The organism is Nitrosospira sp. Nsp1 (genome assembly GCF_900100985.1).
Lineage (GTDB): Bacteria > Pseudomonadota > Gammaproteobacteria > Burkholderiales > Nitrosomonadaceae > Nitrosospira.
Genome location: NZ_FMUF01000003.1, coordinates 1 through 115,343, shown reverse-complemented (window position 1 = coordinate 115,343; position 115,343 = coordinate 1). Strand labels below are relative to the sequence as shown.

Sequence of the window (115,343 nt, the reverse complement as noted above, 5' to 3'; positions counted from 1 at the left end):
CGCATAATCGGTAGGAACATAATCGTTCTCAGCAGAGACAAATTGCCCGCGCGTGCCATTTATGATATCCGCGTCGGATATGCCTGGCGTCACCGCCAGTGCCCCGACAATATCTGTCTGTTGCAGCGCGGCTATCGGCGCAATGTACTTGCCGGCAAAGATTTCCCAAGTCATGGCGACGATGCCGCCCGCCATGGAATCAGCCATGGCCTCTAGAATCTTGGCCTGATCTTCGTCCGCTGTTACCGCCCCATTGCAGGTGTAGAGCTTGCCGAAGGATTGCTCCTCGTCGCAGGCATTGGCGGCAGTGATGTAATGCGCCACCGGCAGATCGGATGCGGGCACGCCGCAGATCTCGGATGTGAGGTAGTCGTATATACAGAGCGGCGGGTTCTCGCTCCATACCGTTAAGCCAGTGCGAGGGTCATAGAGTTTCTTGCCCCTGACCAGCACTTCCACGTTCGGCAAACCGCCCTGGAAGGCAGGCTGGCGCAGATCCAGCCGGATAACCGTGTAACAAAATCCGGTCAGGGTGGCAGTCGCTTTCCACTTTTCCCCGCACTCGGCGAGCAGGGAGGCGTCGGCGGGATCTCCCGGAATGCCCAAGTGCTTCCTGACTCTGACTTGAGACGAGTTGATCTGGTGCTGGTAGGTCACCGTGTAGCCTGTCACCTGTAGCCAGGTGCCCGGTACCGGTGACGCCGGCGCGCTCGTTACCGTAAGCGTATTGCCGACACGAGTAAAGCTGACCTCGCCGCCTCTGGGCGGGTAGGCAAGCGGTTGCCCGCCGGCAGACATGATCCTGCCGCTCGCGATAACGCGGACAGCGCTTGATGGCGTATGCGACATCGTGAAAGGCGATGTGGCGAAAGTCTCGCTGACATTTTCCGTGCGAACGGAGATGAAATAATCGCCTTCGGTGACAAAGCCTTCATCGTCGAGCGGGCCCAGCGCTTTGCCATCGACATATACCTCTTCAATCGCATCACATTCATGGGCGGCATGAATACAAATGAGATGCTTGTATTCATCATTCGCGCCGCTTATCAGCACTTCCACTACGTCCGAGCCTACCTTGTCCCGTCCGTATATGTACCGATGGGGCGCATAAGTGGCAATGCGGGTTACCGTGCGCTCTTGCAAGCTGTTGAGGAAATCTTCGCGCGCGCGGGCTGCGGCGCGTTTGGCTTTCTTGGCTGCGGCTTGTTGCTGGACTGCGCCGAAAACGGTGGTGCCGATAGTTAACGAAACCGAAATGGCCATCACAGCTATTTCGAATGCGGTAGCAGCTGCAAACCAAGCCGCCGCGGCGAAGATTACTGGCGGCATGTCCAGGCCTCCGTCGCAACGGTCCTATCGGTAAAGACTAATCCTTCCTCGCCTACTGAAACGATGTGCCTGCCGGTAAAAATGTGCGCGGCATCCTGATAAATAGTCAGGTCGCCGTCGTGTGCCATACCCGGGTTGATTTGAACCAGGTTTTCTTGGAATAAATGAAATAAACCGCCGAGGGTTCTCAGCTTTCGCTTTGCTTCCCCAGCGGTGCGCCACGGCCCATGTTTGGCGAGATAATCACGCCCGGTCTGTAATTCCAGCCATCCGATAGCAAAAATACAACAATCGTTTTCCCCCCATTTAAAGGGTTTGTTTATATGCGTCTGGATGTACGTCGGTAGATTCATATCCTCGTTTCTTCATGCACTCGTACATATGCCGTTGCATAAAATAGCTGGCGACCTGGCCTCTTGCCGCCGTGTTATTAAAAACTTCCCAAGCCTCTTTTGAACAAGCATCTCGGTCCTCACTCACCAGCTGCTCGGTAGCGCCATCCTTCTTGTATTCACCGAGAAATACCCTAAATGGCGCAGTTGTACACCCCGCCAACACTACCACCGCCAACACCGCAATCATTTTCATCGCTCACCCTCCTGTAATGGATGAGTCGATTATAAAGCCGGCGCTAATTGATGCTGCGTTGGAATTTCTTGCTCAGCCACACAACCGGATTAGCGATCAGCCCGGTTAAGCCGTCCAACCCGGTATCGTTCGGGTAGTTCTTCTTGTGCTGCGCCGAGTTCAGCCTCAACGCAGGTTGCCGCTTCAGTCCATAGGCTGAGGTTTCGCACTTCAGCGTAATCTGCCCCTCTTCGCCCTCGATGCCCACAACCATCAGATCCATCAAACCGCGCCAGCAGAGCTGAGGTGTCCCGGCGAGCTGGAATGCTTCATTCAACGGGCTGAAATACATCTTCGCAATTTTGCCCCGATACTCCTCGACGTTTCCCACAGCCAGCGCCAGGACAGACTGATCCGCTACGTTCAGCGCAAAGGTAAGCGCCCGGGACTCAACGCCTTCCGATTCCTCAACCGGGCTGATGCCGCCGACCATGCCGAAACCGAGCCAGTCTCGGCCGCCCCAGGTTATCGTCTGGTTCGAAGTACAAACGTATTGAGTTGAGCTGGCGAATTCGAGCTGCACGAAGTAGACCGGCCGGGCAACGGCTTTTTGCAACTCCGTTTGCTGTGGCTCCGATAGCGCGATGACTGCTTCATCGTTGACCGCGCCCATGGGGGCGGGGTCCGAAAACTGGTTCCCGTAGAAATCGCTCTCGCCGAGATACGTCCCGCCGACTTTGATATAAGGCGTGCGGGGGCGGTAATTGTCGTCGAGCCCAGGGTCAAGAGTTACCGTGCTGGTATGCAGGGTGTGGCCGGAGGCCCCACTAAAACCGTGGAAGCAGTTGCGGGATTCGCCTTTCCAAATGCCCGCGAAATTCTTCACTGCCGGAATTGCGCCTCGCGCCGCCGTGAAGACGTTATTACGCACCAGATTACTTGTTAGGTCAGCGGCGCCAACGTAAGCACCGGATTGGGAGCAGTTGCGGAAAGTATTGTTGAATATGTCGGAAGACTGACCGGGACCGATGTTGCCGAACGCGACCCCGGTAACGCAACCATCTATTACGTTGCCATAGGCTTTGCAGTTCGTCGCATCAAGCACAAGTATTCCAAAGCCACCGCTGTAATAGTTATCAGCCCCCGTGCCGCGAATATTATGAAACTCGTTGCCAAATGCCTCGCAGTTGTCGCAACCGTGGTCGAATAGAATGCCGTTGCCGTCGATCGTTGCTGTGGAAATGCCGTCCGCGAAGTTTTTGAATATGCGGTATGTGCCATAAAACAGATTCACGAATCCGCTGATACCGTTAAGCTCATACGCCTTATTGCGTGCAACGATATTAGAGCCAAAGCCGCTTGTTAGTGACGGGCCGAAGCCGCCGAGAACGATTCCGCCGCCGAAGCCGCCCGCCTCTGTTTGGTTGCGGATTATGTTATCGATAACTTTGATGCCGGTATTCCTGCCATAAGCGCCCGGCATTTTGTCTGATCCGTAAATATCAATCATTACTGCACTGCAATCGGTAAATGTATTGCCTGCTACCGTGATGTCCGCCATCGTTGTGCCTGCGCCCACATTATTGAGCGCTTCGAGTTGGACTACTGCGCGGCCACCTGTGCAATTAGTAAACGCGTTGTTGCTGATTTGCAGGTTGGATAGGCTTGTCACTGATGCCGCTGCGGTTGCATACCACTGGATTGCCGAACCGCCAACCGATCCAGCTCCACCGGAAAAAGCATTTCCGTCGATTATGCAATCGATATAAGACCAGCCAGCAAAGGCTTGAAACCGAAGCAATGAGCCTGCCGTTATTGCCCCACCAGCGCTCAGTTCATTATTACGAATATGGACACCCGTTAATGGCGCGCCTCCGAGAACGATGCAAGCGTAATTTCCGGCTTTAACTGGAAGGTTGGTGATTGTCGTATAGTTGCGATTGACGTTTAGGTAGTATGTGCCATTCTCGAAAAGCACTATTCCGGGCGAAAGTTCGTAATCTCCTCTGATCGTCACCCGACTGTTTACTGTAGCGCCATGCGCTCCAGGGGCGATGATTGCGCTTTGCACATGCGCGCCGCAAACATATAGCGTATCCCCCGCCTTGACGCCGGCGCCACCCCAGACGATTGCAGCCCAGCCGCCCCAGGCTTTATCGTACTCTGTCCCGTTGCGCGTCGCGCTATGCGAGGTATCCGGCCTGACATACCAGGCAGTCATATCCGCCAGTCCTCTATCAGATCGAGGCTAAATCCTTCAGCCCTCGCAGCACGATACTCCCAGCCAAATTTTGAATTCACCCTGCGGAATAGCGTCTTCGGCTTGTTCCACGTCACCGCAGCGCCTGCCGAAAACGCATTGCGCAATCCCGGTTCGACCGTTACCGATATCACGCCAGAGCTGTCGCTGGTCGCATCGGACATAACCATGATGACTTGCTGAGTCAGCCCGCTGCCAAGGCCAAGATAATCGGCCTTCAGAAGCGTCTTGCCCGCTTCTCCGCTGGCGACGATGGATAAAGTGGTTGCACCCTGCGCTGCGGAGGCATTCAGCGTCATGCTGCCGCGCATCGTGCCGAGTGGAACCGGCCGAGCCAGATCCCACAAGGCGAGTTGGTTCGTCTGCCCGCGCAACTGCAAGCCAAGCACCTTCCATCCTCCGCTGCGCCGCTCCAGATCGGGCGGGGCCTGGAGTGTCGCCACCCAAAGCGGCAGCGCTATTTCCACCCCCTGCGCACCGAACGCGGAACGAAAGGAGATGTCATTACGTTGTTGCCCCCAGGGAGCACTTTCCACGCCCAGCGTATCCGGAAACGTAATGATCGCCATCAGATCATTCCCTGCCGCGAAAGCTTGTCCACCAGGTCGGCATTCCCCTGCCGCACCGCCTTGCTCACAATCGCATACACTTCCGCCCGGTCGGTCCGCGCATCGACCTGTATCGTCGGCGCGTAATTCACCGTCACGGGCTTGGCCGCGCTAGCGTTGGCCGCCACGCCCAGCCTGCCGGATGCATCGCGCCGGAGCGGCATGATCGCCTCGGGGCCTGCCTCGCCCATGATTCCGCTGCGGAAAGCGCCGCCATCGGCAAAGCGGAATGCTGTCGGCTGGTCGAAAACGCCGCCATTGGCGAAATAGCTCGCCGGGCCATCGAACCAAGCCCCCTTGGCGGCAAAGCCGGTGAGCCCGCCACTGGTAATTCCTGTTCCGGCACCTGCCCCAACCCCGGCGCCAAGCCCGCCGAGCGACCCAAACAAACCGCCTATTCCCTTGAGGATGCCGGGGAAGATACTGCCGCCTTCCAGCGCGCCCATCAGTTTTTCTGTCATGAAGCGCAGACCCAGCCGGGCGACGTCATCCCCCAGCCCTTTCAGCACATCGCTGAACTTCCGCCCGCTAATGGCAGCATCCTCGAAAGCGCTGGAAAACGACAAGCCCATGCGTTTGCTTAGCTTGTCCGTCTTGTTCAGCTCCTGTTCCGTTTCCTTGATCCTCAGCTGATAGTTTGCGGTCTCCTGATCGATCAACGCCTTAACCTGCTGGCTTTCGATCTTCAGGCCATTGATCCGCTCGGTCGAGCGCTGATGTTCCAGCTCGAGCTGCGCAATCACCCGTTCCCGGTCGGACTCGATCAGTCCCACGTTCAGGTTCTTGTTTTCCTCGAGGAGTTTTTTCGAGGCATCCTCAAACACCTTCAGGCGTTCCGTCTGGGTCGCCTGGTCGATGGTGTCCTGCAGGTATTTTTTTACAGCGGGATCAAGCGAGCTGTAGGCATTAACCTTGTCCTGCAAAACCTGAATATGGCTTTTCTCGCCCTCAGTGAGCTTGCTCACTTCCTTGATCAGCTCCGCCATATCCTTGATTTCGTCAAGATAGGCGCTGTCCCCGGCGCTTTTGCCGGCACTCCTGCCGCCGGTTGCGGCACGGGTGGATCTGTCCGGGTTGAGGATAGTTTTCAGCACGCCATCGCTGGGGGCGGCCCGGCGCGTGGTTTCGGGCGCCACTGGATTCAGCCTGCGTTCGAGATCGGCTTTCTCGATACCCAGCTCTTTCAGGCGCGGTATAAGCGCCCTGGTATGGGCCGCCGTTGCGTTATCCCCGCTGAGGAAGGCGTTGATCTGCAGCAGTTCGCTCTTGACCTCCTTCAGGCGGTCCCTGGCTTTCGAAATATCATCAGTACCAAACGCATGCGCGGCCAGCCCGCTCATGCCGGCCCATATCGCGCTCAATATCCCGCTTTCCCGGGCCGAGGCCCGCATAGAAGAAAGGATATCGTTCAGATGCGGCAGCAGCTTGCTGGCCAGCGACGCCCCCAGCCCGCTCGACACCAGATTCAGCTCCGCGAGCTGGCCGCTGAAGTAATTGGCCTCCTTGGCCATTTCGTTCGTGACCGGGTTCAGTTCGCGCCCCCGCTCCAGCAGTTTGCGCAAATTGTCTTCACCCTCAGCCAATAGCGGCATCATGCCCTGGTAAGACTTGCCCAGTATTTCATTGGCCAATGCCATCTTGCGCGGGTCATCGTCCGGCATGCTGGAGAGCACGCCGGCAAGCTGGATCAGCACTCCCTCGGAAGTCTTCGCCGTGATACCCAGCTTGCGCAGGTTATCCTCATGCTCGACCATGTACTTGGCTATGTTCTTGAGGCCACCCGCCAACCCCTCCAGGTTGGTGCTGCTCTGTGCCGTGGCCAATCTCCATGCACCCAGATCTTCAGCCGATAGCCCGGTCTTCTTGGATAAGACGGCCATCTCGTCAGCGGTGGTAGCCACATTCTTTGCCAGCATAAGTGCCCCGGCCCCCGCTACAACGAAGCCGGAACCCACGACCGTTGCGGCTGTGGCCGCAAGCCTGCCTGCGATTGCCATGCGGGAAGACATCGTCGATACAGCAGTACCCGCCTGATCGGCCTCTTTGGCTACCGTACTTAACTCGGGGGCAAGACGCTTTGAGTTGATTTCCTTGGCGGCTTTATCAAAGTCATTTTGCAGATCCTGCGTGATCTTCTTGGCCTCATCCGCGCTCTTGCGATAGCCGGACGTATCGGCTGTGATATCGACATCGATATTTTTCTTATCGCTCAATGCACGATGCCCCAGTCTTCAGCCAGCATATCGGTTTGCGAGCACAGCCAGGGCACCACGTCACCCTGGGCGGTTTTCATATCGACATGCGGGCGATATCTGATCTCCGTACCCGCCGGATAAATGCCCAGCAACGGTGGCCGGCTTACGTTGAAAACGCTGCCGGGCACCAGGAACAGGAACATCCCTTTCCCATTCCAGCCTTCTCGGGCAACCTTCTGTCCCAGTTTCAATGCCTCGAGCGCTTCCCCAAAATTCATGTTATTTATCCTCATGCATGCACTCCAGCGCCGCGCTTTCCATTAAGCGTAAATCCGGAAAAAGATCGGCCCATTCCTTGCGCGGCACTTCCAGCAGCCGCAGCACTACCGGCAGTGCTTCATACCGCAGGCCTACCGGGCCGCTGAAGCTCATGGTCCATTGCGTCATCATGTGCTTGAACACAATGACCGCTGCCCAGTTATCCTGCCAGACTGCGCAATCGCAATCCGGCACATCTCCCGCCCAGCGTAGCCCGAACGCGGTAAGCGCATCATCGTTTGGCATCTGGCCATCCGGACCACGGACCAGCCAGCGGGCGGCCTCGATCAGTTTTTTTGGCGAGCCCCGGTAAGAAAATCGCTCCAGGCGGTGACAATATCGGCGAAAGGCTGCGGATAGTTATCCATCAATTCTTCGAACACCGCAGCTGAAGCGGGAATCTCGACGCCGGATTCATCCTGCACGCCGCTCACAATCTCAAGCAGGGTGTCCGCGGCCGGGCGCTCGCTGCCCTCCATCCCGACAAGCCATGCACGCGCGGCCTTCTTGCCCATGTGCCGGAATGTTATCTGCAATACGAGCGGTTCGGCCTCGCCATGGCCGCCGATGGGCACCTCGCCCTGGAAGGTGGGGTTCGGGGTGATCTTCAGTTTCGGTTGAGTCATGGTTTTCCTTTAAAACGTTACGATGCGCAAATCGTCATTACCGGCAGAGGGCATGATGCGCAGGTCGCAGCCGAACAGCCGCCGGCCGTTCAGCTCCTGCTTGCTGGGGTTGATGAGCTGGCACACAGGGGCGTGCACCAGTATCTTGTTGCCTGCCGTGGTCCCGTGGATGAAGCCGATGCTCTGGGTATTGTTTGTCTTGATGTCGCCCATGAACGTAACCTCTTCCGCGGCGCTGAGGTCGAATTGCGCCTTGCCTGACGGCTCGCGGTTGGTGATATCGATAGATTCGCCCCCGAGCAGCGGCGTATACACCACTGCGTTGCCCATGGTGATTTCCAGCCCGCGCGAGGGAAAGGATGATCCTCCCGTCAGCGCGCCCGTCGCGTATGTGCACCCGAGCAGGATATCGCCCGTATTCGGGTCGGTGATCACCAGCGGCTTCTTGAAAGGCGTGAGAGTGGGGGAGGGGTTGGATACGGCGGTTACGCCGCCGTCCAGTCCCGTGAACTTGAACGAGAATACCGGGCGCTCGCCAATGCCCATCTTCATGGTGAAATCTCCCTTCGCCATGAGCAGCTTATGCAGCACGCCGTCATCATGATAATAGACCGTGAGAGACTCCTGGTTGACGGTGATAGGGGTGTATTCCACCCGTGCCGCAGCGGTTTCGGTTTCCAGGAAGGCACTGGCGCGCAGCAGCGGCCCCCATGCCGGGGCGGTGCCCGCCGTGCCCGAACCCGATATTTCCACGTCGAATTGCACTTCCACGCTGGCGGAGCCCACCAGCTGCTCGGAGCCGCCAAAATAAGGCCGGATCAGGTCACGCGGCACATTGTTGGCGTTGAGCGGATTGATGCTCAGGTTGCTTACCAGAATCGCATTGGCAGCGCCGGTCGGGACGGCATCTACCCCCGGCGTCGTCTCGATCTTGGCGAGTATGATTGAGTTACGGGCGTATCGAGCCATGCTGTTTACTCTCCTTTATCTTGTTCGATGCGGATGATGATGCCCATGCGCCGCTTGAGCAGCAGCAGGGCGAAATCAAGAATTGTTGCGCCGCCGATGCCTGCGAGCAGCGACATGCCCATGAGGTAGGGCAGATCCTCGGCGAAGGTGCGATAGCCCAGCAGCGCGATGATCGAACCGATGAGGCCGCTGTTGAGCATTGCCGATGCCACCGCGCGGCGGGTGAGCGCGTTGCCCGAGCGCAGTTGCGTCGCCAACCCGGCAAACGACGCGCCAAAAAACGCCAGCGCAGCCAGCAGCAGCGAATCTCCCCACATAGATACCACCCTAATCAGTCGGTCGGGCACGGCCAGCCTCGAGCTCATGCAGATAGTCGATCAGTTCCCGCTGCCGCTGCCGGTCGTCGGCGCAGAGTCCGGCGTTGGCGCGGACGTTGACAAGCGCTTCGCGGGGCGTAGCTGCAGCGGTTCCGCCGGATATTGCAGCAGCTCCGCCGGAATCGGCGGGCAAGCCGTCCGGGTGCCAGGCGTCGTTGTACAGCCCGACCCAAGCAGGGCTAAGCAGGCAACCAGCAGGAGCGGGATTCTCATCTTTCGCCGGAGTCCCTGGCGTGATGCATTCGGATAAGCGGGTATCGTCGACATTGTTCAGTTTCTCCTGCCATTTGCGGTAAAAACTCTCGGCTTTGCGCTTCCATTCGATCGATGCAATAGCATGGTTGCGCGCCGCTTGGGCGGCAGCGTCATAAGCGTCGTCCGCCTTTTCCCGCAAGATGAGCTCATGCGCATCGCGCTTGTTCGATTCGTGCGATACGCCTGTGCTATAGCTCCAGACGCACAGCACCAGCACCACCAGCAGCGGCAAAACGATGCGCACGATCAGCGATATAACGATATCCATCGGTTAATTTACCCCTGTTGCGGGTGTGGTTTCCGGATCGGGCGAAACCGGCGCCGAGGGTGATAGCACAGGTGCCGCATATTTCAGCCCGATCAGCTTTGAAGCAGCGGTATGCGCCCCGACTACGCCCAGGTAGATGAGCCAGACATCGGGCGTCAGCGTTCCCTGCCAGGCTGCAACGCAGAATGCACCGGTCGCCGTCAGGTATGCCACGTTCGCCCACAGTTTCGTGTGCGAAACGTGGCCAGTGCAGGGGTCCATGATCAGCCCGCGCCACTTCATGGCTAGCCTTCCCTCAATGTCATATCAAAGGTGACCCAGCCATAGGGATGGTCGAGCTGCTGGCTCTGCCGCCAATCGGTCAATGTCAACGATCCCAATTCAGGCGGCAGCGCGCGGGTAAACGCCTTGATTTCATCGATCATCAAGCCTTCCGCGTCTTCGGTTGCCGAAGGCTCCGAGGTTTCCGCAACCGCGATCTGCCCGACCACCAGCACCCGATGTTCGCCGTCGCGCGTCATGCCGCCCAGGTAGTGGCTGTAACCACCTTCGCTGGCCGACAGCACGGTATAGATTCCCTCTTTCAGTTCGCTCAATGGCCGGGATGCGAAATCCTTCAAACTGCGGGTCACGATGCGTGCGGGAACCATCGCGGCCAGCGCAGCCTGGATGGCATTCATTCTGGTAGAGAGCGCGCTCATGCGGCGAATACCTCGCGCAATCCCGCATCGACACCCTCGTTCAGCAGTGCGAAAACACGGCTTTGCATCGCATTAGCCGCCGGGCGCATGAAGGGCTGGGCCTTGGTACCCTTGGTGTAGATCGCCCAAGCCATTTGACGCGCCCTGAACCACAAATCGAGTTCCTGCTCGCCACGCTTGCGGCTATCTCGCGGGCCCAACTTGAAACGCCGGTACGATGGGGCAAGGCGAAGATACTGCAGCAGGCTATCCGGATTCGGGTAATAGCGTGCTTGGCCGGCGGCGGGCCCGGTGCCTTCCTCTGCGTAGACCGCATAATTTACGGAAGGCGAAACGCGCCAGTGCAATGGCCCGACCCGCGCAGCCATGATCGAATTCGTCAGCGTGGAAAAGAGTTTAGGGGCACGGGACCGTGCATCGCGCGCAACATCCTGCGCGCCCCGCGACAGGAACACTTCGAGGTTGCGCTCCATCGCCTCGGGCGCTAGCGCAAAAGCGGCCTGGGCTTCTTTGCTGCTGACTTTGAATTGGATATGCATGGCGCGCCGGTGGAATCACTGCGCGCCAATTTACTCAGAAGGGCAAGCCAGAAACAGGGAGGATTCCGGCGCAATAAAAAACCCCGCCGGAGCGGGGTTTGGTGTGAATGTTGCTGCTAGTGCTTCTCGGATTCGACAGGCTTGGGCGGCAGTCCGGCGGTGAGTTCATCCAGCGCCGACGTTACCGCCTCCTGTATCGGCAATATCAGCCAGTACAGGTTCTCCGGGTTGAGATCATTGTTTGCCCCTGAGAGCATCTGCATCAGGGATTCCATTGCATGGGTGGCCTGTCTCAGTGGCGCATAGGTCAGGTCTAGCGCCCGTTGGGGGGTGGTGATGGGCATGTCACACCCCCTTCAACGGAAGCTGGGCGGCATCCTTGCCCAGCATGGCGATATTCGGCAGCGGTTGCCCCAGCGCCAGGTGCACTTCGCGCAGGTGCGTGACCAACCCGCCCTGCACGAATGCATCACGGGTTTTCGCCAGATCGTTGAGCAACACGCGGGAGAGCTTCAGCAACTCGGTCCGTTCCTTGAAACTCATCCGGCGCGGCCCGGCAAAGTGCCAGACGAATTCCGCGACCGCCTGTTTCATCGCCTGTGCTTTCGGCTGGCCGGACTCCATCACGATCAGCAGAAAACCGATGGGGTGATATACAGTTGTGTCGCGTTTTTTGCCGTCAACTGCCGTCAACTTGACGGCGGTTGAGTGCGCTTCGATGTAGGAATTTCGCTCCAGAATTTTGTTTACCGCATCTCTCGGGTCGGCATATTCAAGCCACTCGCCGATGGCGGTTTTGGTTGCGTGCGGCGCACCGTCGATGAAAACGGCTTCGGAAAGGGCGATCTCGCCCCAGTGGAAAGGGGTAACTTCAGTCATGGTGTTTCTCCTGTAGCTTGATTTAGAGTCAATTGCCCCGAAGGGCGGCCGGGGGCTCTAAACTGCGCACAGGGTGCAGCGGGCGTATTCCCCTTACGGGTCTTGTATTAGCCTCACACCCGGCCATTGAAATCGTTTTTTCACCATGGAGGAGCGAACTCTGGGCGAAAAAAATCCACAACTAACGGGTGTGGGGCGAGGGTCCGCCTGTGCATTAATGGAGTTTAGAGCTCCACCCGTTTTCACGGGCAGGAGTAGATTAAGGTAAGTCAGTGGTGAATGTCAACGCTTACCTCTTCCTGACCCGAAGCGACACGCCAATAACCAGTTTCTCAGCACCGGATTCGCCTTCACAGCGCAGGTGATAATCCACCCCATCCACGCCGCCGACCACCAGCTGTAGCACCTTGCTGCCGTCAACCTGCGGAGAGCCAGATCGCATGGCTTGCGCATCGGGATCCGCGCCGGAAATGACCTCGATGCTGATCTGTGGATTCGCGACCGTGGCGGCGACAGCCGAGAAATCGAATGTCAGGACAATGCTTTCTTCCGGGTCTTTGGATGCGAACATGCTGCCCCTTAGTGGATGGTGATGCCTGCGGTATATCCGCGCCGGCTGGCGGCTGACACGCCGTTGCGCTTGCGCCCGTGCGCCATGTAGCGCGGGTTACTCGATAGCTCGACTTGCGCATCCAGTGCCGCCGTTGCCAGTGCTTGGGCGACTGCACATCCTGAAAGCTGGATCTGTGCCGTCAGGCTACCGGTAGCGATAGCCTGCGCAATAGCGGTGGCGGTTAATTGGATGGAAACGCTGAGCGCGGCATTGGTTACCGCGACGGCCCGCGTGGTAGCCTCAAGGTTGATGCTGCTGGTCAGGTCGACGGAAGCGCTTGGCTGGGCAACAGCGATGGCCCCCAGGAGGATCTGCGCAGTCAAATTCCCGGATGCGGTAGCCGAAGCAACGGCATGGGCTTCGAGCGCGCCGGATATCCCCGTACTCAGGTCACCACTGGCTGATGCGGTGGCGACGGCGGTACCGATCAGTTGGATGATCGTGTCCAGCATTCCATCAGCGGACGCCTCGGCCACAGCGGAGGCTGACAGATTGATCCCGCTGGAAAGGGCGGCGCTAGATATTGCCTGTGACAGCGCGCTCGCCGATAGCTTGATCTGCGCTGTCAGCACACCATTAGCTGTTGAGATCGACACGGCATCAGCGGAAAGGCTGATTTGAGCTGTCAACGATGCCGATGCCGCAGCTTGGGATTGTGCCGTACCCGCGAGCTGGATCTGCGTGGCCAGCGTGCCGGTTGCAGAAGCTGTTGCCTGAGCGTTTCCCTCAAGCACAGCAGCGTCGGCGCTCGCCGCTGTGCTATTGATATCATCATCTTCGGGCTCGAATGCAATCCACGGATTCTCCGCCCAGGCACGCATTTGCTCATCGCTAAGCATGCCATTTACCGCTTGCACTGTAATCATTTGCTGCGGTGCGGCGCCCCCGGAATCGTCGTACATACCGAAGGTTTGTGAGGGCCCGATGGCGCCACCTTCCGATCCCCACCATATCGGTGCGCCAGCACGGGCGCCGTCCACAAAAAACTGCACCTCCCCCGAGGTCGCATCGAATCGGGCGCCCAGCGCATGTAATGCTTTATCGACCGTAGAAACATTAGATGCGATGGCAAAGCCGCGCCACTTGTGAAACATCTGCAGCTGAATTGCATTTGCTCCCGCTGCGGCGATATAAAAAAACCAGCCGTAGGTAGGTCCGACCGAATTGAGCAATATTCCCTGTACGTTTGTACGGACTACACCATACCAGTTGACGGTAAAGTCTCCCGATGCCACCGTATCAAGTTCCGGAATCGCCACTGCCCAGGTTGCGGGCGAAGTCGCCGGCAGAAAACCGTTGCCGTGTTTGGTTACCGTCACGCTGCCTGCGGTTCCGCCGGGCAAAGTGCCCGTACAAAGCTCGGTTGGAGCCTTGTCAGCGATGAGCGCAAAGTACGTCCTGGCCCCGATATCATGGGACCTATCTAACCGGGCGGGGTACAGCGGCTGATAATTAAGTCGCTCCAATTAAGCCCCGCTGGTGTATTCGGAGAGGAATGCCTCAACTGTCACAGCCTGACCGGTCGGCGCGATAAATTCGACCTCCAGGCACATGATCTGCCGCCCGATTGGGTAAGACCACTCACCAACGGCGTTAATGGCAACACCAGGTCCGACAGGCGGAAAATGGGTTTTCCAGTCTGTTCCTGCGGCCCCTAATGCGGGCAAACTAGTTTTGTGCGCTATCAACACCCGCGCCGTGCATTGTGTGGTCGGCCCTGTCCCGCCGTTAACGATTTTGATGGTGAGGCGACTTGGCCCTTGCGCCCCATTAAGATCGATTGCGCCGCGCAGCGGAGCTGCAGCGGCAGCCAAGGATTGATTTGCCACGATTGTTCGCGGTGTTTTTGTGAGCGCCATTCTGATCTCCTACACCAGCCACTGGCCATCGTCGGACCAGCACAACTTACGCACCTCGAATTCGTCCACCGGACTGGAGCGCTCCGCCAGTACCTTGATCGCATCTGCATGCGCCTGGGCGAAGCCCGCCATAACATTGCCCGCAGCAATCGCATCAAGTCCGGCGCGAACGGAATCCAGCGATATGTCCAGCCAGCCGTTTGCGAGCAGATGCTTGACGTGCCGGAATTCCGCGTCAGCGTCTACAAAATCGCAGAGCAGATTTCCGAGATCCTGCCCCAATACCTCGAGCAGGGTGCCTTTCCCGATCTCGGTTTTTTCTCGCGTTATCCGCAGCGGTAGTGCGTCTGCAATTTTCTGTGTGTCCTGCTCCGCTCGCAGTTCCGTCGGAAGCGCTAGAATTTCATCGAGGATAGCCATGGTTATATTTCCCCTTGGTTCTTTGCACGATTGACCTTGCTACCACCCATATTGATTTGCTCCAGAAACTGCCTGATGACTCGGCGCTGCCCGAACGTTCCCATCCCGCCCGTGTATGCTTTCTTTTCTCGATTGCCGGATTTATCTTCGTGCACGAGGAACCGCGCCTGCGCGTCGTCGGTATCCGCAATTTGAAAATCGCCTCCCCCAGGCTGGTGCGCGATGACGGTTTCAGTGATATCGCCGGGGATTTTGTCAGGATCTTCATGGACGCGGATCAGGATCACGGTGCCTTCCATGAACTCCGCCGTGAGCCCTTTCCCTAGCCGGATATGTTTGCTGGTATCTATACCCATCACGTAATCGTGATCCACACCTTCTCGCCGGCAGCGATTGCCGCCTGAATTTTTGCAAACAGGGCGGTGAATGCTTCGCGTGAGCGGCCCAGCCATCCATCACCTGGATTGCCGTCGTTTGCCCCGACCAGAATGCAGCCTTCGGTATCCGCCGCTGTGTTGCCGGAGTGGATGCGCACACCGGAAAAGCCGGGCACCGCGAGCAGCAGCGGCAGCGGCTTCTGGAACCGGTTGGAGAAAGTCACTACGACCTGATATTTCCCGGTCGGGATGGCGGTTTCACCGGGAATCTTGTGCGGCCGCTCCTGATCTTCCAGCGTATAGCACTCGAATTGATTGAGTTGGTACAGCCGGCCCGCTGTATAGCCTGTCGTTCCGTGGTTTCTCTTCAGGAATAGTTCCATCAGTTGTCGACTTGGAAGGTGAGTGCGCTGATTGCAAAACTGGGTGCGGAGTCGCCGTTATTGATGGTCTTCGGAGTAGTGAGAGGCGAATAGACCCACGCATTGCCGCCTGTAAGCGCGTCGAAAAGCGCTAGGTGTGTGGCCTGCCCCCAGTCCGCTGTCGGTGCCGGATACTGGATGAGGACATTGTTGCTCGTCGTTCCACCCGCTCCGCTGCTCGCGACCGTACTGCCCGCGGATTGTGTCCCTGCCCAGTTGGCCAGGCTGGCTGCGACGGATACGCGTGCATAACTGCCGCCGCTCACCTCCGTGCCGCCGCCCGCTTCGCCCGGGTCTGTCTTGACCAGGCCTATATACCAGGTCGCCGGGGCCCCTAATGCTTGTCCGCGGAACACCGCATCGATGATCTTGTTTTCAGCGTAATTAGTCCATGCAGACATTTTCGTGTCTCCGTATTTACTGGATTCTGGATTCGAACTCTTTCATGAGAGCTTCGAACAAATAAGTGGGTGAGCCGTTACGGGTGCCGCCCGAGATCCCGTCCCGCATCGACACCGGTTTACTTACGTTGCGCACTGCAAGCTCACGCATGGCCTCCGCCTGGGCCCGCAGCAGCAGCAGACCGCGATCGCCATGCACGATGGTTGTCTGCGCCGCATCGGCGGAAACGCTATGTGCGGCAAAGTAATAAAATTTGTATGCAGACCCCAGCACGCTGATCTGGGGGGCGGTGGGTGCCGGCAGCAGATGCATCTCCGGTGTATTGCCGTTCATCGCCAGGCGCACATCGGGCAGGCGTCCGGTCCACGATCTTTCCCACGGGCGGGCCGTGCGGCTGACCCCCCACAATGCGGATTTGAAAATCTGGATATCCGCCGGCGCTTCATAGGCTTCCTGGTCGGCCACCAATGTGATGATTCCCAGCAGCGTGCGGGGGCGCACGCGGCCCATATCCTGCGCGGCGGCGTCAAGATGACGGCGAAAGTCCCCGCCATTCTCAGCCGCGAAAATACTGGATGCGTCATGCAGGCTTTCGGACAGGTCCGCGATCAGCTCCGCGCGGGACATAATTTCCGGCATCAGGGTTTAGCCTCTGCGCGTTTCAGGACTTCTTCCGCTACCGCACCCAGCACACCCTTGCGTGGTGTGCCGCTGAGCTGCTCAAGCTCGCCTAGCAGCTCGAGCTCGGTATCGGTCAAAGCGGGCAGTGCCGCTTTCACATCGTCGACTTTCAGTTGCAGCAGCTCGACCAGGGGATTCCCCGGCTCCGGAGCGACATTTTCCGCGGCGGCTTTTTCCGGCCGCAAATGGCTGGGTACTTCATGCTCGTCGAAATGCCGGGTCTCGCCCGGCAAGACCATGGCGGCGCCGACATAAATCGGCATGCCGGTGCTGTTATGTACGGGTAGTTTCATCACGCCTCACATGTTGTTTGACTGAAAAACCCGGCAGCTGCCGGGCTTATGCTGATTGGTTATCTGTTACCGGGATACCCGAGCTGTGGTGCTGAACAGCGCGATCGAGGTATAGGCCGCTTTCAGCTGCGTCGGCGTATGCAGCACCACGAACTGGTCGCCATACGCTTCCTTCTTGCCCGTGAAACGTCCGTTCGAATCGCGCTGGTCCTGTAATTGCCCCATGGCCCAGGGTTTCATCATCCGGTAACGTGTTTGCCCACGCTCGCCGATGACGATCCGTTGATCGCCCATCGCGAGGCCCGGCGCGGTGGTGCGGAAATTGGGCACATCCTTGACCCTTCCCAGGTTACCTTCGCCGTCCAGATCGGTGCCGGTACGCTTGCCGGATTCGATGAAGCTGCGCGCCTGCTCGATCTGAGTGCGGATGGTCCCGCTCATCAAGCCGAAATTCGCCATGTGGTAGCGGTCGGACTCGATCACGTTCTTGCGCAAACCGTACCGGTAGAGAAAGCTGTCCCAGAACAGATCCGTTGCCACGGATCCCTGATCGGTGTCGAATTTATACACATTGGTGGTGTAGCTATAGCTTGCCACTATGGCATGCGTGCTCGTCACGTTCGCTACGGCGCCGAGCTGGTTCACGAAGTGGATCTCGCCCAGGTTGTAGTCCAGCCACCAGTAGGTGCCTGCGCCCTGGGTCCCGGTGAAGTCATACTCATTGAGCGTGACGCTGTTGACCTTGATGGTGATCGGGTAGATAGTGCTGCCGACCTGGTTGCCTTGCAGGTCATAAACCTTCTTCGGGCGCACAACCGGGAATTGCGCCAACGGCCAGATGCTCTTGCTGCCATTCCCGGTACCGACCGCCTCATTGGCCACGTCGGTAGAGGCGTACTGATCGGAGGCGTTCAGGATTTCGTTGAAGATAAGGCGTTCGCCGTCTTCACTGATGATGCGCGAAGCATTGCGCGCATTTTCCGATACGGCATCCCAGTCGAGCTGGCCATTGCTGGTCAAATAACGCAGTTCGTCGCTCACCTCGAAGGAGATTTTCTGAGGAATAGGGTAGGCAGTCTCGCTGGTTTGCTTTACCCCGGCGCGCGGAATGGATCCGCCTTCATACACCCGAGTGCTGTTGATTCCGGCGGCAGTCGTGTCGCGGTAGCTGTAGGGAATCAACGCTGAGCCCGAAAAGGGCAGGGTGCCCACATTCACGAACTGCAGGCCGATCATGTTATAGAGCGCCTCGCGGATAACGGTGCGCTCGAATATCGCCGGCACGGCCACGTCGGAAACGAGGCCATCTCCCGCCGCCAGGTGTTTGTGTTCGGTATGTAACTGCCGGGCATTGGCGACATCGAATTCATGAAGGACCTTCTCGGCGAAATCCTTGTTTGCGGTCTGCAATTGGCCGCCTGTGTTTGAGAAACGGCGGGTGGGGGACAGGCTCACCAGACCGAGGCGCTTATCGACAGACTCCTGCAAGGCTTTCACTTCGTTGCCCGATTCCACACTGATGTGCACATTGCCGGCGGGGAGTTGAAAGCCCATGCCCGTGAGCTTCTTGGCGACCTCCAGCTTATTGCCGTGTGCAATCTGAAAATCGGCCAATTTTCTCACCTGAACAAGACTCATCTCCGGCGTGACCAGGTCAGTCGCAGCCGCGATAAGCTCCTTCTTGCTGTCGTCGCTCAGGGCGGTTACAGAATTGATCGTGTCGGTGAGCAGCTTGATATTGCCATCGCGTTTATCGCTCAATTTCTTGGTTTCATCGGCTTGACGCGTGGCCTCTTCAGCCATCAGTCTTTTTACATCATCGGCGGTTAACCCCGTGGATAGGTTCGGCGCCTCGATGAGCAGCTTGATATCTTTAACGCTGCCGCCGGCGGCAGCAATCTGCTCGCCCAACTGTTTGCCGGAGTTGGCAAAGGCATCCATCAGCTGCTTGGCCTTTACCTCATCGGTCATAGGCTGCACGGCCACCTCGAATGCACTGAGCAGCTGGGCGCGCATCGGTTCCGACAAGACAACAATGGCGGCAAGCGCAAGGCTCAACATGTCGGACAATTTCTTATGCATGGTGTGAATCTCCTGTAATAGTGTGGTCTGCAGTTCGGGGTGAATCAGCGTGGGCACATCGTCCCCGCTGGTTTCGGATAACCGGATAGGATCGAGATGCTTGATGCACGGACGCGTCACCAGGCCTGCGCCCATCATTACGGCGCCATGCTGTTTCCCGCTCTCGTTGTCCTGGAAGTTCTCGTGGTATTCGATCGAGCTGTAGGCGTAGCCCTTGCCCTTGATGGACTCTATGCCGTAAGGCGTCCATTCCACCTGTGCCCGCAACCTGTCGCCTTCCAGCTTCAGTTGCAGCACCTTGCCTGCCGCGCCGTTATCGGGCCGGTGGGCAACGTCATAGAAAATGTCCTGTCCGTACACCCGCTTATCGAAGTTCTCGACAATCTGCCCCAACATGCGGCGGCTGATCTCGAACTCGCCATAACGCGGATCGCGGAAATTGCCAGTGCGCGTCACCGTCACCCAGCTCGTCGTTTTTCCTTCCTCCAGCGTCACATGGAGCCCGGACAGGAATCGCACTGTGCCGGAGCGGTTTTCAGACAATAGGATAATTTTTGGCGGCATGCTGACCTCTCATAGAGTCCATGCCGCAGGCAATCAGAAGGAGGGTGAGCAGGCCTTTTTCAGACTGCCCGCGGTGGACTGAACGGGATACTCAGCCATAACGCAAGACATAAACAGGGAGGGTTTCGGCGTACAGAAAACGCTCGTCACGCTTGAGCCTTGAGGACATTGGCCGTCGGGACGTGATCCACAGAGTTATCCACCGAAAATGTGGATAGAAGAGATTTTCTACTTGATGCGTTTTTTACTGAATTATTTCTTCTCGAAAGCTTCCGCCTTCTTCACGCCCAGCACGCCCTTGCGTTGTTCGGGTGTCAGCCTGGCCAGCGCTTCCAGGGGGGTTTCCTTCCCGGCTCGGTCTGCATCAGTGATCTCATCTTTAAAAACCACTTCGACGTAAGAGAGTGTATTCGGATGTGCCGGCCATGGACACGTTTCCCGGTCCGGATAAACACCCGGTCCCAAGCCGTAGAGATTTGCCGTTGCGTGCAGATCGCAGATATCCGGCTCCGGATGGGCTGGGGAGAGCAGGAATCGCACGCCGGCAGCGTGAGGATGATCGAGCACTCCAGCGATATATGCCTCCCCATGCGCACGGTTGATCTCGGTGCGCATCAGCCGCATCGCGTTATCCATGGGACTGCCGCTTCCTGTCAGCGCACCCGACACGGCCTTGCTGATGCCAGCGCTACTGGCCGCGTTCATTTTATCCGCAAGCTCACCCGGCACTGACTGACCGCGCATCAGCAATTCACGTGCCGCCTGTACCGCACCATGGCCCTGGATCACCGCCATCTCGATGGCATTGGTTACCGTATCCCGGGCATGACGGTCCAGCCGCCATATCCTGTCTGAAAGTTGCAAACCATCGGCTGCGACAAAAGCGTGCACGAAGCGCAGCGACTCCTCGGAAACGCGCATTGCTGCGGCCGAGCTCAATAACGCCTTGGACTGCACACCGGTACCGGCAGTAGTCAACGGTAGCGTGCCGAAACGTGCAGCATTCTCTAGTCCGTTATTCAGCAGGGCATCGCGCGCGGCGGATAACGCTCTGAGCCTGTCATTTATTTGCGCCAGCACATCCTGCAGCTGTGTCAGCGCGACATTGCCATCGCCCCCGCCAGCGGCGGCAATGCGCTGACCAAGGTCGGCGGCGGCCTGCTGATAGAGCTGCTGCAATTCCTTCAGCGTTTCCGCATCGAGCTTATTCATTGCGCGCTGTGCGTGCAGCGTTGCGCGTTTGACTGCGGCTTGAACCTTGGCATCGTCACTCAATTGTTAATATCCGTCGCACTCTCACCTTTACGCCCATTGCCTGGGGTGATGCTGACTTTCGCAGGATTTGCCCCGCCGCCTGCTTCTGGATACGGATCATAATTCTTCGCTTCCCACTCGCGGCGTTGCTCGACATAAGCTGGATCGTACCCCAGTTCTTCCCAGACCATTCCTTGAGGTAGCCCCAAGGCTTTCAGCTTGAGGCCACGATCAGTCGTTTGCGTCGCGGTTTCAGTGCGCCTCTCGGCAAAAGTGACGGTGAAATCCTCGGCATCGGGATTGATGCCCTTCAGCAGTAAATGCAGCCGGAAACCCGCCTCATAGCCAAAAGAAAGCGTGTCCTGCAGCACGTCCACCTCGTCGTAATAGTCGCGTTTCAGGTCCTCGAGGATATCCCGAGCCATGCCGTCCGTATAACCCATCATCCCTTTTGGCAGCGGCGACCCGGCGAAGAACGTATCAAGCAGATGAACAATATCGCGGACATGGTCGAGGTTGGCATCACCCTGTACCGCTGATACGCCGCCTTCCTTGTTCATGTAATAGTCGGTCGTAATTTCGTGCTGGTCTTTTTCCACCTGGGCGCGATACTTCTCGATGTCATCTTGAGACGCGCCTTTCAGCACGTGCCCCAGGCGCAAGGGCGCCCGTGTGCGGCGCCGAATCACCAGGTCTTCTTCCGTCATATTGAGCTTACGCCAGGTGGTACGCGTAGCATCGAGGAAGGGGCGGCCAAGGCTGCCTAGGTCGTCGAAGTTGTCCGGGTCAAAGCGAGCATGAAACAATTGCCACAGCGGGAATGCCGCAAGTTCGGTACCGGTCATAACATCAAACTGTATGTAAGCTTTTTTTACATCCTTGAAACGCCCGGCCTCTGTGATATTGGGCAGGATCGTTTCCGAGGGCATGCGCACACCTGCCACCACATTAAATTCTGTGTCCAGCACCCACTGTATCGGCAGGTTCCCCTCCATTACCAGCCCGCGCGCGTCTGATTTCAGTTTCTCAACCCGATTGAGCTGCAGACGGCGTTGGAAATCGTCCCATTGCCGCGCCAGCGTATCGCTGGATTGCGCCTGCTGCATGATCAGCCCGCCCTTGATCGTGTCGCGTGCGATACGGCTGTGAATGCGCTTTACGCGACCATCGAGCCGATCCATCTCCCGTACATCCAGAATCGCCTGGCGCAGATCGGGATCCACCCACATCAACCGATAGAGGTATTTGATCTGGTCTTCCGGAGTAGGGCGCCGGCCTTTCTCACTTGTGGTTGAGGTGTTGGCGGCAGTTTCCTGCGGGAGCGCGGTATCCTGTTTCACGAGCCGCGGGAAAAGTCTGGACAAAAGATTCATGACGTACCTTTTTTGAGTATTTCTATCGACATGACATTCCGCCAGCCATCGATCAAGCCCAGTTCCGCCAGTTCCCTGATTTCGGGGATCAGTTCCGGCATATGGGTGCGGACCAATCTGCGATTTTCCGCGGCATGCGCCTGTTCCAACTCGCTAAGCGGTCGCAATGCCCGCTGTTTTTCCTCGTTTTGGTGAGAGAGTGCCTCCGGCGAGCGTAATTCTCTGCCCGTTGCACGAGCGTACTCATTCATCCCGTCGCCTCCAGTAATGGCGGGTTTCCCAGCAATTGATCGCGAGATTGGGTGCGGTACCCGATCACGGTCGGCACATCCTCCGCACCGCGCGTTACCAGTGCCCACACGCTGGCGCATGCTCCATCAAAAAGATCGTCCCCCAGCTTGCCGTTCGCCATCTTGTAACTGGCATAGCTGCCTTTTGTGGGTACCGACTTGATGTTGCCCAACTGGCGCACGAATGCCACCCAGTCAGGCGGGCCCGAGAGTGCAGTAGCAGTACTTCCGGGGAGCCAGACTACGTTTGCGGATTCTTTGGCCGTGGCGATATCGCGGCTGTCATCGAAATACGGAATTGCAGCTTGCCCGTTATGGAATGCGGCACGCAGAGCGGTGGCCATGCCATGCTTGATCATGCCCTCGAACCGGATCGGGGCGAATGGCCACTGAGCCCAGGTGGTAGCGGTACTTTGTCCGTCGCCGATCGTACGGCGATCGATATCAGTCAGTCCACGCGTAAACAGGCGATCGTTCAAGCTGGTCAGCATACCCAATCCATAGGCGTCACCCATGGCGTAATCTGGCCGGAAGTACTCCCAAAAGCCAAGCAGATCCATTTCCACCACTTTATCATCCGTACCGGCCGGCCACGATTTCACGAAAGGGAAGGTCACATAGTTGCCAATCTGCTCGGATACCACCAGGCTCGATTTCGACGCGGACAGACTCTCACCGTGGCCGCTGTGATCGTAGCCAAAGGACAATAGACCTCTCTTCTTGTAGCGAGCCCCGGGCATTGGCTCGGCAATTTGCAGCCGCGCCTGGAGCCCGACCGACATGGCCTTGCGGATGAATTTTTCCCAAATGTGATTCTGCGCGGATACATTTTTGCACAAGAATTGCCTGATAAATTCCCCCTCGGGCAGCTGCATCCGCATTTCCCGCATGAATGCTTCGTTGAGGATACCCATCTCTATCCCGAGATAGACGTTCACGATCGGCAACAGGTGATATTGCTTGGAGTCGATCAGCTGCTGCAGCACGTCGGCACCCTTGAAAACGCCGGTGACACGGATCTGGGGCTTGAACGAAACACCTTTATCCGCCCCCATACGCCTGGCGCCGCCCAGCATCGGCAGAAAACGCGACAACAGCCGGTCTGCCGGCATATCGTCGATTTCCTCGATCGATGCATAGCTGATCGCATCGCCATCGATCTGGCTCATGATTCCGTAGGCGCTAGCTTTGGAGCCATTCACAAACTGATATTTGGTATCCGAGAGCTGCTCACGTCCGCTTTTGTGCGCAATATACCCGCGCAGCATCGGCGAACGGCGGATGGCATCGGTATGGTAGTTAAGGTTTCCCTGGGCCTGCTGCAGCCGCGGTGCCACGATCCCCAGCTCCTGCGCCGGCGCGGTTGCGTTGTGCTTGAGTGCGTGTAGCTCTTTCACAGCCGTCTTGCCAGTGCGCCGGCATGAAACGTCGATGGTGTTCGGGTGTTTATCCATCTCCATGCACTTCAACACCTGGACGGGATCCAGCTCGACGTTATGCACATGCTTATGCCATAGCAGGTGATCATCCTTGTAACGCAATATCTCCTGCTCGGACCGATAAGCGACCCGCACTCTCTCGCTAGCGCTGATGCGAGTCATAAATTTGGAACCAATGTCCGTTTCAAGTCTATTGCTTGAAGTAATAGATCACGATGCTGTTCCGCCTGCTCCCGCGCCTTTTTTTCGCGCAATAAATCTCTATTCAAACAGACGGGACATTCGATCAGGAAGTCATTCTTATCAGCATAATCGTGATCGAAAGCGAATCGAACATTATGGATGGTGCAGCGCATTTCGATCACTTTCCACTCTCCTGCTGGTACTCGACCAGTATCGGATCGGTATCGGTCTGCTTATTGGCTCGCATAACCTTTTCAGCCATCGACTCGAGTAACTGGACCGTGCGCTGCCGGAATGCATCCACACCTTCCTGGCTCTCTTTTTCGTGGGCCAGACGGCCGATCTCGTTGTCCTCGGCCTCGATGAGTTTCTGAGTCATGCCCATATCTGCCAGCGATAACCCACTTCGTGTGAGTAATTCGCCAAGTTGCTTTAGTAGCGGATGCGCCTGGACATCATCGCGCAGGAGTCGCCTGTTTCCTTGTTCGTCAAAATACTCAACAACCTGCGGAGTGCCGTCTGGGTCGTGCTTCCACACAAGTTTTTCAACCTTTACGCCATCCGCGACGATGGTCTGAATGATTTGCTGAACCAATGCAAAGACAGATGCTTGCAGGTCGGAGTAAATGCCCATCAAATGCTTGGGATTGCGCTGATCGAAGGCTGCGTGATGCAACATGAACAACTCGGTTTTTTTGACGCAGGCCGGTTGTGAGGCACAGTAAACGCGATCGACATCGCACGTCGAGCAGAATGCATAACCATCAGGCTTGGACGGGAAATATGTAGCCGTCCGTGCCGCCAAGCCGTGTTTCATTGCATTGAACCGCGTGCGTAGCGATTCTTCCTTGGTAGGGTGACCTTCCAGATTAGCAGCTGTCGCTGCCTTCCCTTCATGAGTTCGCGGCCCCGTGGCGTTTGCCCAGGCCTTCAGCAGCCCCCGCTCCCATCCAACCTGCTCGCATTCACTCCTGCAATGCGGGCATTCGCTATGATAGAGATACGGATGATGATCTAGATCCGGCGCATCTTCCACCCGCGCCGGCGCTGCCTTAAAAGTGCGATAGCACGGACGGCAGTAAAAGGTGATCTCGGAAAGGGGCTTGCTACGGTCTATGGCCATGCTCCGCAGTATCGCGTATCATGGCAAGTCAGAAACAGGGAGGATTCCGGCGACATAACGCCGTTATGCTGCCTTTCTTATGAACCGAGCAGGAAACTCAACCTCTACTTTTTTGGTTCGCAGTGAGACCTGATCGGGGAGCCACCACTTTCATATAATTATCAATAAGTTATACTATCACTCCCACTGGCTGGAAGTGCGGTGTATAGTATTTTAGGTCACAAAATTGACCTAAAACCCCTCTAAAACCTCGCAGAGTGAAATATCTATCTTTAGTTATCTTAAAGTATCCCCTTAAGTAACCGTTAAGTATCACCAGTAGTGTCTCCAGTAGGCACCCTTCTCATCGCGGGAGGGTGCCTTTCTTTTCGCCTAAAACTTCTGCTAAAGGAAAAGTAATCATGACAGATAAGGTTGAAAAACAGAAAGAACTTGAAGAAGAATCCCTCGGACTTGGTATCAGGAAATACAGAGAAGCTCTCGCTCAATGTGGGGAGGATAACCTATCTCCAGGAATGAAGCTCCTGAAGGCTGCTATCGAACCGCTTACGGCTGCTATTCAGACATGTGTGAATGGAGGTACCTTTGCCGAATTCGAGCGGGCCATGTTGCGCGAGCGCACTTGCAATGGCCTGGAGACCGCGCACAAGGAAAGACGTCGGTGGACGACGCCCAAAACTCAAGACACACCAGCAGCAGGAGATCATGCGTCTGGTCAGGTCTGGACAGAAGAACGCGGCGGAGGCTGCCAGACTATTCGTTCTCCCGCTACCGTGTCGCGTCTTCTGCTCGCCACCAAGGTACCTTAACCGGGTTTTACGTTCCATTGGGTCCTAACACCAATACCCACACTCAGCGATAGGTGTACCTAAGTCCAATTGGTTTACTCAGCAATAAGCACTAATGTTTAAGTTGGCGGATGTGTTCCGATCCAGCACCATCCCTGGCACAGATGTACGCCCATGTGGACCCAAAGGAGCCTGCCGATTGTCAGAAAGATTTCGAGCTTCTCGTTGAACTGGTAATGATACAAGGTGGTTGGCGGCGTGTGAGCGCCACAAGCGGAACGCAGCACGCCACTAACCTTGAGCTGGGGCTTCCGCTGACAGGTGAGCGGGCACTCGTGCAAGTAAAATCGAGTCTAGATCAAAACACAACGGGAAAGATTACGGCCGGACTGATTGGAGTGACTGGCGACGCACGAGTCTTCATTGTTTACCACACCAGACATTGATAAGTGTTTATTGAAAAAAATGTCACCCTAATTAGGCCAGAGGTGATTGCCGAATATGCCGTCGATCTTGGCCTGACTACTTGGATTATAAGAAAAGTAGGGTAACAGGGTGCGTTTAAACAAACGTCACAAAAGTTAAAAGTTGCGTAGGATCTCGCTTTCTATATTAGCTAAAATTGATTTTTCCTGTTTCTACCAGCATCAGAAAAATTCCGAGGGTTCGAGCGTACAACTCCTACTATGTGCCAGAAGGTTGCGTTTCCAGAAAGCCGCCGTTGAGTTCATCGGGGCAATGACGTGTAACAATTGCGAGCCTCCATTTTTCTCATTCGTAACGCACGTGCCATTGCCTGCGGCTGCGCATGTGCGATGTTTGGTTTCTATAGTTTTAATACAGAAATGCTTTCGGAAATAGAGAAAGCCCAGCAGGTTCTCCACTGGGCTTTCGGATACAGAATCTTGCGATTCTTTATTGTAGCAACGGCTCTCACCCCGGATGAACTACTACAACGATCCCATTATCACGGAGAAAGTAATGACAAGCAAGCAAGATAATCCTGGCGCACTGACTTTCGGATTGGACATCGGCATTGCATCCGTCGGATGGGCGGTGCTCAGCGAGAGCCGTATCATAGACTTGGGCGTGCGTTGTTTCGACAAAGCTGAAACAGCCAAAGAGGGTGAATCCCTTAACCTTACACGCCGCACAGCACGGCTGCTTCGCCGACGTCTGCGACGTAGAGCATGGCGGCTCACCAAGCTGGCACGTTTGCTTAAGCGTGAAGGGTTGATTGCGGTTGCCAACCTATTCAAACTTAAAATCGAAAAGAACACCTCCGTCCTCAAGTCAGCTTGGCAATTACGAGTCGATGCGCTTGATCGCCAACTCAACGCCGAAGAATGGGCGCGCGTCATTTATCACCTATGCAAGCATCGCGGCTTCCATTGGATCAGTCGCGCTGAAGAAAAAGCGGCGGAAGGCGACAGCAAAAGCGAAGGTGGCAAGGTCAAGCAAGGACTGGCTGGCACAAAAAAACTTATGCAGGAAAAGAATTACCGAACCGCTGCCGAAATGGTGCTGGCCGAATTTCCAGAGGCACAGCGCAACAAGCAAGGCGACTATAGCAAAGCACTATCCCGCATCTTACTCGGCGACGAGTTGAAGGCACAGTTTGAGCATCAGCGCAAACTCGGCAACACCTTTGCCACCGAAAAACTTGAAGCTGCCATTCTTGGCAATGGCGACCGCAAGAGCGGTTTGTTCTGGATGCAGAATCCCGCGCTCGCTGGCAGCGATTTGTTGAGAATGCTGGGGCATTGCACCTTCGAGAAAACCGAATACCGCGCACCCAAGGCCAGCTTCACTGCCGAACGCCACGTCTGGCTCACCCGTCTCAACAACCTGCGCATTTTGGTGGATGGCACGACCCGTTCGTTGAATGAAGCGGAGCGTCGTGTCGCCCTCTCTTTGCCATACCAGCAAGCAGGCGATTTGACCTACAAGCAACTACGCGCCGCGCTAATCAAAGCGGGCTATTTACCCGAGTCATTCCGTTATACCGGACTGTCGTATGCCAGCGGACAAAAAGCCGATGAGAAAATAAAAGATCCCGAAACCGCAGCACTGGTAAAGATTTCCGCTTGGCAAGAATTGCGTAAGACACTCAAAGATGCGAGTCTGGAAGACGAATGGCAGAAGATTTCCACGGATGCGCTGGAAGGCAGACCGCAACTGCTCGATCAGATTGCTTGGGTATTGAGCGTCTACAAAGACGATACCGAAGTAGAAACTGAGCTACGCAAATTATCCTTGCCTAATGCAGAGCGTATGGTGGATGCGTTACTTGATATACGCTTCGACAAGTTCAGCAACCTCTCACTCAAGGCACTCAACCAAATCGTGCCACTCATGGAACAAGGTCAGCGTTATGACGAGGCCGTCGCCAACATCCAGGAATATGGCCACCACAGCCAGTTACACAAGGTTGGTGCGGGTGAACACAAGTACCTACCGCCGTTCTACAAAGGGCGCGATAAAACCGGGCGTATGGTGTTTTGCGATGACATGGACATCCCTCGCAACCCCGTGGTGCTACGCGCACTCAATCAGGCGCGTAAGGTCGTGAACGCGCTAATCAAGGAGTATGGCTCACCGTATGAAGTGCATATCGAAATGGCACGGGATTTATCACGTCCATTCGATGAGCGCAAAAAAGTGAAAACAGCACAGGAAGAATTCCGCGACCGCAACGAAAAAGATAAGGTGCTGTTTGCACAGGATTTCAACATCGTGGGCGCAGTCAAAGGAAAAGATTTCGAGAAGTACCAGCTATATCGCGAACAACAAGGCAAGTGTGCTTACTCCATAGAACCGGTGGATATTCATCGCTTGTTTGAACAGGGTTACGTCGAAATCGACCACGCTTTGCCCTATTCGCGTAGCTTCGACGACAGCAAGAATAACCGAGTGCTGGTACTCGCAAAAGAAAATCGCGACAAGGGCAACCGTACTGCCTACGAATACCTAAGCTTATTCCCTGGAGGCGAAAATGGAGAACGTTGGCGGCAGTTCGTCGCCTTCGTTGAAGGCAACAAAGCCTATCGCCTCGCCAAGCGCAGCCGCTTATTGCGCAAGGATTTCGGCGATAAGGAAGCCAAGGAATTTCGCGAGCGTAACCTCAACGACACTCGCTACATCTGCAAATTCTTCAAGAACTACGTCGAGCAATATCTGCAACTGCATGAAGACAGCGAAACCAAACGTTGCGTGGTACTCAGCGGGCAAATGACTTCTTTCCTGCGTGTGCGCTGGGGTTTGATAAAAGTACGCGGTGACAGCGACCGCCACCACGCGCTGGATGCTGTCGTGGTCGCTGCGTGCAGCCATGGCATGGTGAAACATTTGTCCGATTACTCGCGCCGCAAAGAATTGGAACAGGTAAGAGCAGGCTTTGTGGATGTAGACACGGGGGAGATCATCAATCCAAACATGTTTGACCAGATAAAAAAACACTTCCCCAATCCGTGGCCACATTTCCGCGATGAACTCGAGGCACGCCTGAAACTAGATGACCTTGATCGGTTGCGTGAAGAAATGCAACGCTTCGGCACCTACTCGGAAGACGCATTACGGTCGTTGCGTCCGTTGTTCGTTTCACGCGCGCCCCAACGTCGCAACAGCGGTGCCGCACACAAAGACACCATCTACGCGCAGCCGGAAAGCCTAGAAGCACAAGGCGGGGTCACGCAAAAGGTTCCACTCTCCAGCCTGACTTTGAAAGACCTCGACAAATTAATCGATCCGCACCGCAACGAAAAGCTCTATGCCGCCATTCGCGCTCGCTTAGAACAACATGGTGGCAAAGGCGACAAGGCATTCCCATCCAACAATCCACTACGCAAACCCGACAGCGATTGCAACCCAACGGGCCCCATTGTGCGCGGCGTAACAATGGTGATCGACAAACTTTCCGGCATTCCTATTCGCGGTGGTATCGCCAAGAACGACAGCATGGTTCGGGTGGATGTTTTCACTAAGGCGAACAAGTTTCATCTCGTGCCTGTGTATGTGCATCACACGGTGGCGAAGGTGCTGCCGAATCGGGTGATTGTGGCGCATAAGGATGAAGACGAGTGGCCGCTGCTCGACGACAGTTTCAGTTTTTGTTTTTCAATCTACCCCAATGACCTAATTCGCGTAGCGCAAAAGCAATGCCAGTTTGTTGGCTACTACGCAGGCTGTGATCGCGGATCAGGAAATGTCAATTTGTGGACACATGACCGCAACCAGCAAGTTGGCAAAGATGGGTTGATTCGCGGCATCGGTGTCAAAACGGCGCTAAATGTTGAGAAGTTCAATGTAGATGTCCTTGGCAACATCTACCCCGCCCCACCGGAAAAACGTCGTGACCTGGCGTAGTGTAGTCATCTCGCGCCCAGCCAAGCTGCGGCGCGAGCAATTCCGGCTCGCCATCGATCAGGAACAAACCGCCTTCGTGCCGTTCGAGGACATCGCGGTGATCTTGCTCAACCACCGCGAAATCATGCTCACTCATCCGGTGCTATCAGCCTGCGGAGAATACGGCATCAGCCTCTTCGCCACGGGCGACACGCATCATCCCAGCGGCGTGTTCTTGCCTTTCTTGTCGCACTCGCGCGCCACGCGCTGGCTGCGTCTGCAACTGGATTTGCCGCGCCCTGTCGCCAAGCAGGCATGGGCATCCATCATCCGCAAGAAAATCAGCAATCAATCCGCTTGCCTGCGATCATTTGGGCGCGATGGCTCGGATAAGCTGGACTCTTACGCACGACGCGTGCGCTCCGGCGATGTCGGCAATCTGGAAGGGCAGGCCGCTGCGTTTTATTTCGTGCAACTCTTCGGCAAAGGCTTTCATCGTGAGCAGGCGCGCTTTGCCAATGCTGCACTTAATTATGGCTACGCGGTGTTACGCGGCACGATTGCACGGGGCTTAGTGGCACATGGCCTGCTGCCTTCCATCGGGTTGTTCCACGCCAGCGAGCAAAATGCTTTCAATCTTGCTGATGACGTGATCGAACCATTCCGTCCAGTAGTTGATTTTTTCGTAGCGAAGCGCATGTCGCTGGTTGGCGATGAATTAAATCCACAAGATAAAACGGCGCTAGTCGGGCTACTCAATGTGGATGTAGGCATGCCGCGCGGCAAGATGTCCGTGCTTTCCGCCATCGAACACGCGATAGAAAGCCTTGCAAGAGTGTATGACGGCGGCAGCGAAACACTGCTGGAATTGCCCACACTCATTGGGCAGGAACAGCACCACTTAGATTGCTGAGCCATGAGCACGGAGACACGACGATTTATGCGCTTGATTGTGCTTTTCGATCTACCCGTTGTCACCAAGGCCGAGCGCCAAGCCTACACTCTGTTCCGCCGTTTCCTAATTAACGATGGGTACGATATGATCCAGTTCTCGGTGTATGGTCGTATCCTGAATGGCAACGATGCGCTGGAAAAACACATGAAGCGATTAGTAAACAGCCTGCCACCCGAAGGCTCCGTACGCTGCCTGGCCGTCACCGAAAAGCAATACGCCAGCATGAAACTCTTGGTCGGCCTGCCGCTTTTTCAAGAAAAAGCACTGAAGGCCGACCAAATGCTGCTATTTTGAAGAGCGATTTTTCAAACAGAACGCCCGCCAGATTGAGGTCTGGTGGGCGTTTGCGTGAGAGCTATTGTAGTTCATCCGGGGTGAGAGAGGGAGCTACAACCGGCGACAGTGTTATAGGAGGCGATAATAGATTGTAGTTCATCCGGGGTGAGAGAGGGAGCTACAACTCTCAACGCCGTCCACAGTGTGCTTCCATGATTGTAGTTCATCCGGGGTGAGAGAGGGAGCTACAACCCGGGCATGATCATAGTTCTAGGAATGTGGATTGTAGTTCATCCGGGGTGAGAGAGGGAGCTACAACCTCACAAGAGGAATTGCGCCGGTCCGCTCAATTGTAGTTCATCCGGGGTGAGAGAGGGAGCTACAACTGAAAGTGCTAAGATAAACCGTGCCGCCGTATTGTAGTTCATCCGGGGTGAGAGAGGGAGCTACAACGCATTGCGCTAGCGTTTCCCACTTATCATTATTGTAGTTCATCCGGGGTGAGAGAGGGAGCTACAACACTTTCGACAGCTTCACTATCGCGACTGAAATTGTAGTTCATCCGGGGTGAGAGAGGGAGCTACAACGCCGACTGGCGCCGAGGCGGGGATGGTCATATTGTAGTTCATCCGGGGTGAGAGAGGGAGCTACAACCCCTGTGCTTGTGTGAAAGTTGGCATCTATATTGTAGTTCATCCGGGGTGAGAGAGGGAGCTACAACTTTGGGCGCGGAGTGCTGCGCGGTCTGGAGATTGTAGTTCATCCGGGGTGAGAGAGGGAGCTACAACTCTTGCATCTCATGATTCGCGGGCACTGAGATTGTAGTTCATCCGGGGTGAGAGAGGGAGCTACAACTCTGCCGCTTGGAGAGCGCATACGCTTTTAATTGTAGTTCATCCGGGGTGAGAGAGGGAGCTACAACCGTTTCCGGCTGGTCTACTACGAAATCATCATTGTAGTTCATCCGGGGTGAGAGAGGGAGCTACAACTTCGGGTAACACTACAAGCCCGGACTCCATATTGTAGTTCATCCGGGGTGAGAGAGGGAGCTACAACGCGGCTGCACGTTCAGGACTTGACCGGGTAATTGTAGTTCATCCGGGGTGAGAGAGGGAGCTACAACGCCTGTTGCGGGAAGGAAGCGGGGCTATCGATTGTAGTTCATCCGGGGTGAGAGAGGGAGCTACAACGAGTCGCCGTAACGACCGACGGCCTGGGGAATTGTAGTTCATCCGGGGTGAGAGAGGGAGCTACAACCGCGCCCGGATCATGCCGCGCTTGATTGCCATTGTAGTTCATCCGGGGTGAGAGAGGGAGCTACAACCGCGGCTTCGTCGGTTCAGCACGGCGCCAGATTGTAGTTCATCCGGGGTGAGAGAGGGAGCTACAACCCGGGGCGTACCTGACATACCACCTGAAATATTGTAGTTCATCCGGGGTGAGAGAGGGAGCTACAACAGGCCAAGGCATATGTCGATCTCGTAAACAATTGTAGTTCATCCGGGGTGAGAGAGGGAGCTACAACCAATCGTCGCTGTTATCGTAGCCAAACGTCATTGTAGTTCATCCGGGGTGAGAGAGGGAGCTACAACATGCGGTGGTGTCGGGCGTGGTGGTAGGGGATTGTAGTTCATCCGGGGTGAGAGAGGGAGCTACAACCAGTAACCACAGCCTGCATCCGAACTGTCGATTGTAGTTCATCCGGGGTGAGAGAGGGAGCTACAACCCGGTACAGGACGCGCCGCCGTCCCCATGTATTGTAGTTCATCCGGGGTGAGAGAGGGAGCTACAACCTGAGGCCGGGAGAGTTCATCCACACATTCATTGTAGTTCATCCGGGGTGAGAGAGGGAGCTACAACGCTCATGCGCGAAGATAAAGACGGCGGCATATTGTAGTTCATCCGGGGTGAGAGAGGGAGCTACAACGACATACCCTGAGATGTGGCGCGCTTGAGTATTGTAGTTCATCCGGGGTGAGAGAGGGAGCTACAACCATTTAGGCTACCGGGCGGCTACAAGGCGGATTGTAGTTCATCCGGGGTGAGAGAGGGAGCTACAACATGTCGCCACGCCTGAAGCAACCACATTTGATTGTAGTTCATCCGGGGTGAGAGAGGGAGCTACAACCATGCTGTACCGATGGGATGCGAAAAATTAATTGTAGTTCATCCGGGGTGAGAGAGGGAGCTACAACTGTTTAATATTCGTCAACGCGGTTTCAACCATTGTAGTTCATCCGGGGTGAGAGAGGGAGCTACAACTTATGGTAGCGCGATAAAAACCGTAGGCACATTGTAGTTCATCCGGGGTGAGAGAGGGAGCTACAACCTTCACGCGAGACAATCGGGAAAAATACAAATTGTAGTTCATCCGGGGTGAGAGAGGGAGCTACAACCGACGGATCGAGGGAAGGCTACTCTTACTAATTGTAGTTCATCCGGGGTGAGAGAGGGAGCTACAACTACTAGCGGTGCTGGCTAGTGCCAAGATGAATTGTAGTTCATCCGGGGTGAGAGAGGGAGCTACAACCTTATCGGGTCGGCGAGCGTAAAGAAGCTGATTGTAGTTCATCCGGGGTGAGAGAGGGAGCTACAACATCTCGTGCCACACCCAACTGAGACGTGATATTGTAGTTCATCCGGGGTGAGAGAGGGAGCTACAACGCGTACACACGCCTGACTTCGGCTACGCATATTGTAGTTCATCCGGGGTGAGAGAGGGAGCTACAACCGGATGCGATGGTATAGCGGTCAGCGTCTTATTGTAGTTCATCCGGGGTGAGAGAGGGAGCTACAACTGCCAAGCACGTTGAACGCGAAGAGCATTTATTGTAGTTCATCCGGGGTGAGAGAGGGAGCTACAACTAAATGTCTCGCTGGGAACAATCCCGGCTGATTGTAGTTCATCCGGGGTGAGAGAGGGAGCTACAACAGCATCCGAGCGTTCAGGGTTACGCGGAAAATTGTAGTTCATCCGGGGTGAGAGAGGGAGCTACAACCGTCTGGTTGCTAGGGTCGGCATCGAGCTGATTGTAGTTCATCCGGGGTGAGAGAGGGAGCTACAACGTCTCGTGCCACGCCGAGTTGTGACGTGATATTGTAGTTCATCCGGGGTGAGAGAGGGAGCTACAACCGCATAACAAATCAATACCCAAACGCATTAATTGTAGTTCATCCGGGGTGAGAGAGGGAGCTACAACCCATGTTGAGCGGTGGCGGCGGTGACAACAATTGTAGTTCATCCGGGGTGAGAGAGGGAGCTACAACCGGATGGTGTACGTGGGCTTTTTGCGCGCTATTGTAGTTCATCCGGGGTGAGAGAGGGAGCTACAACCGCAACTGTTCCGGGCGGGGCTTCTCACCCATTGTAGTTCATCCGGGGTGAGAGAGGGAGCTACAACTCCGCGCCGGTCGAGGATTCTCGGAAGTCAATTGTAGTTCATCCGGGGTGAGAGAGGGAGCTACAACGCGCGGAGATGAGTGACGATATCGCTCTGCATTGTAGTTCATCCGGGGTGAGAGAGGGAGCTACAACGAAGCTAAGCGTTTAGCGCCTGTGCTATCAATTGTAGTTCATCCGGGGTGAGAGAGGGAGCTACAACATCGCGTCAAGCATGATCCGGTGTTCTCGGATTGTAGTTCATCCGGGGTGAGAGAGGGAGCTACAACCGGGTGCGCTCAATGGAAATGCCGCCTACTATTGTAGTTCATCCGGGGTGAGAGAGGGAGCTACAACTCATCCGTTCAAGGTGACCCGGTGGGCGCAATTGTAGTTCATCCGGGGTGAGAGAGGGAGCTACAACCGACGGCGCAACGCATCCAGATCGCCGCGTATTGTAGTTCATCCGGGGTGAGAGAGGGAGCTACAACCGATCGACATAAGAACGCGAAGCGCTTCTTATTGTAGTTCATCCGGGGTGAGAGAGGGAGCTACAACGCTTGTCCGACGGCGTCCATAATGTTGTAGATTGTAGTTCATCCGGGGTGAGAGAGGGAGCTACAACTTATGGCAACACGATAAAAACTGTCGGTACATTGTAGTTCATCCGGGGTGAGAGAGGGAGCTACAACACAGAGCGACGAATAGAAACCAACCCCATCATTGTAGTTCATCCGGGGTGAGAGAGGGAGCTACAACGGTATTCGGAGAGACCGCGCCGGCGGGATTATTGTAGTTCATCCGGGGTGAGAGAGGGAGCTACAACCGGTAGACGTCTTTCGTGCGACTAGCGGCCATTGTAGTTCATCCGGGGTGAGAGAGGGAGCTACAACCACGGTCACCGCCTGGCCGGTATTGCCGGTATTGTAGTTCATCCGGGGTGAGAGAGGGAGCTACAACTATACCCAGAAGGGACGTTCGCGAAAGGCGATTGTAGTTCATCCGGGGTGAGAGAGGGAGCTACAACACCTCGTTATCCTGGTAGGTGCGAGGCGTGATTGTAGTTCATCCGGGGTGAGAGAGGGAGCTACAACGGAACCCGCCGAGTACAAAGATCAAGGCGCATTGTAGTTCATCCGGGGTGAGAGAGGGAGCTACAACTGTTTCGAGTTTGGCGCGGAGGGCGGCTATATTGTAGTTCATCCGGGGTGAGAGAGGGAGCTACAACACCGAGCCGGGCGGACCCCGGCGCCATGACATTGTAGTTCATCCGGGGTGAGAGAGGGAGCTACAACTGATATGGGAATGGACATAAAGGCAATGTATTGATTTCTTTTGAAAATCTGAGTACGTATCGTATGGGTCTAGCGGTCGGAACGCTTCTTATCAATCGACTTTGACCTTTTATATTCTTTGGATTGAGGAAGTCGGTACGGCGGTCTTGTTTTCCAGGACACACTGAAAGAGTAAGATATGTATGTCGACACTCGACTTTGGATTACAAGAAGGCACAATCATGAGCAGTGAGCAGCACATGCGAGAAGCCCTGGCGCTGGCCCGGGACAATATTAAGGCCGGGGGTCGGCCTTTCGGTGCGGTGCTGATATACCAAGGGCAGGTGATCGCCCGGGCGGTAAATGAGATTCATAGTACCCAGGATCCGACCTGTCACGCCGAAATGCAGGCGATACGCAAAGCCAGCCGTGTGCTGGGTCGTCCTGATCTTGATGGTTGCGAAATCTACGCCAGCGGTCACCCATGCCCCATGTGCCTGGCCGCAATGCACCTGTGCGGTATCCATCGGGCGTGGTACGCCTATTCCAACGATGAGGGCGAGCCATATGGGCTGTCGACTGCTGACGTGTATGCACAGATGGCTCGCCCTCCCTTGCAGCAGGAAGTGGTGCTGCGACCGTTGAAGCCTGCGGACGAAGAGGGCTTGTACGCGCAGTGGCAGGCAAAGCAGGCCGACCGCACTTCGTAAACCAGCGACTCCCGTTCGAGAACCAATAGGGTCAGACTAAGTCTGACCCTATTGGTATTTAATGCTGCGATTCTTCAGTTATTAGAAAAATTCGAACAACTGATGTTATTCCACCCAGAAAGTATGGGAATATACTTTTCCGATGGCCCTGCTCATCCTCTTCTTCATCGCCTTCGTCGCCCTGGTAGCGATAGCCCCGCACCAGTTCATGCAAATACTACTAGCTCGCATGGTTCGGCATGGGGCTATCTGTCATCTATACGCTACTGGCGGGCCTCTTCTCGTAATTCCGCATAGCTTTCAGCTTAGCAAGCTAGATGTGCCCCAACAAAACCAAAATAAGCACTATTAACAGCACGAATCCGATACCGCCACTCGGTCCATAACCCCAGCCGCTGCTGTAACCCCATGTTGGAATCGCACCCACCAGGGCAAGTATCAGCACAATCATAAGAATCGTTCCGAGAGTCATTTTAATTCTCCTCGTTTTGATTTGAGGTTTTATTATGCTCTTTTGACGAGTTTTATCTGTTCGGTGGCATACAAAATACGATCCAAGCGATAATGAAGGGTTGGAGTATGGGCGTGACAGGAAGGGGTTGGCGTTTACGCAGAAGCGGTTGAGCGTGGCCGCCCAAGTCGATAAAGACACACTTCTATCAAACTTAGTAATCCAGCTTTTGAAGAAGCTTATCCTGTTAAATCGATGCTACTTACTACAAATAAAAAACCCGCTGCGTAGCGGGTTTCATTGTTCCAGTAAGCAATGCTTACTCCTTAGGAATACTCCATCACCTTCCTGAGTAGTTTCAGGCTTATTATGAACAGCCGCGGTATGGCAGATTAAATGCACCTTATCAATATTGCATCCTGATCTTACGAGCTACGAGCGCGCCTACCATGCCGCTTCTGCTTCGGCGTTCGGCAGCTTCGAAGCTATCATTGACCAGATCGTCACTTCGATCTGTTGTTGTCGATGTTAGCTTCGCTGCTTTCGCTTTTTCTACTACGCCGCCGATCCTGCTACTTCACAGTCTCCGTAACGGGACTTTAATCTATAACGTTCAAGGAACCCGATAGATGGATGTTCTTGGGATGGAGCTGGCACCAAATGGTAAACGCACCGCTCTTGTTCGCTACGAAAGAGACCTCTTTTGTTTCTCCCGCCTTGAGTACTTCTTGAATTCCATATTCGTCAATGGTAAATCCCTCGCTGATAGGGGATTTGTTCTCTACGGTAATCTTTACTTTGGTTCCTTTCTTCACAGTCAGGGTTTCGGGCTCATTGATAACGTTAAACGCGCGGATGTTCTTGACTGTCACACCTTCCACGTTGAGCTCAGGAATAGTAGTGTCATAAGCATTGATAACTACCTTGAATTTTTGTTCGGCTGCTTGCGCGGTTCCTACTAATAACAATCCTAAGGCAAGACTTGCAAACATCGTTATGGTTTTTTTCATAATTACTTTCCTTTACTATACGTTACGTTTTAATGAAATAGCAGCCGCTTTTGTTTAACGGTACTTACAACTTGCCACGCCCTGATCAACAAGGATAAGCATCTGGATAGTACTCATTAACCATGAGCGCTTTACTCATCGTTAGAATTGTAATTCTGCGTATGTTTTATCCTGAATTCGCCCGCGCGAACCCAGCTAATACTCTAATTGGGATAGTCACGGATGTCAATCGCAAGCTTCTCTCAAGTCCAAGTTTAAGATAGGTTTTCTGGCCGATTCGATCAGGCCGTGGCATTCGGGATTATCCGGCTTTGCCATTGCTGCTTTCTGGTTGCATTCAGCCTATCATGGCACACTAAACCGTAATTTTGGGCGTAACCAGTAATTACGGTAATATTGTCGATCAAAATCGAGTAAACCATGGCTGATAGCGGTTTGATAACCTTTAGCGTCATAATCCTGACTGGATTGCTTTGTCTGGCTATATGGGTTCTCAGGAAAATAGCGCGCGGAGAAATCGACGTAAGCGTTAACACCGCACTGGTGGCATTGCTGGTGGTTGCATTGCTGGTGCCTTTGGGATTGAATTTTTCCGCTCATCTGATATTCGGCAAGATGAATCATTCAAGTACTGACGAAACCGCCGAACACCCGGAACACCCGGAACAGTCAGAACACTCGGCATTTGAGACTGAACACCATTGAAGTTAACTGAGGACGTCAATCTGCATTGGCGAGGTCTAGAAACAATGGGAATTTAATATGCCTCGCGATACGAAGATTTGGCCGCTGCTGACAGGCACGCATCGCTACGAGAAGACAATCTCGACACGCAACCGCGGCCATGGCAGATTTATCGATGCGCCGATTCTTGCCTATTTGATTGAAACGCCCAATGGACGCATTCTCTACGATGTGGGTTGCGACTATCGCAAGCTTGCCGACCCAGCACTTCGCGCAAAATATTTCGAGCCCATGCGTCATTCGTTCGAACCGCCTGCGATGGAGGAAGACCAACGTATCCCTCACTATCTGGCACAGTTGGGGCTAGCACCATCCGATATCGATGTTGTGTTTATCGGGCACTTGCATTTCGACCACGCAGGCGGCCTGTGCGACCTGCCCGGCTGCGAGGTGCATGTTCAGGCTGAAGAAGTGGCGGCAGCGCGTACCGGACAGGATGGCAGCGTGTTTACCGGTGAGCTGGCGAGTGCGGGGCAATGGAAGATAATGACGGGTGAGTATATGTTGACCCCCGGCGTCCAGGCGGTTGCCAGCCCTGGGCATACGGCCGGGCATATGTCGCTATTCATCGAACTGCAAAAAGGGCCGCCCGTCATCCTGTGTGGGGATGCAGCCGATCTGGTGGAAAACCTGGAGGAGGAGGTTGCGCCAGGGTACTGTTGGCAGGATAACGAAGCACTGGCGCTAGCAAGCATTCGTAAGCTGAAGGCGCTTGCCCGCACCGAAAACGCGCAGCTTTGGCCCAACCACGATATGAATTTCTTCCTGGGCTTGCCGAGATTTCCAGCATGGAGAGACTGAAGCACCGGGCTGTCAGCCCCCGTGTTTCATGGCGATTTCGTGGAGGCCTGGCCGGCGCCTAATTGGAGTTAGGATTTAGCGTGGCAGCGTCTACAATTTGCCCTTTACGGGCGGCAAATTCGCGTTGTGCCTGTTCCGTTGCCATTCGCCGATGCATCGCGGCTTTTTTTATACTCTCTTCCGCATTCGCCTCGTATTTACGAACCAAAGCATAAGTATGTGATTTCAAATCCTGGGCTCGCCGACCATAGAGATATCCTTTATCTTCGTAGTGCTCAAGTAATTTCTTTTGCTCCTTTGCCTTCGTCTGCATTTCTCTCGCTGTATTTTCGAAATACTGCGTCAAGGCATCATGATCGCTGCGTGTTCTGGCGTTCTGGGAAGCTTTTCTGATATTGGTGTTCTGAAGGGCTTCGTGAGGGCTTAGCTGAGCGCAGGCGGCCAATAAGCTGAGGGATAAGGCTGCGAATAAATTTCTTGTTCTCATGCCGCGCGCTCCTTTAGAATCGAGCGACTGCTCCAAAGACGCGAAGCAAGGGCTACAATAAATTATCGTTTGTGAAAAAATTGTAAAGGGATGAGTGTGAATTTGTCAACTATTTTATGTGTAAAGTGTATTAAGATAGCGTATAGTGCTAGATGTGCTATAACACGCTTTTCGATTTCCTGATACAGACGGGGGGGAAGGAGGTACAACCAAATGGTTAATAAAATGGGTGCACGCCAAAAGCAACTACTCAAGCTATTGCGTGGGAACAGAACCGGCATGAGTGTGGATGAGCTTTCGAAAGGGCTTGAAATTACCCGAAATGCCGTGCGACAGCACCTTGCGTCCCTGGAAGCAGCAGGATTAATTGCGGCAGGAGTTACGCGTCCATCTGGCGGAGGCCGTCCTCAGCAACTTTACGTTCTCACCGAGCTCGGCCAGGAAAGTTTTCCACGTCAATATTCGTGGCTTGCGCAACTGGTGGTGGCCTCGGTTCAGCGTGAAGAAGGCGCGGAAAACATGCGTAAGCGGCTGAACGGTATCGGTGCAGGCATAGCCCGGCAGATACGAAGCCAGTACCCAGAATTGACCACGCAACAGGAAAAGGTCCAAAAGCTTGCCGAAGTAATGGATCAGCTTGGTTACAATGCGAGAAATGCGACATTGCCGGGTGGCGAGGCAGTTATTGAAGCCGATAACTGTGTCTTTCACCAAATGGCGGTAAAAGATCTGGAAATCTGCCACCTGGATAAGGGCTTGATGGAAACGTTTACCGATACCAAGGTCGAGCAGCACGAATGTATGGCTAGTGGCGGAGATCTTTGTCGATTCAGGTTTTTGCCTAAAAAGGAGTAGTTTCTACTCCTTTTTTTTGTCTTTCTTTCCCTTCTGGCGCGGACCTAATGCGTTATCCCCGCAAGCGGCTGCAATAAAGCAGACTCCACCAGCACATCGACACCCGTTTCACCCATTATTGCTCGCGCGGGTATATTCTCTCCAGCGCGCCACCTTGCCACTGCTTTATGCTTCGATGCGCCGCTCACCAGAAAAATTATCTGACGCGAACGGCTTAGCCGCGCGGCGCTGAGCGATACGCGCTGAGGTGGTCGTTTGGGCGAATTGAAAATCGCCAGTGTATCGGGAGAATCCGAAGCGGTTCCCCACTCGTTACCGGGGAACAGGCTTGCAGTATGGCCATCTTCCCCGAGCCCGAGCAAGGTCAGATCGAACATGTCAACGCCCTGCAGGGTCTGTGCATATTCATTCGCTGCTTTATCCGCGCGAATCTCGCTCGGTATTGCATGTATCTGGTTCGGGGGAATAGACACATGATCGAGCCATGCTTCCCCGGCCATACGAAGATTCAACTCTTCTACCGTGGGCGGCATGCAGCGCTCATCGCCAAAATAGATGTGCCAGGCAGCCCAGTCCGTGGCAGCCGATCGCAGCCGCTGATAAATTCCGCGCGGTGATTCACCCCCAGCCAGCACGAGATTGAAACGTCCTCGTTCCTGTATCGCCATCGACGCCCCGTCGAGAATGGCGCCCAGCGCTGCTTCCTGTAAAGCTGGCAGATCGGCGAATCCATGCCAGCGGTATTTTTCCGAATTGACGATGCTCATGGCTGTAGTTACCTGTGCTGATTGGTCTTGTAAATAACTTAAACTGAACAGTAGAGCTGGCTATGCTAACACACTAATCCGGTCTGATTGCCATTCGGCCGCTGCCCAGGAACAATACTGCGAGGCCGGAAAATAAATAAAAACCCTGCAATTCGAGCGCCCAGCCACCTGAAGTGGTCAAAGTAAACAGCTGGCTGCGGTGTGCCAGAAAAAGTGCAAATCCCATATTACCGAAGACGAGCAAACCGCCGAGGCGTGAAAAAATTCCCAGTATTATCATTAACGGTGCGATAACCTCACCCAGATAAACGCCATAAGCCAATGCCTGAGGTAGACCATTGCTGCCGAGTTGCTTGCTGATGAAGTCGAGAGAACCTGGATTGAGTATTTTATGTACCCCATGAAACAGTATCAGCATTCCAACCGTAACGCGGAGGATCAATTTACCGAGGTTATCATTGTGAAACGGATTGGGCACTATCATGTCTCCGGTAATTTCAGGCTCGCCATTTCAATGGGCGGAATAGGGCAGGAGACAACCAATGCATTGCGCGTTACGCTAGCCGAGCTTGCTCGGCTTAACGGGAAAGGGAAAGCCTCAGTTATTCAGTTGAATTCGCTAGTGAGATTTATTTACGATGCTGAATCTCTGCACACCGGACGCGGTGGCGTGATTTTTTTCTTTAAATTTCAAGGCGATTTGCCGGTGAGTGGCAGCTTCCTTCGCATCCGCCTTCGCGGCTTGTTCATACTTGCGTACTAGCGCCGAGGTATGCGCTTGCAGATCCTGAGCTTTTTTCCCGTAGAGATAGCTTTTTTCCTCGTAATGCTCAAGCAACAGTTTTAATTCCCTCGTTTTTGCCTGTGCCTTCCTTGCCTCATCTTCGTAGTATTTGGCCACGATTTCGTGTCGCTTCCTTGCCTCATCTTCATAGTATTTCGCTGTGGCTTCGTGGTCGCTTCCGGCGGGGGGATCCTGCCCGGACGGGATCTCGGAATCATCGACGGTTGCTATTACGGGCGAACTCAGTGAGGCCAGCAAGCCAAGCAGGGACAACGCGGCAAAAGTATTTATCGTTTTCATTTCGAGGCGTTCGACTATCCGTTTTTTACCGGAATAAGCACTGAAGTTTCGATGAAATTTACGCCAAGATATTCCTTGACTCAAAGCCTACATGATGGGTATGGCTTCGTCAATTACGATATTTGAAGCGCCAACTTCGCAGATATGCTGCTGTCGTAGAGCATCCCTGAGATAGGGCCTAAGGATCGAGCGTGGGCTGAAGCAGATTGAAGCGGATCGAAGAGGGAGAACTCCGGGGCTTATCGGGGCGGGAAGGGTTTATGGGCCAGCTTACGGTAGCAAGCTGCCCATGAAAATATGAGAAAGTCAAAATACGATTTAAAGCTACTGTAATTTCAGACACTACGTTTTTAATAAATTACTTTTACCGCTATTCTTCAGAAACGGTAGCATGATGAAGCCCGTGCGCAATACTCAAGCTTTCCAATTGAGGCACAGAGTAACCATTCTCTTCAGCGCTCGCCGCCATTTGCCGATGCAGGGCGGCTTCTTTTATATTGGTTTTTGCCTCTTTCTCATACTTGCGCACTAACGCATAAGTGTGGGATTGCAGGTCCTGGGTCTGCCTACCGTATAGGTAGCTTTTGCTTTCATATTCTTCAAGTAATTGTTTTTGTTCTTGCGCTTTTGCCTGTATTTCTCGGGCTGAGTCTTCGTAATAGGCTGCCACAGCCTCATGGTCGCTTCGAGTTGTGGCATTCTGGGCAGCGGCGGTGATATCAATATCCTCTACGGCGGATGCAGCAGGGCTCAACAGGGAAAAAAGGCTGAGTAGAGATAACGTAGTAACGATTTGTTTCGCATTCATCATCACACCTCCTGTTCTTGCGCATTGCAAAGCGGGCGTTAATTCTCATGCTCATGGTGTGAAGAATATGTGAAGGATAAATCTTTGTCAACTTACTTATGTTAAAAGTATTATTAGGATTGATCCCTGTCAACTTCAAGCTTGATAATGCGCGAGCGCCTAAGCCTGCCTCTTTCTACAATTGAGAAGTAGGGCGGGCTCTGCCCGACGATCAAGAACGATGGCGGGCAGAGCCCGCCCTACTGGCGATCAGTGCAGCGTAAACCTGCGACGGCGAGCAGACAGCAGAATGCATTCGCTATCCTGAAGACAATGGCGGATTGATTTTGGTAAAACCAGTATTAGGGAAGCGCCGATATCGTGAGGTAGGTCGGGCTGCGCCCGACGATCGTAAAAATGATGTCAGGCGCAGCCTGACCTATTTATGGGGGTAGCGCAGCGTAAGCCAACGAAAGCGCGCAAACAGCAGGGCCGCATTGAGAATTGCTCAATTATTCCTTTTTTATATCATGTCCGCCGAACTGGTTGCGCAACGCCGACAGCAATTTGTTGGAGAACGACTCGGGATCGCGCGACTGCAGCCGCTGCAATAACGCCAGCGTGATTACCGGTGCGGCGACATCGAGATCGATTGCCTCCGCGACGGTCCAGCGCCCCTCGCCGGAGTCAGGCACATAGGCGGCGATGCCATCCAGATCGGGATTTTTTGCAAGTGCGGCAGCGGTGAGGTCGAGCAGCCATGACCGGACCACGCTGCCTTCGCGCCATATCTCCGCCACCTGGTGCAAGTCCAAGTTGAATTCGGTCTTGCGGTTCATAAGGGCAAACCCTTCACCATAGGCTTGCATCAGGCCATACTCGATGCCGTTGTGAATCATCTTGGTGAAGTGCCCGGCACCACTGGGACCCACGTGCCCCCAACCTTTATCAGGCGCCGGAGCAAGTGTCTCGAAAATAGGACGCAACTGGGCGACGACATTGTCATCACCACCTACCATGATGCTGTAGCCATTCTCCAGACCCCATACGCCGCCGCTGGTGCCGACATCCACATAGTGGATTCGGTTTGCCTTCAGCATCTGGGCGCGGCGTTGCGTATCCTTATAATTCGAATTGCCGCCATCGATAATGATGTCATCGGGTTCCAGCAGCGGTAACAGCTCGGCTATCGTTTCATCTACCGGCGCACCGGCGGGAATCATCAGCCATACGACGCGTGGCGACTTCAGTTTATCCACCAGGTCTTCGAGCGATGCCGCCGCCGTTATGCCTTTTTCCTCAAACTGCTTGCGGGTATCCGCGCTACGGGCGAAACCGGCTACGCGATGACCATCCCGCAGTAGCCGTTGTGACATGGGGCCGCCCATGCGCCCCAATCCGATCATTCCAATATCCATTGTTTCCGCCCAGTTCCCAGTTATGCAGGCTGCCTACAGCAGTGGTTCAGGCCGCGTGATTGCAGGCGGCGAGGATATCTTGCCGTTTCTCCTTTATCGCGCCAAGCAGTTTGTCATATGAATTGGCGAAAGCGGCCACGCCGTCATTCTGAAGCTTTTCGGTGATGGCATCAAGATCGATTCCCAGATGCGCCAGCTGTGCAATATCCGCTTTCGCTTGCGCCATATCCTCTTGAAGCGTTGCATGCACGCGGCCGTGATCGCAAAATGCCTGGAGGGTTTTGGGTGGTACGGTGTTGATGGTATCGGGTCCGATCAATTTTTCCAGGTAGAGTACATCTGAATAGGCCGGGTTCTTGGTTCCGGTACTGCCCCACAATGGCCGCTGCACGCGTGCGCCTTTACCGTGCAGAGCGGTAAACGATTCACCATAAAATACTTCGCGAAAGCGCTGATAAGCAAGCTTGGCATTGGCGATGGCAATCTTGCCGCGCAGATTGAGCGCCTCGGGCGTACCCATTTTTTCCAGCAGGGCATCGACAACGGTATCCACCCGGCTGACAAAAAAGGACGCGACCGACACCGGCAGGGGTTTTGTTACGCCAGGGGATGCCGTCCGGCGCACAAGCCCGGCGATATACGCTCGCGCCACCACTTCGTAATGCTTCAGCGAAAACATCAGGGTGACATTGACATTGATACCTTCGCTGATCAACTGCTCGATCGCGGGAATGCCCTCGGGCGTGGCAGGAATCTTGATCATCAGATTGGGGCGTTGCACGGCCTGCCACAGCCGCCGCGCTTCAGCGATGCTGCCTGCGGTATCGTGAGCGAGCTGCGGCGAGACTTCAAGGCTGACATAGCCGTCTCCGCCGTTCGTTTCGTCATACACGGGCCGCAGCACATCGGCCGCCATGCGGATATCTTCGATGGCTACCGCCTCAAACAGTGCTTTGTCGGTTTGTTTATCGTTGGCTTTGAGCAGTTTGCCCAGCGCATCATCGTAACTATTGCCGCGAGTAATGGCTTGCTCAAAAATGGTTGGATTGCTGGTCAGGCCGCGCAGCTTGTCTTCAGTTACCAGCCGTTGCAGTTCTCCACTATTGATGAGGTCACGGCTGATCGAATCCAGCCAGATAGATTGGCCGCATTGCAGTAACTGTTCAAGGGGTTTCATAGGATTTGTTCTCCTTTAGCGATGGCACTGTTGCAAATGGCTGCTGTGAACGATTCGCGCAACGTGCCAGCTTCACGCGACTGCTTCGGCGTTTCACAACGGCGTCGGATGGCTGTGCCTTATATCGCAGGAGATGTTTGTTTGCCCATCAGGGGAATAAAGCACAACAATAAGACAATGCGATCACGCGATCGTTCATTGCATTGCTTATTGCTTCTTGTCCTTATCGTGCTTTCAGGCCGGGAGGCGCATGGAGTTTCACTACGAGTTTTCGTTATTTTCGTTATGCCAATTGCTTCGCCTGCCCGGCCGCATGCGCGCAACTGATTGAGCGTATATACAATTCTCATTGATCATGCGGGCTCGCCGTCAGTGCAGCAAGATAGCATGAGGGTTGGATATACAGGCTCACTCTGCCGATTATTTGCTGTCCAGCGCTAAAAATGATTCTTCCAGTCCCGGATTGCAGCAAACACGCTGATACGATCGGTCAATGGTGTGCCGGCATAATTGCTGGCATTTCGGATAACTTCCGGTTCGTTGCAGCGCAGGAATGGATTGGTGGCTTTTTCCAATGCGATGGTGCAGGGGAGGGTCGGAAGATTTTGCTCACATAATTTTACAACTGCCGCTTCGCGTTCGATCAACGCCTGGTTGCTTGGTTCGACCGCCCTGGCGAAGCGAATATTATTGAGTGTATATTCGTGACCGCAATAGATCAGTGTTTCTTTGGGCAAATCAGACAGTTTCTCCAGGGAATCGACCATTTGCCGGGCGGTGCCCTCGAATAAGCGTCCACAGCCGCAACCGAACAACGTGTCTCCACAAAACAGCAGGTTTGCGCCATAATACGCAATATGTCCGGCAGTATGACCGGGGATGTCCAGGACCTTGAGGCTGAGCGAGAATTCCGAAAGGTAGACGTTACCCTCTTCCTTTTCTTTTTCGGTGTATTCTTTGAGGCGATGAGTCAGTGTGGGGATTGATTCCTTCTCGGGGCCGTAAACCGGCACCGTAAATTCCTGCAGCAACGCTGCGTTTCCTCCTGTATGGTCCTTGTGGTGGTGGGTATTGAGAATCGCGATGAGTTTCAGTTTTTCGCGCCTCAAGTAATCCAGCACCGGGGAGGCATCGCCCGGATCGACCACGGCAGCGTGGCAATGGTCGCGAATGACCCAGATATAATTATCGGTGAATGCACGGATCGGAACGATATATGGCGTAGTCATGATAGTTCGGGCGGTTGAGCCAGGTATGGAAAATCGATAGCTCGGCGTCGCGTTCAAAGATAAGGTGATGGGCTAGCCAATAATCCTGCCGGTCTACCTGCGATAGAGTCCCTTATCGTTTAACTGTTGCGCTTCGGCCGTTCTAGACATTATTTATGCCTCTAAAAAATACACAGGAATGGTTTGAAACCTGCCTGGGCCAATATTTGTTGGAGCGGGAGCAAAGCTATTTCGACAAGGCCGTGGCAAATGTGTTCGGATACAATGCCATGCAAATCGGATTTCCGCAATATGACTTTTTGCGCACTAATCGTATACCGCTTCAGTTTTGCGCGGCAACGGGAGGGGGCGCTGAAGTGCTGGCAGCACCTGATTTTTTGCCGATTGAAACGAACAGCATCGATCTGGTGGTGATTCCCCATGTGCTCGAATTCAGCTCCAATCCCCATCAGATCTTGCGTGAGGTGCACCGGGTATTGATGCCTGAAGGGCAGGTCATTGTCTGTGGTTTCAATCCCCGCAGTCTGTGGGGCGTGCGCGGACTCTTCGGAACGCCTCGGGACAATTTTCCGTGGCGCGGCAATTTTATTGCGTTGCCACGGCTCAAGGATTGGTTGACGCTGCTGGATTTCGAGATCACCGAAGACCGGTTATGCTGTTATGCGCCACCGTTCAGCCAGGAAAAATGGCTGACGCGCTTTTATTTCATGGAGGCTGCGGGTAGCCGCTGGTGGCGATTTTCCGGAGGCGTATATTTTCTGAATGCCGTCAAGCGCGTCCATGGTATGCGTGTTATCAAGCCCGAGTGGAAAGAAGTGCGTGCAAGAAGAAGAAGCATGGCCCCGGTTGCGCAGAAGATCAAAGGCACTACAGAGAGCGAACCACGCAGGGCCGCGCGCAACAAGACGTCAGCGCAAGGCAGGGAGTGAAGCCGGACCGCGCAGGTGTGGTCGACATATTTACCGATGGCGCCTGCAAGGGTAACCCGGGTGTCGGCGGTTGGGGTGCGTTGCTAGAGTACAACGGGCATAGGCGTGAACTGTTCGGCGGTGAAAAACTGACGACCAACAACCGGATGGAACTGCTTGCGGTGATTCGCTCGCTGGAAGCACTGAAACAGAGATGTAACGTGCGTTTGCATACCGATTCCCAATATGTGCAGAAGGGTATCAGCGAATGGATACACTCCTGGAAAAAGCGCAATTGGCGTACCGCGAGCAAGAAACCGGTAAAAAATGACGATCTATGGAAAGAGCTCGATCTACTTACACAACGCCATGACATCGAATGGTTATGGGTGCGCGGCCACTCCGGCCATGAGGGCAACGAACAGGCGGATCAGCTTGCCAATCGGGGGGTGCAGTGTGTGCTTGAAAATCCAGCGGGCTCGTCCGGCACTGCGGAGAAGTGCGAAGTTAACGGAAATTTCAATGAATAGGTTGTTTTTAACGCTTTTTGCGGTCTAGGCACAGATTTAACACTCTATGCGCCAGATTTTTATCGACACTGAAACCACCGGCCTGGAGCCGAGGCTCGGCCACCGTATTATTGAAATCGGGGCGTTGGAAATGCTGAGCCGGAGGCTGACGGGCCGCCGCTTCCACTATTACCTGAATCCCGAACGCGATAGCGAGCCGGGCGCTTTACAGGTACACGGATTGACGACGGAATTTCTCCAGGACAAGCCGAAATTTTGTGACGTGGTCCATGAATTGCTCGAGTTCATCGATGGTGCCGAGCTGATCATGCACAATGCCTCTTTCGACGTTGCATTCATCGATCATGAATTGGGTCTGGCCAAGTTGCAACTTCTGGGTAAGTATTGCCATTCGGTTACGGACACCTTGAAGATGGCAAAAGAGCTGTATCCCGGCAAAAGAAACAACCTGGATGCACTATGCGAACGCTACGCCGTCGATAACACCAGGCGCTCGCTGCATGGCGCGCTGCTGGATGCGGAATTGCTGGCAGAGGTCTACCTCGCCATGACCCGCGGGCAAGACAGCCTGCTGATGGATCTGGAAGACCCCTCCGCGCTGGATTTTGCCATCAGCCTGAGCGAGCTTCAATTGGCGGTGCTACCACCTACCCCGGAAGAGCTGGAAGCCCACGCACAGCAATTGGAAAGCATCGAGCGCGAAAGCAAAGGTAAATGCTTGTGGATAAGGCTGGAATCCGCCGAGCCGGCACAACCGTCCGTGGAATAGATAATCTATAAGGACGGCTAGCTTAGGTAGCTTAGGGTAGGGTGGGTGAAGCGAAGCGCAACCCATCAAAAAGCGAATAGGCAGCTCAAGAAGCTGGGCCTGGGATAGTTTCCTAAAAAAGCTCACGCTGGCCGCCCGATTTGCCGCTTTTTACGGCTGAAGAGACAATCTTGGCAGTAGCCTTTGCCGGTGGCGCAACTGCCGAGGCAACCGAAGGTGGATGAAAACGGGAGCTATCCAACCCCTTGAAGCGGCCTGAACGGACACCCATGCCCAAGCGCGCAACCGTTTTTTCGAAGCGCTGGCGAATCACGTCAGCCCAGATACCTTCCCCATGCATGCGCGTGCCAAAACTGGCGTCATAATCCTTCCCGCCGCGCATATCCCGCACCCGGTTCATCACACGGGTCGCACGGTCGGGAAAGTGGGCTTCAAGCCATTGCCGGAATAGCGGACTCACCTCCCACGGCAGGCGCAGCATGACATAACCCGCATTGATGGCGCCGGCTTCCGCCGCGGCAGCCAGTATGCGCTCCAGATCAGGTTCGGTAACGAAGGGAATTATCGGCGCGACGCTGACCCCTACCGGAATCCCGGCATCGGTCAACGTACGAATGGTACGCAAGCGGCGAGCGGGCGCCGCTGCCCTTGGTTCCAAGGTACGGGCAACAGCCGGGTCGAGCGTGGTGATCGTTACCGCTGCCATTGCTTGTCGGCGGGATGCCATTTCCGCCAGTAAATCAATGTCGCGTTCAATTAGCGATGATTTCGTGATCAGTGCCACCGGATGTTCACACTCATGCAGCACCTCCAGCACGCGCCTCGTCAGCCGCAGCTCGCGCTCGCAGGGCTGGTAGGCATCGGTATTGACGCCGAGCGCGATCGGTTCTGGTACATAAGACGCTTTGGCCAGTTCACGCCTCAGCAACTCAGGCGCATTGACCTTGGCGAAGATCTTGCTCTCGAAATCCAGCCCAGGTGACAAGCCGAGATAGCTGTGTGTGGGACGCGCGAAGCAATAAATACAGCCGTGCTCGCAGCCTCGATAAGGGTTGAGCGAAATGCTGAATGGAACATCGGGGGATTGATTGCGGCTCAAGATCGTTTTGGCTCGCTCCTCGATCACCTGCGTCTTCCAGGTTGAGACGGAATCGGCCTCCGCATCGACATCGATGCTGCCATCCGCCGGGCAATCCGCTCCAGCATCGGCTCCCGAGCACCCTCCAGCATCACCCTGAGACCAGCCATCATCGATAGCTTCGCGCTTCAGCAGCTCATAACGTCCCTGCAAATTGGAAACCGCACCCCGGCCTTTTTTTGCTTTCAAGAGGGGTTGTATGAATAGCGGTTCATCCTCGGCAGAGGTATCGGAGTCGGACATTATGCAGTCCCCAATGTTCTTGATCTGTGAAGGAAGGGGTAAAGCACTTTAGCTGGCAATCGGTGCTGATGGGTTAAATACGAGATAAAGGATATCCCTTTGATAGCCTAGTCGCCAGTCAGTTCACGTGCAATATCAATCACTGTACAATATTTTTTTCAGCAAGCAGATAGATCGGATTTGCGGTAACAAAACGATGTCGGGCGGAGCCCGCCCTACCAGCGCGTTGGTAGGGCGGGTTCTACCCGCCGAACCATTGCCGATCTAACAGACAGACAAACAACCATGCCAAACTACCGCCGCCATCAAGAGCCCGGAGGAACATATTTCTTTACCGTGGTGGCCGCTGGGCGAGAACCCATATTTACTCAAGAGGTTGCACGCATTGCGCTACATGCGGCAATACAAGCAGTGCGCACGGAGCATCCATTTCGCATTAAAGCGTGGGTATTGCTCCCCGACCATTTGCATTGCATTTGGAGCTTGCCCGAAGATGATGCTGATTATCCGTTACGATGGGCAAAGATAAAACGGGCGACGCGGCACAATCTGGGCTTGGCCCCTGAGACAAGATTTTGGCAACCCCGATATTGGGAACACTTCATCCGCAATGACAACGACTTGATCCGCCACCTGGACTACATTCACTGGAACCCCGTGAAACACGGACTAGCCAAATGTGCCGCAGACTGGCCTTATTCCACCTTTCATCGTTTTGTGACGAAAGGTGTTTATCCACCGGATTGGGGTATTGCCGAGGGCGAAATTGATGGCAAACTATTTGGCGATTGAGGAATTAGGCTCGTACCGAATGAATATTTGATGGTAGGTCGGGCTCCGCCCGACGATCAAGGACGATGTCGGGCGGAGCCCGACCTACTAATGCGTTCCATCAACGGCATGATGAGTAGGGCGGGTTCTATCCGCCGGATGGCTGCCAATCCAACAGACAAATAACGATGCCAAATTACAGCTCCCACCAAAGAACCGGGAGAAAGCTATTTCTTCACCATGATGACCGCCGGACGGAAAACTATATTACTCAAGAATGATGCACACCGCGCTGCGCGTTTGCAATACGAGCGCACGGAACACCCGTTTCGCATCAATGCATGAAAAATTGTGGTTGAGCCCCCTTACTCCTTCGGCTTCTCGACTTCGCTGCCTAATAATATCGACTTCAGTCCGAGAAAACGCGTGGGCTCTTCCGGTATGGGCTCCGGGCTTATTCTCATCAGCTCTCCTTCCAGTTGAGTGACACGCCGCTCCAGTGCGGCTTTGTCATCTTCCAGTTTATTGACCCGGCGGCGTAGTTGCGAACCTTTCCAGACATTCTTGATTATGCCCGGCCAGGATACCAATAGCGCAATAACGGCGCCGATGCCGATTGCCAGCAGCAATACCATGGCTAGAGAGCTATCAAAGGTCCATAAACCCAGAGTGACTGTCACCGATGTACTGTTTTGCAGAGCAAACGCCACAGCAGCGATGGCAGCGGCAATACCTACTATTAACAAAAGCTGCATGACTGTCTCCTCTGCTATTAATTTTTTACGAAAGGAAGCACCTTCGCAGACAACATTAGTATGCACCCAGTCGTAAACAGCCGAAAGGGGTGATGGGATGAGGGATTCAACCACCAACAGCTCGGTGAGGTAATAACCGCTCATAATTGATGGACTTATTACCCGGTGAGCACATAAATTACCGAGGAGGCAGGATTTCCGCACTTAAAGTAAAAAAATACCTCACGGATTCGCCGGAACGCGCTTGGCATTGCTCATCGCCTTGAGATAGGCAATGAGCTCTTCAGTGGCCGTTTCACGGTCGAGGAGGATCGCGCCGGTAAGCCCCGGCATCGTTGTGTTGTACCGGATACTCTGCGGGCTCATAATCCAGCGCTTCAAATACTCGGGTTTGATGTATTCCGTCACGCTTACCGGGTAATTGAGTTCCGGCGCCTTACCTCCGCCTTCACCATTAATAGTGTGGCATGCCATGCAGTGCTGGCGAAAATGCATGAATCCGCGCTGCGCCGCTGCTGATGATCCTGCCGGAAGGGTCATATTTGGAAAAGGCGACACGAATTTAAGCTCGATGCGCTTGATCTGGTAGGGCATGTCCGATGCGCCGGCATCGAGCAATTCTTTTGACTTGATATTGTCCCACACCAGGTAGAGCGGCCCAAGCTGCACAATTTCATTATTTTGCAGCCTATTAGTCAATGTAAACGGCGTGCCATCCTCATGCGCGAAGGCGAAATAGGCGTCATGTGCGAGTAACTTCTTCACCGGAATGCTGGGCTGATATCCGTCAATGGACGTGAAGATGATCTCCTGCGCGTTTTCCCAACCCTTCCCGAATACCTTGTCAAATACAGGTCGAACTGGCAAAGCGCGATAAATGCGCTCCGCTTTTTCGTGGGCCTCAAAAACTTTTATCGAGACAGCCGGCGCGATAGTGCGAAGATCATCCAGCGGCAGAGCGCTGACGGTTTGGCCGTTGTTTTTGAACTCGACATTAATGGAGTCTTGTGCCAATGCAGTCGCAAGCGAAAGCGCAAGGGCGAAAAAGCTGCCAAGCAAGAGCAGGAGATATTGGAGAATTCCTGAGACGCTCATACTCATGTGGCTCCCCCCACGGTATATATTCATTATTTTACAATATACCTATGCACCGTTCTCGGTTTGACGGGTGTGCAGCTTTGTAGGATGGGTAAAGCGTAGCGTAACCCATCAGAACTACACAAACGACATATTAACCACAACCGCATATCAGCAATGTAGCATTGATAAGGCATTAGCATAACCAGATGATGAGTTGCACCACGTAGAATTGCGAGCCGCGACTTCGTCATGCACCATGTATTTCCGATTTTACCAGCTTAGCTGCCAGCCAAGCACTTTGCGGAAGATTTCTTCAGAGATTCCCGACGAACCTATACCCATAGCGACAACTAAAAATGCTGCGTGAACTGATTTCCAGAGATATGAAGAAACTTGCTGGCGCGGTATATCACGTCAGAGGCACCACCTATTTCGAACAAGGTTTGGTGAAATTGATCGATGAGAATGACAGCGACATCATCGCTTGCGTTGCAGGCACATATGATTATGAAGTCCGGTTATGGCAGGAAGACGATGAACTGATGTATGAATGCAGTTGCCCGGTAGGGCAGGATGGTGATTTCTGCAAGCATTGCGTTGCAACCGGTCTTGCGCTGCTCGCAAAGCGCGCGGGAAAGAAGCAGCACTCCGCCATGGATGACATTCGCAATTATCTGGAGACGCTGGAAGTGGACGCGTTGATGGGCATCATTACGCATGCCTGCAAACATGACAAGCGCTTGCGTGAAAGGCTCCTGCTGGTAGCGCGGGGACGCGGAAATTCCAAATCGGCAGTCAAGGCATGGAAGGATGCGTTAAATCGGGCTACGGTTACACGCGGATTTATTGATTATCATGAAATGCATTCCTTCGCCGCGGGTATTCAGGAAATTATCGATGGGCTGGGAGACTGGGTTTCAGGTGGGCGGGCAGCCCAGGCCATTGACTTGGCGGAATACGCGGCAAGCAAAGTGGAAAAGCTGATCGGTGAATGCGACGATTCCAACGGCGAGCTGGGCGATCTTCTGGACAGCATCGGCCAGATTCACCTGGCGGCCTGTCGGGTGGCGCGTCCCGATCCGGAGGCGCTGGCTGGCCGATTGCTGAGGCACGAACTGGGCGATGAGCTGAATACTTTCACCGATGCCGCGGCGCGCTATGCTGATGTACTGGGAGAGAAGGGATTGGCGGAGTATCGTCGGCTGGCCGAGCTGGAATGGAAGAAAATTCAACCATTATCCCCGGGGTCTTCGCAGTCTGGTCGATGGGATGGGAATCGCTATCGCATCACGCGAATTATGGAAACATTGGCGAAGCAAAGCGGCAACGTGGAAGAACTGGTGGCGGTAAAATCCCGCGACCTTTCACTGGCGTGGCATTTTCTCGAAATTGCCGAGATTTATCGGGATGCAAAAAACGGAGAGATGGCATTCGAATGGGCGCAACGCGGATTGACAGCTTTCCCCGTAAAAACCGATTCACGCTTGCGGGATTTCTTGATCGAGGAATATTTGCGTCGTGGTGCGGGAGAAAAAGCTACGCATCTTGCATGGATGCAATTCAAAGAAAATCCACACTTGGATAACTACATAAAACTGAACGATGTCACAACCAAGCTGGATAATTGGCCGACTTGGCGTGACAAGGCATTGGCATATCTGCGAAATAAAATCGCTCGCGCGTTCGCTGAAAGAGGCAAATTTCGTTTTGGCGGAGTGGAAGCGCCGGATCAATCGCCTCTGGTAGAAATTTTACTCTGGGAAAAGAATGTTGAAGCGGCATGGCAGGAAGCCCAATCAGGAACTTGCCACGAAAAATTATGGATCAAGCTTGCGGAGCTTCGCGCGAAAGAATATCCCCAAGACGCCATAACAGTTTATCGACGCCAGATTGCGCGCCTGGTGCAACAGACCAACAATCATTCTTACGGCGAAGCCATCGAACTGCTCAAGAAAATCAAACCGCTCATGATACGTGTTAGCGGTGCGTCGAGCGTGAGCGATTACCTCGCCGAGCTCCGTGTCATATTCAAAGTCAAACGTAATTTCATGAAAATGCTGGATCAGCTTCGCTAATGCCACAGCCACTCGTTATTTTTTCTTTATATGTTGCTCCTGAGCCTTGCCTTGATATGGGTGCCATACTTGTTAAGAGGCCCCACCCCGTCAAAATGAGGCCATTTCATAATCAGCAGAGTAGGGCGGGTTCTACCCGCCGGATGGCTGCTGAGGTTTATGGAATACCCTCGGGTTGGAAGTGAGAATCTTCACGAGGTGCGACACGGCATAGTAATATGCCGAGCGCAGGAATATAAAGCTTACAGAATTTCTGGCATGGCCCCGCCCCAGCGTCGATGTAAAGTGCGCGGCCCAGGTGGCTATACAGCAACCTGAAGTGTTCAGGAATCCTGAAGCGTTCAAGAAAACAATAAAATCCTGATTTATCAAACCTCACTCATTCAATCCAAAAAGGAGCCATCGATGCAAATCGAAGAGCAACACGATGCCGCATTAAAAAAAGTGGCTGAAATGGTAGGAGACACAAAATTTGCCATGCTGACCATCATGGAGAGAGACGGCACCTTGCGCAGTCGCCCCATGTCGACCATGCAACTCGATGCTGACGGCAACCTTTGGTTTTTTACGTCGCAATCGTCACTAAAGTTTGTGGAAGGACAACGGCAGTGGCAAGTCAACCTTTGCTATGTCCGCACGGATAAGCAGGATTGCCTTTCCATATCCGGCAGCGCGCAATTCGTCCATGACAACGAGAAAATGAAAGACTTGTGGACTCCAGAGATAAAGTCCTGGTTTCCAAACGGGCTGGACGATCCGGACTTGACCTTGCTCAAGGTCAGCATTGTGGAAGCGGAATACTGGGATGGACCCCGATAGCACGGTAGAGCGTACTATGGGGCTGGCCAAAGCTCTTATTACCGGAAATACCGAGGCGCTTGGCGAAAGTCGTAAGATAGAATAGCCAAGGATGGGGCGGAAGGCAGCACAACTAGCCCGGATATTTCATAAATTCGCGTGATGATTGCGCAGGATTTTGTTTTGTAGGGAGATTTTGTGAAAGAGTGGCGTAGTTATTCATACGCCCGACTGAACGAAATTTTCATACGAAACAAAAGACCAGCAAGGGCACGCGTCAATTTATGAAACATCCGGGCTAATACAGGGCTGAGAGTTATTTTAGCCAGTGTGAAAACTGGCGCACAGTACGCCAGCACGCGAGCCCTCCACCGCCTCCCCTAATAGTTCTACTTCAATGTCTTCCGGATCCGCCCAGGATTCGTCAATCCACTCCTCTTCGCCAGAGGGATGAGTAAGCTGTGCCGCTTCTTCGGATTCAGCAATGACAACAGCGGTATTGTAGGTGTTAAAACCCGTATTCTCATACTGAGAAATGAGATAAATGTTCATGCCACCTCCTCTCGCCTCGAAATCAACAGTGTATCAATTAAATCAACAACAATATGCCGGGAAACCTGGGCGCAGGGGACAAAATAGATGGGATTACGCGGGTTGCATGAAAATCTCAAGCGCGGGATCTTGCCTGATCCAACCCATTACCCCCATAGGGACCCAAGACTTAAACATGTAAGGTTGTATGGAACAATCAGACGACGAGGGTACAGCCCCGCCTTAATGTCGATAGAAATTTCTATTCCCAGGTTTGATCGATGTTAACGACAACATGGCAAGACCTCCTAAACCCGGGAGGGGCGACTGACTTCTTTTCTCGCAGGGAATTCCCACCATTCGAACCAGAGGCAGCCCATGAGTACAGTCGCACCAATGCGCTGTGGCTTGCGGAGCTCAGCCGATTGATCTATCGACAAGATATCGAGGAAGTAATATCGGCTCCGCAGCCGACCCGAGCTCGCTTTTTGGAAAAGGCGGGATTGAAACAGCGTGCCTTTTTTGCTTCACCGGAAATGGATACTCATGCAATGCTCGTTGAACCCATGGTTTCACCTTCCTTTGCAATTCTGGTATTCAGAGGTACCGATAGCAACAGGGATTATGTTACCGACTTTGAATGTGGAATACTTCCATGGGACCGAAACAAAGTAGGGATTCACAAGGGTTTTAAAAAGGCGCTTGACTCGGTGTGGGATAAGATTGAGAAGGAGCTCTCCCCGCTTGTCTGCCCGATCTTCTATACCGGTCATAGTTTAGGCGGAGCGCTTGCCACCTTAGCGGCATCGCGACATAAACCGCGGGCGGTTTATACGTTTGGATCACCACGGGTGGGAAATGAAGCATTTGTTACGTCCCTGCAAACGCTACCGATCCATCGCGTTGTTGACAATAAAGATGCAGCAGCGCTGCTTCCGCCTGAAGTATTGGGATTTCGCCATGTTGGTTTATTACAATTGCTTATGAAGCCACAAACCGAGGCCAAAGAAAACTCCTTTTTTGCACCGTTAAAGGTCTTTGAAGAACCCCCAAGGCCATTGGCAGATCATGCGCCGGTTAACTATGTCGACAGAATATGAATTTTCCCTGAAAAAACGTTCAGTAGTACCTATTTTTGTAAAAACCCTGGTTTCCAAACGGGCTGGATGACTTACCACTGGCAATACTGATGCGCTTGGCGAACATGGCAAGATAGAATAGCCAAGGATGGGGTGGAATGCAGCACAACTAATACAGACGGATGTCCATGGGGCTCATCATGCAACCGCTAGTCAATTTAGGGCATTCTGGGTATGATACACGGTCATACTAAAGAGTGATGCCATGAGTAAAGCAAAAATAGCGATTACCCTTGAAGAAGAAACCCTGGAAAAGGTCGACCGCCTCGTTGGGTTGCACGTTTTTCCGAACCGGAGCCGCGTTATCCAGGAAGCAGTTGAGGAAAAACTTGAACGCCTTGAGAAGAATCGCCTGGCGACGGAGTGCGCCAAGCTAGACCCAGCCTTCGAGCGGATGCTTGCTGAGGAAGGTTTGTCCGAGGATCTGGCGGCATGGCCAGAATATTAAGAGGCGAGATCCGCTGGGCTGATCTAAATCCGGTGCGAGGCCGGGAACAGGCAGGGCTAAGGCCCGTTCTTGTTCTGAGTCAGGATGTTTTCAATGAACGTTCAGGTACCGTTATTGCTATGGCGCTTACCACCCAGGCTCAGCGAGCCGGATTTCCATTGACCTTTGAGCTACACAACACTGAGGTCGGAAAGCGCTCGTGGGCCAAGATCAGCCAGATCAGGACACTTGCGGTGGAACGTGTCGGAAAGAAAATAGGTAAGGTGTCTCCTGAGCAACTTTTGCAGATAGTTGAGGGGCTGAACGAGATTATAGGGGCATGACACAGCGGCGATGTGCTGGATGTGAGCTTCTGGACTTCTCGGGGAGCAATCCTTGCGCTCTACGGTTTGTGGACTAGCCTCCAATTGAATTGATTACGATGCAGTGCAATCCTTTTCCTCCGCTGATATCCAGCACATTATCGATATGCTAGATGACTGAACGTAGAGCGAACGACGCAAGTCGGGTATCAGCGTGTCGGAATATGCAGTAAGCAAGGTGGAAAAACTGACCGGCCAATGCGACGATTCTAATGATGAATTTAAGCGATCTCTTGGCTGTATCGGTAAGAGTTAAATAAATTTGGTTAAAACCACCGGCTTTAGCCGGTGACTCTGACTTTAAATGTTTTGACTTATGCGCGTTTAGCTTGGTGCGATTAGACGACTTTAGTCGTCTGCTTCCAAGCTGCGCTAACCCACCTACTTTTAGTAGGTGGTAGTTTAGTCCGAGAGCAGGAAGCAGTTTGGTAACAATGACAAAGCGCCTCTGTTGTTACCCTTTTTATTACCCCTTAATAAGGGTAATAGGGTACGTTGAGGCCTAAATAGGCCAGCTCGGTGCTGACGGACAAGGTAACGCCCTTAGCGAAGTACATCATAACGTTCATTACCCATAGACAAGGCCAGAACACGATTCTTAAAGTAGCGTTCGGAGCGACGCTATTGAGTCAACAGGTTCATCCTGCAGAGTTACTCGGTCTCGTGTTTACTGGCGAGGCTATTCAGCAATACGTCTTTCATTTGCTCGTAATGCATGAGTATGGCGCCGGCATCCCAAGGCTCGGCTTTCATCATCAGATGCTGCTTAACGCTATCGATGGCGTTGTTCTGATAAAACTCTTTCTTCGCCGCAGGCATGAAATTGCTCAAGCGAGAGTTCTTGTCATGGCTGATCAGGCATAGATTGCCGAACGACATAAGCGTGTCAACATCGAGCTGGGCATGCCCAGGCAAGGGACGCTGTGGGTAGTAATGCTCCACCGAACTACGGAAGGTAAATTCGTAGGACTTAACCGGTTCGCTTGCCCCGTGCTCAAGCCAAAGCAGATAGTCAAGAAAGTTGAAAACCAGGTTGTTTTCGATTTTGCCGAACGTCAACCGGGGCTCAAACGTGTCTGCCGCAATGCTCTCACCGTGTGTCTGACAGATGCCCTGGTTCTCATAGATCATCGCAAAGTAATCCAAGCCTTTCTCTGTAGCCAGAAAGCGGTCAAAGACAAACGCCTTCGCTACCGACTCCATATGCTGCAGATAGGCCTGAGCCTCAACCTGCTTGGCCTGAAACAGATGATGCAGTGCTGCATTCAGCCAGTGCTTGTAAACCAGCGTTGGCATGGAAACATGAAACGCCGACAGCAGCATCAGGATACGCCGGTTGATGCCTTCGCTGCCGTCCTCTTCGCCGAAGGTATTCACATAACTCCCTCGACCAGCGCGGCTGCGCTCGCCGCCATCATTCCACTTAAAGCGTTTGAGACTCCAGCCATCAGCGCCCTTAATGAACTCACGCTTGATCACATACTGGTCGAACAGGTATTTGCAGCGCAGGAGGCTAAAGGTAAAACGCTTCACTGCCGCAACTGCCGCAACAGGGTCTGGCTGCTTGAGCACATGGGTTTCAAAGGTATCAAGCAGGCGTTTGTCATCCAGAGGGATGTCCGCTTGCGTATCGACACGCAGTACGTGCAACAGGAAGTTCGGGAAGTCGATAACCGTGTTGAAACGTTCTGGTGCGTCCTCACTCGACTGATACTGATCTTGCTCCACACCAATCGGTGCCTTGGCAATGATCTGATCAAGGGTCAACGAGCTGCCCTCCGTGGCAAGCATCTCTTGAGTACTGTGTAGCGCAGCCCGAAGATCATCAAAGTCTTCAACCCTAAACTGCCCCCAATCCTTTTCACCAAATATGCTGCCGCGCTGCTCGAGCGTGAAGCCCATTTGCACATAGCGCTCCATGTTGGCGCAGGCCTCCCATACCGCATGCAGGCACATCTGGCTCTGCTTGCAGCCCTGCAACTGCTCCATCATCCGCGCCTTGAGCACCTCGTGTTTCTCCAGCTGCTCACCACGGTTATTCATAATCTCGAAGTATTGGTTCAGGTCCGTATCTGCTGGCACCTTCACCCGCATGATTTGCACATCGTTAAATAGGTAGTCGGCGAATTGCTGAGGCGAAACCCCGTTCTCTTTCAGCTTCTGCGGCAAGACTTTCTTGATGAGGCGGTAGCCATTGAGGATGCCGATGTTGATCTGCTTCTCAGCCAACACCTCGGCAGGGTCGTTATTAAATTTCCCCTCGAAAATGGCCGCAAAGGTCGCGCGCGAATGCTCGCGGCTGTCAAAGTGAATGCTTAAAGTCGAATACCAGACGAGATCAACCAACCGGGCATTCTTCAGATACGACGTCAGCAGCGACAGGGTCGTCAGCCGCTGTTGGCCGTCTATGGTTTCAAATACCGGTGTTTTGCTATCTTGGCGCTCATACACCACCAGAGTGCCAATGTAATAATTGCGTGCTTTATCGCCATTTTTCGGCAGGTAATCGATCACGTCCTGGATCAGCTGCGTTATTTCACCCTCCTCCCAAGCGTAATTACGCTGATACATCGGGATCACGTACTCAACGTCACCGCGGAGCAGTTCCTTGATGGAAAGCTGGTTGATTTCACTATTCATAATATTTCATCTCCTTGAACAGAGCCTCGATCTCACTGGTCTTGGTTGACTTCTTGCCGCTCAATACCGGCAGGCTGCAGTTAATAAAGTCAGCAGGACGTGTAGCTTCCTTGATCAACCTGAACAGATTGTTCTCAAGCACGTGATTATCCATGCTGGCCAGCTGCACCACCTGCATCTTCAGACGCAGACTATAGGCCCAGATGAAAATCTTCTCGATGGCCCGAAAGATATCCGCGTCGCCGAACTTGTCGATGTAATAGATCAACAGGCAATCGAACATCGCCCGTATATAACAATCCCCTGTGCGGGTTCTCGCCGGGTAGCTGTTAAGGGTTTCCATGATGATTGACGCATAGCCGTTCTGACCCTCCGCGCCGACCAACTCATGCCCATACCCGGACTCAGCACTGAACCTCGCCACTTTTGTTTGATAGTGCGCAATCAGCTCAAAAAAACGCCGACCATTGATAATGATTTGATCCAAATGGAAGGGAAAACCAAGCTCATGCGAGTCTATCTTGCGCTCGTACTGCCCGTTGTAGTTATCGACAAAATGATGAGCGATGCGCAGCTGTGCCACATAGGGGTAGCTGGCTACTGTGTCGATGTTCACGCCCTTGAATAAGTCGCTATCGTCCTTGCTGAAATAGCGGGCCGAAGCTCCTTTCGACCAGTTACGGATGCGGTACAGGTACTGCGAGAACAACGTGGCCAGTTCCATGGTATTACTGCTTTCCCAACGCGCCACCGTGGCCGCCTTTAAGGAGGCGTCACGCGGACTGAACTCACGCAGGTGGTAAGCCTTCAGCAGATCATGGGGTTCTAGGTCCCGGCCACGCGCATTCTGTGAGTCGAAGAACTGGAACGCCTCCGATACATCGTTAATCATCACGGCCACGACCTGGCACTTGTTCAAGAAAAAGTCGATATGCGCCTCGGTAAAGTCCGCACGGGAAACAATGCGGTCCACCTCGCGGTAATTGTTGTGGATATTTTTTTGTGAGATCTCGCTGGTAAAACTGGGGTTCACCATAGTCTGTTCAAGCTCGCTCAATCGCTTTTGCAGGTCATTGCGGTCGAGCTTTTTTTCTTTGCTCCGTCGGATCAGCGCACGCGCAGTTAGCAGCAGGCTGATGGTACGTTGCTGGCCATCGACGATGTTTTTTCTCTCTCCATCTTGGTGAAATACTATGGTGCCCAAGCGGTAGGCTGACTTGTCCTTATGGATGGCAATATCGGAGAACAGTTGGTTGATATTCTTGCTGGTCCACTTGTACGGGCGTTGGTAGTGGGGAATTTCCAGTGCTGGGTCCGCGAGCAAGTCACAGACACTGATGATATTGCTAGTTAACTCTACAGCCCGTTGCGTCTGGTTTGCTCCCATGTCCAAGTTGGTCATAGCAGTCGTGCTCTTCCGGTCAACAGCTCAGTGAGGAACAATTGGTGGTTTGCACGCTCGGTGCCTCCTGCATTTCCCCAACGCTGAATAAATACATCAATAGCCTCTTGCACCCGCCTGCTCCTACCCATGAAATGGCATAGCGTAACAGCTATGCCCAGAAAGAAACAATTCTAAACGGGGTGATAGTTGGCTCCTCTGCCTGCGCCTGGCAGAAGAAGTATTTTTCAGTTATTCCGCTTCAACCATCGGGTTGGAGTTGATAGGGAAAATGCGATTAATAAGATTGGCGCAATTGAATATTTTTCTTCACTCATACTTTCTTTCAGAAATGGAGTTGACCCATTCTCGTGGACGGTTACGGATTTGATTCCCAAGCGCTCATTGCTTTTTGCTGAGGCTTCTTACACTTTTTAGATTGGCACGCCAACCCAATAAAGCATAATGTGGCTCAACGTGAAATAAAGCATAAGCTGGCCATTTGGCCACTTTATGCTTAACTACACATTTACTTTGGATTTCTTCGGACTATCATTTGGTGGGCGGTACTGGGATCGAACCAGTGGCTTCCACCGTGTGAAGGTGGCACTCTACCGCTGAGTTAACCGCCCATTGGTTAACCGACAGATAACCGGTTGGGGAGGCGCAATTAGAGCATGAACCCGCGCTTTTGGTCAACGCGCTCGCGGTTGTTATAAGCCACGCAATCTCACGGCGATCGACGTAAGTCACGGCTGACTTAGTATTTCACGTAAAATAGCCGGCTTTCACCTCGTCAGAGTCCATCCCCTCATGATCCGTACCCGTTTCGCTCCCAGCCCCACCGGTTATCTCCATATTGGCGGTGCGCGCACCGCGTTGTTTTCCTGGGCTTATGCCCGCAGGCATGGCGGCAAATTCATTTTGCGGATAGAGGATACCGATCTCGAACGCTCTACCGCACAATCCACTCAGGCGATACTTGACGGCATGGCCTGGCTGGGGCTCGATTATGACGAAGGACCGTTTTACCAGATGCAGCGTTTGGCTCGCTATCATGAAGTGGCGGAACAGTTATTGCGTGCGGGGAAGGCATACCACTGCTATTGCAGCAGGGAGGAATTGGATGCGATGCGCGAGCAGCAGCGTGCGGCGGGGCTGAAACCTCGGTACGACGGACGCTGGCGCGATTCAAGGCAAACGCCGCCTGCCGGGGTGAAGCCGGTGGTGCGACTGAAGAATCCACTGGAAGGTGAGGTGACCTTCAATGACCTGGTCAAGGGTCAGATTACTGTTGCCAACAGTGAACTGGACGATCTGGTGCTATTGCGCGCCGACGGTGTGCCGACTTACAATTTTGGCGTGATGATCGACGATCTCGATATGAATATCACCCATGTGATCCGTGGCGATGATCACGTCAATAATACGCCGCGCCAGATCAACATCTTGAAAGCCTTGGGCGCGCCATTGCCGCAATATGCCCATATGCCGATGATATTGGGGTCGGACGGCGAGCGGTTGTCCAAGCGCCATGGCGCGGTTTCAGTGATGCAGTACCGCGAAGATGGTTATCTGCCCGAGGCGCTGATAAATTATCTGGCGCGACTGGGCTGGTCGCATGGTGACGAGGAAATATTCAGCCGCGAACAACTGGTTGAATGGTTCGATTTTTCGGCGATCAACCGTTCTCCGGCCAAGTTCAATCCGGAAAAATTACAGTGGCTCAATCAGCAGTATCTGAAAACCGCCGACAATACGCGGCTGGCGGAACTGGCTCGGCCTTTTCTTGAAGCGGATGGTTGCAACACCGCAGGGCAGGGTATGCCAAATCTCCCAAGCGTGGTGAATCTACTCAAGGAACGTGTCAATACCGTGGCGGAGTTGGCTGATGCGGCAGTCTATTTCTTTCGCCCGCTGGAACCCGCCGAGGAACTCAAGGCGCAACATTTTACTGCCGAGGTAAAACCGGTCATTCTCGACCTGAGGCAGAAATTGGCTGTTATCGAATGGGAAAGCGCTGCAATCAATGACGCTATCAAGACCGCCGCCAAGGGCCATGGCGTGAAAATGCCCAAGGTAGCCATGCCGCTGCGCGTAATGGTGGCAGGTGTCGCGCAGACGCCTTCAATAAACGCAGTGCTCGAAATACTGGGCAGAGAAGAAACGCTCAAGCGCATGGATAACCAGCTGGCAAGTTTTCCTGCCTGATCCGGCGCGGGCGGCAAAATGCAGTATATCGTTGATCTGCTTTGCACTATACTGCCGCTTTACATTGACTGGAATTGTGCGGCTCAGTATAATTCGCGTTCATTTTGTCGGGGGTATAGCTCAGCTGGGAGAGCGCTTGCATGGCATGCAAGAGGTCAGCGGTTCGATCCCGCTTACCTCCACCAGTTTCCGGCAATATCGCAAACTGACTGCAATTTGTTTAAAGTCCTTCAGTCCCCATCGTCTAGTGGCCTAGGACATCACCCTTTCACGGTGAGTACAGGGGTTCGAATCCCCTTGGGGACGCCAAGAAAATCCTAATCTTCGTAGCTTGTTTTTCAAGCGATACGATACGATGTGACGCGCCGAGTCAGGCTGGATTCAAGTGGTCCCGATGATATTCGGGCGCAAGCTACCACTGTAGAGCGCATAAAATAGAACAGCCTGATAATTGCTGGGGACTTTACCAGCACTCAGCCGCTTATTGGCGCTATCCCTACGCTTGGCCCTATTTCGCTTGCCCAGTAGACTTTTGATTCTGGAAATCCGGTAAGCTTGGCTTCAAAGTAATATGGATCCTTCGAGTCCTCTGAACAGCTTACGACAACACCAGGTTTACGTTCGATATCGCTTTCTTTAGTTCGTACATAGGTGATACATTTTGTGGCCATTTTGCTTGGCTCCTGTATATGGTTAAAGTGGGTGCATTCAAGTTTTCCCTTTGTACTACTGGTTTGCTGGCTGGTTGAACTACCAGCCTTCCGCAACAATTTCTCGTTGCGATCAACAAAACGCTTCGAGGACGGATGAGACCACTCATACCAGTTGATCTCATCCCTCTGCTTCATCAACATGCCGCAACCAATACCGGGTGGATTTGCTAGCAGCCTGTCGGGCTTGAAGAATCGTAGCGAAAAAGTGACTGGGGTGAGGTCAGATTTTGCGGATTTTGAAGGCCAATAGTTATTCTATTGGTCGAAAAAGCGGCGAAATATGAACCGCCCAGACGCTTTTGCAGCCGATTTCCTTTAAGTCCGACAGGCTGTCAGGGTTTGGTCACACACATCCCCTTGCAGTCAAGACCATCTCTGGTGGGATCGCAGTTGTCGGCGGGGTCATCTACGCAAACCATGCCGCCGATGCAGTTAATCCGGCTGGGTCCACCGCAAGGCTGTTTGAATTTGCTCTTTTCCCCGGAACCGGCCACACATTTTCCGGGACACTCAAGGCCGTCTCTGGTGGGGTCGCACTTATCCGCGGGATCATCAACGCACGACAGGCCCTGAGGGCATTGAATTACGCTGGGTCCGCCACAGGGCAAATATTTTTTCGCTCCGGCAGCGGATTTTCCGGGTGGAGCTGAAGCATCCTGTCCAGATGCCCCGTCCTGTGCATGAACAGCGCCACCTAAACCAATAGTCAAGCCAACAGTCAAGCCAAGCGCCGCTATGAATCTGACAGTTAAATTAAATATCCGATAACGTTTCATGGTAGCTCCATTCAAGTTAGAGAATAATAGCATCAGCTAGAAATCTCCCTCTTTCTGCTAAAACCGCTGCCTATTCTTTTTTATCCGGGTATCGAAAATAAGATAGAAATTCACACTAATTTTGCGAATATGGAGCTGCCCGGTTCTGTGCGGTGCCGCACTTTTTGCAGAGGTAATTTGCACAGACACATCGGTAAATGAATGGCGACCCGGAAAGTATTTGTGGCGGAATGCGAGGCCAGTATTAGACACAGGATAAGCAAGTGATGGGTATCGAGGGACCGCGGGGCGTTCTCATGTGTGCCAAGTTGTGTAAGATATCGGTGGTCGATTGATACGATTGATCGTCCAAGCACCGGCATAGTGACGCCCGAGCACTGGCATAGCATCGGCATCGCTCTCCTGGGCCGTGATTTTTAAAACCGGGGAATTTACCGATACCTGCCTGGTCAGTGTACATTTGCGGTAGCGCAGCAAGAAGCGCTGAAGCGCCGGCCTGTAAACCAGCAAAGATAATATTATGTTCAATACGTACGTGCATGAGTGACGGTTGGAGCAACGAAGAACTGAAGGCGGCAGTTGAATTCTATGTCGAGATGCAGCGCAAAGAGCGTGCAGGCCAGCCTATCGCAAAGAAACAGTACTACAGGAAGCTGGCGCAGAGGTTCGGCCGAAGTGAAAAGGCATTCGAACACCGGATGCAGAACATTTCATACATCCTCTCGCTCATGGGGCGCAGCTGGTTGACGGGCCTCAAGCCTGCAAAAAATGTCGATGCTGACGTTGCGGACCAGATCGAAAAATTATTTACCCAACTCGACGGTCAAAAATTGGTGGCCGTCGCTGCCTTCGAGATCGCTGTGCGAGAAGGAGTCCGGCAAAAAACTCTTGCCAAGCCGAATGGTAATCCCAGCCCGAAGGCCAGACGTATAGCGATCACGCAATTTCAGCGGGATACCGCGGTCAAGGCCTGGGTTTTACGGCAAGCAGGGGAAGTTTGCGAATGCTGTGAGCAACCCGCTCCGTTTAATGGTGCCGACGGTTTGCCTTACCTGGAATTGCATTATGTTCGGCAACTGGCGGAGGGTGGAGCGGATACGGTGTCAAATGCGGTTGCGCTCTGTCCCAATTGTCATCGCGAGATACATCATGGCGCCAACGCTCAGGCACTCACGGCCTGGCTGTACGATAATGTCGCCAGGCTGTTGCGAGACTAGGTCAGTAAAGAGGAATGATTTGTGTTTTTGCCGTACCGCGAAAATGTTTGCTGAATAATATTAATACAACATATCAGTATATGATGGATGAATGCGCCGGCATGGCTGATGCAGGGCGGATGGATTGGAGCGCATCCCATCAAGATGCTGGGCAACACCAGAAGAAATATAGGTACGATTATTTACCATTCGGCTTGGCGGCTAATTCAATTCAAGGGATAGAATAAGCGGATGAAATGATAGGCCGCGCTTTGCTCTGCTCATCCTGTGGGTACTACCAGTCCTGAGACTACCAATACTGAGCAAAATGAAATAACCTTTATGAGACTATGGTAAATATATGAAACAAATGTATTGGAAGGATCGCTGATGCTTTTTTGGCAGGCAATAATGGCGGCACGGGATCTCGGGCGTTTGCACGAGATCGCATCTATACTCATCCGTTACGGCTTCGGGGATATGGTGCGGCGAATGGGGCTTGCCAATGCGCTGGAGCGCACTGGCCGCGTATTGCGCTGGAATGAAGCGGGTGAATTGGCTCAGCTCGAACCCCATGCTCGCGTGCGCCGGGCGCTGGAGGAGATGGGACCCACTTTCGTCAAGCTGGGCCAGATTCTCGCGACGCGTGTCGATCTCTTTGATCCCGAGTGGATCGCTGAATTCAGCAAGTTGCAGGACAGCTCGCCCGCCTCTCCTTATTCGGAGATCCATCGGCAGCTTACCGAAGACCTTGGCGCCGCGCCCGAGGAGGTGTTTGTCGCGTTCGATCCACAGCCTCTGGCAACGGGCTCGATTGCGCAAGTGCACCGTGCCCGCCTGGAAGATGGCAGCGAGGTGATAGTGAAGGTGCGCCGACCCGGCATCCGGGCGGTCATCGAGGCTGACCTGCGCTGGCTCTCGAGGCTGGCCGAATTGATCGAAACGGGGAACTCCGAGTTGCGCCATTTTCGCGGGCAGGAGATCGTCCGGCAATTCACCCAATCCCTCCGGGCGGAGCTTGATTTCGCGGCTGAATGTCGTAGCGCCGAGCGCATCGCCTCCAATTTCGTGGACTACACCGGGCCTGCTCACCCGCGCGATGACGGTCTCCCGGACGAGTACGCTACTACAGAAGCCTTGGCCGGGCTCCATCCCCCGCTTCCCATCATTGTTATCCCCAAAGTCTATTGGCAATGGACGGGCGAGCGGGTGTGCGTGCAGGACTACATCGAAGGCATACCCGGCCGTGATCTCGCCGCTGTCGATCGTACCGGCCTTGACCGAAAGATTCTTGCCCGGCGTGGTGTTGCTGCAGTGGTAAAGATGATTGTCCTGGATGGGTTGTTCCACGCTGACCCGCATCCAGGCAACGTGTTTTATTTGCCGGGCAATCGCATCGCTCTGATCGACTTCGGTATGACCGGGAGGCTAACGGAGGATCGAAGGGGCCAATTGATCCAGCTTTTGCTGGGTCTGGTGCAGCATGAGCCCGCGCAAGTCGCCGATGTGCTGCTCGACTGGGCAGTGGACGGGGAGGTTAATGAAGAAACGCTGACAGCCGAAATTCAGGCGTTCGTAGATCAATACCTTGGCGTGCCATTGAAACAGCTCAGGCTTGGCTTCATGCTGTCCGATCTGGTGGGCATCCTGCGGGGGCATCAGCTTCATCTGCCGCCGGATCTGGCACTCTTCGTCAAGGCCTTCATTACGCTCGAAGGCATGGGGCGAGAGCTCGATCCGGATCTGGATATTGCCGGCGAAGCGCTGCCCGTTCTTCGTGACGCGATAAGTGCCCACTATGCGCCATCAGCAGTGGCGAAACGCGGCATGCGGACGGCCACGCAGATAGCTAGCCTGATAGCGGATATGCCTCGAGATCTTTCCCGGCTGCTGCGCACCGCGCGCCGCGGCAAACTGGATATCCAGGTTGACGTTTTGCCTCTCAAGCATCTGGGCGCCCAGCTGGACAGCGCCGCTAGCCGGCTCACGGTCGGTATCGTCGTGGCGGCGGTTATCGTGGGCTCGTCCATCGTCATGACTGTATCGGGGGGTCCCACCTTGTTGGGATTGCCCTTCTTCGGACTGCTCGGCTACCTGTTCGCGACGGTCGGCGGAATCTGGTTGATGTTTTCCGTTTCGCGCAGCAACAAGACGGATCGGGAGAGAAGGCCCTGAGGCTTGCTTGATACCCGTAACGGATGCGGGTAAGGTGAGGTTTTTGTATCGCCTATTGAATGGGGGTCTTACAAATGACAATCACGCTTAATCATACTATTGTGCCTTCGCATAACAAGATCGAGTCGGCCAGGTTCTATTCGAGAATATTCGGTTTCGACTATGCTGGCGAGTTCTCGCACTTCGTTGTTGTGAAGGTGAACGACACGTTATCCCTGGATTTTGACAATAGGGAGAAATTCGAATCTCATCATTATGCATTCAAGGTTAGCGAGCAGGAATTCGACGAGATATTCGGACGCATCAAAGCCGAAAATATCAAGTATGGCAGCGGTCCCTTTGAGCCGGAAAACATGAGCATCAATCACAATGATGGCGGGCGCGGCGTTTATTTCCGTGATCCCAGCGGCCACCTCCTGGAGATGCTCACCGTTGATTACGCGATGTGATCAGAAGGATTGAAGCGCTTCCGCTTCCATACGGGGCAATGCGCTTTGCTAATCGATCGCAGTACACTTTTCCGGCCGTCGCTCGCACGGTGTAAACCCTCAAGGTCATCGTATAGAAGCGACGAGCCCCGACAGTATTTATTGTTGATGGTCGGCCATCAACATCCCTTCGTCGGTTATCTCATGCCGTAGCTCATACACGATATCCTGCAACGCATTTCGGAAGTTCGTATCCTGTAAATGTCGAATTTTCAATATGACGATGAGTTGATTGCCGTTCCTTGTCCTGCTCCAGTTTTCCATTTGCAAGCTCTTCTCTATGGCTTCAGCTCGCCTGTCATCGGAAAGATAGAAGAAATCACAACAGCATTTCCTTCCTGAACTCGAAGCTGGCGGAGTTCGGCAGGATGCGCATGCGGCGAACAGCGCAGCCGAGGGTACGGCGAGCGGTTCAAATCCGAGTTCCGTCGTGTTTGCGGCCGAGTGCGCATTTGCCGGTTTGACGCCAGCAATTAACGCTGCATAGTTTTTGTTCGTGCTGTGACTCCCGTTTTTCTCAGGAACTTGACCGAGCGTCGCGGCGCAAACCCTGACTTGTAAAAGAAGCGTTTGCAACCCGAAGCCTCTCCACTCTTTTTTCACGTAGCACATTCCCAGTTCTTTCTCGGTTGGATTTGCAAGATCGAATACGCCTGCGCCAGCCATGAAATTGCCGACAGCGTTCTCTATAACAAAAAATAACCCGTTCTCAACGGCCGCCTTGAATTCGTCGTAGGGCCGCGACAGGAGGTTAGCCGATTCTTCCGGCGGCAGATTTTTAATTGCTTCGCGATACTCCGCCAATATGTGTCCAACATCACCAAGGCCCGCCGCGCGGACAACCGCATGGATTATCGTCAATGTATTGCCCTCCAGTCGCGCCGCTCGCGCCGCTGTGTCTCACATGATTACTGTTGCTATTTCGCCGTCGCAATCCCCCAGCGTGCGGATTCAGGTGCGTAGGACATCTGAATAACATCTTCGTTCCTCCATGAACTGATCCATGTAGGGTGGCGAGGCAGGAACCAATCCGGTGAAATTTTTTCAAATGGCAAATGCCTAATTTTTTATTTTTATCAGAAATTGCCTTTATCGACATACTTCCTTGACATTAAAATAGAATCAGAATATAAATAATTGCATTCTTCAACTATATTGCTGAGAGGGATATGCTTGAATGGAAATGAGATAAGGCCATGGTTACCATAGAGCAGTACCGGCGGATTTGCGCGAAGTGGACGGGCGACCCCGAGGAATTCTCATGGCTGGTTCAGCATGGCGACATCGTGGGGTTCTCGCAGCGTGCTATCGCAGATGAATTCGAATTTGCGCCGTCAACGGTTTCTCGCTGGGCGGCGGGCGAGGCACTTCCCCATAAGCGCATCCAGAAACTGGTGATTGGCGGATTGGAGAAAAAGGCCCGGCGACTCGAAAACGCAGCCGCCAACGCAACTCTCTTTCCAGTGAAAACCCATAGTCATGAGCCATCGCAGGGATAAATCTCCCATAGCGCATAATTTATCCACTGGTCTGCATGCATGAGTACATACGAAGTCAATTTCGATGGCCTGGTGGGCTTAACGCATAATTACAGCGGATTGGCTACAGGTAACATTGCCGCGGCAGAGAACGCGCTGACCGAATCCAACCCAAGGCAAGCGGCGCTTCAAGGGCTGGAGAAAATGAAGCGCCTCGCCGATCTGGGAATACGGCAAGGCGTATTGCCTCCGCAAGATCGCCCGGCGGTTGGCCCGTTGAGGAAATTGGGTTTTTCCGGTAATGATGCTTCGGTTATCCGCCAGGCCGCAGCGGTGGCGCCGGGGTTGCTGCGGGCGTGCTGCTCGGCGTCGAGCATGTGGGTGGCGAATGCTGCCACGGTTTCCCCGAGCGCGGACACGGAAGACGCCAAGGTCCACATCACTCCGGCTAATTTGCCCTCTCAATTCCACCGGAGCATCGAGGCGGCAGCCACGTCGGTAGTCCTGAAACGGGTCTTCAGCGATGAGCGGTTTTTCGAACATCATGACCCACTCCCACCGAACCTGTATTGCGCAGATGAAGGTGCGGCCAACCATATGCGGTTGTGTTCGGCTCACGGTGAGCCCGGGTTGGAGGTTTTCGTATTCAGCCGATCCACAAGGCGTGATGCGCCACAACCACTGAAGTTTCCCGCGCGCCAATCATTGGACGCGTGTGAGGCGATATCCAGGCTTCACAAGATCAAGCCCGAAAGGCAACTGTTTGTCCAGCAGAACCCGGCGGCCATCGACGCCGGCGCGTTTCACAATGACGTGGTCGCGGTGTCAAATTGCAATGTCCTGCTCTATCACGAAGCCGCATTCCTTGATTGGCGGGAAACCGAAAAAGCCATGGTTGAGGCATTCAATTTTTCCAGTTGCCCGGTTCACTTCATAAGAGCCAGCGAATCGGATTTCCCGCTTGCCGAGGCAGTAAGCACTTACCTGTTCAACAGTCAGTTGATCAGTCTTCCCGGTGGAGGAATGATGATTCTGGCGCCTTCCGAATGCCGGAATTCCGACTCCGCACGGATTTTTCTTGAGCGTATTGCCAGCGACGCGTCTAATCCCATTTCGCGTATCGAATACGTGAATTTGCGTCAGAGCATGAGAAACGGCGGCGGCCCGGCTTGCCTGCGGCTACGTGTTGTCCTTACCGAACCGCAATTCGACGCTGTTGCGAGGGATAGCCGCACCATTCTCGACCAGAGTCTTTACGGCGAGCTGAAGGCGTGGATCGAGAAGCATTATCGCGAGCGCATTTCCCCGGGTGACCTGGGAGATCCCGCGCTGTTGCGCGAGAGCCGCACTGCGCTTGATGAGCTTACACATATCTTGTCGCTTGGGCCGATATACGATTTTCAGAAGGTGTAGCGTTGCGGCGATCAGGCTTGTTCCTTGCGACAAGTCTGTCGCGGCTTCAGTTTTATGGTCGGATAACGCTGCGCTAATCCGATCCGGATGGGGTTTCACAAAATAGCAGAAATAGTAGGATGGGTGGAGGCAAAGCCGTAACCCATCGTTTTTGCCTTGATGGGTTGCGCTTTGCTCCACCCATCCTACGAAAATTGAATATTCTGTGGGCTGGCTACCATCCATTGGTCTCTGGCAGCCTTCGGAACATCTCTTATTGCTGAGCTAGCCATGCTGGATTAGAATTCGTCTGATGCGCTTGAAAGGCGAAATCAGTCTCATAATGATTCTGCTGATTTATTGCGACGGAAGGTTGCAGGCAGTAAACTTCCTGGCGAAACGCACCCAAATACGTCGGATTGAATACCGTTACCCCTCCGTTTGCTGGATAAGGACAGCTTATTCCAGATGAGAGATCGCTTGTGAAAAATAAACTTTGGTTCGTCGGTTGGTTCGTAATCATGACCCTCATGGGTTGCACTCACGTGCCCGAAAGAGGCATGGCAAGGGCGGCATACCCGCAGATGGATACGAGCGCAGCCAGGGACATCAACCTGAGCGATTCGAAATCGCTGAAAGCGATTCTCTACGCCCAGTATGAGGAATGGAAGGGCACGCCGCACCAGATCGGCGGCTTGAGCAGGGACAGCATAGACTGCTCGGGGTTCGTTCATTTAACGTTCAAATCGAAGCTGGGCATTGTACTGCCAAGATCAACCGATTCGCTGATAGAGCTGGGAGTGCATATCGACAAAGACGAGTTGCGTACGGGCGATCTGGTCTTTTTCAAAACGGGCAAATCGCTCAGGCACGTGGGGGTCTATCTGGAACGCGGCAGATTCCTGCATGCATCGACCAGGCAAGGCGTCGCCATTTCAAATTTGAACAGCGCCTATTGGAAATCCGCCTATTGGAAAGCGAAGCGGCTGGAAATGTGACAACCGCCCATAGGATCATTGGATAAGAGCCAGCCACACCGAACGTTGATTACCGGAAAAATCTCCGGGTTTGTAGGTCAGGCTATGCCTGACATTTCTTTGTGACTGCCTATTTCCCTACGGCGACAGTTTAGTAGGATAGGTGGAGCAAGGCGCAACCCATCAGCATGCACACACCAAACAAACAAATGATGGGTTGCGCTTTGCTCCACCTATCCTACAGAAGTGATGCCCATGTGAGCGGGATCGCGACAATATATCCTTGAGCCATTCTCAGTTTTGTTATCAAGCATAATCCGGCCACCCTGTTTTCCTTACGACTACAGAATCTGACAATAATACCGACGCATGGGAATCGACAGCCAGGTAGTTCCATCCGGCACAGGCGTGGTATCCTTCGCCGCTATGCTGCCATCCATCGAACAACGCCTGTCCCTAGAACTCGTCGCCAAGCCACCGCAGATTGCCGCTGCTATCACCCTTCTGGACGAAGGCGCGACCGTTCCCTTTATTTCACGGTATCGCAAGGAAGCCACGGGCGGGCTGACCGATACCCAGTTGCGGTTACTGGAAGAGCGGCTGGGTTACCTCCGCGAGCTGGAAGACAGGCGCACTGCTATCGTCACGTCCATTGAAGAGCAGGGCAAGATGACGCCCACCTTGCTGGCTTCAATCATGCAGGCGGAAGACAAGACGCGGCTGGAAGATCTTTACCTGCCTTTCCGGAAGAAGCGCCGCACCAAGGCGCAAATCGCGCTGGAGGCCGGGCTTGAACCGCTGGCGGATGCATTGCTGGCCAACCCGACGCTGCAACCCGAGGAAGAGGCCGGAAAATACCTGAAGCCCGCTTTCGCTACGGAGCAAGGCGACAATCCCGGTGTGGAAGATACCAAGGCAGCACTCGAGGGCGCGCGGCAAATCCTCATGGAGCGGTTTGCCGAAGACGCGGTGCTGCTCCAGTGGCTGCGGGAATATCTGCTGGCGCATGGCATGGTCGAGTCCCGAATCGTCAAGGGAAAGGAGGAGGCGGGCGCCAAGTACGCCGATTATTTCGACTATTCCGAAGCGATCAACACCGTCCCTTCGCATCGTGCTCTGGCTATGTTCCGGGGTCGCCGCGAAGAAATCCTGCACGTTGCCTTGCGGCTGGATTCCGAAGCGGAAAGGCCGAAATGGGATGCGCCGCATAATCCCTGTGAAGCCCGCATTGCCATGCAGTTTGGTATCAGGAACCAGAATCGCGCGGCTGACGCATGGCTGAGCGATACGGTACGCTGGACCTGGCGGGTAAAAAGTTTCCTCCATCTTGAAACCGAACTGATGGGCGCGCTGCGCAAGCGCGCTGAAGCCGAGGCGATCGATGTCTTTGCGCGTAATCTGAAAGCACTGCTACTGGCCGCCCCTGCCGGGCCGCGTGTCACGATGGGCCTTGACCCCGGCGTACGTACCGGAGTAAAAGTTGCGGTAGTGGATGCGACCGGTAAGGTCATGGATACCGCCGTTATTTATCCGCACCAGCCCCGGAACGATTGGGAAGGCTCGCTTCATGTTCTGGAAAAGCTGGCTGAAAAATATCAGGTATCGCTGATTTCCATTGGCAATGGGACGGCATCGCGTGAAACCGATAAGCTGGCAAAAGACCTGATCAAGCTGCGACCGGAACTCAAGCTCACCTCCATCGTCGTATCGGAAGCAGGTGCGTCGGTCTATTCCGCTTCGGAATTCGCCTCGCGCGAATTGCCCGACATGGATGTATCGCTGCGCGGTGCGGTTTCCATTGCACGCCGTTTGCAGGACCCGTTGGCCGAACTGGTGAAGGTCGATCCCAAATCCATCGGCGTCGGCCAATATCAGCACGATGTCGCACAAACCCAACTGGCGCGCTCGCTCGATGCAGTGGTCGAAGACTGCGTCAACGCGGTTGGCGTGGATGTCAACACGGCCTCATCGCTTCTTCTGGAACGCGTCTCCGGGCTTAACAGTACCGTGGCGCAAAGCATTGTCGCGTATCGCGACATGAAAGGCGTGTTCACCACGCGCGGGGCTTTGCGCAACGTACCGCGCCTGGGTGACAAAACCTTTGAACAGGCGGCAGGTTTTCTCCGCATCATGAACGGCGACAATCCGCTGGATGCCTCCGCCGTGCATCCCGAGGCATATCCGCTCGTGGAAAAGATCATTGCCGACCTCAAGCAGGATATCAAGTCGCTCATCGGTAATGGCGACCTGCTGAAATCATTGAATCCGGCGAAGTATACCGACGAGAAATACGGCATACCCACGATCAGCGATATTCTGGGTGAGCTCGAAAAGCCGGGCCGCGACCCCCGTCCGGAGTTTACTACCGCGACATTCAAAGAGGGCGTGAACGAAATGAAGGACCTGCGCCCGGATATGATCCTGGAGGGTGTGGTGACCAATGTCGCTGCGTTCGGAGCGTTCGTCGACGTTGGCGTGCATCAGGATGGGCTGGTGCATATTTCCGCACTTGCCGACAAGTTCGTGAAAGACCCGCATACCGTGGTCAAGGTAGGGCAGGTTGTCAAGGTCAAGGTGGTGGAGATCGATGAAAAGCGCAAGCGGATTGCGCTGACGATGCGCCTGACGGATAACGCGGCACAACCAGCCAGCCGCGACGGCATGCGGGAACAAAGAGGCAACCCGAAAGACAATTCAGCCCGGGCTCAGCAGAAAGATACGCACAAAAATGGGCAGAAAAACGAACAGAAGCGGGAACCCCTAGCAAATACAGCGATGGCTGCAGCGTTTGCGAAGCTGAAGAGATAGGGTTGATACCATCTGAAGATGTCGGAATAATACACAAACGCGCGAGCTGCTGGCAGGGTGATCGCGCTCAGTTTTGGCTACCCGGTTGTATGCACTACCGAGTCAAGCTGCCACCGCGAGATTGCGAGGATTTTTGATCAGGTTATTCATGACTTTCTACTTAGAGAAGGATGTAATGATTGCTCACCCTGTTTCACTCATGACGCCGGTATGTCATTGGCTGGTTTTCTTCACACGCGGGCATCCGTTACAGCCACTCGTGTCCGCATTGGAAAAGTCGACATCGTTGAGAGTGGCTCCCCTGAGATCGGCGCCCTGCAACGTTGCATTGTTCAGGTTTACCCCGGCCATGTTGGCGCCGCGGAAATCTGCTCCGTTCATCACGGAACCTGATAAATCCGCCCGTTGAAGTTCGGCATTGCCAAATTTTGCCCTGGTGAGATTTGCGCCATTCAAATTGGCGCCTTTAAGCTCTGCGCTGGTAAAGTCCGCTCCCGTCAAATCGGCACTTTTAAGACTGGCGCCATTCAATCGCGCTCCAGTGAGCCGGGTGTCTATCAGGGTAGCGTTTCTCATATTCGCCTCATTCAGCATGGCTCCACCGAGATTTGCACTGTTGAGATTGACCAGCACCATGTCGGCGTTGAACAAATTCGCGCTCCGCATGTCGGCGCCGGTAAAATCGGACTGGCGAAGCGCTGCTCGAGCGAGATCGGCATTACGCAGATTCGTGCCGCTAAGATCCATTTCCGTACAAAGCGTAGCTGACGTGATGGTGCAGCCATTAATTTCCGTAGCCGCTACTGTGCGTACCGTGAATAAAACAGCAAATATAATCAGGCGACAAATCATGGATTCCTCCATCTCGATAAAATTCTGAGCAGACGTTGTATGGAGTGAGGCGACATTTCTTCGCATCCGGCACCCACGGAAGATAGTGCAACCATGGGCTTTACGTTCTTATGGCTTGGCCTGCCTGCAATGACATCGCGACGCTAGTCGCCCGCCGATGCCGATGTCCTCACTTCTTCTTTTCCTTCACCCCAGGCGGTTGCGGATTTCGAATCGTTTTTCATTATATTTTTTGACACATCCTGATATGAAGCGTGGCACTGCTGGCGTTTCTGTTCTGTGCGGTAACCCACTATCATCTTTTCAGTGATAGCGCTTAGTTGACAAATGAGGTGGCAAATGAGCGGTCAACTATCGGATTCAGGATCATGTGAAGAGGCTGAGTCTGTGGGTAAGCCTGCTGGCGGCGGCCTTCCAGGGGAGCAGGGCTAGGGTGCGACTGTTTTATCCAGTACATCGTCGCTGGTTACCTTCCTTAATATCAGCTTACTAAGCGCAGGAAGGATAATAAATGTGCAGACCATGATCCAGAATATGCCTATGGTAATGATCAAGCCCATGCTGGAGATACCGGCATGCGGCGAGAAAGCCAATCCTCCAAAGCTGGAGGAAGTAGTCAGAGCCCCATAAAATATGGCTCTGGCGGTGCTGGACTGATAGATATTCTGATCTTCAGAATCAAAAAGGGAATGGCGTAGCCTGACGAGCATGTGAATGCCGTTATCAACCCCCAGCCCCAATAACAGCGGCAGGGCGATGATGTTGGCAAAGTTGATGGCAGTGTTGGTGAGAACCGCGCTTGCCAAGGTAAAGAGCCCGGCCAGTATGAGCGTCGCCATGATCAGGATTGTATCGATGACACTGCGCCGGATAGCGAGTAAAACCAGCGTGATGGCAATCAGGGCAATCACGATAGCCTCCTGGAAGGCGTCGACCACTACCTTCATGGATTCCCAATATATAATGGGCAGGCCGGTTGTTTCCGGTGCGACCGATTGCACTTCGGTAATAAATTCTTTCAGATTGGCCAGATCATTCAGGTCTTTTTTTGGAAAAATCTGGATACGGTACAAACCGTCCCTGCTGAGCCATCGATCCCGGATGTCGGGAGGCAGATCGTTCAGGCTGATTTTTCCGGGTTCCAGGCTGGCTGATAGTTCTTTCATGACCTGCGGTAGGGTGCCGAGTAGCGCAGTCTGGATTTTTTCAATGAAAATAGTCCGGCTGGATTGTTGCTGTTCATCAAGCTGGATCAAAATTTCCTGTAATTCCTTTTTAAGGCGTGCCAGCGACGCGCGATCCTGAACATTGGTTTTTTGAGGCAGCACGTTGTCAATGGTTGCTATCAGATGGATGATGCCGGGCGCTGGGTCGACATCGGTTTTTAGCGGTGGGAAATGCTGCACTTGCGGGCCAAGTATCAGCCCCAGGTCTTCAATCAAGGTCAGTTTTTCATCCTGGTCCGTGGGCTGAAGGTCAAAAAGACTGATAGTTTTACCAACCGAAGCCAATGTCGACAGCCTTTGTTGCAGCATTCTGGTGCTATTTCCATCTTTGACCAGGACATCCAAGGTCAGTGGCGTGGTTTCCTCGTCTTCCATTAATTGTTTGAACGCGATAACCGATTCGGTATTGGGGTCGCGAAGGTCGATTGGATTAAAATCGGTTTTCACATTAAGCGCCAACACGATGGAAATCAGGGCCACGATGAAGGTGGCAACGGAGATCGATTTGGCATAACGGATCGGTATGGCCGCCAGGTTCCTTGACAGGTTTGAGATCTGAGGCCCATTTTCCTTCGACCTGAACTTCCTCGGTATCGGCAGGATTTTTAACAGCGCAGGTAAGGTAACCAACGTGATCAGCAGGCAAATAAACAGACTGGTTCCTGCCAGCAAGCCAAGCTCGGCGACGCCTTTGTAATCAGTCGGCATAAAAGCATATAGCCCGATGGATGTCGTGCCGGCGGCCAGCAGCAGCGACGGCCCCACAGTCATGATGGTATCGTGTAGCGCCCGCTCTTTATCGGCATGATCGTTCAAATTATCCCGATAGCGTAAGCAGAAATGAATCGCATATTCCACGCCCAAGCCGATATTGGATACTGCAAAGGCGATTGAAATCAGGTTTAATTCTGTGACGGCGATGGTTGCGAATGCGCCGCAGAAAACCATGCCCAAGGTCAGCGTCAGCAACGTGGCTACCGTAAGCAAGATAGATCGGTAAGCAACCAGTAAAATAAATAACACCACGACAACGGAGAAAACGCTGGCGGTAAAGGTGCCGGTGCTGATGCCTGCAAGCTCATCATCTTCAAGGCCGACTTCGCCCGTCACCAAAACCTTGACAGCCGGCAGACCGGGATCCTGAATATCCGCAGCGGCTTTGCGGATAGCCTCGATCGCACTTTCGGCGGGACGGATATGCGAGTGATCGAGCTTGGGCGAGACAATAATGAACGTCTTGTTGGAATGTCTTCTCTTCTCGGCGATCAATGATTCCCAGGAGAGTAAAGCTTTTTCCCCATTGATCGTTTTATGCAAAACAGATGCGATCTTGTCGGCCAGCGAGGCTAAATCGATAGGTACAACCTGGGTCTTGTCTATTGCCTCCTTATCTGTGGCCTTCAGGGCATCCTCAAAAATAGAAAAAAAACCAGTCAGATCGGGTTTCTGGGCAATTCTGCCGATAAACGGCTGGGCGATCGACAGGTTGTTGGACAGCGCCTGCAACTCGTCAGTGTCCAGGTAAAGCAGGCCGTTCTGGCGGAAAAATTCGCTGTCATCGGGAATGTAAGCGGAATTGAAGCGATCCGTATTGTTGCGGAGTAGGCCCAGCAGTTTTCTACTGGCGGATTTGGTCAGTTCAGGCGTATCCGACTCGACTACCAGCAACAGTGTGCTCAAGTCCTGGGAAAAAGCCTGCTCATGAAGGCGGCGGTATTGCTGAAAAGGCGCGTCGGGCGCGATCAGCTTGCTGGTATCGGTATCGATGCGTATCTGGTCGACGGTGTAGTAGCCGGCCAGAATACCGAGCACAATCACTATTGACAGTACCGTAAAAGGGTGCCTCAGCGTCCAGTTTCCCCACGACGCATAACTACGGATTGTCAGCATAATCGATCGGATCGGGCCTGATTAATTTGTTGTAGAGATTCGATTAATCTGACGGTAGCCTTGTGGAAGACGGGCCACCCGATTCGATACGGTGAACGGACGCACAAGCGCAAACGAAAAACCCAAAAGTTCGCTTCCATCGGTATATGCCGGAATCTGTAAGACCGTCGCGCGAGTGCTCTTTACCCGATACGACAACCTGTCCGAACACCTTCAGCTTGCGGAAATATTCTTCGCGACAGAACGACTCGGAAATAATTTCGATTCACCAGGAGCTGTAACCAAAGCCGCCCTATTCATATCTGGAGGCGGGTTTTTCAGTATAACGTGGATTCCTGCTCATTATGGGCTGTGTCGGCGGCCAGATCGGCGATATTGCCGCGTATGCTGCAGCTGATGACTTCAATGCAGCTTTTCCAGAAACCCCCCGAAAGCAATTGCAGGCCGCGGAAATACCGGTTGGAGATCTCCGTTGGCGCGGTATATCGGCAGGTAATGCCCAGACCCTCTTCATCCAGATTGATTGTCTTGTGCCACATCCATGGCGGAAAAAACAAAACATCGCCCGGGTGCAGGTCGAATTCATAGCGCGGCGCATATTCCGTCAGCGCATAGGCATCACGATCACTCGGTTCGCCATGCTCATCGGCGCTGAATTCCGCAAACCGTCGCATGCCGTTCCCACGCGCTGCCGGGTACAACAGCCAGGAGTATTCCGACTCGATCAATGTCCAATGTTTGGACCCCGATACGGCCATATACCAATTCGGACCTTCCTCGCAGTGGTAGTTGGCATTCAACCCCGCTCCCAGGCCGAGAATCAGAAAACTCAGAACGGGTTTCGATGGCCGGCCCATGACAGGAAAATATCCATGCGACCGTGGGATGCCAAAATATTCGTAAAAAGTTGGGTTTTGGTCGAGCAGCAGTTGTTGCGGGATGAAATTGTGGCGGCGATCCTCGGCGATCTGGCGCAGGGACGTATTGACCATCTTCTTGGTACCCTTGTCCAAAGCCTGCACCACGGTGTTTGGAAATCGTTCCGCAAGCCTTGCGAGTGTCCAGTCTGCGGAGGCATTTTCCACAAATCCGCGCAGCACGCAGGGAATGGATCGCTTGACGTGCTCACGGTAAAATCGGTGCGGGTCGATCTCCCCAGGTCCATACTCGGAAATCGCCAGGACTTGCCCACGCGGTACCCCGTGGTTCTGCAATCGCCGTAGTATCCGCTGCTCCGTACGCCGACGGACGTCCCGCAACATATCAGGATTAGCGGAAAGGTGCTGACACAACATGATGCTCTTCAGCGCCAGCACATTGCCGTATCCCAGGGGTAGTTTCGCCACCCCGCGCTTGCCTATTCGCTCGATAAGAAATGTGCGCAAGAAAAGTTGCTGCTCCACCACCAATTGCCACATGACATATAGAAATGTGGCAATTCCGGCTAACGGTGTGGCCAACAGGTTTCTCGTATACGCCAGCGCCGTTTCCTTTTTTGCCTCGTCTGTACTCGCCATCGGATGCCTCCTTTGGTTCGCTTCTCTACGTTTAATTTCACCTCAAGAATTGATTCATGCAAAACTTCGTTACTTGTTCAGCTAAATCTGATTCCGGTATGTCGATGAAATGGCGGAAGATACAAGTTAAGGTTGCCGCCGGCGAATTGGTTCCCGAGTTAGAGGTTGCCGGGAGTCGATTCCGATTTCAATACTGGAGCCATGCGATGCCACGGCGCCGTCCTATGCTGCCTGACACGCCCTTTCACATTAGCCAACGCGGCAGCAATCGTCAAGTCTGCTTTTTCGTGATGAAGATTATCCACCTGCCTTACTGGCGCATTGCACAGCCAGTAAGGCAGGTTGCCCGGCTCTTACGGTTCGATTCCTTTTTTGCGCAGTTCCACTTTTGCCTCTTCGCTTTTATTCAGGTTCAGCCCCATGAACTTCAGTACCGCCGGTGTCTTCGTGAATTGCAGATCGCGGTATTCGACCACCTGGATGCGATTGCCCCACGGGTCGAGAAAATCCAGAAAGCCGCCTTCCAGAATTTTTGCGCCCGCCGCTTTTGCCAGTTCACGCACCCGGGATCGATCATCGACCACGAGACCGAAATGCCTTTCATCGTCCGCACCTTGCGTTCGACCTTCGCTTAATGCGATGAACTGATCACCCATGTCGATGAAAGCCGACCTCTGGCCGCGGCCGCGCAATTCGAAGTTGAAGATGCGGCCATAGAAGGCCAGCGCTTCATCGATATTTCCGACTTCGAGTGCGATATGGTTGATGCCGACCAATCGTGGTTTTGTATTTTCGTCCATGCTGTTTCCTCCGGATGATTAACGGGTTTTATTGCCGGGAATCCTTTTTGCCTGCCCTGGGTCAGGATGATTGGGTCATCTCTTCCAATTGAGCCCAACTTTATTGATGGCTCCTGATTTGTATCCGCTCTGCTTATTTCGCTCGCCGCTTGACAGCATAGCCGTAGGGGATCGGCCAGGCAGGTTCCACCCCCATGGTGTGTTGCGCTTTGATGGCCCAGTACGGTTCCCGCAGCAATTCCCGTCCAATAAAGACGAGATCCGCTTGGCCGCTGGTAATGATTTCATCCGCGTATTGCGAGTCGGTAATCAGGCCCACGCCGCCGGTCCGGATTTCCGCTTCGTCGCGGATGCGGCCGGCAAACGGAACCTGGTAACCTCTCGCGACAGGAATCTTCGCATCGGGCGTCGTTCCACCGGAGGAGACATCAATCAGATCCGCTCCCAGCGCCTTGAGTTCTCTGCAAAGAACGACGGATTGCTCGATATCCCAGCCTCCATCAACCCAGTCGGTTGCCGAGATGCGTACGAAGAAAGGCAGCTCCTGAGGGATAACTTCGCGCAGCCGTCCCGCAACCCGCAGCAACAGCCGCATGCGGTTTTCCAGACTGCCGCCATATTCATCCGTACGGTGGTTGCTGATAGGCGACAGAAATTCATGCATCAGGTAACCGTGAGCAGCGTGCAGCTCGATCACTTTGAAGCCCGCCCCGAGCGCACGTCGCGCCGCCGATTCCCAGGCGTCGATGCAATGCTCGATATCCGCATCAGACATGGCTGCCGGAACCGGGTCTCCTGCATCGAAGGGCAGGGAGCTGGGGCCGATAACCGGCCAGCCACCTTCGGCACCCGTTTTCAGGCTGTTTCCGCCGGTCCATGGAGCGTCGCAACTGGCCTTGCGCCCGGCATGAGCGAGCTGTATACCGGAAACCGCGCCTTGTGCCTCAACGAACCTTGCGATCCGGGCCAAAGGTTCGATATGATCATCTTTCCAGATTCCCATATCACCCGGCGAAATACGCCCTTCGGCGGTAACTGCCGTAGCCTCCACCATCACAAGCCCCATGCCACCTATCGCCCGGCTGCCAAGATGAACCAGATGGAAATCATTGGCAAAACCATCCTTTGCCGAATACATGCACATGGGTGACATTGCGATCCGGTTGCGGAAAGTAACATTGCGGATGGTCAACGGGGATAGCAGGTCCACTTCCGGGACTTCGCGGTCGTGCTCGCTCTGACATTGGGTCTGGATGGCGCCTTGGCCAGCACTGCTGCGAGCGGACGAAGCGGCGCCCTGGCGCAAAACAGGAGTAGCCATAAGACTTTCGGCCTTGCCTACGGACGGGGCACCTTCGGATTTGTCGCGTTTGCTCTGATCATGATAGGGCATGATTTTTCCTTTATTGAAAAAGTACCTGTTGACCCGTGCAACTGGATTCGGCCGATTGCCTGTGTTGACACGTATATTGAATCTACACCGGCGCTGGTTTGAAAGCGCAATAACGTAATGTAGCCTAATGGATCATTATTGCAATATATGCCTATGCACCATTCCCCGCTTGACGCGTATGTAACTTGGGTAGAGTGGGCGGAGTGCAGCGCAACCCATCAATACTATCGATGGCAAGTCGGTTCAGATAAGGGCAATACCTGCTCGATCAATACCTGGTTGAACTTCGCCGGTTCTTCGAACGGAGGATTGTGCGCCGAGTATTCGAACCACACGAGACACTTGAAGGGCGCCTTGATCCTGGCGAAATATTGTTCGGCTAGGATAGCGGGAACATGCCGATCATAACGTCCCAGCAGAAAGAATACCGGCATATCAAAGGATAGGTAGCGCTCGCTCGGATTGAGCTGGGAAATTTTGTCCTCAAGCTGTATCAGGGAAAAGCGGTTGCCTTGCCCAAACCTGACGAGGTCGATCAGATTGGCTTCATCGGTGCCCAAGGCGGACCAGATGAGTTTTTCTGTTGAAAGATCAGCGTGGAACACGCCGCCGAACCGCTCGACCCACTTGCCGGTTGTCAACATGTCATCCACTGAAGCATACGGGGGCGGGCCGACGATTCTTAATTCGGAGATTGCTTTGGAGTTTTTCCGCTTCCTGGCCTCGGCAACTGCGAACGCGTAGGATAGGCGGCGGCCCTGCGGCACATCGGCAATCTGCGCGATACCAAAATATGCGGAGATTTTTTCCGGGTGCAGAGAGGCGTAGATCGTTCCGAGTACCGTGCCCCACGAATGGCCGAGCAACACGACCTTATCTTTTTCAAAACGCTGCCTGACCATTTCCACCACCTCGTCGAGGTCGCGTACGAATTGAGCGATGGTCATGGACGGCGGCGGAATGTCGAGGTGGAACGAGCGCCCAGTTCCACGCTGTTCCCAATAGACGACCAGGAAATGCTGCTCAAGGGCCGAATTATAGTGGCGAAAGAGCGCCGATTCGCTAGCGCCCGGTCCTCCATGCAGGAGAATCAGCGCTGGATTGGATCGGGACATGCCGCGAAACCAGATGCTTTGAGATACGCCACCGATGTAATTCCGTGTGTAGTTGCGATCGTGTTCCGCTTCCGGCGTTCAGATAACCTCACGTCTGTTTTGCAGCACTGGCATGTCTCACGGCGAATTCAGCTTCAATCTCGGCGTTTTCAGTATCCAGAAAGGTTTTTTCCAAACCATGTGGCAACGTCTCTTGCTTTCAGAGTATGGAGTGCTATACCTGTAAAAAGCTCTGAAAAAGTTCGGTGCTTTCTTTGTGGATTTTTTTATAAACGACTTCTTAAGAGAATGAAAAGGAGATTTATTATGCGCTCAATCAAGATTATTGCCGGAGTAATGGCTGCTACTGCCAGCCTTTACATTCCGTCCGCGTTATCCGCACCACCCACTATCTATAGCGGGTCGGGCGCTGACGCCACCACTGCCCTCGATGCTTTCCGCGCAGCCATTGGTGGGGTCAGGAATAATGCTGGACCCGAAGCGAGTGGCCGCCGGGAAATCAGCTGGGATGGTGTCAGGCTTGATGGCACCGACGCGAATCCGAATACGCAAGTGGTCGACCTCGGCCATACGGTCATCATCCCCGTCGACCGTTTTCGGGCCCAGGGGGCATTATTCGAAGACCCCTATGCAGTGAGCGGTGACGGTTTTGCCAGCGTTAACCCCGGCACCGCCAGACAATTTCCTGCTTTTAGCCCCAACAATACCTTCGTCATGCAGGATGAGACCCCGTACCAGTTCGACGATCGCTTCATCGGTCAAAGCTTCACCATTCCCGGCACGGCGACGGCGGCAGGCACACGCGGTTTCGGTGCAATTTTTATCGATGTGGAAAAAGCAGGAAGCAGCAACATTGAATACTTCGGTCATGACGCCAGCGGGCACGAGGTCAGCCTTGGCACATTCGCAGTGCCCACCGGTACAAGCGGCGAGCCCCAGTTCCTCGGCGTGCTGTTCGATAGTCCTGTTGTGACTGACGTCAATTTGACCGTCGGAACCAATACCCCGTTCAACTTCGACGGTACCAGCTTCCAGTCGTTTGGTGGGGAAAATCTTGCTGCTGGTACTGATCTTGCCGTCACCGATGATTTCGTCTTCGCCGAACCGACCATGGCGGCTGCTATTCCGGAGCCATCATCTTATGCCTTGATGCTGGCTGGCCTGTGCCTACTTGGTTTCACTGTGCGTCACAAGGCAAGGTTTAACCTGGTTTAGCCGTGCTTCGAACAGCCCCGTCTTAATGACGGGTTTTTTTTCTATGGAAATGAAGTGACACACACCCATGCTTGTGAAGTTTGCCGCCGCTGTCTAGCAGCCTGTCGGACTTAAAGGAAATCGGCTGCAAAAGCGTCTGGGCGGTTCATATTTCGCCGCTTTTTCGGCCAATAGAATAACTATTGGCCTTCAAAATCCGCAAAATCTGCCCTCACCAGTCACTTTTTCGTCACGATTCTTCAAGCCCGACAGGCTGCTAGTAAACGATTTGCGTGGGAGTTCGTAATCTGGATCAGCATCCTGCCCATGCTACCTTGATCGAGCGGGGGAAAATCACTTCTTGAATGCGAATCGCTGACCCAGGTTCGTGTCCACCTCGTAGACTTGCGGAACAGCGAGATTCAGGTATGCGGCTAATTCTGGCGTCGGCCAGCGCAAAAAAACAGGAAGAACATGCCAAAAATCTACAATTCAATTATCGTTCCTGCTCCGATAGAGCAAGTATGGTCGAGAATACGCGACTTCCACGACTTTTCCTGGGCGCCATCCCTCGTTGGTTCGTGCGAGAAGGTTGGCGAGGGTAATGGATATTGCGTGGGTGCGAGGCGGCTATTGAACGGCGTGTTTCTGGATACCCTGATCGCCTATGACTCGATCGAAAAACGCATTATGTATTCCATGGATGAGGGGCCATCTCCAGTCTCATCGAAAGAGATTCACGATTACGTAGGAAATCTGCACCTGCTACCCGTTACGGCCGATAACACGACGTTTGCGGAGTGGTCCGCATCCTGGAAGTCGATAAATACCGACGCGGTCGAATACATGAACCTTGTATACCGGTCAATCCTCAGCGATCTCGCGGCGGAGTTTGGTGTGGAGAATCGGCGCGGTACGCCGGACAATGCCGGATAGCCCGCACAAGCGGATCGACACTGGCAATTGCGACTGGGCTATTTGTCGTAGGTGGTCAGTTGTGCGCCCGTCGGAGCGATGATCGTGGCGAGTAGGCGCGCGGGTAGCGTCCTGCTGGGATTCTCCATGAATGAATGCACGGTCCCGTGCGGTTCGCTCCAGCTTTGGCCGGCGCGATACTCTATCAACTCGCCACTGTCGAGCTGTGAACGAACGATTCCTTCAAGCACATAGACAAAAACGATGCCTGCATGGCGATGGCTGGCGCTTCTGGCGTCAGGCGCTAAGTTGACGATGACTGCTGTCAGTGTCTGACCAGGATCGTTCGGAAGCACTTCCGCCGTGACAGGCGTGAGAGTCACCCCATCGTATGTTTCCCCGGCCTGTGCATCCGAAGCACCGGCCAAATAGCTAACGCTCAGGACCGCCGCGGCAAGAAATATTTTAATGACGCGCTCCAGGCCCATGAGCTCCCGACCCATGATTGAATCGAACTTCATTGTCATTCCCATCGGTAATATTCCTTATGAATGCAAATCATGCAACTGTCCTGGGAAGCAGCGAAAACCCGGTCGGCTGTTTCCGTTGCGCTAAAGACCGGAATATAGCAACTATTCGCAAGGATGTCAGGAATCTCGAGGGCGAACACACCTGTAAAACGCGTCATCAGAGAGCGCTCATATACGTGCGTGCAAACTCGCTCTCTTGTTGTAAGGCCAGGCATGTCACGTCATCTGCCTATACTTGCCTTATTTTCATAAGGCCCTGCCGGGATATCGAACGTCAGTGTCGCACGATGACGAAATGCTTCAAATTTATTCCCTTGAAATTCTCCTGGCTGCTTTTCCACGTAGATGACTTCCAGGACATACTGGCCAGGCCAGGGCGTTGTTATGTTGACCTTGCCGTTTTCGTCAGTCGGATGTTCCTGCATCCAGAAATTGGGTGCGTAGACCATGACTTTGGCTTTTGCCAGCGGTGTATTCCGGAAATAAACGGTGAATGCTTTAGGTGATCCATTCTCCGGCAGTATATCCAGCACGAGTTCCGGTTTGGCGGCTGAGCGCTCCAGCAGCGGGCTGAGGCGTGTGTAAAACATCGGTTTCACGATACCGATACCGTGCTTGGTCCAATCCTTGACTTCATAGGCAAGCTCCTCGGCGAGGATTGGCGAGCTACGATCCGAAATCACGCCAAGATCGAAGTGGGTCTCCTTTCGTACTACTTTAATTTCGTTCCGCTTCCCGCTCGCATCGAGCACCCAAGCCCGTGGCCCCTTTATCTCATCAAGCCTGCCGGGGCTCATCTCTCTTTCCTGTTCCTGGTATTCACCGAAATAAAGCCGTGCGTGATGCGACTTGTCCTGTTCGATCCAGATGTAATGCGCGGCCGCGGGGAACGCCAGGGCCAGCCCGGTTAGAGCGAGCGCGGCATGAACAAGCAGTTTCTTTAGCATGATGTAATTCCCTTGAAAATAATAGATAAGGTAATCCGAGCAGACACTATTAAAAAATGACGATTGAAGCGATGGTAAACAATGGTATCCGAGTGGATCTATTCATTCTGCTTTGTACTTAACGCGGCGCCGCGCTATGCTAGATGCGTACACCCTCTATTACGCTGTATGCCGATTTCGTGGGCAGGATTCTGGTCAGTCTGAAGCCTGCCCGTTCAAACAAGGTGCGGTACTCGGCTTCTGTCCGTTCATGGGCATGCAGGAAGAGTACCAGCATTTCGAGATCGAGGAGCTTGCCAAGTGAGGGTGCATTGCCTTCCGGAATTACCATCTCGACCACCAGTAATTTACCGTTTTCAGCCATCGACCGATGGCAATTCTTGAGGATCGTCGCCGCGCGTTCATCGTCCCAATTGTGGATAATGTGCTTTATGATGCAGGCATCGCCAGCCGGTACCGATGTAAAGAAATCGCCGCCGACCGCATCGCAGCGTTCCCCCACTCCATGCCCGTCGATAACATCCTTCGCCCCCTCGACGACGGAAGGTGCATCGAAAAGTACCCCGCTCATCTGCGGATATTGCTGCAGAATCGAGGCAAGCAGCAAACCATGCCCGCCCCCTACATCGACCAGTTGGTTGATTCCGGCGAAGTCATATGCATTGACGACCGCCGCGCTTGCCGCCGTACTGAGACTCGTCATCGCATCGTTGAAAACCTGGGCAGGCCCTGGATTGACGCCCAGATAATCAAAGTAGGCTTGGCCGTGTATCCTCTCGAACGCCGGCTGTCCACCCTGGGCGCTGCCGGAAAGGTCGCCCCATGCGCTCCAGTGCCAGTCCGCCCCCAAAAAAATTGCAAAATCACGCAGACTGTCGGGTGCATCGCCGCGCAAAGGTTCAGCCAGCGGCGTCATTCGAAAACGTCCGGTATCGTCTTCCGCAAAGATACCGACGCTCGCCAGCGCGCGCATGATGCGATAGAGTGGCCGTGCCTGCATTCCGGTCGCCTGTGCCAATTCGTCCGCACTTCTTGCATCATCTTTGAGCAAATCAGCTATACCGAGCTTTGCCGCAACTGAAATCGCTTGTGAAGTCATGAAACCAAAGATCATTTGCATCAATTGGGTTGCCGGAACAGCACTCTGAACTGTGTCTTGTGACATTGTGGTTTTCCTTTCGAATAAAGGGGCCTTTTGAATAAGGGCGCCAGCGGGTGATGGCTGCATGGTTATCCGATATCAGCCAAAAAAACAACCGTACTCATCGCTATCAACGACGTCAAGTAGAGCCGCAAGCGTCTTGAATACAGAATTTGGCGCGTAGCTGTGCCACTTGAGATCTTGACGCATCCAGAACAGCTTCCAATGATTCCGCGTTCGTACGTATGTAGCCTTGGCCACCGGTAATTCCCTCTTCAGCGCCGGGTTGTGCCAATCAGGTCGAACCTCGAAAATTTCTACGCTGTGGCCGGTGATGCGGTAAGAGAAATCAAGCTGATCACGAATATGAACCGGTGGTCGCCGGTGCTCCAGGAACTGTGCAAGCGCTTTTTCGCAGCGTTTGAGTTCGATCTCGCTAAAGGCCATGTCGGCCGTGCTCAACGTATTTTTCGTATTTTTGAAACCTGTTCATAGGCTGTAATGCCGTTGATTCACTGAAGAGCTGTCAAGCAGGTATTCCCTATTACGATATTCATCAGTTTGATTGATTCACCTGCTGTGCCTTCGTTTCAGGCAATCTGAAATTTCACGGATAGCAGCCAAATCCGTTTCTCAGGGCTCACGTAAATTACTTTGATCTCTCGGTTGCCGAGTCCGTGTGCGAATATGCCACCATAAATCCATTGCTGACTAACCGCGCGTATGTGTCTACAATTATCGCTAGAGTAGAGGAGCTTACATGAAATTGATGCGTGCGCGAATTCAGAATTTTCGAAGTATCGAGGATTCCGGGGAGTTCAGCCTCGATGAGCATATAACCTGCCTGGTCGGAAAGAATGAATCGGGCAAGACAACGCTGTTGACGGCACTCTATCGACTCAATCCTATCTTCCGGGATGCGGATTTCCAGTGGCAAATAGACTACCCGCGACGCCACTTGTCGGACTACGAAGAACGCCACGGCGGCAAAGATGCGGATGTAATCACGACATGGTGGACGATCGAATCCGCCGAAAAACAGGCTATCGCAAATGCATTCGGCGCGGGAGCACTGCAGAGCGACGAAGTCGTGGTAAAAAAGGACTATGGCAACGTAATCCACTGGATAGTCAGGTTCGATGAAGCGGCCGTTGTTCAGCATCTCATTGATACCAGCGATCTCCATGATGACGAGAAAGCGCATATCGGTTCAGTTCAAACAATGGCGGAACTGAAGACAAAAACGGAATCGCTTCATGAATCGTCTCCGGGCAGATGGCAATGCATTCAGAAAATTGACTGCGATTTTCCTGACACCTCGGCTTCCCAGGCAATTGTAAAGCTGCTGAATCTGCCGGGATTCATGTTGTTCTCCCAGTATCAACGGATGCAAGGTCAGGTCAGCCTTGAGCAGATTCAGCAGAGGGAATCAAGCGACACGCTGGAAGCGGCTGACCAGGTGTTCATTGCACTCTGCAAAATGGCCTCCACAACGGTTGCACAAGTTGCCTCCATCCAGGATTTCGAAAGCATGGTTTCACGTTTCGAAAGCGCCTCCAACAAGATTTCCGCTGAGATGTTCCGCTACTGGAGCCAGAACAAATTCCTCAAGGTGATTTTCCGGCTGGACCACGCCCTGCGGGGCGATCCGCCTCCCTTCAATAGCGGCCGCATCTTCCGGACTCGTATTCTGAATGAGCTTCATGACGTGACGGTTCCATTCGATGATCGCAGCACGGGTTTTGTCTGGTTTTTCTCCTTTCTTGTGCTGTTCTCACAGATGAAGAAGCAACACCAGAAAAGGATGGTATTGTTGCTGGACGAGCCGGGGCTGAGCTTGCATGGCAAGGCGCAGGCCGACCTTCTCCGTTACTTCCGGGAGCGTCTTGCGCCCGACCATCAAGTCATCTACACGACGCATTCGCCATTCATGGTGCCGTCCGACAACCTTCTGTCGGTGCGCACTGTTGAGGATATGGTCGTTTATCATGAGGATGGGCGGCCGGAAGTTCAAGGTACCAAAGTCGGCAGCGATGTGCTCAGCACCGACCCGGATACGCTATTTCCGCTGCAGAGTGCGTTGGGTTACGAGATGACCCAATCGCTGTTCGTCGGTGAACATACATTGCTGGTGACGAGACCGTCCGATCTTCTCTTTTTGCGGGCAATGTCGGAGGTATTGCGTTCTCACAAGCGCATACCGCTCGACCCGCGCTGGACTATCTGTCCGGCCGGCGGTATCGAGAAAGTCAGCGCTTTCATGAGTTTTTTTGGCGGTAATCGGTTGCACGTCGCGGTGCTGACAGATTTTGCGTCGGATCATGAGAGGGTCGAAGACCTGCGCCGATGGAATACTTTACGTGACACACATATTTTTACGATGGGCGCTTCGACAGGCCAGCAGGAGGCGGATGTGGAAGATATGCTTGGTGCCGGGCTTTATGTGGAGATCGTAAATGCGTGTTACGGCCTCAAGGGGAGGCAGGCTCTGCCTGCCCCTCCCGCTGGTGTGGGGACGCGCATTGTCGTGTACGCGGAAGAACATTTCCGTACGCATCAGGATGTTGTCCCGGGCGTCATTCCAAAGTTCGACCGTTATGCACCCGCCGTCTATTTCACCGAGCACCAATCCGAAATCATCAAGAAATTATTTGGCGCGGATCTAAAAGTCACACTTACCCGGTTTGAGAAACTATTCACCGAGTTGAATGCGCTGTTGCCGGAATAGATGCATGTCGATCGCGGGTTGTGCCGTTCCATAAGAGGTCGACCCGATGATTTTCCCAGGCTGGTAGCGGGAGACCTCAATATGCGCCTCCCATTCGGATTTCAGTGTTTCTGTTCAGCAGAGCTGCTTATTCGGGACGATCAGGAATTGGGTATGTGCCGAGCAATGCCGTTGTTGAGTCCGAAGAAAGTAATGGAAGGGTCGTAAATCAGGCAAACCAGCGTAAAAAAGCGGCTGCGGTCAGTGCCGTTACGCCTAGCGCAATGAGTAGTTTCCAGGCGGCGCGGCGTTGTTCCACGGTCCAGTCGGCAGCTCGGCGCAGATACATCACGGCAATGCCGATGCCGCCCGCTGCGCACATGATTTTGATCAGCAGCGCAGCGAAGGCTACTCCGTGCAAGTCGGGCAGCTTTTCATAGAAGTAATAGCTGACTGCGCTGAACCCCATGCCGCTTAATGCCTGGGCTGCCCAGCCTATTCCGACCAGCCAGGCAAACCTGCGCTGGATCGGGACGGGCTGCGCTGCCGGGTACAGCGCAAAAATCGCAACGCCTACCACAGCAGCGGCGCCAAAATTGTGCACGAGTTGCACAATGGCGTAGTCCAGGTTTTCAAACACAATTAGGTGGTCGGCTCAATGCTGACATTGATGCATTTCTGCGCACCGATCGGGGTGTGCGCCTTGTTGACCACCTTGATGCATATCTCGTGCTTGCCCGGCGAAAGCGTTCCCAGTGCGTGAGTGCCTTTTAATCCGCGTAACGTCACAGCTTCGTCGCTGTCCAGGTAAAGATGCGTATGATCACCTTTTTTCCCCAGCGACACCGCATAGTCAATATTGACATCCCCCTTCGGACTGATTTTGGCGCCATCGGGAGGTGATGAAATCTCGACGGAAGCGCCGGAGGCGTCGGCGGCAAATGAAACCGGGACATAGCAGCCAAGAACCAGTGAAGCTGCCAGGACGTAAGATATGCGCATCGTTATTCTCCTTGAAATATTAAATTGAATGGCCAAAAAAGGCGGTGGAAATAATTTATTCAGCGCAAAGTCACATAAACCGGAAACTTGCAGATTCCAGGTGGACTTTACATTCTGAATTCTACCCTCGAAGCCCTTTTCCGTGAATGGAAAAACCGGCCGATCGGCTGAATGGCTTGCATAGTCTAGCTCACAATGCCGGTTTTGCAGAGCTACAGCTGAAGAAGATTTTGAATGGTGGATGAAAATTATCGTGCGGTAGGTAGGATCGACCCCTTGGTGAGTATATCCATATATTGGAATTGACAGTTCGTTTGCCGAAAAAAAAGATATCCTGCAAAGCTTGTCTACGGATGTGCTTGAATATGGCTGTCGAGTCGACCGAATAACTTGTGATTACCGGCAGGGAACGTGAGCAAGCACTGCCGGGTCGTAACGATCAGAACAGGGGGAATTTACAGATGCGTTTTATCCATGCCGCTGATTTGCATATCGATAGCCCGCTACGCGGCTTAAGCCGCTATGAAGGTGCGCCTGTTGACCGCTTGCGCAACGCCACCCGCCGGGCGCTGGTGCGGTTGGTGGATCTTGCGCTGGATGAGCAGGTAAATTTTGTGCTGCTGGCGGGGGATCTCTACGATAGCGATTGGTCGGATTTTCATACTGGCCTGTTTTTCCGCGAACAGATGGTGCGGCTGGGGCGCGCCAATATTCGCGTGTTTATTGTGCAAGGTAATCATGATGCGCAAGGTGTCATCAGCCGCCAGTTGCCGCTGCCGGAAAATGTAACGGTGTTTTCCAGTAAGAAATCCGAAACTGTACGGCTCGATGAACTGGCGGTGGCCATCCATGGGCGCAGCTTTCCGGATCGCGAAGTACCGGACGACCTGGTGCCGCTTTACCCGGAGCCTGTGCATGGCCTATTCAATATCGGCATGTTGCATACGAGCCTGACCGGTGCTGCCGGCCACGATACTTATGCCCCGACCAGTCCTGGCGTGCTCATGGCCAAGGGCTACGACTACTGGGCATTGGGCCATGTCCATGCCCGGCAGGTCGTGTCCGAGAGCACTCCTCGCATCGTGTTTCCCGGAAATCTGCAAGGGCGTCATGCCAACGAAACCGGCCCCAAGGGCTGCGAGCTGGTCACCGTAAATGCCGGCAGGGTAGAAGCAAGCTTTATTGAACTTGATGTCGTGCGCTGGCATCAGGTGACCGTGCCACTCGATGGGGTGGACGATGTGGCGCAAGTGGCCGGGCAGGCGCGAAAAGCACTGGCAGCCGCCATAGCCGGTGCAACCACTCTCCTGCATGCTGTCAGGGTCAATCTGATCGGACAAACCCATCTATACGAGCTGGAAGCGAAGCAGCCGGGGACGTTGGCCGCCGCGGTACAAGCTGCGGCACAGGATATCGGCGATTGCGAAGTCTGGATCGAGCAAGTGCGCCTCGCCATCAGCTCGCCGATTGATCGTACCCAGGCCACGGAAGGGCAGGACGCGATTGCAGAGCTGATCCGCCTGGTGGATGAGCTGGCTGCGGACGACGCCATGCTGGCGGACTGGTCGAAGCAGGCGCTGGGAGATGTCCTCGCCAGGCTACCAGCAGAAGTACAGGCCGATGCGGCAAGCGACGGTCTTCCCCGGTTGGATGATCCGGCCTCGCTGCGAAGCCTGCTGGCGGATGCCGAGGCAACGTTGCTGGCGCGCCTGAACATGGAGCGTGCCGATGGACGTGGCGTCCGATGAGAATAGAGAAGCTGTTTTTGTCCGCCTTTGGCCCGTTCACGGATCGTGAACTGGATTTCGCGGCGACACCCGCCAATTTCCACCTGATCTATGGCCCGAACGAGGCTGGCAAGTCGTCGGCATTACGCGCGATGGGCGATCTGCGCTTTGGCATCCATCCGCGTAGCACGGATGATTTCATTCATGAATACAGCCGTATACTGCTCGGAGGCGTATTCGCGAATACCGCTGGTGAACGCGTTGCCCTGGCGCGCCGCAAAGGAAACAAGCAAACGCTGCTCTATGCCGATCCAGGAAACGGTAAACCGATCGACAGTACCGCCGTCGCTTCCGCCGTTGAGCATGCGCTGACCGGAGGGCTGGATCGGAAGCAGTTTGAGGTTATGTTCGGGATCGATCATGAACGTCTGCGCGAAGGCGGCAAATTGCTGTTGAGCGCGGATGGCGAGCTTGGCTCGGCATTGTTCGAAGCCAGCGCCGGAACGCGAGGTGTAACGGCGCTATTGGCTTCGCTACAGGAGGATAGTCGCCGCTATTTTATCCCACGCTCCAAGCTGGCCACCCTCAACGAAGCCAGTCTCCAGATCGATGAATACAAGCGCGCCTTTCGTCAGGCGTTGACCAGACCGGCTGAATGGAAAGACCGCCAGCGCGCCCATGCGGATGCCAAGACAAAGCTCGCTGAACTGAGGGACCAATTGTTTAAACTGCGGCGCAGGGAAAATGAGCTGACTGAACTGCGGGCAGTTCAACCCCTGCTGAAGCAATATGATGACACTCTGGCGGCGCTGAACGGCTTGATGGAGGTTCCGTTATTACCTGCCGATGCAAGAGAAAATCGCCTGGCCGCCGAACAGTCGCTGCAAACAGCACGAAAGACTATTTCCCAGGTGGATGTCGAACTGGTGGAATATGGCCAGGAGAAGGCGCAACTCATGATCGAGCCAGCATTGTTGAGGCATGCCGCCGCGGTTGAGCGCCTGATCAAAGACCGGGATGCGGCGAGTTATACGCATGTTGAATTACGGAAAACCCAGGCTGAAGCCGATAGCGGCCAGCTCGCGCTGGCCGCGATGACAGTCAAAATTGCGGGAGATCGTGCCATTGATGATGTGTTGGCAGCCATTCCCTCTCTGGCCAACCGGGTGATGTTGAATGAGCATCTTGCTCGATGCAATGACATGGAAGTACGTTTGAGTTCGCGCCACGAGCGGGTTACGGATATTCAGAAAAAACTGCAACAGCAGCCGGAAGGCAACCGGCCAATGATGGATGCGGTTTTGAAACGAGCAGTTGAAGAAGCAGTACATACGGCCCGGGCAATGGGTGATTTCACAAAGCGCCACGAAAAGCTGCAAGGCGAAATAGAGGATCACGCGCGGCGGGTGCGACAGGGGTTGACTGACCTTGGGCTCTCTACTGTAGAACAACTGCAAGGCAGCCAGCTATTGTTAGCGACGGAAATAACCTCGGCGGAAAAGGAATTCAATAGGCTGGAAACTGAAATCAATAGCCTGCACAAGGAGGAAAGAGATCTTAAGCGCGACCTGAAAGCTCAACAACAGCGTCAACATGAACTTGCGGCGGCGGGTGAAGTGGTCACCGCACAAACTTTGCGCGCGGCCCGGGTGCATCGCGATCATGGTTGGGATTTGATACGCAAGGTATTTATTCAGCGTAGTGAAAATCCTGAATCGCTTGCCGCCCAATTTGATCCGGACCGCCCGTTGCCTGAAGCATTCGAGAATTCGCAGAGCGAGGCGGACCGCCAGGCGGATCTGTTGCGCGAAGGCGCCGAGCGGGCCACGAAAGTGGCTGAGTGCGAGACACGTGTCGCTGAAATGGAAGCACGATTAAAAGAAATTATCTTCTTGAAGCAAACCAATGCACTGGCGCAAGAGCAGGCTCAGTTGGCTTGGTTCGCCAGGCTCTCCGCCGCGAGCTTGCCTGCCCATCAGCCGGCAGCGCTGCGAGAATGGCTGAATCTGCGCGGCACAGTTCTGGAGTTGATCCGGCAGCAAGCCAAGGTATCGGATGAGCAGTTCCGCCTTCTCGCTGAAGCGGAACAGGCTGCATCGACCCTTGGCATAGCGCTGTCCGCCGTGGGTGAAGCTGTCCAGGCTGATGTACATAACCTCGGCACAATGATTGCGCGGGCTTCGGATTGGGTTCAAACCATGACCAAGGCGGCTGCGGACGAGGCGGCTCGCCGGAATACGATAAAGAGCCTTGAAAACGACCTGAATGCGGCAAATCAGGATATCAAGGAGTGCGGCGATGCACTATCCGTGTATATGGACAAACTGGCTGGCTGGCATACACGGCTGTTCCTTGCTGGAGACAGTTCGCCTGAGGCTATCAAGGCCAGGCTGGATGAGCTCGATGCTTTGCAAAAGGCGAAGGTTACGCAGGATGGCCGGTTGTCGCGCATCCATGATCTCGTTGCGATCCAGAATGCCTTGTTCGATCAGGCAAACCGGCTTGCGGCATTGCTGGGCGAACCTGAGTGCAGCCACGTGAACGATTTCGTTGATCGTTTGCAAGACAGGCTAACGAAATCCCGTTCAGCGAAAATAAAAAATGATGGACTCGACCGCCACGTCGAGGCTGCTCAACGCAAGAAACGCGAAGCTGAAGCGGAGCAGTCCGTGAGTGAAGCGGCGCTTCTTGCGCTGTGCCATATCGCAGGTGAGGCGGACGTGAATAGCCTGAGCCATGTCGAGGAACAGTCGGCCAAAAAACGGTTGTTACAGGAAAAGGCTGAATCGCTGATTGGGCAGTTGCGTGAAGCGTCGACCTCGGAACTTCCTAAATTACGTGAAGCCTTGTCGGGGCTGGATACCGCGGAGACAGACATTGAGCGGGAGCAATGCCGTGTATCCATCAAACAGCTTGAAGAGCAGGTGAATGCAGCGGCAGATGCCGAGCAAATGGCACGGCGTTCACTGGATGAGATCGATACCTCCGATCATGCTGCCGAAGCCAGGGAGCGGATGGAGTCGGCTATTGCACGTTATTGCGCTGGAGTAAAGCCCTGGGCACAACTGAAGCTAGCTGAATCGCTCCTGCATGAGGCGTTAAGGCGCTTTCGCGACAAGGCGCAAGCCCCCATGGTGACATTGGCCTCCGAGTATTTTCGGCTGGTTACGAGTGGCCGCTATCGCCGTTTGATCGTGGATGACTCGGCTGAGCAGCCGGCGTTGCAGGCCGAGCGCGACGATGGCAGGCATATCGGCGTATCGGCCATGAGCGAGGGTACCGCGGATCAGCTTTATCTCGCCCTACGCCTGGCTGCGCTGGAACTGCAACGTAACGAACAGCGGCAAATGCCATTGATTCTTGATGATGTATTGATTACTTCCGATGATCATCGCGCCGCAAATGTATTCAGCGCGCTGGCACGTTTTGCCGAGGGCGGGCAGGTGATGTTGTTCACGCATCACCGCCATCTCATCGATATAGCCAGCGAACTATTGCCGACCGATGTTTTGGCGATTCATTCACTATGATCTGAATGGAATGAATTCACTACCACGATGGAAAGCGAGTTGATCACATCGTGACCCGAGCCTTGTTCATGCTTCAGTTCGACGGCTTGTCGGCAGGTTCTTCTTCCAACCGATCGTAACTCTCGGGTGGGGGGTTGCCGTCGTATATCACATGCTTGCGCTGCTGCAAGTAAGCATCGCGCACAAACAAGTAAGGATCCAGCGCGGCCTGGTCGCGAAGCGACATGGGGCCGGATAGTCTTGCGCGCAGGTCGATGATGCCGAGAATGGAGAGCGGTATCGCGATGGCATTGCCAATCGCATAAGGACCCAGGAAGGTACCCACATAAAAGAGCATATTGGTCAATACGCTCACGGGAATGCTCGTGGCGTCACGATAGCTGCTGGGTCCGAATAAAGGAATAAAAAGATAAGTGTTTGAGTCGACACCCCACACAGCCAGCGTTTGTCCAAAGTCTTCGTTATGTAGCGGCAAACCCATAGGCGAGGCCACATCAAAGAGTCCGGCTATTCCGATGGTCGAATTGATACCCAGACGCAAGGTGTCCCGGAACCCCTGCCGTACCTTGCCCTGTAAAAAATCGTTCAGGATTGTTTCCGGATATCCGAGATTGTCATAAAAATTTCCAACGGAGCGCCGCACAGGCTTGGGCACATGGTCGACATAGGCATCCGCGACCGGCTTCAGAACGTTCCGGTCGACCATATCGGTGAAATCATAAGACTTGCGATTAATATGCTCATGGGGATCCGTTGCGTCAAAGCTCTGGTCGTGCGGACGCACGGCCGCGCAACCGGCAAACAGAATCGTGCATATCAACAACAGGACTTGGGCGGGATGGCTATGCTTCATGGTCAGGTAATGAATAGACGGCAGTTTGTCGAGATTTATATATACCGAAGCCCACTGTCGTTCGGCACCCCGCAATGCTATGGAACGCTCAGTTGGCAGTTCCAACAAGCTCATCCAAAACTATACGCTAAAGCCAGAGAACATCAAACGTTTCGCTGAAATGCACCGTTTTTGACCGTATCTTCTCGCGCTTCGAGCAACTTGATCAGTTCACTGTTTTCATCCATTTCACCTTGATCGTCGAAGCACCTGGATTGTGTTAACAGGCCATAGATCCCAACCGGCATGGTTTACGGGGGGTACATCACGTAAGCCCATCATATAATTGTCTTGCGAGAACGAAATTGATTATCAGGATCTTTCACGTGGGCTTGCTTTATCTTTACCAGGTCTTCGTAACTTTTATCGAAGTAGGTTCTGGTAGGCACCGAGCTGTCTTTGAAACTGATGAAGGCACCTGAGGTATTGGGAATATCGTACTCGCGGCAAACATCCATCCAGTCAAGCGCGCGGTTTATGCGCGTGTACACGTGATTGTTCTGGCCTTCCTCCTTTTGTTCTTCAGTTTCGTTCCACCAGGTTTGGTACTGTATCGTGAATAGCTTATCCTTGTAAGGAAAGGCGCTTTTTGTTTTCTGCTCCGGGGTAATGACATGCTGATAATAGTTGCCGGTGATGGCGCCCAGAGTAATATACGTATACAGTCCCAAGCCTTCGTTGCCGGGTAGTACGAGCGGAGAGGTGAGGCTCTCCAGCAGCTTGTAATGTCCTTCCTTGCCAAGGCCCTGGGCATCTACCAGGCGTGAGGTGATTTTATGGGGCCCTGGCTGATCCTCATCAGGAGGAAAAGGCGTTCCTTCCAGCCCTTGCTTCAGCCGGTTCATGTTGTGAAACGAATACCGATCCCAAGAGCTCATCAGGTGATCGCCATAGCGTAAGTGCTTGTATTTGCGTCCGGCCTTATCCTCATCACGAATGGTGAGGGTGTATCTGCCGGTGAATTCAAAACGTTGACGTATAAACTCCCGCAGGCTGTTTTCATCTCCCTCCCAGTAGCCATACATCATACAGTTGTGGCTTATGGTGTCAGGATTAAAGGGACCCTCTTCGCGGGCATGATGCCTGGCAGAAATTTTCAGATTGGTTCCTACCAACTGGCTGGCTGCCGGATCGGTGGAGGCAATCACCGCTTCCCAGGCTTGCAACACGGTAAGGGTGGGAATGGGGCTTGAGTCGCGTATAGCAAATACTTTGTTTTTTGGTATATAGCAGTATTCATTCCACTCGATCTGAAACTTGATCATCTCGAAAGGTAGCTCGAAGGTTTTGATCACGAGTTCGGTAACAATGCCATAGCTGAAGCCACCACCACCTTTAATGGCCCAAAGCAGTTCTCTTTCGTCTAGATTCCCGTCCATGCTCAATTTACGTATGGTGCCATCGCCAAGCACCAGGGTGGCGCCGACCACACTTTCGCAGCACATACCGTGCTTACGGGTCCAGGGGCCCCAACCTCCGCCCATGGTATAGCCCGCTATGCACACCGTGCCGCAGGTTCCATGTGGAATCATGACATCGTCGTCAGCCAGTTTCGTGGTGAGATTCTGAAATGATGTTCCCGGTTGTATATGGGTAATTCCGCGCGCAGGATCAATTTCTACCTCATTCATTTTCGAGAGATCGAGCAGAATGGTATCGGTACCGGAGCATTCCCCTTCATGGTCGTGCCCGCCCGAGCGCACGCGTAAAGTCAGGGCATGTTTACGGGTAAACCTGACCACCACACTTACCTGTTCGGTAGTAACACACAGCACAATTGCAGCCGGCATAAACTGAAACCTGCGGTTGAAGATCTGGCGCTGTTGATCGTACTCTTCCTGATTTTCCGAACAATTACAAAGTATTGTGGGCTGGGCTACTCCATCCAAACAGTAAGCCTCCCGGAGTTTTTCAACGATGGTATTCATATATTAATTAGTAATCATGAGTTGAGCGGGTATGGTTTTATTTAACCTGGTCGCGAAACGGTTATGCTGTTGTTGTACCGGAGAGCATGATCGCGAAAAGGACTGGCAGCCTGTCGGGCTTAAAGGAAATCGGTTGTGTCTGGTGGTCAGGCATTTGCAGCTAAAGAATGCTCAACCGTGTTAGATGGACATGCTCCAACTCCAAGACCGAGCGCGCTCGCACGACACGTTTGGACCGAAACGATTATAGGCTCTTGCTCAGGCTCAACAACCTGATAGTTCTTACAGGTATTTCCACCAAATACCTCTGACAACGCCACGTTTTATTTCAATGCACCCTGATCTGCGAGGAATGGTCCATTAGCTCCTTCCGAAGTGGCGGGTATCTATTCGCCGTAGCGGAGGAATACGTGCGTTATCGTACAGATTATTCTTTTATTCAAAGTCTATTCTTTTCTCCTGCTGATAACATTTGTTAAAGTAAACAGGAGAATCGTGATGAAGACTAAAACACTCGCCCCCGTTATTTTGACGCTCGTCATGGCTTGCGCGACCTCAAGTTTTGCTGGAGAAGCGGTCGAAATCAAATGGTCTCAGGTGCCGGCCGCAGCACAAAAAACGATCTCCCAAAATATGGGCGAGGGAAAAATTGAAGAAATCAAAAAGAAGACGAGGACAATAGGCGGTAAATCGGTCACGATTTATGAAGTGCACGCGAGAAAACCCGATCCAGGCGGAAAGAAATTTGAGATTGAAGTCGATGAAGGCGGCGAGCTTATCGAACTCGAGGATGAATGAACATACGATTCCGATAGCTGGAATTCAAATAATTTGCATGGATGCGGCATCGCTCGCATGATCGGAGAGCACGACGTAGTAGTAGCTGAAGGCAGTGCACGCTCCGCCAAGAGAGATGACGAAATTTGCCTTTGACAGCTTGAATTCCATCATCTACTTTGAAGCAATGGATTGCCACATACCACCTTGCCGGAGGATACCATGACACTCAGCCATTGCTTCAAAGTCCGTAGTCTCATCCTGGCCGCTGCTCTAATCACCGGTCTCGGTCTTGTTAATCATGCAAATGCCCAATTACGTTCATACCTTGTGGACCTCAACAGCAAGACCGTAACCAACCTTACTTTGCGCGATGAAAGCTTTGCTGTGGGCATCAACGACGCGGGGCAGGTAGTGGTAGGGTCAGCAGGTCGTGCTTTCATCACCGGCCCCAACGAGATGGGTATAAGGGACCTTGGCACATTAGGCGGGTTCCAAAGTTATGCGTCGGGCATCAACGCCGCGGGGCAGGTGGTGGGAAACTCTCACACAGCTGAGGGCTTCCCCCATGCCTTCATCACCGGCCCCAACGGAATTGGTATAAGGGACCTTGGCACTTTGGGCGGTGATAACAGCTATGCTGAGGGCATCAACGATGCCGGGCAGGTGGTGGGTTGGTCTTCCGGGGATGTGGCCCCTTACCATGCTTTCATCACTGGCCCCAACGGGATGGGTATGAGGGACCTTGGCACTTTGGGCGGTGAAAGCTTTGCTTATGGCATCAACGACGCCGGGCAGGTGGTGGGTTTTTCTAACACGGCTGGAGGCGCTTACCATGCTTTCATCACCGGCCCTGATGGGGCCGGCATGAGGGACCTTGGCACTTTAGGAGGCCCCCAAAGTTATGCCCGTGGCATCAACGACGCCGGGCAGGTGGTGGGTTTTTCTAACACGACTGGAGGCGCTACCCATGCTTTCATCACCGGCCCTGATGGGGCCGGCATGAGGGATCTTGGCACTTTAGGCGGTGGTTCCAGCTTTAGCTTTGCTTATGGCATCAACGATGCTGGTCAGGTGGTGGGAGACTCAGGCGGTAGCGCCTTTATCACCGGCCCCAATGGCGTAGGCATGATGGACCTCAATTCGCTGGTTGATCTGCCCGCTGGGGTGATTTTAATCGGAGCCAACGACATCAATAACCTGGGGCAGATAGCCGCCATTGCCGTTATCCCAGAGCCCTCATCCTATGCCATGCTGCTTGCCGGATTGAGCTTGATCGGATTCATGGCGCGACGTAAGAAGTCAGAAGTCCGAATTTAGCGTCGATCAAAAGTTTTAAGCGTCCACTAGCGCTTTCGGGTTATAGCGCATCCTTTTTTTCACAGCCTGATATGCGAAAACATGCTTCGGATCGGCTTGGTCTGATTGACTAGGCCGCCACTCAGCTATTGCAAAAAGGATCGTAACCGAATGGCCGGGACCAAAGACCCGGTGTGCTAAATGCTTGGATCCCGGCCCGCTGACAGTATGTGAGCGGGTTGCCAAGCATTCAGTGACCACCCATCAGCCAACCGGCCGGTTTGTTGTACCCAGGTTATCAGGCGAATCCAGATTAATCGGAATCGGCGGCAGCCATTTAAGGGTTAATTTTCGCTCCCCTGTGCGCGGACCCGTCCGGTACGGCGTCGGCGTAGTTCTTTATTCCCTGAGCGGAGTGGCGATCATGTTTTTCGTTATTGTCGCGCTATAGTTTGATATCATAATGCGTCGATTAAAACGTGGAACGGATCATCTGGATGAAACCTAATCACAAGAAAAGAATAATTTCATGGGGCCGCTTGCTGCCACTAACAATTGCCCTGGGACTTGTCGCGTGTGGTGGTGATGGCAGCGGACCCACCGCAAGCAATGGCAGCGGCGGCAACAGCGCTGCAACTGCCGAAAAAGGCCCGGCTACGGGGAGATTGCTGGATGCCGCCGTGAGCGGCGTGGCCTACCTGGCGTCTTCCGGTGCCACCGGCAATACAGATGAAAGCGGGATCTACAAATACAGCCACGGGGATACGATTGAATTCAAGCTGGGCAGCCTGATTCTCGGGAAACCGAAAGGCGCGGCTATCGTTACCCCTATGGAGTTGGCCGGTGACAGTGATAAAAGGTTGCAAAACCTGCTTATCCTGTTGCAATCGCTGGACGCGGATGGCAATGCCGTAAATGGCATTACCATCCCGGCTGCGGCCGCCGCGGCTGTCACTGCCTCGATTAATCTGGATAGCGAACCTGCTGCGTTTACCGCGTCGGCCGAATTGCAGAAAGCAAGAGAGGCGGGCGGTGTGGCAGGTGTGGTGAAGACGGCGGAACAGGCCAATGCCCACTTCCTTTCGCAGGGGATACCCCTGCTCAGCACCCATATCTGGGTCAGACACGATGACGCGACAGCTTCTGTCATCCGTATTTCGGCTGGTAACGGCGGCGAATATCTGAACGGAGAAGCCACGCCGGATGATTCATGCGATACCAACCGCGTGTGCGGCGGCAAACTGATGAGCAAAGCCGGGGTGGAATACGGAGCAGCGAGGGTATCCGAGTTTGATACAAGAGGATTCAAGTTTGTCGGCAAACCCACAATAGATACCAATCTTCATGCCGGCTTATCAAACCCAAGGCCGGCCTGGCGCGTGCGCAGCGATGGCTCCGAACTGATTACCTCGGATATCATGACGGTGCAAAGGGAAAGGAAGCAAGCCAGCCTCTTCGGCGAGCTCTTCCATATTGCCGGCACGCTCGAGGTAAGCTCTTCGAAGGAACCCATCAAGACCGAGGTCAAGGAGATCCGGTATTCCAAAATGGAGAATGATCCAAAAGGCATTATCGGGGCTTGGGTACCTGACCCGGCTGCCATCAAGATACAAACCTACTTTTTCTTTTCCAACGGAAAATTCATGATGGTTGATCCTATCGGGGATCCGGAACGCGCCGGCCATGAAAGTTGTGGTGAGCCGGGTATCGAATTTGCCTCATATACTTATGATGCCGGCAGCAAGGGCTTGGCGATTAAAGGATTCACCTATGATAACAACGGTTGCGCAGGTTTTTCCGGCGCCGAGACGACGTCGTTCAAACTGAATGCCGACGGCAATACCGCAACGCTTGAAACAAAGGGTGGTCCTGCATTGACGTTGCATCGGATATCAAAGTAGCTTGGAGGGGTTCGGGATGCGCACATTACTCTTTTCATTCTCCCTGATGACCATGGTCGCATTGACCGGGTGTGCCGGAGTCCCTCAAGTGAGGCTCCCACAGGATGTTGCACCGGTCACCAACTTCGATACGCAGAAGTATCTGGGTAAATGGTATGAGATTGCACGCCTGGAGCATTCTTCCGAAAAAGGCCTGAGCGATATTACCGCGACTTACAGCTTGCGTGATGATGGCGGTATCAAGGTGGTAAACCGGGGATACGACGCCGTGAAAGATGAATGGCGCACTGCCGAAGGGAAGGCTTATCCTGTGGGAAGCCCCGATACAGGCTATTTGAAAGTATCTTTTTTTGGGCCATTCTACGGTTCGTACGTAGTCTTTAATCTGGATACCGACTACCAGTATTCCTTTGTCACAGGGCCGGACAAGAACTATCTATGGCTGCTTTCACGTACTCCACGCGCTTCGGATGAAGTGTTAACCCGATTTATAAGCGAAGCGTATAAGCTTGGGTACGATATCGACAAGCTTATCTATGTAGACCAAAGCCGATCAATCTCTTCAATGCCGCAATGATTTCAGAGCGGGCTGGCGTTGCCATGCCTGGCGGTGTCGCGCAGTTGGCGCACTCTGTCATGGTTACGTTTTGCGCCCTCGTATTGCTGGTCGAGGAGGGCACGCAGATTGCCCGGTAATTCTTCCCTTAGCGCATTCTCATAGGCCACCACGGCAGCCGCTTCACCGCGTTCGCATTCTTCAAGCACCGCCAGATTATCATTGCTGGTCAAAGACGTTTTGAGGTCAACCCAAGCGCGATGCAATGTGCCTGTTACCGTCCCGCCGGTATCGGGGTCACCGCCATACCGCCTGACCTCGGTACTCAACTTGTTGACGGCCTGCGCGCAACTCTGCGCCCGGTTTTCAAAATACGACTGCAGCGCGGCGTCATGCGTATCCTCCGCGCAGGTCCTGAAGCCATTTGCGCCGTCGCGCGAGATTTCAATCAAGTCGTTCAGCACGCTTACGATTTTATGGTTGTCCATTTCATGTTCTCCGGGAAATAGTGCGCAGTCCCAAACGCCAAACGATAGAAGGACTGGAAGCTGGGGTCTGTACGTTGGCACACATTCTGCTATTTAAAGGTTGGAGCCGGTATCGTCGTTCGTTGCTTAGTCTTTCACTCAGCTTAAATGAAAAAAGGAAACCATTCCGTTGAGCCGCTATCCCGATACTCCGGATGGTCGCTATTGCGGCTGCCTTTGCGGTACCAGCCGCCAGGTCACTCGCCCAACTTCTTCTCCTTCATGAATCTGCTGCGCAAAAAGCTCAAACTCATGCTTGCGCATTGCTTCCGGTATTTTTACCAGTAGCCGCAAAGGAATTCGCGCCTTTGCGCGGAAGACAATCTCAGGAAGCCTCAGGCGGCTGCAATGGTTGAGAGGGACATGAACCACGCGCGGGCGATCCTTTGAGTCGAGCGGCGCGAATGGCATGGAATGCGGGCGCACGCGCAGTCTTTCAGCGAATTCCGGCGATAGCTCGAGTACGATCTCGGCCCCGGCGGGAAGCCGCGGCACGATTTCAAGATGCATGCGCCGTGCTTTATCCGGTGCACCTGCCGCGATAAAGGGCAAGGCGACATAGTCCCGCGGTTCCGATCGAGGGGGCGGCACATTATTGACCACGTTGAAGTTGCGCCAGGTCACGTTATTATTGTTGCGGATGAAGGTGGTGAAATTGTCCCAATCCAGAAAATCGGCGGGTACGGGGCCCGGGTCGCGAGGCGCGTCGAGAATGCCGACGAAGCAATAATGCCCGGTTGCGGGTATGGCTGCGGATGGCCAGGTAATGCCATTCGAAACCGTCAGCAGGTCGCCGGTCGGTACGTTTGCCAGGGTGGTCGATCCCAGCAGCGTCCAGAGGTCCGGCGCGAGAAGCGTGGAAGGCGGTGCCCAATAGACAGTAGCCGCCACATTCGCCGCAGCCGAGCCGCCCCGGTTGCGCACACGCACGTAAACGAAATTATCCTGCCCCGCTTCCGCTTCATAACCCAGCGTCATGTCGTTCTCGGTCCCGCTGCCGGCGCCGAAAGCAGCTTGGGGATCGGCGACAGCGGTCTGCCGCAGAATGATATCCGGACTGGACGAGATCGCGCCCAGGTGAGGATCGCCGTTGTCGCCGATGAAATCCCGCAGATAGATGTCGGGAGCGAGGTTGAGTACTGTTCCATCAATGATCGCGCGTAGATTGGGCATTACCCCGATGCGGTCCACAGCCGGATTCGCAGACAAGGTTCCATATGCGGCATCGGACAGAATCATGCGCAGTTGCCACGGGGCAAGGCGGTCGTCCGAGGCCGCTTCCACTAAGCCCTGCACCGCGAGTGCTGCACCCGTGACGATGGGGGTAGCGCTGGATGTGCCGTTGAAGCCGGTCGTATAGAGGTTTGTCGCCGTATTGGTGGCATCGGAAGAAAGGGTGTCCACGTTCTCGCCCCATCCATAGCAGTCGATACGGCTGCCGTGGCATGAAAAGCCGAGGCGCACGTGTGGCGCGGTGGAACTTGCCGCACCCACCATGATGGCGCCTGAATCCAGAAAATCCGTGCTGGCGCGGTTGAATATCTGCTGCCCGCCGGGATTCACCACCGTATCGAGGTCGACGCCGCCGTTGCCGGCCGCCTCGACCACCACGATGCCAAGCGAGGTCGCGAGGAGGATCACGTCGAAAACGGCCGGTTCGATCTCGACGGGAACCAGGCTGTAACCGAACAGATTCGTCTGTGCTTCAAGCAGCAACACGTCGCCAAAGCGCATGACGCCAATCGCATCGAGTATCGGTTGGGCCGTGCTATAACCACCTCCCGGCAAATGCTGGCCCACGCAGCGGACAGATGCCAGCGCGGGCGTGATGCCCACACAACCCACGGCATTGTCTACCGCGGCGATTTCCCCGAGCACGCCGCTGCCGTGAAAATAATAGGAGTGATTCAGGCCCGAGATCAGCGTGATACCGTGCGCGGCGAGATCTTCATGATCAAAAGTCCAACCCCACTCCATATCGACCAGTGCCTGCCCAGCGCCATCGCCGCCAGGAAAATTCCAGGCATACTCCGCATCGATGCCGTCGGGCGCAGGGTCGAGATAGCCTTGATTAGCGCTGCGCGGGTCATCCGCAGCATTGACGAATGGCGGCTCGACAGGCGGTGGCTCGACATAAGCCATGGCCACGGACTCCCACTGGGAAAGACGATTCACCAGTTCTTCGGCATTCATGCCGAGCGGCAGGTTGACCGCGAAATAGGCGTCCAGATTGGGCGCGCGAAAGGCTGAATTCAATGCTCTGGCGCGTTCCCCCAACGCGGCGAACCGATCGGGTTCAAACGATAGGAGAGGTTCAAGTGTGATGCCTTCAAACTGTGCCGCCAGCGCATTCCACGGGCCGACACCGAGCGATTCCACCATTCGCGCGGTATCTTCGCGGGGGAGCTGGACGTGATCCTTGAATTTGACAATTACGCGGCGGCGATAGCCGAGCCCGGGCTGAGCTTGTTCCATGCCGGGCGTCGCGGCGCTTTCGTTCTCGTTGGTAGCCATGATCTTCTTCTCCGGATCAGTCGTTACATCTAACGTTACATCTAACGAATAGCATGGAATACGAAATATTCAAGCTGAGCAGTGGCCCTTTCACAGAAGCGGCAGTAATCAGATAAATATTCCCAAGGATGAAGACAGCTGGTTTGCCCGGATAGGGCGGGCGCTGATCATCCGTTTTGAATGCGGGCTTGCGACCCGATAGCCCGGGCCGGGATGGCGTACTTATGCCGATAACCCCATACCGAGCGGAACTCGTCCAGCATCTTCCCGGGATACCGCTTCAGTTGGTTTTTTGAGGCGATTCGTTTCCATCATCAGGATTGACATCGAGGCAACATGATCTATGTTGATAGCAGAGCACAGCAATTCTTTGCGTAGCGACGCGAATTTTTAAAAAGGGGGAAAGCATGCCACTAAACGCATATGGAGTACTGAAGGGCCGGCCGGTGAACCGCCAACTCGCCTCGGGCGCCAATCCGCATTACCAGATCCATATCGTGGACGATACAACCCATTATCGCATCGCGGTGAACGTTACCTCGCAACTCGCCCCGTCCGAGCTGGAATTTCTTGTGGATTCAAGGTTCGACCATCCGCTCCTGGCGGAGTTGATCGACAAGCCTCTCGGCTGGCTTCCTCTTCAATCCAGGCCGGGTGGGGTCGCACTCGACTTTATACGCGGCAACCTGTTTGATCCGCGCGATATGCGTGTGCTCCCTCTCAGCGCACCTGGTCCGGATAACGATTTGAACGAGAAAATCGATCAGTTCGTACAGCGTGCAATGGCGGACGAGGATGCGCTTGTTTATGCTTTTGGTCAGCGGTGGGGCCCTGAAAACAACAAAACCGACAAGATATTCGGCTTTATTCCCGGCAATGGCGTTCATGATATCCATATGAATCAGGGCAACGCAGGGCGTTTCAAGGGCGATGACGGGGTATACCAGGACGGTGCCTTGTTATTTCATTTTCCCCGGACCAGTCAATGGGTCGGCGTGTTTTTGAAGTTCCAGTCCCAGACCTGGCATACCGATGACAAGACCGGGCATCAGATTCATACCGAAACCAGTGGTCCCCCATCAGACGAGAACGTGGTGTCTCGTCCGTTCGTTCCAGGGGGACAACCCACCGCGGAGATGCCGGACGGGGCGATCCGAATTGTCGCAGCGCTCGTCAATAGCAGCCGGTCGCCCGAGATCGAATTTGTAACGCTCTTGAACACCACCAATCAGACAATCTCGCTTGATGGCTGGAACATTGCGGATCGCGACAAAAACAGGATGGCGCTAAAAGGGTCCATTACGGCTGGGGAGACATTGCGTGTGCAACTTGAACCGCCTGTTGTTCTGCCCAACAAGGGTGGAATCATCACGATATTGAACGGCGATGGTTTGCGCGTGGATGGGGTGGCCTACACCAAGGAGCAGGCACGAAATCCGGGTTGGACAGTGAAGTTCTGAACGGGCCGGCATCTGGACCAGGATTGCACGCTTAGCCTTGAGCACGATCTCGGCTTCGATTAAAACCGGGCAACCGGTTCACGGTGATCGTGGTTCGTCGCAATGGAGAGAACTGCGGAGAACGGCTTGTGAGGAATCATCAAGATAGCCGATGAGATCAAAATAGAGGGCAGACATGAAGGTTGCAGTTTATACAAATAGCGATGATGCGTCCGGGGAACAAGAAAAACGATGAAAATCTGGTAATCGTGCGTGGCCATAAGAAGCTCGCTATAGCCTATGCGACTCATGTCATGTCGGTATATCAGCATTACCGCTTCCGATTGTATATCCGTGAGATGCTCGCGCAGGGGAAGATACCCTGGAGTTCTCTCGACGACGATGACCAATGGCTAAAAGATGAGTTGCAATCCAAAGCTCAGGAGATCCGATACTGGACAACGTCCTAACCGCGACAACCCGAAAACTCTTGCCATCCCGATCCCGATTTATACGTATGACATCACTACATGGAGAGTTCTCGGGCTACTTCAAGCCTCCGTGATGAAATCGAAACTCTTTGGGGGGTTTATCAAGCAGGAGCGTGTGCCAGTATCGTAGCCTTACCTGATGATGAACCAATGCTTATATACTGGCCACTGACCCAAGAGTATTTCACTATTTACAATACCTACGCGCTATCCATTGGGAAAATCAAAAATCACATGTTAAGAAAGCAAATAATAGCGACATATACAAAAGCACGAAGTATGATTGATTCAATACGTTTGAATAATGATCTTTTGCAACAGTGGGAGCGTGATTGCTTCCTATTCCAGGAAACGCGTAATCCTGTACACGAATCACATGCAAATGCTCGCCATAAAGCGTTGGTCGAGTATGCCACGGCACTCAAGGAATCGCATTCAGGGTTAGAATCGGCGGTCTCTGAATTATTGTATCGTTTACGAAGAAATCCTTACGACCATCCAAGTAGCGCAGCTAAATATTAACGCGCATGCGCGACCGGCACATCTTCAATGTGGGAATGACTGATCCCGGCGGTTTGCTCGCGCAAGTTGATATATCTGCCATTCCAGACACAGACGACAAACTCAACGAATGTGAGTATTTTCTTAACCTTGCCTCTAGCAGCCTGTCGGCCTTAAAGAATCGCAGCGAAAAAGTGACTGGGTGAGGGCAGATTTTGCGGGTTTTGAAGGCCAATAGTTATTCTATTGGTCGAAAAAGCAGCGAAATATGAACCAGCCAGACGCTTTTGCAGCCGATTTTCTTTAAGTCCGACAGGCTGCTAGGAGTACCCCTCGCGCCGCAGCCATGGCAGGTTGCTATCGAGGATTGGCAGAAGCCAGGAGCTGATTTCTATAGTGTCAGAAATATTTTCGCCCGTAGCTGTATTCGATTCCGGTATCGGAGGATTAAGCGTTCTTCAGGCGCTGAAAAAGCGTTACCCGCAAGAATCTTATGTCTATTTGGGGGATACGGCTCGCCTTCCTTATGGAACCAAAAGTCCTGAAACCGTGCAGCGTTATAGCCAAAGCTTGTGCAGAATTCTGCTGAACTATAATCCAAAAGCCATCGTGATCGCCTGTAATACCGCTTCGACTCATGCGTTGGATGTAGTACGCGCGCTGGCGGCTCCGCTGCCGGTGATCGGCATGATTGAGCCGGCTGCGGCAGCGGCGGTTCAGGCAACAAGGAATCAGCATATCGGCGTTATCGCTACCTTCGGCACGATCCAGAGCGGAATATATGAAAAGAAACTGAAAAAAATCAATCCTCACATAAAAGTATCGTCCCAAGCCTGTCAGATGCTGGTTGCTCTTGCGGAGGAGGGCTGGTCTTCAGGTCCGATTGCCACAGCTACAATCCGCCAGTATCTTGATCCCATATTCGACACAGCCGAGGCTCCAGACACGTTGATTATGGGGTGCACTCATTTTCCTGTTTTTGAAGTTCTCTTCCGGGACATTCTTGGACCATCTGTCACTCTCATCAACAGCGGTAAAGCGGCTGCCAGGCAGCTTTCGGGGATTACGGGAACAGGGGGTCAAATTAAAATACTGGCAACTGACGATCCTGTGCGCTTTGCTGTCAATGCTTCCAAATTCTTCGATAAAAGATTGGTGGCTGCCGATATAGAACTGGTCGATGTGACTGCCGCATTTTAGCGCTAAGATTCGGCGTTCTGACGTCCAGATCATCTGAATTGATAATACGATATTCCCCCGGCAATAATCCGGCGGATCTGACGATAGCGCCCTTTCTGCAGGGAGATGGCAAACACCTGTTGATCTCTCACTAGGGCTAGCCCTTGTGAGATGTAGTTTGATCCCTCTATTTTTTATGAATGATAAAGGACGTTATCATTCATAAAAATAAGCTAGGAATAAGAACTCAAATAGTTATGTAGTAACTGTGCTGGCTCACCTTTAACTCGATAAGGAGCTTGTGATATAGTTAAAGATAGTCATAGGAGATACCTGATATGGCAACATCGATCAAGATTGATGAAAAGCTGAAAAACCGCGTTCGGGATTTAGCGAATGCACGGAGGCGGTCGGCAAACTGGATAATGAAAGAGGCTATCCAGCAATATGTGGACAGGGAAGAGGCGATAGAGAGTATTCAGCAGGAGGCCACGGAGTCATGGATAGAGTTTCAAGAAACTGGTTTACATATAACCGGACAGGAAGCAAGCGCGTGGCTGCGCACTTGGGGAACCGATGAGGAGACGGAAATACCCGAATGCCACAAGTAATTATCACCAGAAGGGCGGCGCGTGGCCTGGAGTCTTGTCGTATATTTCTGACAAATAAAAGTCCCGAAGCTGCCCAGCGTGCGGCCGGGACTATTACTCAAAAAATCATGCTACTGGAAGAGATGCCCGACGTAGGCAGGCCGGTCCCGGGATATGTGGGGCGGCGCGAGTTGACCATGGAATTCGGAAATTCCGGTTATGTGGCGCTGTACCATCATGACCCAGCTAAAGATAAGGTCTATATTCTGGCGTTTCGGCACCAGAAGGAAAGCGGTTATCTGTAGCTGCTCGAGTTTGAAATCGATCGAGCTACTTCTTTCCGTAGCGACGCTTTTTCAGAAACGTTATTGCCCTAAACTGGAATTCGCCATGAGCCTGTCTATTTTCTCGTGTCTATCCGGTTTCCCTAAAAGATTCAAGCTCCAAACGAGAATTAAAGAAATGGAAAAAACAAGGAAACGATAGTGGGTCGTGGGAAATAAAAGCATATGCGTTATATTAAAAACAAAAGGTATCCCAAGTAGGCAATAAAAATTAACGTCGACTTTAATCTGATCCCGCTTAGAAGTGGCCCCAAGAATTTGAACAAATCCATAAGTGGAAAATCTGCTACCTTTTGATGGTCCCTGCGGGACTTTGATATGGAGCAGAGAAATGG

General features: G+C 53.7%; 109 protein-coding genes, 3 tRNA genes and 1 CRISPR repeat array (1 of these 113 running past the window's edge). Of the genes, 43 read left to right on the top strand and 69 right to left on the bottom strand.

Annotated features, from left to right (window positions below):
* The 33 genes from BLP78_RS02750 to BLP78_RS02595 form a co-directional block, all read right to left on the bottom strand.
* On the bottom strand, window positions 1-1,329 hold the beginning of the coding sequence (locus BLP78_RS02750; protein ID WP_090456255.1) for a phage tail protein. Its footprint begins 1,641 nt before the window's first position; the window shows 1,329 of its 2,970 coding nt (coding positions 1-1,329); its start codon is at window positions 1,327-1,329; its stop codon lies off the left edge, out of view.
* Window positions 1,317-1,682 (bottom strand): DUF6950 family protein, encoded by a 366-nt coding sequence (locus BLP78_RS02745; RefSeq protein ID WP_090456253.1) that lies wholly within the window; start codon window positions 1,680-1,682, stop codon window positions 1,317-1,319. The genes BLP78_RS02750 and BLP78_RS02745 overlap by 13 nt, the downstream gene beginning before the upstream one ends.
* Window positions 1,636-1,917, bottom strand: a complete 282-nt coding sequence (locus BLP78_RS15095; protein WP_143002874.1) for a hypothetical protein — start codon at window positions 1,915-1,917, stop codon at window positions 1,636-1,638. The genes BLP78_RS02745 and BLP78_RS15095 overlap by 47 nt, the downstream gene beginning before the upstream one ends.
* 43 nt (window positions 1,918-1,960) lie before the next feature.
* Entirely contained in the window at window positions 1,961-4,117 is a 2,157-nt protein-coding gene (locus tag BLP78_RS02740; RefSeq protein WP_090456251.1) for a right-handed parallel beta-helix repeat-containing protein, read from the bottom strand.
* Entirely contained in the window at window positions 4,114-4,725 is a 612-nt protein-coding gene (locus BLP78_RS02735; protein ID WP_090456249.1) for a hypothetical protein, read from the bottom strand. The genes BLP78_RS02740 and BLP78_RS02735 overlap by 4 nt, the downstream gene beginning before the upstream one ends.
* Window positions 4,725-6,977, bottom strand: coding sequence for a hypothetical protein (locus BLP78_RS02730; RefSeq protein WP_090456247.1), 2,253 nt, complete (start codon window positions 6,975-6,977; stop codon window positions 4,725-4,727). Before BLP78_RS02730 ends, BLP78_RS02735 begins: the two co-directional genes overlap by 1 nt.
* The gene (locus tag BLP78_RS02725) at window positions 6,974-7,237 is read right to left on the bottom strand and encodes a DUF2829 domain-containing protein (RefSeq protein WP_090456245.1); all 264 of its coding nucleotides are present in this window, start codon (window positions 7,235-7,237) and stop codon (window positions 6,974-6,976) included. The genes BLP78_RS02730 and BLP78_RS02725 overlap by 4 nt, the downstream gene beginning before the upstream one ends.
* A gap of 1 nt (window position 7,238) precedes the next feature.
* The gene (locus BLP78_RS02720; RefSeq protein ID WP_090456243.1) at window positions 7,239-7,523 is read right to left on the bottom strand and encodes a DUF1799 domain-containing protein; all 285 of its coding nucleotides are present in this window, start codon (window positions 7,521-7,523) and stop codon (window positions 7,239-7,241) included.
* A 41-nt stretch (window positions 7,524-7,564) separates the two neighbouring features.
* Window positions 7,565-7,903: a phage tail assembly chaperone gene (locus BLP78_RS02715; RefSeq protein WP_090456241.1), complete on the bottom strand. Its 339-nt coding sequence runs from the start codon at window positions 7,901-7,903 to the stop codon at window positions 7,565-7,567.
* A 9-nt stretch (window positions 7,904-7,912) separates the two neighbouring features.
* Window positions 7,913-8,872 carry a phage tail tube protein gene (locus tag BLP78_RS02710; RefSeq protein ID WP_090456238.1) on the bottom strand — a complete coding sequence of 320 codons (960 nt, stop codon included), beginning with the start codon at window positions 8,870-8,872 and terminating at the stop codon, window positions 7,913-7,915.
* A 5-nt stretch (window positions 8,873-8,877) separates the two neighbouring features.
* Complete coding sequence (locus tag BLP78_RS02705) at window positions 8,878-9,189, bottom strand: hypothetical protein (RefSeq protein WP_090456236.1); 312 nt, start codon at window positions 9,187-9,189, stop codon at window positions 8,878-8,880.
* A 10-nt stretch (window positions 9,190-9,199) separates the two neighbouring features.
* A complete protein-coding gene (locus tag BLP78_RS02700) occupies window positions 9,200-9,772 on the bottom strand; it encodes a hypothetical protein (protein WP_090456234.1) in 573 nt (190 codons plus the stop codon).
* A gap of 3 nt (window positions 9,773-9,775) precedes the next feature.
* Window positions 9,776-10,054, bottom strand: coding sequence for a hypothetical protein (locus BLP78_RS15480; RefSeq protein ID WP_176752760.1), 279 nt, complete (start codon window positions 10,052-10,054; stop codon window positions 9,776-9,778).
* 2 nt (window positions 10,055-10,056) lie between these two features.
* The gene (locus tag BLP78_RS02690) at window positions 10,057-10,473 is read right to left on the bottom strand and encodes a hypothetical protein (protein WP_090456232.1); all 417 of its coding nucleotides are present in this window, start codon (window positions 10,471-10,473) and stop codon (window positions 10,057-10,059) included.
* Window positions 10,470-11,012: a hypothetical protein gene (locus BLP78_RS02685; RefSeq protein ID WP_090456230.1), complete on the bottom strand. Its 543-nt coding sequence runs from the start codon at window positions 11,010-11,012 to the stop codon at window positions 10,470-10,472. Before BLP78_RS02685 ends, BLP78_RS02690 begins: the two co-directional genes overlap by 4 nt.
* A 116-nt stretch (window positions 11,013-11,128) precedes the next feature.
* Window positions 11,129-11,356 (bottom strand): hypothetical protein, encoded by a 228-nt coding sequence (locus BLP78_RS02680; protein ID WP_090456227.1) that lies wholly within the window; start codon window positions 11,354-11,356, stop codon window positions 11,129-11,131.
* A gap of 1 nt (window position 11,357) precedes the next feature.
* Window positions 11,358-11,891, bottom strand: a complete 534-nt coding sequence (locus BLP78_RS02675; RefSeq protein WP_090456224.1) for a BRO-N domain-containing protein — start codon at window positions 11,889-11,891, stop codon at window positions 11,358-11,360.
* A 289-nt stretch (window positions 11,892-12,180) separates the two neighbouring features.
* Entirely contained in the window at window positions 12,181-12,462 is a 282-nt protein-coding gene (locus BLP78_RS02670; protein ID WP_090456222.1) for a hypothetical protein, read from the bottom strand.
* Window positions 12,463-12,470: 8 nt separating this feature from the next.
* Window positions 12,471-13,823 carry a hypothetical protein gene (locus BLP78_RS02665; RefSeq protein ID WP_143002873.1) on the bottom strand — a complete coding sequence of 451 codons (1,353 nt, stop codon included), beginning with the start codon at window positions 13,821-13,823 and terminating at the stop codon, window positions 12,471-12,473.
* A 147-nt stretch (window positions 13,824-13,970) separates the two neighbouring features.
* Window positions 13,971-14,363 carry a hypothetical protein gene (locus BLP78_RS02660; protein WP_090456216.1) on the bottom strand — a complete coding sequence of 131 codons (393 nt, stop codon included), beginning with the start codon at window positions 14,361-14,363 and terminating at the stop codon, window positions 13,971-13,973.
* 9 nt (window positions 14,364-14,372) lie between these two features.
* Complete coding sequence (locus BLP78_RS02655) at window positions 14,373-14,783, bottom strand: F0F1 ATP synthase subunit epsilon (protein WP_090456214.1); 411 nt, start codon at window positions 14,781-14,783, stop codon at window positions 14,373-14,375.
* 2 nt (window positions 14,784-14,785) lie between these two features.
* Complete coding sequence (locus BLP78_RS02650) at window positions 14,786-15,157, bottom strand: hypothetical protein (protein WP_143002872.1); 372 nt, start codon at window positions 15,155-15,157, stop codon at window positions 14,786-14,788.
* A complete protein-coding gene (locus tag BLP78_RS02645; RefSeq protein WP_090456208.1) occupies window positions 15,139-15,543 on the bottom strand; it encodes a DUF5675 family protein in 405 nt (134 codons plus the stop codon). Before BLP78_RS02645 ends, BLP78_RS02650 begins: the two co-directional genes overlap by 19 nt.
* Window positions 15,543-15,983 carry a phage tail fiber protein gene (locus tag BLP78_RS02640; RefSeq protein ID WP_090456206.1) on the bottom strand — a complete coding sequence of 147 codons (441 nt, stop codon included), beginning with the start codon at window positions 15,981-15,983 and terminating at the stop codon, window positions 15,543-15,545. Before BLP78_RS02640 ends, BLP78_RS02645 begins: the two co-directional genes overlap by 1 nt.
* Window positions 15,984-15,999: 16 nt before the next feature.
* Complete coding sequence (locus BLP78_RS02635) at window positions 16,000-16,623, bottom strand: hypothetical protein (RefSeq protein ID WP_090456204.1); 624 nt, start codon at window positions 16,621-16,623, stop codon at window positions 16,000-16,002.
* Window positions 16,623-16,958 (bottom strand): hypothetical protein, encoded by a 336-nt coding sequence (locus BLP78_RS02630; RefSeq protein WP_090456202.1) that lies wholly within the window; start codon window positions 16,956-16,958, stop codon window positions 16,623-16,625. The genes BLP78_RS02635 and BLP78_RS02630 overlap by 1 nt, the downstream gene beginning before the upstream one ends.
* Before the next feature lie 66 nt (window positions 16,959-17,024).
* Entirely contained in the window at window positions 17,025-19,604 is a 2,580-nt protein-coding gene (locus BLP78_RS02625; RefSeq protein WP_090456200.1) for a phage protease, read from the bottom strand.
* Window positions 19,605-19,856: 252 nt separating this feature from the next.
* Window positions 19,857-20,879 (bottom strand): hypothetical protein, encoded by a 1,023-nt coding sequence (locus tag BLP78_RS02620; RefSeq protein WP_090456198.1) that lies wholly within the window; start codon window positions 20,877-20,879, stop codon window positions 19,857-19,859.
* Window positions 20,876-22,231, bottom strand: a complete 1,356-nt coding sequence (locus BLP78_RS02615; protein WP_090456196.1) for a hypothetical protein — start codon at window positions 22,229-22,231, stop codon at window positions 20,876-20,878. The genes BLP78_RS02620 and BLP78_RS02615 overlap by 4 nt, the downstream gene beginning before the upstream one ends.
* Window positions 22,228-22,482, bottom strand: a complete 255-nt coding sequence (locus BLP78_RS02610) for a hypothetical protein (RefSeq protein WP_090456194.1) — start codon at window positions 22,480-22,482, stop codon at window positions 22,228-22,230. Before BLP78_RS02610 ends, BLP78_RS02615 begins: the two co-directional genes overlap by 4 nt.
* Window positions 22,479-24,122, bottom strand: a complete 1,644-nt coding sequence (locus BLP78_RS02605) for a hypothetical protein (protein WP_090456192.1) — start codon at window positions 24,120-24,122, stop codon at window positions 22,479-22,481. Before BLP78_RS02605 ends, BLP78_RS02610 begins: the two co-directional genes overlap by 4 nt.
* Entirely contained in the window at window positions 24,119-24,325 is a 207-nt protein-coding gene (locus BLP78_RS02600; protein ID WP_090456190.1) for a hypothetical protein, read from the bottom strand. The genes BLP78_RS02605 and BLP78_RS02600 overlap by 4 nt, the downstream gene beginning before the upstream one ends.
* Window positions 24,322-25,266: a hypothetical protein gene (locus BLP78_RS02595; RefSeq protein WP_090456188.1), complete on the bottom strand. Its 945-nt coding sequence runs from the start codon at window positions 25,264-25,266 to the stop codon at window positions 24,322-24,324. The genes BLP78_RS02600 and BLP78_RS02595 overlap by 4 nt, the downstream gene beginning before the upstream one ends.
* A 401-nt stretch (window positions 25,267-25,667) precedes the next feature.
* Between BLP78_RS02595 and BLP78_RS15475 the strand changes: the two genes are divergently transcribed.
* The 6 genes from BLP78_RS15475 to BLP78_RS02565 all read left to right on the top strand — a co-directional run bounded on the left by BLP78_RS15475 (window position 25,668) and on the right by BLP78_RS02565 (window position 36,992).
* The gene (locus tag BLP78_RS15475) at window positions 25,668-26,075 is read left to right on the top strand and encodes a hypothetical protein (RefSeq protein ID WP_176752759.1); all 408 of its coding nucleotides are present in this window, start codon (window positions 25,668-25,670) and stop codon (window positions 26,073-26,075) included.
* A gap of 110 nt (window positions 26,076-26,185) precedes the next feature.
* Window positions 26,186-26,500, top strand: a complete 315-nt coding sequence (locus BLP78_RS02585; protein WP_143002871.1) for a hypothetical protein — start codon at window positions 26,186-26,188, stop codon at window positions 26,498-26,500.
* Window positions 26,501-27,035: 535 nt separating this feature from the next.
* Window positions 27,036-30,419: a type II CRISPR RNA-guided endonuclease Cas9 gene (gene cas9, locus BLP78_RS02580; protein ID WP_090456184.1), complete on the top strand. Its 3,384-nt coding sequence runs from the start codon at window positions 27,036-27,038 to the stop codon at window positions 30,417-30,419.
* On the top strand, window positions 30,406-31,311 hold the full coding sequence (cas1, locus tag BLP78_RS02575; protein ID WP_218118900.1) for a type II CRISPR-associated endonuclease Cas1: 906 nt from the start codon (window positions 30,406-30,408) through the stop codon (window positions 31,309-31,311). The genes cas9 and cas1 overlap by 14 nt, the downstream gene beginning before the upstream one ends.
* A gap of 27 nt (window positions 31,312-31,338) precedes the next feature.
* A complete protein-coding gene (gene cas2 / locus BLP78_RS02570) occupies window positions 31,339-31,647 on the top strand; it encodes a CRISPR-associated endonuclease Cas2 (RefSeq protein ID WP_090456178.1) in 309 nt (102 codons plus the stop codon).
* 63 nt (window positions 31,648-31,710) lie between these two features.
* Window positions 31,711-36,303: direct repeats of the CRISPR family, unit length 37 nt; unit sequence ATTGTAGTTCATCCGGGGTGAGAGAGGGAGCTACAAC.
* A 221-nt stretch (window positions 36,304-36,524) separates the two neighbouring features.
* A complete protein-coding gene (locus BLP78_RS02565; RefSeq protein WP_090456175.1) occupies window positions 36,525-36,992 on the top strand; it encodes a nucleoside deaminase in 468 nt (155 codons plus the stop codon).
* A gap of 313 nt (window positions 36,993-37,305) precedes the next feature.
* Here the strand turns inward: BLP78_RS02565 and BLP78_RS02560 are convergent, their stop codons facing one another.
* Both BLP78_RS02560 and BLP78_RS02555 read right to left on the bottom strand, forming a co-directional pair.
* A complete protein-coding gene (locus tag BLP78_RS02560; protein ID WP_072768382.1) occupies window positions 37,306-37,464 on the bottom strand; it encodes a DUF3309 domain-containing protein in 159 nt (52 codons plus the stop codon).
* A 578-nt stretch (window positions 37,465-38,042) separates the two neighbouring features.
* The gene (locus BLP78_RS02555) at window positions 38,043-38,453 is read right to left on the bottom strand and encodes a nitrosocyanin (protein ID WP_090456171.1); all 411 of its coding nucleotides are present in this window, start codon (window positions 38,451-38,453) and stop codon (window positions 38,043-38,045) included.
* Window positions 38,454-38,873: 420 nt separating this feature from the next.
* Here BLP78_RS02555 and BLP78_RS02550 point away from each other — a divergent pair, with 420 nt between their 5' ends.
* Both BLP78_RS02550 and BLP78_RS02545 read left to right on the top strand, forming a co-directional pair.
* Window positions 38,874-39,158, top strand: coding sequence for a hypothetical protein (locus tag BLP78_RS02550; RefSeq protein WP_090456169.1), 285 nt, complete (start codon window positions 38,874-38,876; stop codon window positions 39,156-39,158).
* Window positions 39,159-39,215: 57 nt separating this feature from the next.
* Entirely contained in the window at window positions 39,216-39,998 is a 783-nt protein-coding gene (locus BLP78_RS02545) for an N-acyl homoserine lactonase family protein (protein WP_090456167.1), read from the top strand.
* 58 nt (window positions 39,999-40,056) lie between these two features.
* Here BLP78_RS02545 and BLP78_RS02540 read toward each other — a convergent pair whose 3' ends face one another.
* Window positions 40,057-40,485 carry a hypothetical protein gene (locus BLP78_RS02540; protein ID WP_090456164.1) on the bottom strand — a complete coding sequence of 143 codons (429 nt, stop codon included), beginning with the start codon at window positions 40,483-40,485 and terminating at the stop codon, window positions 40,057-40,059.
* Window positions 40,486-40,698: 213 nt separating this feature from the next.
* On the opposite strand from BLP78_RS02540, the gene BLP78_RS02535 reads away from it, so the two are divergent.
* Window positions 40,699-41,340 (top strand): helix-turn-helix transcriptional regulator, encoded by a 642-nt coding sequence (locus BLP78_RS02535; RefSeq protein ID WP_090456162.1) that lies wholly within the window; start codon window positions 40,699-40,701, stop codon window positions 41,338-41,340.
* A 44-nt stretch (window positions 41,341-41,384) separates the two neighbouring features.
* Here BLP78_RS02535 and pgl read toward each other — a convergent pair whose 3' ends face one another.
* The 7 genes from pgl to gloB all read right to left on the bottom strand — a co-directional run bounded on the left by pgl (window position 41,385) and on the right by gloB (window position 47,802).
* Window positions 41,385-42,107, bottom strand: a complete 723-nt coding sequence (gene pgl, locus BLP78_RS02530; RefSeq protein ID WP_090456160.1) for a 6-phosphogluconolactonase — start codon at window positions 42,105-42,107, stop codon at window positions 41,385-41,387.
* 73 nt (window positions 42,108-42,180) lie between these two features.
* Window positions 42,181-42,591 carry a DoxX family protein gene (locus tag BLP78_RS02525; protein WP_090456157.1) on the bottom strand — a complete coding sequence of 137 codons (411 nt, stop codon included), beginning with the start codon at window positions 42,589-42,591 and terminating at the stop codon, window positions 42,181-42,183.
* Between the two features lie 135 nt (window positions 42,592-42,726).
* Window positions 42,727-43,191 (bottom strand): hypothetical protein, encoded by a 465-nt coding sequence (locus BLP78_RS02520; protein WP_090456155.1) that lies wholly within the window; start codon window positions 43,189-43,191, stop codon window positions 42,727-42,729.
* Window positions 43,192-43,561: 370 nt separating this feature from the next.
* Entirely contained in the window at window positions 43,562-44,002 is a 441-nt protein-coding gene (locus tag BLP78_RS02515) for a hypothetical protein (protein WP_090456152.1), read from the bottom strand.
* A 488-nt stretch (window positions 44,003-44,490) separates the two neighbouring features.
* Window positions 44,491-45,420 (bottom strand): phosphogluconate dehydrogenase (NAD(+)-dependent, decarboxylating), encoded by a 930-nt coding sequence (gene gnd / locus BLP78_RS02510; RefSeq protein ID WP_371128848.1) that lies wholly within the window; start codon window positions 45,418-45,420, stop codon window positions 44,491-44,493.
* 22 nt (window positions 45,421-45,442) lie between these two features.
* Window positions 45,443-46,573, bottom strand: a complete 1,131-nt coding sequence (gene tal, locus BLP78_RS02505; RefSeq protein WP_090456148.1) for a transaldolase — start codon at window positions 46,571-46,573, stop codon at window positions 45,443-45,445.
* A gap of 437 nt (window positions 46,574-47,010) precedes the next feature.
* The gene (gene gloB, locus BLP78_RS02500) at window positions 47,011-47,802 is read right to left on the bottom strand and encodes a hydroxyacylglutathione hydrolase (RefSeq protein WP_090456146.1); all 792 of its coding nucleotides are present in this window, start codon (window positions 47,800-47,802) and stop codon (window positions 47,011-47,013) included.
* Between the two features lie 155 nt (window positions 47,803-47,957).
* Here gloB and BLP78_RS02495 point away from each other — a divergent pair, with 155 nt between their 5' ends.
* Genes BLP78_RS02495 through dnaQ form a run of 3 tightly spaced genes read left to right on the top strand, consistent with a single transcriptional unit; the run spans window position 47,958 to window position 50,009 of the window.
* The gene (locus BLP78_RS02495) at window positions 47,958-48,731 is read left to right on the top strand and encodes a class I SAM-dependent methyltransferase (protein ID WP_090456144.1); all 774 of its coding nucleotides are present in this window, start codon (window positions 47,958-47,960) and stop codon (window positions 48,729-48,731) included.
* Window positions 48,728-49,240, top strand: a complete 513-nt coding sequence (gene rnhA / locus BLP78_RS02490) for a ribonuclease HI (RefSeq protein WP_090456141.1) — start codon at window positions 48,728-48,730, stop codon at window positions 49,238-49,240. The genes BLP78_RS02495 and rnhA overlap by 4 nt, the downstream gene beginning before the upstream one ends.
* A 46-nt stretch (window positions 49,241-49,286) precedes the next feature.
* Window positions 49,287-50,009, top strand: a complete 723-nt coding sequence (dnaQ, locus tag BLP78_RS02485) for a DNA polymerase III subunit epsilon (RefSeq protein WP_090456139.1) — start codon at window positions 49,287-49,289, stop codon at window positions 50,007-50,009.
* Between the two features lie 112 nt (window positions 50,010-50,121).
* Here the strand turns inward: dnaQ and BLP78_RS02480 are convergent, their stop codons facing one another.
* A complete protein-coding gene (locus BLP78_RS02480) occupies window positions 50,122-51,390 on the bottom strand; it encodes a PA0069 family radical SAM protein (RefSeq protein ID WP_090456137.1) in 1,269 nt (422 codons plus the stop codon).
* Between the two features lie 285 nt (window positions 51,391-51,675).
* Between BLP78_RS02480 and BLP78_RS02475 the strand changes: the two genes are divergently transcribed.
* Complete coding sequence (locus BLP78_RS02475; RefSeq protein ID WP_090456135.1) at window positions 51,676-52,182, top strand: REP-associated tyrosine transposase; 507 nt, start codon at window positions 51,676-51,678, stop codon at window positions 52,180-52,182.
* Between the two features lie 344 nt (window positions 52,183-52,526).
* Here the strand turns inward: BLP78_RS02475 and BLP78_RS02470 are convergent, their stop codons facing one another.
* Both BLP78_RS02470 and BLP78_RS02465 read right to left on the bottom strand, forming a co-directional pair.
* Complete coding sequence (locus tag BLP78_RS02470; protein WP_025040127.1) at window positions 52,527-52,916, bottom strand: LapA family protein; 390 nt, start codon at window positions 52,914-52,916, stop codon at window positions 52,527-52,529.
* Window positions 52,917-53,138: 222 nt separating this feature from the next.
* Window positions 53,139-54,017, bottom strand: coding sequence for a c-type cytochrome (locus BLP78_RS02465; protein ID WP_090456131.1), 879 nt, complete (start codon window positions 54,015-54,017; stop codon window positions 53,139-53,141).
* 362 nt (window positions 54,018-54,379) lie between these two features.
* Between BLP78_RS02465 and BLP78_RS02460 the strand changes: the two genes are divergently transcribed.
* Window positions 54,380-56,071, top strand: coding sequence for an SWIM zinc finger family protein (locus tag BLP78_RS02460; RefSeq protein ID WP_176752758.1), 1,692 nt, complete (start codon window positions 54,380-54,382; stop codon window positions 56,069-56,071).
* 405 nt (window positions 56,072-56,476) lie between these two features.
* Complete coding sequence (locus BLP78_RS02455) at window positions 56,477-56,890, top strand: pyridoxamine 5'-phosphate oxidase family protein (RefSeq protein ID WP_218118899.1); 414 nt, start codon at window positions 56,477-56,479, stop codon at window positions 56,888-56,890.
* A 300-nt stretch (window positions 56,891-57,190) separates the two neighbouring features.
* Here the strand turns inward: BLP78_RS02455 and BLP78_RS02450 are convergent, their stop codons facing one another.
* Entirely contained in the window at window positions 57,191-57,421 is a 231-nt protein-coding gene (locus BLP78_RS02450) for a hypothetical protein (RefSeq protein ID WP_090456127.1), read from the bottom strand.
* 260 nt (window positions 57,422-57,681) lie between these two features.
* Between BLP78_RS02450 and BLP78_RS02445 the strand changes: the two genes are divergently transcribed.
* The 3 genes from BLP78_RS02445 (at window position 57,682) to BLP78_RS02435 (ending at window position 59,310) form a co-directional block, all read left to right on the top strand.
* Window positions 57,682-58,500 (top strand): lipase family protein, encoded by an 819-nt coding sequence (locus BLP78_RS02445; RefSeq protein WP_143002870.1) that lies wholly within the window; start codon window positions 57,682-57,684, stop codon window positions 58,498-58,500.
* Between the two features lie 244 nt (window positions 58,501-58,744).
* Window positions 58,745-58,987: a ribbon-helix-helix domain-containing protein gene (locus BLP78_RS02440; RefSeq protein WP_025040122.1), complete on the top strand. Its 243-nt coding sequence runs from the start codon at window positions 58,745-58,747 to the stop codon at window positions 58,985-58,987.
* Window positions 58,972-59,310, top strand: a complete 339-nt coding sequence (locus BLP78_RS02435; protein WP_090456125.1) for a type II toxin-antitoxin system PemK/MazF family toxin — start codon at window positions 58,972-58,974, stop codon at window positions 59,308-59,310. Before BLP78_RS02440 ends, BLP78_RS02435 begins: the two co-directional genes overlap by 16 nt.
* A 690-nt stretch (window positions 59,311-60,000) precedes the next feature.
* On the opposite strand, the gene BLP78_RS02430 is transcribed toward BLP78_RS02435, so the two are convergent.
* The 3 genes from BLP78_RS02430 to BLP78_RS02420 form a co-directional block, all read right to left on the bottom strand.
* Window positions 60,001-61,989, bottom strand: coding sequence for a GmrSD restriction endonuclease domain-containing protein (locus BLP78_RS02430; protein ID WP_090456123.1), 1,989 nt, complete (start codon window positions 61,987-61,989; stop codon window positions 60,001-60,003).
* The gene (locus BLP78_RS02425; RefSeq protein ID WP_090456121.1) at window positions 61,982-63,391 is read right to left on the bottom strand and encodes a DUF262 domain-containing protein; all 1,410 of its coding nucleotides are present in this window, start codon (window positions 63,389-63,391) and stop codon (window positions 61,982-61,984) included. Before BLP78_RS02425 ends, BLP78_RS02430 begins: the two co-directional genes overlap by 8 nt.
* Before the next feature lie 536 nt (window positions 63,392-63,927).
* Window positions 63,928-64,002: transfer RNA gene (locus BLP78_RS02420), tRNA-Val, on the bottom strand.
* A 181-nt stretch (window positions 64,003-64,183) separates the two neighbouring features.
* Between BLP78_RS02420 and gltX the strand changes: the two genes are divergently transcribed.
* From gltX to BLP78_RS02380, 6 genes are all read left to right on the top strand, one after another.
* Window positions 64,184-65,581, top strand: coding sequence for a glutamate--tRNA ligase (gene gltX / locus BLP78_RS02415; protein WP_090456119.1), 1,398 nt, complete (start codon window positions 64,184-64,186; stop codon window positions 65,579-65,581).
* A gap of 109 nt (window positions 65,582-65,690) precedes the next feature.
* A tRNA-Ala gene (locus BLP78_RS02410) sits at window positions 65,691-65,766 on the top strand.
* 48 nt (window positions 65,767-65,814) lie between these two features.
* A tRNA-Glu gene (locus BLP78_RS02405) sits at window positions 65,815-65,890 on the top strand.
* Window positions 65,891-67,609: 1,719 nt separating this feature from the next.
* The gene (locus BLP78_RS02390) at window positions 67,610-68,287 is read left to right on the top strand and encodes an HNH endonuclease (protein ID WP_090456111.1); all 678 of its coding nucleotides are present in this window, start codon (window positions 67,610-67,612) and stop codon (window positions 68,285-68,287) included.
* A 369-nt stretch (window positions 68,288-68,656) separates the two neighbouring features.
* On the top strand, window positions 68,657-70,441 hold the full coding sequence (locus BLP78_RS02385; RefSeq protein WP_090456108.1) for an ABC1 kinase family protein: 1,785 nt from the start codon (window positions 68,657-68,659) through the stop codon (window positions 70,439-70,441).
* Between the two features lie 74 nt (window positions 70,442-70,515).
* Window positions 70,516-70,890 (top strand): VOC family protein, encoded by a 375-nt coding sequence (locus BLP78_RS02380; RefSeq protein ID WP_090456106.1) that lies wholly within the window; start codon window positions 70,516-70,518, stop codon window positions 70,888-70,890.
* Window positions 70,891-71,028: 138 nt separating this feature from the next.
* Here BLP78_RS02380 and BLP78_RS02375 read toward each other — a convergent pair whose 3' ends face one another.
* Window positions 71,029-71,790 (bottom strand): hypothetical protein, encoded by a 762-nt coding sequence (locus BLP78_RS02375; protein ID WP_090456103.1) that lies wholly within the window; start codon window positions 71,788-71,790, stop codon window positions 71,029-71,031.
* 335 nt (window positions 71,791-72,125) lie between these two features.
* Between BLP78_RS02375 and BLP78_RS02370 the strand changes: the two genes are divergently transcribed.
* The 4 genes from BLP78_RS02370 to BLP78_RS02355 all read left to right on the top strand — a co-directional run bounded on the left by BLP78_RS02370 (window position 72,126) and on the right by BLP78_RS02355 (window position 77,584).
* Window positions 72,126-72,428, top strand: a complete 303-nt coding sequence (locus BLP78_RS02370; RefSeq protein ID WP_090456101.1) for a hypothetical protein — start codon at window positions 72,126-72,128, stop codon at window positions 72,426-72,428.
* A gap of 39 nt (window positions 72,429-72,467) precedes the next feature.
* Window positions 72,468-73,820 carry an N-succinylarginine dihydrolase gene (gene astB / locus BLP78_RS02365; protein WP_090456098.1) on the top strand — a complete coding sequence of 451 codons (1,353 nt, stop codon included), beginning with the start codon at window positions 72,468-72,470 and terminating at the stop codon, window positions 73,818-73,820.
* Between the two features lie 461 nt (window positions 73,821-74,281).
* On the top strand, window positions 74,282-74,797 hold the full coding sequence (locus BLP78_RS02360; RefSeq protein ID WP_256329970.1) for an NlpC/P60 family protein: 516 nt from the start codon (window positions 74,282-74,284) through the stop codon (window positions 74,795-74,797).
* Between the two features lie 405 nt (window positions 74,798-75,202).
* Entirely contained in the window at window positions 75,203-77,584 is a 2,382-nt protein-coding gene (locus tag BLP78_RS02355) for a Tex family protein (RefSeq protein ID WP_090456480.1), read from the top strand.
* 213 nt (window positions 77,585-77,797) lie between these two features.
* Here BLP78_RS02355 and BLP78_RS02350 read toward each other — a convergent pair whose 3' ends face one another.
* The 6 genes from BLP78_RS02350 to BLP78_RS02325 form a co-directional block, all read right to left on the bottom strand.
* Window positions 77,798-78,436, bottom strand: a complete 639-nt coding sequence (locus BLP78_RS02350) for a pentapeptide repeat-containing protein (RefSeq protein WP_176752757.1) — start codon at window positions 78,434-78,436, stop codon at window positions 77,798-77,800.
* A gap of 428 nt (window positions 78,437-78,864) precedes the next feature.
* Window positions 78,865-81,552, bottom strand: a complete 2,688-nt coding sequence (locus BLP78_RS02345; protein ID WP_090456094.1) for an MMPL family transporter — start codon at window positions 81,550-81,552, stop codon at window positions 78,865-78,867.
* A gap of 317 nt (window positions 81,553-81,869) precedes the next feature.
* Window positions 81,870-83,069, bottom strand: a complete 1,200-nt coding sequence (locus tag BLP78_RS02340; RefSeq protein WP_090456092.1) for a cupin-like domain-containing protein — start codon at window positions 83,067-83,069, stop codon at window positions 81,870-81,872.
* Between the two features lie 353 nt (window positions 83,070-83,422).
* Window positions 83,423-83,869, bottom strand: a complete 447-nt coding sequence (locus BLP78_RS02335; RefSeq protein WP_090456088.1) for a VOC family protein — start codon at window positions 83,867-83,869, stop codon at window positions 83,423-83,425.
* A 133-nt stretch (window positions 83,870-84,002) separates the two neighbouring features.
* A complete protein-coding gene (locus tag BLP78_RS02330; RefSeq protein ID WP_256329969.1) occupies window positions 84,003-85,262 on the bottom strand; it encodes an NADH:flavin oxidoreductase/NADH oxidase in 1,260 nt (419 codons plus the stop codon).
* Window positions 85,263-85,486: 224 nt separating this feature from the next.
* Window positions 85,487-86,377: an alpha/beta fold hydrolase gene (locus tag BLP78_RS02325; protein ID WP_090456085.1), complete on the bottom strand. Its 891-nt coding sequence runs from the start codon at window positions 86,375-86,377 to the stop codon at window positions 85,487-85,489.
* 306 nt (window positions 86,378-86,683) lie between these two features.
* On the opposite strand from BLP78_RS02325, the gene BLP78_RS02320 reads away from it, so the two are divergent.
* On the top strand, window positions 86,684-87,592 hold the full coding sequence (locus BLP78_RS02320; RefSeq protein WP_090456083.1) for a PEP-CTERM sorting domain-containing protein: 909 nt from the start codon (window positions 86,684-86,686) through the stop codon (window positions 87,590-87,592).
* Window positions 87,593-88,045: 453 nt separating this feature from the next.
* Window positions 88,046-88,507, top strand: a complete 462-nt coding sequence (locus BLP78_RS02315; protein WP_090456081.1) for an SRPBCC family protein — start codon at window positions 88,046-88,048, stop codon at window positions 88,505-88,507.
* A gap of 38 nt (window positions 88,508-88,545) precedes the next feature.
* Here BLP78_RS02315 and BLP78_RS02310 read toward each other — a convergent pair whose 3' ends face one another.
* The 4 genes from BLP78_RS02310 to BLP78_RS02295 form a co-directional block, all read right to left on the bottom strand.
* Window positions 88,546-89,007 (bottom strand): cupin domain-containing protein, encoded by a 462-nt coding sequence (locus BLP78_RS02310; protein WP_176752756.1) that lies wholly within the window; start codon window positions 89,005-89,007, stop codon window positions 88,546-88,548.
* 230 nt (window positions 89,008-89,237) lie between these two features.
* Window positions 89,238-89,963, bottom strand: coding sequence for a DUF4198 domain-containing protein (locus tag BLP78_RS02305; protein WP_090456077.1), 726 nt, complete (start codon window positions 89,961-89,963; stop codon window positions 89,238-89,240).
* A gap of 139 nt (window positions 89,964-90,102) precedes the next feature.
* Window positions 90,103-91,128 carry a methyltransferase gene (locus BLP78_RS02300; RefSeq protein ID WP_090456075.1) on the bottom strand — a complete coding sequence of 342 codons (1,026 nt, stop codon included), beginning with the start codon at window positions 91,126-91,128 and terminating at the stop codon, window positions 90,103-90,105.
* A gap of 75 nt (window positions 91,129-91,203) precedes the next feature.
* Entirely contained in the window at window positions 91,204-91,551 is a 348-nt protein-coding gene (locus BLP78_RS02295; protein WP_090456073.1) for a DUF3024 domain-containing protein, read from the bottom strand.
* A gap of 313 nt (window positions 91,552-91,864) precedes the next feature.
* On the opposite strand from BLP78_RS02295, the gene BLP78_RS02290 reads away from it, so the two are divergent.
* Window positions 91,865-93,832, top strand: a complete 1,968-nt coding sequence (locus BLP78_RS02290; protein ID WP_090456071.1) for an ATP-dependent nuclease — start codon at window positions 91,865-91,867, stop codon at window positions 93,830-93,832.
* 208 nt (window positions 93,833-94,040) lie between these two features.
* Here the strand turns inward: BLP78_RS02290 and BLP78_RS02280 are convergent, their stop codons facing one another.
* On the bottom strand, window positions 94,041-94,451 hold the full coding sequence (locus tag BLP78_RS02280; RefSeq protein ID WP_090456067.1) for a hypothetical protein: 411 nt from the start codon (window positions 94,449-94,451) through the stop codon (window positions 94,041-94,043).
* 2 nt (window positions 94,452-94,453) lie between these two features.
* On the bottom strand, window positions 94,454-94,813 hold the full coding sequence (locus tag BLP78_RS02275) for a hypothetical protein (protein WP_025040091.1): 360 nt from the start codon (window positions 94,811-94,813) through the stop codon (window positions 94,454-94,456).
* A gap of 392 nt (window positions 94,814-95,205) precedes the next feature.
* Here BLP78_RS02275 and BLP78_RS02270 point away from each other — a divergent pair, with 392 nt between their 5' ends.
* Window positions 95,206-96,561 carry a metallophosphoesterase family protein gene (locus BLP78_RS02270; RefSeq protein WP_218118898.1) on the top strand — a complete coding sequence of 452 codons (1,356 nt, stop codon included), beginning with the start codon at window positions 95,206-95,208 and terminating at the stop codon, window positions 96,559-96,561.
* Complete coding sequence (locus BLP78_RS02265) at window positions 96,558-100,070, top strand: YhaN family protein (RefSeq protein WP_090456063.1); 3,513 nt, start codon at window positions 96,558-96,560, stop codon at window positions 100,068-100,070. Before BLP78_RS02270 ends, BLP78_RS02265 begins: the two co-directional genes overlap by 4 nt.
* A gap of 73 nt (window positions 100,071-100,143) precedes the next feature.
* Here BLP78_RS02265 and BLP78_RS02260 read toward each other — a convergent pair whose 3' ends face one another.
* Window positions 100,144-101,028 carry an MlaA family lipoprotein gene (locus BLP78_RS02260; RefSeq protein WP_256329968.1) on the bottom strand — a complete coding sequence of 295 codons (885 nt, stop codon included), beginning with the start codon at window positions 101,026-101,028 and terminating at the stop codon, window positions 100,144-100,146.
* Between the two features lie 212 nt (window positions 101,029-101,240).
* Window positions 101,241-102,752, bottom strand: a complete 1,512-nt coding sequence (locus tag BLP78_RS02255) for an FAD-binding oxidoreductase (protein ID WP_176752755.1) — start codon at window positions 102,750-102,752, stop codon at window positions 101,241-101,243.
* 636 nt (window positions 102,753-103,388) lie between these two features.
* On the opposite strand from BLP78_RS02255, the gene BLP78_RS02250 reads away from it, so the two are divergent.
* Window positions 103,389-103,688: a hypothetical protein gene (locus tag BLP78_RS02250; RefSeq protein ID WP_090456059.1), complete on the top strand. Its 300-nt coding sequence runs from the start codon at window positions 103,389-103,391 to the stop codon at window positions 103,686-103,688.
* A 24-nt stretch (window positions 103,689-103,712) separates the two neighbouring features.
* Here BLP78_RS02250 and BLP78_RS15885 read toward each other — a convergent pair whose 3' ends face one another.
* Window positions 103,713-103,841: a hypothetical protein gene (locus BLP78_RS15885; protein ID WP_256329966.1), complete on the bottom strand. Its 129-nt coding sequence runs from the start codon at window positions 103,839-103,841 to the stop codon at window positions 103,713-103,715.
* 48 nt (window positions 103,842-103,889) lie between these two features.
* Between BLP78_RS15885 and BLP78_RS02245 the strand changes: the two genes are divergently transcribed.
* From BLP78_RS02245 to BLP78_RS02235, 3 genes are all read left to right on the top strand, one after another.
* A complete protein-coding gene (locus BLP78_RS02245; protein WP_090456057.1) occupies window positions 103,890-104,987 on the top strand; it encodes an HAF repeat-containing PEP-CTERM protein in 1,098 nt (365 codons plus the stop codon).
* 476 nt (window positions 104,988-105,463) lie between these two features.
* Window positions 105,464-106,867 (top strand): adhesin, encoded by a 1,404-nt coding sequence (locus BLP78_RS02240; RefSeq protein WP_090456055.1) that lies wholly within the window; start codon window positions 105,464-105,466, stop codon window positions 106,865-106,867.
* A 16-nt stretch (window positions 106,868-106,883) separates the two neighbouring features.
* On the top strand, window positions 106,884-107,444 hold the full coding sequence (locus tag BLP78_RS02235; protein ID WP_090456474.1) for a lipocalin family protein: 561 nt from the start codon (window positions 106,884-106,886) through the stop codon (window positions 107,442-107,444).
* 2 nt (window positions 107,445-107,446) lie between these two features.
* On the opposite strand, the gene BLP78_RS02230 is transcribed toward BLP78_RS02235, so the two are convergent.
* Window positions 107,447-107,911, bottom strand: a complete 465-nt coding sequence (locus BLP78_RS02230; protein WP_090456053.1) for a ferritin-like domain-containing protein — start codon at window positions 107,909-107,911, stop codon at window positions 107,447-107,449.
* A 201-nt stretch (window positions 107,912-108,112) separates the two neighbouring features.
* Window positions 108,113-110,464 carry a S8 family peptidase gene (locus BLP78_RS02225; protein WP_090456051.1) on the bottom strand — a complete coding sequence of 784 codons (2,352 nt, stop codon included), beginning with the start codon at window positions 110,462-110,464 and terminating at the stop codon, window positions 108,113-108,115.
* A gap of 407 nt (window positions 110,465-110,871) precedes the next feature.
* Between BLP78_RS02225 and BLP78_RS02220 the strand changes: the two genes are divergently transcribed.
* The 6 genes from BLP78_RS02220 (at window position 110,872) to BLP78_RS02195 (ending at window position 114,969) form a co-directional block, all read left to right on the top strand.
* A complete protein-coding gene (locus BLP78_RS02220) occupies window positions 110,872-111,924 on the top strand; it encodes a DUF2278 family protein (RefSeq protein WP_090456049.1) in 1,053 nt (350 codons plus the stop codon).
* Window positions 111,925-112,106: 182 nt separating this feature from the next.
* Window positions 112,107-112,373, top strand: a complete 267-nt coding sequence (locus BLP78_RS02215; protein ID WP_090456046.1) for a phospholipase D-like domain-containing protein — start codon at window positions 112,107-112,109, stop codon at window positions 112,371-112,373.
* 60 nt (window positions 112,374-112,433) lie between these two features.
* Window positions 112,434-112,916 carry a hypothetical protein gene (locus BLP78_RS15090; protein ID WP_143002869.1) on the top strand — a complete coding sequence of 161 codons (483 nt, stop codon included), beginning with the start codon at window positions 112,434-112,436 and terminating at the stop codon, window positions 112,914-112,916.
* A gap of 375 nt (window positions 112,917-113,291) precedes the next feature.
* Window positions 113,292-114,095, top strand: coding sequence for a glutamate racemase (gene murI / locus BLP78_RS02205; RefSeq protein ID WP_176752754.1), 804 nt, complete (start codon window positions 113,292-113,294; stop codon window positions 114,093-114,095).
* Between the two features lie 317 nt (window positions 114,096-114,412).
* Window positions 114,413-114,685, top strand: coding sequence for a CopG family ribbon-helix-helix protein (locus BLP78_RS02200; protein ID WP_090456040.1), 273 nt, complete (start codon window positions 114,413-114,415; stop codon window positions 114,683-114,685).
* The gene (locus BLP78_RS02195) at window positions 114,673-114,969 is read left to right on the top strand and encodes a type II toxin-antitoxin system RelE/ParE family toxin (protein WP_090456038.1); all 297 of its coding nucleotides are present in this window, start codon (window positions 114,673-114,675) and stop codon (window positions 114,967-114,969) included. The genes BLP78_RS02200 and BLP78_RS02195 overlap by 13 nt, the downstream gene beginning before the upstream one ends.
* Window positions 114,970-115,029: 60 nt before the next feature.
* Here BLP78_RS02195 and BLP78_RS15745 read toward each other — a convergent pair.
* On the bottom strand, window positions 115,030-115,343 hold a 314-nt coding region (locus tag BLP78_RS15745; RefSeq protein ID WP_218118897.1), incomplete at its 5' end, for a hypothetical protein.

Coding starts and splice junctions, on each gene's coding strand:
- BLP78_RS02740 (WP_090456251.1), bottom strand. CDS start 4,117: ATGACTGCCTGGTATGTCAGGCCGGATACCTCGCATAGCGCGACGCGC.
- BLP78_RS02660 (WP_090456216.1), bottom strand. CDS start 14,363: ATGGCGCTCACAAAAACACCGCGAACAATCGTGGCAAATCAATCCTTG.
- BLP78_RS02735 (WP_090456249.1), bottom strand. CDS start 4,725: ATGGCGATCATTACGTTTCCGGATACGCTGGGCGTGGAAAGTGCTCCC.
- BLP78_RS02345 (WP_090456094.1), bottom strand. CDS start 81,552: ATGCTGACAATCCGTAGTTATGCGTCGTGGGGAAACTGGACGCTGAGG.
- BLP78_RS02655 (WP_090456214.1), bottom strand. CDS start 14,783: ATGGCTATCCTCGATGAAATTCTAGCGCTTCCGACGGAACTGCGAGCG.
- BLP78_RS02240 (WP_090456055.1), top strand. CDS start 105,464: ATGAAACCTAATCACAAGAAAAGAATAATTTCATGGGGCCGCTTGCTG.
- gloB (WP_090456146.1), bottom strand. CDS start 47,802: ATGACTACGCCATATATCGTTCCGATCCGTGCATTCACCGATAATTAT.
- BLP78_RS15095 (WP_143002874.1), bottom strand. CDS start 1,917: ATGAAAATGATTGCGGTGTTGGCGGTGGTAGTGTTGGCGGGGTGTACA.
- cas9 (WP_090456184.1), top strand. CDS start 27,036: ATGACAAGCAAGCAAGATAATCCTGGCGCACTGACTTTCGGATTGGAC.
- BLP78_RS15885 (WP_256329966.1), bottom strand. CDS start 103,841: ATGATGGAATTCAAGCTGTCAAAGGCAAATTTCGTCATCTCTCTTGGC.
- BLP78_RS02545 (WP_090456167.1), top strand. CDS start 39,216: ATGCCTCGCGATACGAAGATTTGGCCGCTGCTGACAGGCACGCATCGC.
- BLP78_RS02305 (WP_090456077.1), bottom strand. CDS start 89,963: ATGCTAAAGAAACTGCTTGTTCATGCCGCGCTCGCTCTAACCGGGCTG.
- BLP78_RS02645 (WP_090456208.1), bottom strand. CDS start 15,543: ATGGAACTATTCCTGAAGAGAAACCACGGAACGACAGGCTATACAGCG.
- BLP78_RS02225 (WP_090456051.1), bottom strand. CDS start 110,464: ATGGCTACCAACGAGAACGAAAGCGCCGCGACGCCCGGCATGGAACAA.
- BLP78_RS02300 (WP_090456075.1), bottom strand. CDS start 91,128: ATGTCACAAGACACAGTTCAGAGTGCTGTTCCGGCAACCCAATTGATG.
- BLP78_RS02275 (WP_025040091.1), bottom strand. CDS start 94,813: ATGCGCATATCTTACGTCCTGGCAGCTTCACTGGTTCTTGGCTGCTAT.
- BLP78_RS02265 (WP_090456063.1), top strand. CDS start 96,558: ATGAGAATAGAGAAGCTGTTTTTGTCCGCCTTTGGCCCGTTCACGGAT.
- BLP78_RS02595 (WP_090456188.1), bottom strand. CDS start 25,266: ATGGCCATAGACCGTAGCAAGCCCCTTTCCGAGATCACCTTTTACTGC.
- cas2 (WP_090456178.1), top strand. CDS start 31,339: ATGCGCTTGATTGTGCTTTTCGATCTACCCGTTGTCACCAAGGCCGAG.
- BLP78_RS02515 (WP_090456152.1), bottom strand. CDS start 44,002: ATGATGAATGCGAAACAAATCGTTACTACGTTATCTCTACTCAGCCTT.
- gltX (WP_090456119.1), top strand. CDS start 64,184: ATGATCCGTACCCGTTTCGCTCCCAGCCCCACCGGTTATCTCCATATT.
- BLP78_RS02475 (WP_090456135.1), top strand. CDS start 51,676: ATGCCAAACTACCGCCGCCATCAAGAGCCCGGAGGAACATATTTCTTT.
- BLP78_RS02435 (WP_090456125.1), top strand. CDS start 58,972: ATGGCCAGAATATTAAGAGGCGAGATCCGCTGGGCTGATCTAAATCCG.
- BLP78_RS02330 (WP_256329969.1), bottom strand. CDS start 85,262: ATGCCCTATCATGATCAGAGCAAACGCGACAAATCCGAAGGTGCCCCG.
- BLP78_RS02745 (WP_090456253.1), bottom strand. CDS start 1,682: ATGAATCTACCGACGTACATCCAGACGCATATAAACAAACCCTTTAAA.
- BLP78_RS02290 (WP_090456071.1), top strand. CDS start 91,865: ATGAAATTGATGCGTGCGCGAATTCAGAATTTTCGAAGTATCGAGGAT.
- BLP78_RS02325 (WP_090456085.1), bottom strand. CDS start 86,377: ATGTCCCGATCCAATCCAGCGCTGATTCTCCTGCATGGAGGACCGGGC.
- BLP78_RS02465 (WP_090456131.1), bottom strand. CDS start 54,017: ATGAGTATGAGCGTCTCAGGAATTCTCCAATATCTCCTGCTCTTGCTT.
- BLP78_RS02680 (WP_090456227.1), bottom strand. CDS start 11,356: ATGCCCATCACCACCCCCCAACGGGCGCTAGACCTGACCTATGCGCCA.
- BLP78_RS02625 (WP_090456200.1), bottom strand. CDS start 19,604: ATGCCGCCAAAAATTATCCTATTGTCTGAAAACCGCTCCGGCACAGTG.
- BLP78_RS02670 (WP_090456222.1), bottom strand. CDS start 12,462: ATGTTCGCATCCAAAGACCCGGAAGAAAGCATTGTCCTGACATTCGAT.
- tal (WP_090456148.1), bottom strand. CDS start 46,573: ATGAAACCCCTTGAACAGTTACTGCAATGCGGCCAATCTATCTGGCTG.
- BLP78_RS02255 (WP_176752755.1), bottom strand. CDS start 102,752: ATGCCGGCTGCAATTGTGCTGTGTGTTACTACCGAACAGGTAAGTGTG.
- BLP78_RS02335 (WP_090456088.1), bottom strand. CDS start 83,869: ATGGACGAAAATACAAAACCACGATTGGTCGGCATCAACCATATCGCA.
- BLP78_RS02370 (WP_090456101.1), top strand. CDS start 72,126: ATGGTTACCATAGAGCAGTACCGGCGGATTTGCGCGAAGTGGACGGGC.
- BLP78_RS02310 (WP_176752756.1), bottom strand. CDS start 89,007: ATGAAGTTCGATTCAATCATGGGTCGGGAGCTCATGGGCCTGGAGCGC.
- BLP78_RS02690 (WP_090456232.1), bottom strand. CDS start 10,473: ATGAGCGCGCTCTCTACCAGAATGAATGCCATCCAGGCTGCGCTGGCC.
- BLP78_RS02480 (WP_090456137.1), bottom strand. CDS start 51,390: ATGTCCGACTCCGATACCTCTGCCGAGGATGAACCGCTATTCATACAA.
- BLP78_RS02230 (WP_090456053.1), bottom strand. CDS start 107,911: ATGGACAACCATAAAATCGTAAGCGTGCTGAACGACTTGATTGAAATC.
- BLP78_RS02315 (WP_090456081.1), top strand. CDS start 88,046: ATGCCAAAAATCTACAATTCAATTATCGTTCCTGCTCCGATAGAGCAA.
- BLP78_RS02585 (WP_143002871.1), top strand. CDS start 26,186: ATGTGTTCCGATCCAGCACCATCCCTGGCACAGATGTACGCCCATGTG.
- dnaQ (WP_090456139.1), top strand. CDS start 49,287: ATGCGCCAGATTTTTATCGACACTGAAACCACCGGCCTGGAGCCGAGG.
- BLP78_RS02430 (WP_090456123.1), bottom strand. CDS start 61,989: ATGAATAGTGAAATCAACCAGCTTTCCATCAAGGAACTGCTCCGCGGT.
- BLP78_RS02710 (WP_090456238.1), bottom strand. CDS start 8,872: ATGGCTCGATACGCCCGTAACTCAATCATACTCGCCAAGATCGAGACG.
- BLP78_RS02705 (WP_090456236.1), bottom strand. CDS start 9,189: ATGTGGGGAGATTCGCTGCTGCTGGCTGCGCTGGCGTTTTTTGGCGCG.
- BLP78_RS02355 (WP_090456480.1), top strand. CDS start 75,203: ATGCTGCCATCCATCGAACAACGCCTGTCCCTAGAACTCGTCGCCAAG.
- BLP78_RS02610 (WP_090456194.1), bottom strand. CDS start 22,482: ATGAATGAGTACGCTCGTGCAACGGGCAGAGAATTACGCTCGCCGGAG.
- BLP78_RS02725 (WP_090456245.1), bottom strand. CDS start 7,237: ATGAATTTTGGGGAAGCGCTCGAGGCATTGAAACTGGGACAGAAGGTT.
- BLP78_RS02460 (WP_176752758.1), top strand. CDS start 54,380: ATGAAGAAACTTGCTGGCGCGGTATATCACGTCAGAGGCACCACCTAT.
- pgl (WP_090456160.1), bottom strand. CDS start 42,107: ATGAGCATCGTCAATTCGGAAAAATACCGCTGGCATGGATTCGCCGAT.
- BLP78_RS02455 (WP_218118899.1), top strand. CDS start 56,477: ATGCAAATCGAAGAGCAACACGATGCCGCATTAAAAAAAGTGGCTGAA.
- BLP78_RS02495 (WP_090456144.1), top strand. CDS start 47,958: ATGCCTCTAAAAAATACACAGGAATGGTTTGAAACCTGCCTGGGCCAA.
- BLP78_RS02440 (WP_025040122.1), top strand. CDS start 58,745: ATGAGTAAAGCAAAAATAGCGATTACCCTTGAAGAAGAAACCCTGGAA.
- BLP78_RS02385 (WP_090456108.1), top strand. CDS start 68,657: ATGCTTTTTTGGCAGGCAATAATGGCGGCACGGGATCTCGGGCGTTTG.
- BLP78_RS02720 (WP_090456243.1), bottom strand. CDS start 7,523: ATGCCAAACGATGATGCGCTTACCGCGTTCGGGCTACGCTGGGCGGGA.
- BLP78_RS02390 (WP_090456111.1), top strand. CDS start 67,610: ATGAGTGACGGTTGGAGCAACGAAGAACTGAAGGCGGCAGTTGAATTC.
- BLP78_RS02685 (WP_090456230.1), bottom strand. CDS start 11,012: ATGCATATCCAATTCAAAGTCAGCAGCAAAGAAGCCCAGGCCGCTTTT.
- BLP78_RS15480 (WP_176752760.1), bottom strand. CDS start 10,054: ATGAAGTGGCGCGGGCTGATCATGGACCCCTGCACTGGCCACGTTTCG.
- BLP78_RS02470 (WP_025040127.1), bottom strand. CDS start 52,916: ATGCAGCTTTTGTTAATAGTAGGTATTGCCGCTGCCATCGCTGCTGTG.
- BLP78_RS02295 (WP_090456073.1), bottom strand. CDS start 91,551: ATGGCCTTTAGCGAGATCGAACTCAAACGCTGCGAAAAAGCGCTTGCA.
- BLP78_RS02340 (WP_090456092.1), bottom strand. CDS start 83,069: ATGGCGAGTACAGACGAGGCAAAAAAGGAAACGGCGCTGGCGTATACG.
- BLP78_RS02200 (WP_090456040.1), top strand. CDS start 114,413: ATGGCAACATCGATCAAGATTGATGAAAAGCTGAAAAACCGCGTTCGG.
- BLP78_RS02220 (WP_090456049.1), top strand. CDS start 110,872: ATGCCACTAAACGCATATGGAGTACTGAAGGGCCGGCCGGTGAACCGC.
- BLP78_RS02235 (WP_090456474.1), top strand. CDS start 106,884: ATGCGCACATTACTCTTTTCATTCTCCCTGATGACCATGGTCGCATTG.
- BLP78_RS02425 (WP_090456121.1), bottom strand. CDS start 63,391: ATGACCAACTTGGACATGGGAGCAAACCAGACGCAACGGGCTGTAGAG.
- BLP78_RS02250 (WP_090456059.1), top strand. CDS start 103,389: ATGAAGACTAAAACACTCGCCCCCGTTATTTTGACGCTCGTCATGGCT.
- BLP78_RS02565 (WP_090456175.1), top strand. CDS start 36,525: ATGAGCAGTGAGCAGCACATGCGAGAAGCCCTGGCGCTGGCCCGGGAC.
- BLP78_RS02635 (WP_090456204.1), bottom strand. CDS start 16,623: ATGCCGGAAATTATGTCCCGCGCGGAGCTGATCGCGGACCTGTCCGAA.
- BLP78_RS02560 (WP_072768382.1), bottom strand. CDS start 37,464: ATGACTCTCGGAACGATTCTTATGATTGTGCTGATACTTGCCCTGGTG.
- BLP78_RS02245 (WP_090456057.1), top strand. CDS start 103,890: ATGACACTCAGCCATTGCTTCAAAGTCCGTAGTCTCATCCTGGCCGCT.
- BLP78_RS02550 (WP_090456169.1), top strand. CDS start 38,874: ATGGCTGATAGCGGTTTGATAACCTTTAGCGTCATAATCCTGACTGGA.
- BLP78_RS02445 (WP_143002870.1), top strand. CDS start 57,682: ATGTTAACGACAACATGGCAAGACCTCCTAAACCCGGGAGGGGCGACT.
- BLP78_RS02630 (WP_090456202.1), bottom strand. CDS start 16,958: ATGAAACTACCCGTACATAACAGCACCGGCATGCCGATTTATGTCGGC.
- BLP78_RS02675 (WP_090456224.1), bottom strand. CDS start 11,891: ATGACTGAAGTTACCCCTTTCCACTGGGGCGAGATCGCCCTTTCCGAA.
- BLP78_RS15090 (WP_143002869.1), top strand. CDS start 112,434: ATGGAGAGTTCTCGGGCTACTTCAAGCCTCCGTGATGAAATCGAAACT.
- BLP78_RS02540 (WP_090456164.1), bottom strand. CDS start 40,485: ATGAGAACAAGAAATTTATTCGCAGCCTTATCCCTCAGCTTATTGGCC.
- BLP78_RS02450 (WP_090456127.1), bottom strand. CDS start 57,421: ATGAACATTTATCTCATTTCTCAGTATGAGAATACGGGTTTTAACACC.
- BLP78_RS02320 (WP_090456083.1), top strand. CDS start 86,684: ATGCGCTCAATCAAGATTATTGCCGGAGTAATGGCTGCTACTGCCAGC.
- BLP78_RS02640 (WP_090456206.1), bottom strand. CDS start 15,983: ATGTCTGCATGGACTAATTACGCTGAAAACAAGATCATCGATGCGGTG.
- BLP78_RS02535 (WP_090456162.1), top strand. CDS start 40,699: ATGGTTAATAAAATGGGTGCACGCCAAAAGCAACTACTCAAGCTATTG.
- BLP78_RS02525 (WP_090456157.1), bottom strand. CDS start 42,591: ATGATAGTGCCCAATCCGTTTCACAATGATAACCTCGGTAAATTGATC.
- BLP78_RS02700 (WP_090456234.1), bottom strand. CDS start 9,772: ATGGATATCGTTATATCGCTGATCGTGCGCATCGTTTTGCCGCTGCTG.
- BLP78_RS02350 (WP_176752757.1), bottom strand. CDS start 78,436: ATGATTTGTCGCCTGATTATATTTGCTGTTTTATTCACGGTACGCACA.
- astB (WP_090456098.1), top strand. CDS start 72,468: ATGAGTACATACGAAGTCAATTTCGATGGCCTGGTGGGCTTAACGCAT.
- BLP78_RS02615 (WP_090456196.1), bottom strand. CDS start 22,231: ATGAATCTTTTGTCCAGACTTTTCCCGCGGCTCGTGAAACAGGATACC.
- BLP78_RS02520 (WP_090456155.1), bottom strand. CDS start 43,191: ATGAAAACGATAAATACTTTTGCCGCGTTGTCCCTGCTTGGCTTGCTG.
- BLP78_RS02715 (WP_090456241.1), bottom strand. CDS start 7,903: ATGACTCAACCGAAACTGAAGATCACCCCGAACCCCACCTTCCAGGGC.
- BLP78_RS15475 (WP_176752759.1), top strand. CDS start 25,668: ATGACAGATAAGGTTGAAAAACAGAAAGAACTTGAAGAAGAATCCCTC.
- BLP78_RS02555 (WP_090456171.1), bottom strand. CDS start 38,453: ATGAAAAAAACCATAACGATGTTTGCAAGTCTTGCCTTAGGATTGTTA.
- BLP78_RS02195 (WP_090456038.1), top strand. CDS start 114,673: ATGCCACAAGTAATTATCACCAGAAGGGCGGCGCGTGGCCTGGAGTCT.
- BLP78_RS02605 (WP_090456192.1), bottom strand. CDS start 24,122: ATGACTCGCATCAGCGCTAGCGAGAGAGTGCGGGTCGCTTATCGGTCC.
- BLP78_RS02380 (WP_090456106.1), top strand. CDS start 70,516: ATGACAATCACGCTTAATCATACTATTGTGCCTTCGCATAACAAGATC.